Below are 115,343 nucleotides of genomic sequence, written 5' to 3'. Positions count from 1 at the left end.
GTTTTTGCTAAACATTATAGGCTCATTGCATTATCATTAATGGTTGTTTTTCTTTATGGAAGTATGATTTGGTATACCCTTCCGATTGAAAAGGGTATTTCTTGGGAAGGGCATATGGCAGGTTTAATTACAGGTTTACTATTTGCTTTATTTTTTAGAAAAGAAATTGCGAAACCTAAAAAGTATGTTTGGGAACAAGAAAATTATAATGAAGATGATGATCCGTTTTTAAAGCATTTTGATGAAAACGGAAATTTTATTGAACATATAGAATCAATAGAGGAGGAGGAACCTACAATAAATTACAATTATAAGGAAAACAAAGATTAATCTAAGAAAGTCTTTGCCTTACGACCTCGTATAAAAACGCACCACAAGCTACTGATACATTTAAAGATTCAATCTCACCTAATAATGGTAATTTAGCTTTTGCATCGGCGACCTTAATAATCGATGGGTTTATGCCTCTACCTTCCGATCCCATAATGATGGCACATGGTTCAATAAATGAAACATCATATAAGGTATCATTCGTTTTTTCTGTTGCAGCAATAACTTTAATACCGGAAGCTTGCATGTAAAAAACAGCATCCTTTATATGGTCTACTTTACAAATAGGTACTTTAAAAACAGCACCAGCGCTAGTTTTTATAGTATCACCATTTACAGGTGCACCACCTTTTTTTTGAATAATAATACCGTTTACACCTGTACATTCGGCAGTTCTAATAATAGCACCAAAATTTCTGACATCACTCAATTGGTCTAAAAGCAAAAACAGAGGTGTTTTGCCTGATTCAATAACATCAAGAACCAATGTTTCCATGTCATAAAATGCTATTGGAGATATTTGAGCAACAGCTCCTTGATGATTTCCTTTAGTAAGTCTATTTAGTTTCTCAGAAGGTACATAAGAAGAGTTTATAGAATTTTGTCTTAACATAACCTCTAATTCACTAAATAGTTCACCTTTTAGTCCCTTTTGAAGAAATACTTTATCAATAGTTTCCCCTGAATTAATAGCTTCAATAATAGCTCTTATACCGAATATTTGAGTTTGGTTTTCCATTGGGATAAAGGTATAAAAAAAGAGACCGATATAAATCAGTCTCTTTTAAAGATTATTATTTAAATTTTATTGAACAAGTAGTTTTTTAGTTAGAGTTCCTTCATTTGATTTCAATTTAAAAAAGTAAACCCCTTGTGAATGTTGACTTAAATCGATTTCAAAACTATTCTCTGTTACGTTTACACTATTCATAATGGACTTTCCAGTGATATCAAATAATTCAAAACTAAAATTTGATAGACTCTTAAGCTGCACATTAAAAATTCCTGTTGAAGGGTTCGGATATATTTTAACATTTTTACTTAAGAAGTTAATATCATTAACAGATAAAGCTTCAGAGCAATTGTAAATTACAATATCATCAACATACCAACCAATTTTACCGTTACAACCATCACTTCCAAGCTCCCATCTTAATTTAAGATTTGAGTTTGCAACTACTCCAATGGATGTTAAATCTATAACACTTTGTCCCCAATCACTATTAGAAGTACCTTGGTCTGCTCCAGAAAAAGCATCTTCACCCATCATAGGATTATCATTATTGGAATTATTTAGCGTTAAATTATACGCATTGGTAATAAAAGCCGATGCCGGTATTATAGCCCATGCACCGCCATCAATGCTATACTTAATGTTACCACCGTCATAATCTTGTTCTGTTGAGACATTATGGAAAAAGGCCATTTCAAAATTACCACTAGCGTAATTAGGCATCGTTATAGTTGGACTTTCTAGACGCATAATACCATTTTGTAAATCTAAATTACAATCACCATTTATGGGGTTTACGGCAAATACAGCTTGACCAGATCTTTCATTTGGTAAATCACTTGCTATTTCCCAATCTCTAGATTCCCAAGTGCTAGGGTTAACAGGTTCTTGCGAAATAGTCCAACTGGCTAAACCACTTTCCCAATCTTCGGTAAAAATAGGATTTGAAGTGGCAGCTTCACACAGGTTGGGCGTGTCGGCTAAAATCTTTGCATAGGTACAATTGTTATCACTTCTTAACGCCACGGCTAATATAGCTTTTGAAACTTCAGCACAATCGGCAACAGTAATTTTTTGCCTCGATACTCCAGTTGGCGTATCTGATACTGAAAGGTTATTTAAATTTGCATCTACCAAATCAGCACAAGAAGCTTCAAGAGCATCAGCAAGGGCATTAAAATCACTTGTGGCTGTTAAATACTGACTTTGAGCTCTCCAAAAAATGTGTGCCGCTTTTAAAAACCCTAAAGAACTAATAGTTTGTCCGTTGTAATTTCCACCATCAACAAGTAATGCGTATAAATGATTGGGTATCCCAGAATTACTATGCACGCCTCCGTTATCATTAAAGGTGTAATCGCATTGGTATTCTATATCAGTCACACTTCCAGGGTCGTTTGCACAGTTTGGGTCCCACATATCTCGTATGGCACCACCAAAAGCACTGGCGTCTTCTCCTATTCTCCATCGATCTGAACTAGAGCAGCCAGTTCTAAGTGACAGGTTTTCTCCGGCGTCTTCATACAGATTCAATATATCAATAGTTTCACCCCAAATATCTGATAAAGATTCATTAATAGCTCCTGATTCGTACTCATAAATTAAATTACAAGTGTATTCAGTATAGGCGTGACCCCATTCGTGAGCCACAACATCGTCTGAAGCTGTTCCTGTACAATAATTTGCAGTTACACCATTCCAATTAGCATTGGGACAGCTAATGTTTGGGTTATTATTTATAGTTCTCATTTGTGCCCCAGCACCATCATAAGAATCAAACCCAAAAGCATTATTGAAAAAATTATATGTATGTCCAGCGGCAACGATTTCATTTTGTTGCCAAATATCTAATGTTCCGGGTAATGCATCGCCTTCTGTCCAAACTACAGTAGATGTATTTTCTTCATACAGAATTCTATTCAATGCATGAGCTATTCCTGTAAATTGTTCAATAAGTTTTCCTGTGTGAGCATCAATAAATAGGTATTCGCGTACATCAGCATCATTACGTATTTCTATTCTGTAAGCTAAATGCTTTGATGTAACATAGCCTTGAGCTAGTCCTTTAGGAAAAATGTAAAGCTCAGTTGTAATTACTTTTAATGGTTCACCAGAATGATTAATGTTTTGCTTTGCAACTATATTCAAAGCGATAGAGTTAGCACCATTTTTATCTATATTTGGGATTGGATTTAACTCAATTTCAGGAATAAAGTTCCCATTGATCGATGTCAAATGTTCATTTCGATTAAAATGAAAGCGTAATTCAGAATCATATACTGGAACTCCTTTATAATGTTGCTTAAGTGTGTAATTTTTCAATCCATAATTATCAGTTTTTATAATACCTGAAAATAAAGATTCGTCTATAGTTTGTATAGCATATATGGATTTGTTGTTTGCTAAAAAGTTATTGACTTTTTCTTTTAAAGTTTTACCACTCAATTGTAGCGGTTTGCTTATTGGGAATTTGATAAAACTAGGAATATTTAAATTCTTATTAATACTGATATTAGCTTGGGTAGTTTTTTTTAAGTCATTAATTGCTTTTTGAGTCTTAGATTCTTGGGATATAGCTAAAAATGAAAAATGAAAAAAGGCAAGAAATAATAAGGTAATTTTTTTCATATTTGAGTTTTATGTAGAAATTTTTGTAGATAAAAAAATAGATTGCCAAAACTGACAATCTATTTTTTATTATTCAATTAAACTAAATATAGTCTAGTTTGTGTCAAATGCAGTTGATTCACTTGCACCGTAGTTTCCACCACCACTTGCTTTAACTGAACCACCAAGAGTTAATGTGTAAGTTCCATTTGCTGGGAAACTTAGTCCATCACCGAAGCTGTCATAAATTGTGAATGTGTAATCTCTACCTGCACAAAGAGTAATGCTTTCAGAAGCTGTAGCTTGACCGTCTGCATAGCCACCACCAGAAACAACAACCCCACCTAAAGAATCAGTAATATCCCAGGTAACTTCGCTTCCATAACCATCAAAGATGATATCAAGAGTCGCCGTTACTTCAGTACAGTTTTGTATGTATGAAAGCGTAGTTGACGCTCCACTAAAATAGTCTGCACTACTTTCAAAATTGATAACTAGATTATTTACACCAATTCCTAAATTAGTATCAGTTAATGCAACGGTTAATGCTCCTTCATTAGAGCCAGCTGGAATGGTTACAGAACTAGGTACCGTATAAGAACCTGCAGCAGCATTAGAGCTTGCGTCCACAGAAACATTAAAACTTCTATCTGAAGAAGAAATATTTGATGCATAAACGGTTATATCAAAGCTTGTGCTTCCTCCTGGATCAACACCAGTTGAGTACGAAGATTTGCTAAACGTTACATATTCCAACTCAGGAACGATACTATCATGGTCACAATTGTAGAAAGATACAATTGATAATAGTATCAAAAATTTATATGCTATTTTTTTCATAAATATTTAATTTTAATTAGTTAATAAAACCAATTCAAAGATTAGTTGTTTTGGTCACTAATGAAAGGGTTATTTTGAATTTCATCTTGAGGAATTTCAAACTGCATTCTTTCATCATTATAAGGAATTGGCTCTCCTACAAATGACAAGTGGTTTGAACCTCTTACAGTCGTAGCTTTATTACGCTTCATAGCTAAGAAACTTTTTCCTTCACCCCATAATTCAATTCGAGTTTGCAGATAAATTTCATTTTGTAAAGCAGCACCACTTAATAAATCAACATATGAATTATCTGGAACTCTGTTAGCCAATAAAGCTTTTAAACTAGTTCTAGCTGCTGGTTCGTTTCCAGCTCTAGCATTAGCTTCAGCATTTAATAAATACATTTCTTCTACGCGCATATAAACGTAATCCGCAGTAACTGTTGTTGAAGTACCACCAATTTGTCCAGAAGCATAGAATTTAAATAATGGTTGTAAATATCTACCACTGGTTGAAACACCATAAAATTGAGCTTTTCTAGCATCGGTTGCTGGAATAGAGGCATATAATGATGCATCTATAGCTTTGTAATCTCCAGCCCATGCATAACTATATGAATATGAATCTACTTGACCCCACCAAGAAACTAAGCCTAGTCCGTTGTTTTCAACAATATCGATACCCCACATCCAACTTGGGTCGTTTACATCGCAAAAGCAATTTGTTACTTCAGATGAACTTAACATTGTATAATTACCAGAATTAATGACATCTTGAGTTAAACTAGCAACATCAGCATCTCTACCTCCTTTAGCACCTAAAACATAGGCTAACATACCTTTGGCGATATCTTGATTTATTTCATTCTTTGCACTTCTGCTAAAACCATCTAATAAAGAAATGGCATCTGTAAGATCACTCTCCATCAAATCATAAACCTCAGCAGCAGTTGATTTAGGTACGTTCGTACTTATAGGTTCCATATATAATGGCAAAATAGCCTCGGACGCATTATATTCTTTTTGAAAATACTGCGTTAGGTAAAAGTAAGCCCAAGCTCTCATGGTTTTAGCTTGCCCCATAGCGTACTTGTTAGCATCAACTTCTGGAACTGCGTCATTACCACCTAAATTTTGAATTACGGTGTTAGAAGATCTAACAATTCTATAGTAAAATCTCCATGGCATTCTATTTCTTCCTCTGGTAAAATCTAGAGGTGCTTGAAATTCTGTAATATCTGCACGATACCATCCATAAGTACTAACACTTAAGGCCATATCACCAGATAACATATCTCCAAAGATATCATATCCTTTGTGACCAAAGTCATCATGACCTGTTGTACCACCACTACCAAATTGAATCATTTGAGCATAAATACCACCAACGAAAGCAGCAGGAATACCTAAATTGGTATTAGATGCTTCTGAAAGTTGATCAGATGTAATAAATTGGGTTGGTTGACTTTTTCCAGACACCCCGCTATTATCTAGCAGACTATCGGAACAACTGCTGACACTTAGTATCAAAGCAGATGCAAACATAATTTTTAATAAATTTTTCATAATCATTTTTTTTTAATTAAAATTTAACTCTTGCTCCTAAAGTAATAGTCGTAGCTGGCGCATAAATCCTACGCGCTGAACTACCAACTTCAGTAACCGAAGGATTAAATCCATCTCTAGCCGTATTGATGAAAAGGTTGTCTCCAGAAACCCAAAGGTTTACAGAACTTAAACCAGCTCTTTCAGCAAATTTACTTGGCAGAGTATATCCAATTCTTGCGTTGTTTAAAGCAAGGTAATCTGTACTAGTAATAAAACGTGTTGAGCCTGATGTTGCATTTACAACAGCATTATCGGCTAAAATTGGAATGTCAGTAACATCTCCAGGTTGTTGCCATCTTCTAGCAATATCCTTATGGAAGTTGTTTCCAGCAGCACCAAAACGGTCACTCATTAATTCTCCATATTGGTTATCATATGCGTAACCACCTAAACTATATGTGAATTGCGTTGAAAAATCGAAATTTTTGATTTTTGCAGACAATCTAAAAGCACCTCTTACATCTGGAATGAATGATTTATTAATAAAAACCTGAGTTCCGTTTGCATATGTTTTAGTTACTGTTTTCTTAATGTTAGCACCAGATGTTTTTTGAACATATTCGTAAAGCGATCCTGAAGTATTTGCATCACCTCCATTACCATCATCTACAACAAATGCACCTTCACCTGCATCTAATACATTGTTATTGTTAGCATCATCATAGTACTGATACCACATTGGTCTTCCATCAGATGGATCAACACCAGCCCATTCTCTCATCCAAAAATCAAATATAGAACGACCTTGAACATAAGCATAAGCACCATCTGCACTTGTACCTGAATCAATTACTCTTGGTAAACCTGTAGAAGGGTCAAGCGGCATTTGAGTCATTTCATTTTGAAGCATCTCACCGTTAATAGATAAATCCAGTTTATAATCTTCGGTGTTAACAATATGTCCGGTTACATCAAACTCTAAACCTGCATTTAATACTTCACCGTCATTTACTCTAATACTAGAAATTCCTGAAGAAGGACCTCTACGTTGATCAAAGAATAAATTATCTGTATTTTTTCTATAGTAATCAATATTTACGTCTAAATAATCTCCAAAACTCATTTCTATACCACCTTGAAGTTGTCTTGTAGTTTCCCATGTTAATGAAGGATCACCATTTACTCTTAAATCAAGCGCTAACGCACCTCCTACGAAGTTTGCGTTGAATGTATCAAAACCAAATGAAGTAGCAACACCTTGCTGGTCACCAGTAACACCATAAGATCCTTTTAGTTTTAAATAAGACATAAAACTATTTGACATAAAATCTTCGTTGCTCACTACCCAAGCAGCTCCAACAGATCCAAATACACCCCATTGTTCTTCAACAAAACGAGACGAACCATCTGTTCTCACTGACCCTGTTAAGTAGTATTTGTTATCAAAGTTATAACTAAGTTGACTGAAGAAAGACTCTAATCCAGAACCATCATTATAACCATCTGGTGGACCTTGGCTTTCTAAGTAATTACTTAAGTTGTAAACTCCAGGCAAAATAACGTTTTGCATGAACTGTCTAGATTGAGAAAATCTTTGTTCGAACGTTTCGTGTGCTGCAAGCAACTCAAATGAGTGAGCACCAAATGATTTTTTATAACGTAATAATTGTAAAAACGTTAAAGAGTATCTTACTTGATCAGTAACAGTTATAGAACCATTAGTGTTAGCTCCTGTACCGTACGCATGGTTCGTAGCATTATTTCTTCTTTGAAATGAGTATTGACCACCATAAGTTATTTCAGCACTTAAGTCATCTGTTATTGAAATTACTGCAGATAAATTACCATTGATAGCCTGTGTATCTCTACCATCAAAGTCTAATAATGCCGACCCAATTGGGTTCAATAAGTTAGCATTTGGACGGTTTCTTGTAAATCCGTTTGATGCTCCAGTAGGAGAACCATAATCAAATTGAGCTCCACCATAAATAGGGTCAGGAATTAATTGACCTGTATTTGGAAATCTTGCATATACTGGATAAATAGGCGCCATTTTATCGGCAAATTCGAAAACGTTTTCCGATCCTACGATTTGACCATTGTTTGTAGTTTGAGCGTTTGAGTAACCTATATTTCCTGTTACTTTTAACCAATCTTTAACATCAGAACTTAAATTGAATCTTGTAGAGTATCTTGTAAAGTCAGAATTGATAGCATATCCTTTATCGTTAAGGTATCCAACAGAAAGTGCATACGTAGATTTTTCAGAACCACCACCAACACGCAAGTTAGTTTCTGTTCTAAAACCTGTTCCAAAAGCAGCATCAGCATAGCTTTCAGGAGTAAATAGTCTATTAACACCACTTCTTACTTGTCCTGTTGCAGGATCAATTAAATCCGCCGCTGTAGCAGCGTCCCACATATTATAACCAGCTCCAATACCGTTATCAGTTAATAATCTACCATTTGCAAAGGCTACTGGATCTGCTTGTCCTGTTACAACACCTCTATTATATAAACCTTCCCATACATAACCGATGTACTCTTCAGGAGAAGTAATAACATCATATCTAGGAATTATTTGGGTATTTATACCAGTTTTTACATCAATTTCAATATATCCTTTTTCACCAGTCTTACCACTTTTAGTAGTAATTAATACTACACCATTTGCACCTCTAGATCCATAAATAGCTGTAGCGGTAGCATCTTTAAGTACCGTTGTACTTTTAATATCTGCTGGGTTTATAGAGTTTAGCTCAAAGTTTCCAGCTAAAGGAATTCCATCAACAACATATAATGGAGAACGGTTTCCAAGAGGAGAACCATAACCTCTTACACGTACAGTTGCAACCGTACCAGGCTGACCTGAAGTATTAATTACAGTAACACCTGCAACCTCACCAGCTAATGCTTGAGAAACGTTTGTAAATGATTTTGCTTCAAGATTTTCCGTAGAAATTGTTGATGCCGTACCTGCAAACGATTGTTTTGTTGCAGTACCGTATCCAACAATTATAACTTCTTCTAAGGCTTGAGCATCCTCTTGAAGTGTTATGTTAATTGTATTAGAGGCACCTACAGTAACTTCTTGAGTAGTATATCCAACGAAACTGAACACTAAGGTAGACCCTTGAGTAGCTTGAATTGAATATTTACCATCGAAATCTGAAGATGTACCTGAAGTAGTACCTTTAACTAAGACAGTTGCTCCTGGAAGAGGCAAACCACTGCCATCTATAATTGTACCAGAAATTGTCTTGTCTTGTGCAAATGTAAATTGCACAGCAAACGCTAGTAATAGCGTTAGTATTCCACTAAACTTTGTTTTCATTTTATAATTATTTGAATTAGTCAATGCCAAAAATCATAAAATAAAGTTAATAAAACAATAAATTATGGTTAAAATTTGAAAAAACACCAAAAAAACTAAGAAATCATCAATCAAAAATGATAGAAATGGTATTTCAGAGTAAGTGATTGTAAGTAAATAGGACTTATGAGCATAAAAAAAGAGGTTGAAAAAACAACCTCTTTTTTACTAAATATGTATTTTTCTAAGTATAATATTCTATACTAGTTTTGATCTGCTGGAGTAATATTCGGATTTGCATTAATTTCAGCTTGAGGAATCTTAAAAATCCAATCGTCGTTAATAGAAGGCCTTTCAACAATAAAGGCGTCTTGATAAAGTACTGCAGAAGCACCAGAACCGCCATTAGCTGAATGATCAATTCCTTCATCCCAACGTATTTTATCTGTATAGCCAAAGCCTTCACCCCAAAGCTCCACACGTCTTTGAAACTTAATTTGATTCATTAAGGCTTGTTGTGTACTAAAGGCAGCAGCACTGAATGCAGTATCACGAGCTCCACCAAGCGTTTGTAAAGCAGCTCGTGCACCAGGAAGATCATTGGCCATAGCTTTGGCCTCAGCCTCAATCAAGTACATTTCTGAAGTACGCATGTAAATAATATCATCTGGATCTATCGTTCCAGGATTTTTCTGTAACATTTTAACATGCATGTATGGATGTGTATTATGACCTGATGCCATACCATATTGACTTTTAATAGCATCTCTTGCAGCATTAAACTCAGCTTGGGTTGTATAAAGCGGGTTCGTGTTATTGGCCCAACCACCTTCACCATTTGCGGCCGATGCATTAGAGTTAGGAGCATCAATTAAAAATACATCTTTTCGGTAATCCGTATCAGGAATAGCGTCGATAATTCTTCGGTCTGCAATTTTAGGGTTTGATCTATTTTGGCTACCATTAAAGGTGTTACACATTAAGTAGAAGTAAGAACGGAAAAAAGTGGTTTCTGTTGAAATCACATTACTACCCCAAATTACCTCTGGTAAATCGTTTGTATTAAATCCAGATTTCCAGTCGGCCTCATTCATAATTGTGAAACCTTGTCGTGCTGCTACAGCTGAAGTTGCCGCCGTTTGCCAATCACCTTTAGATAATGCCCAACGTGCTTTAAGACCATGCGCTACATTGATATTTAATTGAGATTTGGTTTCAGGACCTCCACTTGGTCTTGGCGCTCCATTTTGAAAAGCAGCTATGGCCACATCTAAATCTGAACCTATTTGATCATACACTTGTTGAACTGTGCCTCTCGGTCCCGTAGTTTGAGGTTCTAAAATTACGGGAACACCTGGATCAGTAGCTGGATTACCTATTAAATAACCTTTACTATAATGTTGAACCAAAGAAAGTAATGCAAAGGCTCTATAAGTGTAAGCCTGCCCCTTAATGGTTCGTAAGGTAGGAGTTTCCGTCAAACTACCTTCATTAATTTTCTGAATGATTAAGTTAGCATGAAGTATAATATTATAGCGGTGATACCATAAGATTTCATTGGTTAATGAGGTTTCTAAAGTATGATCGTTCCATTGCATATTATCTCTCCAGCCTAAATTATTGGCATCGGCAGAATGGATTATACCTCCGGTTAAGTTATCTCCCTGTGGTACCCAAAAGTGATCTCCAGCTCTGGCTGTATTACCACCTGGTAGAACAGTTTGAGATTGTGAGTATAACCCACGGTGAATTCCATTAAGCACATTTTGCATGCTAGCTTCGTCCGCTAAAGCTATAGCAGGCGTAACAGAGTCTGTGGGAACCGTTTCTAAAAAATCTTCTTGACAAGATGTCATAGCAAAAATGACTATCGCTAATGACAAAGTTTTTATTTTATTTAACATAATTTTTCTTTTTTTAAAATCCAACATTAACACCAAAAGAAAAGATTTTGGCAGGGTTAAAATCATTACCGGATGGTGTTCCAGCTAAGTTATATTGTGGATCAAGCCCTTTTCTTTTACTTTTTAAATATAAATTCTCCCCAGTTAACGAAAGTCTTAAGTTATCAACCCCAAGTAAATCGGTAACATTTTTATCAAATGAATAGCCAAGGCTAACGTTTCTTAATGACCAAAATGAAGCGTCTGTTAAGAATCTATCAGATTGTGTTTGAACCAAAGTTTGATCACCTATTTCTAATCTAGGTACGCTAGTAATATCTCCTGGTTGCCTCCAAGCATTTAGAATATCTGGGTGTTGTGAACGACCATAGCTACTGCTTACCATCATACCAGCATACCCATTATCCAAAATACTACCTCCAATACCGTAAGTAACCAAAAGGTCTAAAGAAAAGCCCTTGTAGCTAATACTGTTTGCTACAGAACCTAATAAGTCTGGTATAGAAGAGTCTCCTGTATAGGCACGTTGTGTATCTTGCCAGTCATTAGTTGTTTCTTGAACACCATTACCATCTAAAACAGGAACACTTTCACCGTTGGCATCATCTTCAAAGACTAAGTATAATTGGTCACCAGTGGCTGGGTCAACACCTGCTGTTTGATATAAGAAGAAATCAAAACGAGAACGACCTTCTGCCCAACGTTTAGATCCATTAATAAATGGCTCAGGAATGAAAGTAATCTCATTTTTAAGTGTTGAAGCTTGTAATATAATATCCCACTTAAAATCACTTTTATTAACCGCATGCGTAGTTAAACTAAACTCCCATCCTGAATTATACATGTCGCCAATGTTATTTGGTTGAACATTGATACCAACACTAGGAGCAATTGGCAAATCATATAATAAATCAGTTGAATTTCTTTTGTAATACTCTACTGAACCTTCAAATAAATTGTTAAAAAGTCCAAATTCCAGAGCAACATCAAAATTTTCAATAGTTTCCCAAACTAACAGCTCATTTCCTAAATCAGACAAAACATATGCTGGAGCGGTTGCGTTTGAATTTATTCCAAACCTTGCTTGGTATAGATAGAAATCCCCTAAATCGTCATTTCCAACCTCACCCCAAGAGCCTCTTAGTTTTAAGCGATCAATAAAGGATACACTTTCCATAAAACTCTCATTATGTACATTCCAAGAAGCACCAACAGAGTAAAATGTACCCCATCTAGAATCTGCGCTAAATACTGAAGTACCATCTCGTCTTACTGAGGCGCTTAAGTAATATTTACTATCGAAATTATAGTTTAATCTAGAAAAATAACTTTCTATACGTTTGTCTGTTATTACACCAGAAATACGAATAGGATTTGAGAAGTTATCAAATACTTCTAAACCAGGTACAGTCTCTATGGTAGCTAAAGCATCGAAATCTGAATAATTTCTATCAAAACTTTCATGTCCTAATGTAAGATCTAAGTTGTGATTACCAAAACTATTATTGTAAGTCAAGATTTGGTTGAAGTTTTCAACTTGTCTTCTAAATCTAGTTTCACTAAATCTACCATCAGGCTGAGCATCACCAATAATAGCATTTTCATACTCTTTTTCTAGGCCTTCATTGATATCTCGTCCATAAGTTACTCTTATATTAAGACCTTCTAAAATTTTCACATCTGTGTAAAATCTAAATCCGTAGGTGTTGTCTAAATCACTTTCTTTATTAAGAAGAAGCTCTTGAAGTGCATGACGTCCTTGATTACGAGGTCTAGTACCAATGTTATATGTAGGGAAACCTTCACCATTATCAAATATTGGATTTCCAAAAGCATCTCGTACAAGGTTTCCTTGTTGATCGTTAACATAAACAGGATAAATTGGTCCCATTGCTTGAGCAAAACCAAACGGGTTAACAATGCTTCCAGTACCTGCAGAACTAGGACCTCTAGCTTCTGTTAGCGTAATATTAGCACTACCACCAAATTTGATGCTTTCGCTTACATCAAAATCCGCATTTAAACGTGTTGTTAAACGATTAAAATCGGAAGTAACAACATAGCCTTCCTCGTCTAGGTATGAAGCAGAAAAGAATACTCTGTGATTATCGCCACCTCCAGATATATTGACGTTGTAATTTTGTCTTAAACCAGTTTGTTCCATAAAATCAAACCAATCTAATGTTTGATACACTACATCAGCATTCGGATTCAATCTGCCATTAACGCCAACAATTTGATCGTTAGGTACATTAAAAGGATTGTATCCTAGCTGACTATATATATTAGCTGAGGCATAAGCTGGATCTCCGCCTGCAGCAGAAGTGTTTCTTAATGCTTCCCACATGGTTTCATAATATTGACCAGGAGTTAGCATATCATAATTAGGAATACCTCTATAAACAAACCCTGATTGTGCAGAGGCATTTACCTTGATAGCACCTTTAGTTCCAGTTTTTGTTGTAATTATAACTACACCATTTGCTGCTCTAGATCCGTAAAGAGATGTAGAAGCCGCATCCTTAAGAATAGTAAATGATGCAATATCTTCTTGGTTTATGGTGTTTAGAGCACCTTCGTATTGAATACCGTCAACTATAAACAAAGGGTCAGTATCACCGTTAAGTGTACCAACACCACGAATTACGATGTTCGGTGAAGACCCTGGTTGTCCATTTGTAGAAGTAAACTGTACACCAGTAGCTCTACCCTCAATGGCTGCAATTGGTGAAGTTACGTTTCTTGTTAATAGTTGTTCAGAATTAATAACACTTGCTGAACCTGTAAAGGCTTCTTTAGTAGACGTACCGTAAGCAACAACTATTACCTCGTCAAGAGTAGCTGTATCTTCTTGCATGGTAACATTAATCGTGTTTGAAGCTCCTACTAAAACTTCTCTTGTAAGATATCCAATAAAACTAAATACCAAGGTGGATCCTTGATTCGTGCTAATTGAATATTTCCCATCAAAATCAGTTGATGTTCCGGTAGTACTACCCTTAACAAGTACCGTAGCACCAGGAAGCGGTAACCCCGAAGAGTCTAACACCTCACCAGTAATTGTTTTTTGTTGTGCAAAAGTTAATTGCACCATAAACGCCAATAATAGCGTTAGCATTCCACTAAGCTTTGTTCTCATTTTTGATTATTTTGAATTAGTCTAAAGTAAAAGTCACAAAATAAAATTAATAAAACAATAAATTATGGTTAAAGTTTGAAAAAACGATAAAAAAACTAAGGAATCATCAATCAAAAATGGTAGAAATCTTATTTTGTTGTACGGTTTTAATTGATTGTAATTGAGTTAAAATTTTTTATTTTCAGAAACTAATTAACTGCACCGAGAAAAAAAAGACTGTCGTTCTAGACAGTCTTTTTCTCAATGTTAATTTATTAGGATTTTGAACAAACCATAATAACTAGGTTAAAAATTAATTACTTGGGAAAGCCCATATATCAACATCTAATAAGTGGCCTCCTTGGGCAGATATGGCCTCGTTATAACTAGCTTCATTTGTTTGTCTTTCAGAAAGAGGGTACATAAGGCGTCTTGGTATAATCCTTGAAGGGTTAACTGTTGAAACTGCATTTGGGTTTGCAATTAGGGCAGGATATCCTGTTCTTCTGTAATCAGTCCAAGACTCAATAGGTGCATTTCCGTATAGTGCCTTATATTTTTCATTGATAATTGTTTCAATTTTTTGGGCTTCCGTACCAGATAGAGACAGAGCATTAACATAAGTATCTGCATCGGTCTGTGATACTCCTACGTAAAGCATATTTGCTTCAACAGCGTCTTGCAAAGCTGTAAGAGCATCAGTATCAGTACCTCCAGTCCTAACAATAGCTTCGGCCTCAATAAATTTAACTTCCCAATATGAAATTAAAGGAGTGGGAGAATCAGCTTGTCCCCAAAATAAACCTGCAATACCAGCAAACGATTCACCATCGGTTGTATATAAAGGTAGTCTTGGATCTCCAGTCATCATATTATTCAAAGTAGTTCCGAAACCTAAAGTACTAGGTCTGTCATTATCAAATAAATATAAAGGATTTGCATTTTGCGCAGGGGTACTATATACAAAATCAGCTTGTTCAGAAGTACTTGATAAAGCCAACTGCGCTTGAGTTAAAGCATTTTGTGCTGCGCTAACACCATTAACAGATGTTAAATGCATATAATAACGAGCTTTTAAGGCACGAGCCGTTTTTTCCCAATCAATACCGCTAGTTGAGCCTGCACCAGCAAAAGCGCCAACACCAGAATCAACACCTTCGGCAATTGCTTGATCCAATAAAGCTTGTACTGTATCGTAAACATCAGATTGAGAATCGTATGAAGGGTTTAAATTGCCTTGGTCTCCATTAAATGCATCTGAATAAGGGACATTGCCCCATATGGAAGTTGCAAGCCCTAAATTAGCTGCCATATAAAGTTTAGCTAAAGCACTTACTTCACCTTCATTATTTTGGATAATAACAAAACAATCTGTCATCGCTCCACCACCATAAAGACCAAAGTCCCATAAATCATCAGGATCGCTTTCACCAATGTTATATTGTGCATAGGCTATTTGTTGCGCATCCAATCCGTCAAATTGTTGGTTTATAAGTCCTGCAATTCTTCCACCAAGAGCGACTAAATTTCTATGACTTTGCGAAATCATACCAGGGTAAATCGCCCCAGCATTAATTGAAGCGGCTGATGGATTATCGGGGTCGACATTTACATCTGTAATTTCACATGACGTAATTAAGCATGTGATTAAAATTACACTATAGATATATTTTATAGTTTTCATATTTATTTTTTTAAAAATTTAATTTTATGTTCAAACCGTAGCTTTTTGTATTCGGTTGGTTAAAATAATCTAAACCAATACCATTGGTGTCTCCAGTTAAATTGGTTTCAGGATCAACACCTGGATAATCTGTATTTAACCATAAATTTCTTCCGTATGCAGATACAGAAACACCGTCAATAAACATATTGCTCAACCATTTTTCTGGGAAATCATAGCTTAAAGTTACTTCTCTTAAACGAACCCAAGAAGCATCAAAAACATTACCTTCAGCTACATCTCCAAAACCATAACGCCTCCAATAGTTATTGTTTTCACTTATTGCTGGATTTGAATAAGGTACAGATTGTGTATTAACCGCACCAGTAGATTGAACCACACCTTGAAAAACTGTTGATTGATCTCTTAATAAAGTTTCTTCAGAAACTCCAAAATAATCTAAAATTCCTTTTGTTCCATTCCATACATCACCCCCTTGGCGGATATCAATTAATATTGATAAACTAAAGTTTTTATATGAAAAACTATTGCTTATACCAGCGAACCAATCAGGGATTGGATCTCCTATAACACCATCAGTAGAATCTGCAAGTGGATAGCCATCATCATCAATTAAAATATCGCCAGCAGCGTTTCTGGCATATCTTTGACCAAAAATGGCACCATAAGATTCTCCGACAATAGCTCTAGAACTTGTACTTGAAAAGCCATTAAGTGTAATAGATTCTACCCCTTCTACCAATTCTTGTACTACGTTTTCATAAGTAGTCCAATTTACACCTATATTCCATGAAAAATCTTCTGTTCTTATTGGGGTTCCACTTAAACTTATCTCAAAACCTTCATTGGTTACGACACCTACATTTTCGAAACGATCAACAAATCCAGAGGATGGTGCCGCATCTACGAAAATAATTTGATCTTTTGTTTCTTTATCATAATAAGTAAAATCGAATTTTAAACGACTATCCAGCATTGATAACTCAAAACCAACTTCAAATTCACTAGTTTCCTCTGGAGTTAGATTAGGATTACCAGCTCTAGAAGAACGTTCAAAAGATGTGCTATCATAAGCAGGGAATATAGAGCTTTGAATAAAACCGTCACCACTTACAGTAGTTCCTCCAAAGTTAGTAATGGTTGCAAAAACAGGTGCATCGTTACCAGAAACCCCCCATGACCCTCTTACTTTACCATAATTTATAAAACCACTATCCATAAGTTCAGAGAACACAAAACTTGCTCCTACTGAATATGATTGGAATGTATTAGCGTTAACGGGTAAAGTAGAAGACCAGTCATTTCTAAACGATGGTGTTATAAAAAGCATATTGTCATAGCTTAAAGTTGCCGTAGCAAAAGCACCTATGAGCTTTTTTGCATTAGAAAGTTCCTGCGCTTGAGTAGTACTTACGTTACTTAAATTAAAAAAGCCTGGAATGGTCATGCCATCACCTAAAACTGTTTGCCTATTGGTTTTAGTATAATAACCATCGTAACCAATATTTGCAGTTAGATCGAAATTTTCATTTAAGTTTTTATTTATACTTAAAATCATGTTCCAGTTAACATCTTGGTTAGAAATAACATCGTTAATTACTCTACCGTTTCCAAAGCTGGCATCAATAACATCAAATCCTATTTTTCTAATATCAGAATATCTGTCAACCGATGCTGATGTTTTAAGACTGACAGCGTCACTAAACTTGTATGTTAAACCCATTTTACCAATAATACGGTTTACGTCATCAAGATTCTTATTTCTTGCCACGGTAAAATAAGGGTTGTTATATATACCATCGCGATAACTTCTATGACCTGGTAACTCCGACCCAGGAATATCATAAAAATAAGAGGATTCTGAATTTGCTGCTGCTTGCCCTTCTAAACCATTACCGTTATCGAACGAAGGTGCTGTTCTTAATAACCCAAGCATAATACCCGAAATATTGGATCCTCTTTGGACTCTATTGCCTCCAGAATTTGTATATTGTCCTGAGGCATCTAATGTTAATTTATCAGTTAAATCAGCCTGTAAATCAATTCTAAAAGTTTTTCTCTCAAACTCTTCGTTAGGGGCAATACCTTTTTGCAACAGTTTACCAATAGATGCACGATAGTTTATAACATCATTACCTCCACTAACAGATAAATTATTATCGTAAACTTCTCCTGTTTTAAAAAATGTTAATGGGTCGTACGACTGTGCAGCAACACCATTACCAGTTCCAGCCGGAACTAAAGCTCCTTGGGGATTAAAAGGATATGTGCTGTCTCCATTATATTCTAAATCAGAAATTTTAGGACCCCATGAATCACCCTCAAAAGTTTCAGGCCCTCTATACTGTAAAGCACCTCCAAAATGCCTTCCTTGAGCATAAACACGTTGTAATTTAGGAACTTTATTGTATTCCGAAAATGCTATTTCACTACTGTATGTAGCTCTTGTTTTTCCAGATTTTCCTTTTTTTGTTGTAATCAAAACCACACCATTGGCTGCACGCAATCCATAAAGTGTTTGAGCAGCAATACCTTTTAAGATACTGATTGATTCAATGTCGTTTGAGTTAATGTCGACGGCCCTGTTGGAAAAATCGCTACCTCCTGTACTGGAGTTGTTAAAAGATTGTGTAGGGTCTTCTGAAAATGAAGAATTATCAATAGGTACACCATCTACAACAAATAATGGCGAGTTGGAACGTGTAATAGAAGTATTACCACGAACTCTAATGTTTGCTGAAGCCCCAACTGAACCAGAAGATGTAGTAACCTGGACACCAGCAGCTTTAGCACTTAAACTTGAAACTATATTCGTTTCTCTCGCTTTTTCAATGTTGTCACCACCCACTGTTTCTACAGCATAACTTAAGGATCTGGGCTTCGCTTGAATACCTTGCGCTGTTATTACTACTTCTTCAAGTGCTTCAGCACTTTCTTGAAGAGTTGCATCAATTGTGTTTGATGTCCCAACAACAATTTCTTTGGTTGTATAACCAACAAAACTGAACACTAGGGTAGAGCCTTGTGAAGCTTTGATTGAATATTTACCATCGAAATCAGAAGATGTGCCTGATGTAGTACCTTTAACTACGACACTAGCTCCAGGAAGTGGTAGGCCAGCATTATCTGATACCACACCTGAAATTGTTTTCTCTTGTGCAAATGTTAATTGCACAACAAACGCTAAGAATAGCGTTAGCATTCCACTAAACTTTGTTTTCATTATATTAAATGTTTGAATTAGTCAATGTCAAATGTCTTAATAAAAAGTTAAATAAACAATAAATGATAAATTAAATTTATTAAAAGTTGTTTTCTATTATGAATTATTCAATAAAAGCTTAAAAATTTGTAGTTAAGCTTAAATGTATTTTAGAATTGGATATATTAAATGTAGAATTCTCAACTTTTCCGTTGGCATAGTTAAATCTAAAAAGACCAGCTTTTGTAAGAATACCAAAACCAAAACCATATCCAAACAATTTTTCTTTCGTATTTATTAATTTATTTTCAAAATATGCTGCATCAATTATAGAATGTATAAATATGTAGTTGTTAAGTTGATACCTGTATTCAGTATTAATCAATCCGTATAAATTTGAAAAGAGACTGTTTTCTTCAAAACCTCGAATAGAATTAATACCACCGAATCTAAATAATTCATTTTCAAAGTAGTTCTTAGATACTAAACTAGCGCCATTTAGCCTAAAATACATGCTATTTTTTTTATTTAAACTAAAAATTTTAAAGGCATCGATAACAAATTGAGATTGCCGTTCAGTGTCTCTTGAGCTTTTTCTGTTTCCAAAGCTAGTTTCTAAATAAAACTTAGTCTTTAAAGGAAATAGTAAATTATTAGATTGTGGTCTTAAAAATTGATAAGCTACATTGAAATGTTGAGTTTTAAAATCGGCTATGTTCGGGCTAAAATTTTGAGTAAGTAAATTATTTGACTCTGTTGAAACTAAGCCTGCGAATACTTTGTGTTTTGCATTTATTTGATAATGTAATTTTGCTGATTGGTTTGTAGTAGTGAAGGAAGAGTCTCTTTTAAAAATACGTAACAATAAATCAATACCAACGGGAGATTTAAATAAGTAAGGAAGCGACATATCAACTTCAAATGTTTTTTGATCATTTTCGTCACTTTTGTAAAGCAATCTAAAGGACTCACCATAATTTAAATTATTTGTCAAATTCAAATTCAAATAGCCATCAAATTCTAATTTATTGGTATCTTCATTCGTTCCAAATCCTAAAAAACCATCAAAAGCATTGCTTTTTGTTTTTTCGAGATACAGATATAAAATAGTTGAGTCTTTAAGGAATAATACCTCAGGAGGTTTAACCTCATTAGCAAAATTTAAATTATTGAGTTGTTCCGTTTTGTTTTGAACTTTTTTCAGATTAAAAACTTGCGAAGGTTTTATTTTTAAATAACGCTTTACATATGATTTCGGGAATTTTTCATAACCTTTAATTACGATGTTATTAATGATTCTTTTTTGCTCGGAAGATTCAGTTGTTAATTCTGCTTCTAAATTAACATCGTCCGTCAATCTTATATTAGATAATCGCAATTTTGAAAATGGGAATCCCTTTTCTGAAAATTTAGCATTAATGTACTTTAAGCCATTTTCTATATCAGTAAATTTTAATTCAAAATAATTATCAAAAACATTCTTTGAAATAAATTTTAAAGTCGAAACATCAATATCCTCCTTGTTATAATATATATATATGGTGTTAAATTTATTTTTTAAAAGAAATTGAGCATTAAAAGTAGAATCATCTACTTTCTCTAAGTTCGCCAGTTCGTTTTCAATAAAACCTTTTTTGTAAAGTATTTTTTGAACGGAATCCAATTCAAATTTTACAGAAGCAAAATCTTTGTGAATTTTTGAATAGTTTAAAGAATCTATGACACTGGTTTCATATTCCGTAGCTCCATTGATTTTTAAGTGCAAGTTTTGACATAACAATTCCGTAGAAAAAAGGACATATATAATAAGGAGTAAAAAAGGCGTTTTTTGCACGTTACAAGTAACTATATTAAAGTGTAAATCTAACGGAAAAATGATACTTATAATATAACCGGTATTTTATTTTTTTAAAACTATTAAAAATTAATGAATTAGGATTTGAATTATTCATTTTAATTTCTACCTTTGCAGCCCTCTTAAAAGAGGATTTTAAAATTTATATATAATATATATGCCAACAATTTCACAATTAGTAAGAATAGGAAGAGCCAAAATAACCAAGAAGAGTAAATCGGCTGCTTTAGATTCTTGTCCGCAAAGACGTGGTGTGTGTACTCGTGTTTACACGACGACTCCTAAAAAACCAAACTCAGCAATGCGTAAGGTAGCAAGGGTTCGTTTAACAAACGGAAACGAGGTGAATGCATACATTGGTGGAGAAGGACATAATCTACAAGAGCACTCGATAGTATTGGTTAGAGGTGGAAGGGTAAAAGATTTGCCAGGAGTTAGATATCACATCGTTCGTGGTGCCTTAGACACAGCAGGTGTTGCAGGTAGAACGCAACGTAGATCTAAGTATGGTGCTAAACGCCCTAAAAAGTAATTAAAACTTTAAGAAGAAGACATGAGAAAAAGAGCAGCAAAAAAGAGACCGCTTTTACCAGATCCACGTTTTAACGACCAGTTAGTAACTCGTTTCGTTAATATGATGATGTGGGATGGAAAAAAATCGGTAGCTTTTAAAGTATTCTATGATGCGATAGACATTGTAGACTCGAAAAAAACTGACGAAGAAAAAACAGCTTTAGAAATCTGGAAAGATGCTTTATCAAATGTGATGCCTCACGTAGAAGTACGTAGTCGTCGTGTTGGTGGTGCAACATTCCAAATTCCAATGCAAATTCGTCCAGACAGAAAAGTTTCAACAGCCATGAAATGGTTAATTAGTTACTCAAGAAAACGTAACGAAAAATCTATGGCATTACGTTTAGCATCTGAAATTTTAGCAGCAGCTAAAGAAGAAGGAGCAGCTGTTAAGAAGAGAGTTGATACTCATAAAATGGCAGAAGCAAACAAAGCATTCTCTCACTTTAGATTTTAATAGGAAATGGCAAGAGATTTAAAATATACAAGAAATATAGGTATTGCGGCTCATATTGATGCTGGTAAAACAACAACAACTGAGCGTATACTTTACTATACAGGAGTTTCACATAAAATAGGTGAAGTACATGATGGTGCTGCTACTATGGACTGGATGGAGCAAGAGCAGGAAAGAGGTATTACAATTACTTCTGCCGCTACAACTTGTACTTGGAACTTCCCTTTAAAGAATGGGCAGCCTGTTGATGAAACAATGCCTTATCACTTTAATATTATCGATACTCCAGGTCACGTTGATTTTACGGTTGAAGTAAACCGTTCATTACGTGTATTAGATGGTTTAGTATTCTTATTTAGTGCAGTTGATGGTGTTGAGCCACAATCTGAAACTAACTGGAGATTAGCAGATAATTATAAGGTTCCTAGAATAGGATTCGTTAATAAAATGGATCGTCAAGGGGCTAACTTTATGGCAGTATGCCAGCAAGTAAAGGACATGTTAAAATCTAACGCAGTGCCAATTGTATTAAATATTGGTGACGAAATAGATTTTAAAGGTGTTGTAGATTTAGTAAAAAATAGAGCTATTGTTTGGCATGAAGAAACTCAAGGGGCGACTTTTGATGTTATTGATATTCCTGAAGAGCTTAAAGCAGAAGCAAAAAAATATAGAGCACTACTTATTGAAGAAGTTGCGACTTACGATGAAAATCTTTTAGAGAAATTCATGGAAGATGAAGATTCTATAACAGAAGAAGAAGTGCATGCTGCGCTTCGTGCTGCTGTAATGGATATGGCTATTATTCCTATGGTTTGTGGTTCTTCATTCAAAAATAAGGGTGTGCAATTTTTATTGGATGCTGTTTGCCGTTATTTACCATCTCCATTAGATAGAGATAGTGTTGTAGGGGTTAATCCAGATACAGAAAAAGAAGAAAGACGTAAACCAAGTGTTAATGAGCCGTTTGCAGCTTTAGCATTTAAAATTGCTACAGATCCTTTTGTTGGTCGTTTAGCATTTTTTAGAGCTTATTCAGGTCGTTTAGATGCAGGTTCTTATATCTTGAACAACCGTTCAGGTAAAAAAGAGCGTATTTCTCGTATCTACCAAATGCACTCTAATAAACAAAATGCTATCGATTTTATCGAAGCAGGTGATATTGGTGCAGCAGTAGGATTTAAAGATATTAAGACTGGTGATACCATGTCTGATGAAAAACATCCTATCGTTTTAGAGTCTATGAACTTCCCTGATCCAGTAATCGGTATTGCGGTTGAGCCTAAAACAAAAGCTGATGTTGATAAATTAGGAATGGCTTTGGGTAAATTAGCTGAAGAAGACCCAACATTTACAGTAAGAACAGATGAAGCTTCAGGACAGACTATTATTTCTGGAATGGGTGAGCTTCACTTAGATATTATTGTTGACCGTTTACGTCGCGAATTTAAAGTTGAAGTAAACCAAGGTCAACCACAAGTAGAGTACAAAGAAGCAATAACACGTCGTGCTGAACATAGAGAGGTTTACAAGAAGCAATCTGGTGGACGTGGTAAATTTGCTGATATTGTGTTTACAATTGAACCAGCTGAAGAAGGAAAAGTTGGATTAGAATTCATTTCTGAAATTAAAGGTGGTAACGTTCCTAAAGAATTTATCCCTTCAATTGAAAAAGGATTTAAAATGGCTATGGTTAATGGTCCATTGGCAGGATACGAAGTTGATGCTATGAAAGTGACATTAACAGATGGTTCTTACCATGATGTGGATTCAGATCAATTATCATTTGAATTGGCTGCAAAATTAGGATTTAAAGCTGCTGCAAAAGCTGCAAAGGCTGTAATCATGGAGCCTATTATGAAGCTTGAGGTAATTACACCTGAAGAAAATATGGGTGATATTGTAGGAGATCTAAATCGTCGTAGAGGACAAGTAAATGATATGGGAGACAGAGCAGGAGCAAAAACTGTAAAAGCTCATGTGCCTTTATCAGAAATGTTTGGTTATGTAACCACATTAAGAACATTGTCTTCAGGACGTGCAACATCAACAATGGAATTTTCTCACTATGCTGAAACGCCTTCAAATATATCTGAAGAAGTTATTAAAGCAGCTAAAGGTGTAGAAGCTTAAAATCTAAGAAAATGAGTCAGAAAATCAGAATAAAATTAAAATCTTACGATCACAATTTAGTAGATAAGTCTGCTGATAAGATTGTAAAAACAGTTAAAAGTACTGGAGCTGTTGTAACTGGACCAATTCCTTTACCAACGCACAAGAAAATTTTTACTGTATTACGTTCTCCACACGTAAACAAGAAATCAAGAGAACAATTCCAATTAAGCTCTTACAAGCGTTTATTGGATATTTACTCTTCGTCATCAAAAACTATTGATGCGTTAATGAAGCTTGAATTACCAAGTGGTGTTGAAGTAGAGATTAAAGTATAGTTAAAATTAGGTTTAATAACCTGAAAACATGTCCCACCGATGCGGTCGCGGGAAAAACGGAAAATACAATTCAAGGCTGAAATGTATTTTCAGCCTTGAATTTTAATAAATAGTAATAATAAATAAATAATAATTATGTCTGGGTTAATTGGAAAAAAAATCGGTATGACCAGCATTTTCGATGAAAACGGGAAGAATATTCCTTGTACAGTAATCGAAGCTGGACCATGTATCGTTACCCAAGTCAGAACTAAAGAAGTTGATGGCTATGAAGCTGTTCAACTTGGTTTCGATGACGCGACAGAAAAAAGCGCTACTAAAGCAGACTTAGGTCATGCTAAAAAGGCAGGTACTTCTGTAAAACGCAAAGTTGTTGAATTCAAAGGTTTTGATAAGGAGTACAAATTAGGTGATGCAATCACTGTTGAGCACTTTATAGAAGGTGAATTTGTTGATGTATCAGGTACATCAAAAGGAAAAGGTTTCCAAGGTGTTGTAAAACGTCATGGATTTGGTGGAGTAGGTCAAGCTACCCACGGTCAACATAACCGTTTAAGAGCACCTGGATCTATTGGAGCTGCTTCATATCCTGCAAGAGTATTTAAAGGAATGAAAATGGCAGGTAGAATGGGGAATGATTCAGTAAAAGTTGAAAATTTAAGAGTATTAAAAGTAGTTGCTGAAAAGAACTTACTTGTTGTGAAAGGTTGTGTTCCAGGACACAAAAACTCTTATGTAATTATTAGAAAATAATGAAAGTAGCAGTTTTAGATATAAACGGAAAAGATACAGGTAGAAAGGCAGACCTTTCTAAAGATGTATTTGCTATTGAGCCTAATAATCACGCAGTATATTTGGATGTTAAACAATATTTAGCAAACCAAAGACAAGGTACTCACAAATCGAAAGAGAGAGCTGAGATTGCTGGAAGTACTCGTAAGATTAAAAAGCAAAAGGGAACTGGTACTGCAAGAGCAGGAAGTATTAAGTCTGGAGTTTTCAAAGGTGGTGGACGTATGTTTGGTCCAAGACCAAGAAATTATAGCTTTAAACTTAATAAAAATGTTAAGCGTTTAGCGCGTAAATCAGCCTTAAGTATTAAAGCTGGAGAGCAGTCAATTACAGTTTTGGAGGACTTTAATTTTGACACGGTAAAAACAAAGAATTTTACAGCTGTTTTAAAGGCTTTAAACCTAGAAAACAAAAAAGCTTTGTTTGTGTTGGGTGGGTCAAATAATAATGTATATTTGTCATCGCGCAATTTAAAAGGCTCTGAAGTTATAACTTCTTCAGAATTAAGCACTTATAAAATTTTAAATGCCAATCAAGTAGTCCTTTTAGAGGGTGCTTTAGAAGGAATTGAATTAAACTTAAGTAAATAAGAAACAGATGAGTATCTTAATTAAACCCATAATCACAGAAAAAGCAACGGCTGATAGCGAGTTAAGAAACTGCTATACGTTTGCGGTGAATACTAAGGCGAACAAGGTAGAAATTAAAAAAGCGGTGGAAGCTGCTTATGGTGTTTCTGTTGAAAAAGTTCGTACTATAAATGTCCGTCCAGATAGAAGAACGCGTTTTACAAAAACCGGAATTCAACATGGTAAAACAAATGCTGTTAAAAAAGCAATTGTACAACTGGCGGAAGGTGAAATGATTGATTTATACAGTAACATGTAATTAAAGACTAATGTCAGTAAGAAAATTAAAACCAATCACACCAGGACAGCGATTTAGAGTAGTAAATGGATTTGACGCCATAACTACTGATAAGCCGGAAAAGAGCTTGCTCGTTCCGAACAAAAGGTCTGGTGGTAGAAACAGTCAAGGAAAAATGACCATGCGCTATATTGGTGGAGGTCATAAAAGAAAGTATCGTGTTATCGATTTTAAACGTAACAAAACTGGAATTCCAGCGGAAGTTAGGTCTATCGAATACGATCCAAACAGAACAGCTTTTATCGCTTTGTTGAATTATCAAGACGGTGAAAAAAGATACATTATTGCTCAAAATGGTTTACAAGTTGGACAAAATGTAGTGTCTGGTAAAGAAGGAGTTGCTCCAGAAATTGGAAATGCAATGCCTTTAAGCCAAATTCCTTTAGGAACCATTATTTCATGTGTTGAATTACGTCCAGGACAAGGAGCTGTTATGGCTCGTAGTGCTGGTGCATTTGCGCAGTTAATGGCAAGAGATGGTAAGTTTGCAACTATTAAATTACCATCAGGTGAAACACGTTTAGTACTTGTTACTTGTATGGCAACTGTTGGAGTTGTTTCTAACTCTGATCATCAATTGTTAGTATCTGGTAAAGCAGGTAGAACAAGATGGTTAGGTAGAAGACCAAGAACAAGACCAGTTGTAATGAACCCAGTTGATCACCCAATGGGTGGTGGTGAAGGTAGAGCTTCAGGTGGACACCCACGTTCTAGAAAAGGTATTCCAGCTAAAGGCTACAGAACCCGTTCTAAAAAGAATGCAAGTAATAAATATATTGTAGAACGTAGAAAGAAATAAGACATGGCAAGATCATTAAAAAAAGGACCTTACGTTCATTATAAACTAGAGAAAAAAGTGGCTGCAAACGTAGAAGCTAATAAAAAAACAGTCATCAAAACTTGGTCTAGAGCTAGTATGATTACTCCAGATTTTGTTGGACAAACTATAGCAGTACACAATGGCCGTCAATTTGTTCCAGTTTACGTAACTGAAAACATGGTAGGTCATAAATTAGGAGAATTTTCACCAACACGTTCATTCCGTGGACATGCAGGTGCTAAAAATAAAGGTAAAAAGTAGTAAGCTATGGGAAGTCGTAAAAAACAAATGGCAGACGCTATTAAGGAAGGAAAAAAGCAAGTTGCTTTTGCTAAACTTAATAATTGTCCTACATCACCAAGAAAAATGCGTTTAGTAGCCGATTTAGTAAGAGGCGAAAAAGTAGAACATGCACTTAATATCTTAAAATTCAACCAAAAGGAAGCTTCTGGTCGTTTAGAGAAATTGTTATTGTCTGCAATTGCAAACTGGCAATCTAAAAACGAAGATGCAAACATTGAAGAGGCTGAGTTGATAGTAAAAGAGATTAGAGTTGATGGCGGGTCTATGTTAAAAAGATTACGTCCAGCACCTCAAGGTCGTGCGCACAGAATTAGAAAACGTTCAAACCATGTAACATTAGTGGTTGGAGCTAACAATAACACACAAGCTTAATAAGAGTATGGGACAAAAAACAAATCCAATCGGAAATCGCTTAGGAATTATCAGAGGATGGGAATCTAACTGGTACGGAGGAAACGATTATGGTGATAAACTTGCCGAAGACGATAAGATTAGAAAATACGTTCACGCGCGTTTATCTAAAGCTAGTGTAAGTAGAGTAATTATTGAAAGAACTTTAAAACTTGTAACCGTTACTATCACTACTGCAAGACCAGGTATTATTATCGGGAAAGGCGGACAAGAGGTAGACAAGTTAAAAGAAGAACTTAAGAAAATTACTGGGAAAGAAGTTCAGATTAACATTTTTGAAATTAAAAGACCTGAACTAGATGCATTTTTAGTAGGATCAAGTATTGCACGTCAAATTGAAAACAGAATTTCATATCGTCGTGCCATAAAAATGGCTATTGCTGCTACTATGCGTATGAATGCTGAAGGAATTAAAATCCAAATTAGTGGTCGTTTGAATGGTGCTGAAATGGCACGTTCTGAACACTATAAAGAAGGACGTATTCCTTTATCAACCTTTAGAGCCGATATTGATTATGCTTTAGTTGAGGCACACACTACTTATGGTAGATTGGGTGTTAAAGTATGGATTATGAAAGGTGAAGTATATGGTAAGAGAGAGCTTTCTCCACTTGTTGGTTTATCTAAGAAGCAAGGAAAAGCTGGAGCCGGAGGACGTGGTGGAAACAGAGACAATAAACCTCGTCGTAGAAAGTAATTTTTTATAAAGTAAAGAAAAATGTTACAGCCTAAAAGAACAAAATTTCGTAAGCAACAAAAGGGACGTATGAAAGGTATCTCTCAAAGAGGTCATCAACTTTCATATGGTACTTTTGGAATAAAATCATTAGACTCTAATTTTTTAACAGCGCGTCAAATTGAAGCAGCACGTATTGCCGCTACACGTTACATGAAAAGAGAAGGTTCGCTTTGGATTAAAATATTTCCAGACAAGCCTATTACAAAAAAGCCTCTTGAAGTACGTATGGGTAAAGGTAAAGGTGCCGTTGAGTATTGGGTAGCTGTTGTAAAACCAGGAAGAGTTTTATTTGAAATAGGTGGTGTGCCTTTAGACGTTGCAAAAGAAGCATTACGTTTAGCAGCACAAAAATTACCTGTAAAAACTAAGTTTTTAATCGCAAGAGATTACGAAGCATAATTTATTTGATATTATGAAACAATCAGAGATTAAAGAATTATCTGTAGCTGAGTTACAAGAAAAACTTGGTGAAACAAAAAAGAGTTATTCAGACCTAAAATTGGCTCATGCAATATCTCCTTTAGAAAATCCAATTCAATTACGTACAATAAGACGTACCGTAGCTAGAATTGCGACTGAATTAACTAAAAGAGAATTACAATAATTCTGCTGAAAGATGGAAACAAGAAATTTAAGAAAAGAACGTATAGGAGTAGTTACTAGTAACAAAATGCAGAAATCAATTGTGGTTGCTGAAGTTAAAAAAGTAAAACACCCTATGTATGGTAAGTTCGTGTTAAAAACAAAAAAATATGTTGCACACGACGAAACAAACGATTGTAACATTGGAGATACAGTAAAGATCATGGAAACAAGACCTTTAAGTAAATCTAAATGTTGGAGATTAGTTGAAATAATTGAAAGAGCTAAATAATTATGTTACAGCAAGAATCAAGATTAAAAGTAGCAGATAACACTGGAGCCAAGGAAGTTTTAACTATCCGTGTTCTAGGTGGTACTAAAAGAAGATATGCTTCTGTAGGAGACAAAATTGTTGTTTCAGTTAAAGATGCAACGCCTAATGGAAACATTAAAAAAGGTGCTGTTTCAACTGCAGTTGTTGTTCGTACAACTAAAGAAGTAAGAAGACCAGACGGATCTTATATAAGATTTGATGATAATGCTTGTGTGCTTTTAAATCCTCAAGGGGAAATGAGAGGTACTCGTGTTTTTGGTCCGGTTGCTAGAGAACTTCGTGATAAACAATTCATGAAAATTGTATCATTAGCACCTGAGGTGCTTTAATACATTATTAAGATGACAAAGCTTAAAATAAAAACTGGAGATACTGTAAAAGTAATTGCTGGAGATCATAAAGGGTCTGAAGGTAAAGTACAAAAGGTATTGATAGATAAGAACAAAGCGATTGTTGAGGGTGTAAATTTGGTTAAGAAACACACTAAACCAAGTGCACAAAATCCTCAAGGAGGAATCGTAGAGAAAGAAGCCGCTATTCATATTTCTAACTTATCGTTGTTAACTTCAAAAGGAGAAACAACACGAGTTGGGTTTAGAATAGAAGGTGATAAAAAAGTAAGATTTTCAACAAAATCTAATGAAGTAATATAGTTATGGCATATTCACCTAGACTTAAAGAAGAGTATAAAAGCAGAGTAATTGCAGCTCTTACAGAAGAATTTGGATATAAAAATGTAATGCAAGTTCCTAAACTACAAAAGATAGTAATATCTAAAGGAGTTGGAGCAGCTGTTGCAGATAAAAAGTTAGTTGACTACGCAGTAGAAGAATTAACTACTATATCCGGACAAAAAGCCGTAGCAACAATTTCTAAAAAAGACGTTGCATCTTTCAAATTACGTAAAGGTATGCCAATTGGGGCAAAAGTAACTTTACGTGGCGAAAGAATGTATGAGTTTTTAGACCGTTTAGTAACTTCTGCACTTCCACGTGTAAGAGATTTTAACGGAATAAAAGCTACAGGTTTTGACGGAAGAGGTAACTACAATTTAGGAGTTACTGAGCAAATTATATTTCCTGAGATTAACATTGATAAAGTTAATAAAATCTCTGGTATGGATATTACATTTGTAACTTCTGCAGATACTGATAAAGAAGCAAAATCATTATTAACCGAATTAGGAGTACCTTTTAAAAAGAACTAAGATATGGCTAAAGAATCAATGAAAGCCCGTGAGGTAAAAAGAGCAAAAACGGTTGCAAAGTATGCTGAAAAACGCAAAGCTTTAAAAGAAGCTGGAGATTATGAAGCGTTACAAAAGTTACCTAAAAATGCATCTCCTATTCGTCAACATAATAGATGTAAATTAACAGGAAGACCAAAAGGATATATGAGAACATTTGGTATTTCTCGTGTAACTTTTAGAGAAATGGCTAATCAAGGTTTAATTCCTGGAGTTAGAAAAGCAAGTTGGTAATATTATTTAAATAATCAGATTTAAGGTTCAGCATACGTTGAAAACCAAAATCACAAAATCAATTCATTATGTACACAGATCCAATTGCGGATTATTTGACAAGAATTAGAAATGCAGTACGTGCAAACCACAGAGTGGTTGAAATTCCTGCATCTAATCTTAAAAAAGACATCACTAAAATATTATTCGAGCAAGGATATATTTTAAGTTACAAGTTTGATGATTCTACAGTACAAGGGACAATTAAAATTGCACTTAAGTACAATAAAGAAACTAAAGAACCTGTAATAAAGAAAATTGAAAGAATAAGTAAACCAGGTTTACGTAAGTACGCAGGTTCTAATGAACTACCTAGAATCCTTAACGGTCTTGGGATTGCCATTGTATCAACTTCTCATGGAGTTATGACTGGTAAACAAGCTAAAAGAGATAATGTAGGTGGCGAAGTATTGTGTTACGTTTACTAATTTAAAACCTAAAAGAAATGTCAAGAATAGGAAATAATCCAGTAGCCATTCCAGAAGGTGTAACAGTTGAGGTTAAAGATAACGTAGTAACTGTAAAGGGAAAATTAGGAGAGTTAACACAGAATTACGATTCTATTGAAATAAAAGTTGAAGATGGTAGCGTATGGGTTACACGTTCTTCTGATTCTAAAGATCAAAAGGCTAAGCATGGTTTATACAGATCTTTAATGAACAATATGATTAAAGGTGTGTCTAAAGGATGGACTAAAGAGTTGGAATTGGTAGGTGTAGGTTACAGAGCATCCAACCAAGGACAAAAATTAGATTTAGCCGTAGGATTTTCACATAACATAGTAATGGATATTGCTCCTGAAGTAAAAGTGGAAACGATTTCAGAAAAAGGAAAAAATCCAATTGTAAAATTAACATCATTTGATAAACAACTTGTAGGTCAAGTAGCTGCAAAAATTCGTGGTTTTAGAAAGCCAGAGCCTTATAAAGGTAAAGGAATTAAGTTTGTTGGTGAGGTAATTAGAAGAAAAGCAGGTAAATCAGCTTAATAATTAAGTTATGGCGTTAACAAAAAACGAAAGAAGACTAAGAATAAAAAACAGAATCCGTAAGGTTGTTTCTGGTACAGAAGCAAGACCGAGATTAGCTGTTTATAGAAGTAATAAAGAAATTTATGCTCAAATTGTTGATGATGTTACTGGTAAAACTATTAGTTCAGCATCTTCAAGAGATAAAGATATAAATGCTGCCAAAGCAAATAAAACAGAAGTAGCTAAACTAGTTGGTAAAGCGCTTGCTGAAAAAACTTTAAAAGCAGGAGTAGAAACTATCGCTTTTGATAGAGGTGGATACTTATACCATGGTAGAGTTAAATCATTAGCCGAAGGAGCTAGAGAAGGCGGACTTAAATTCTAAGAAAATTATGTTTCAAAAATATAAAAGTGCAGAGTTAGTAAAACCAGGTGGATTAGATCTTAAAGATCGTTTAGTTGGTGTACAAAGAGTTACCAAAGTAACTAAAGGTGGTAGAGCATTTGGTTTTTCGGCAATCGTTGTGGTTGGTGATGAAGCGGGTGTTGTAGGACAAGGTTTAGGAAAATCTAAAGATGTGGCTAGTGCAATTGCAAAAGCTGTTGAAGACGCAAAGAAAAACCTAGTTAGAATTCCTATCATAAAAGGAACTTTACCTCACGAGCAAAAAGGTAAATACGGTGGCGCTAGAGTAAATATTATTCCTGCTGCTCCTGGTACAGGTGTAATTGCAGGTGGTGCTGTAAGAACAGTGTTAGAGGCAGTTGGTGTACATGATGTACTATCAAAATCTCAAGGGTCATCAAATCCTCATAATGTTGTAAAAGCAACTTTTGATGCTTTATTACAATTAAGAGATGCAAACACAATTGCTAGAGATAGAGGTATTTCACTTGAAAAAGTTTTTAACGCTTAATACAGACAGAAATGGCAAAGATTAAAGTAACAAAGGTTAAAAGCGCTATCAATCGTACGCTAAGACAAAAAAGAACTTTAGAAGCTCTTGGTCTTAAAAAGATTGGTCAAGTAAAAGAGTTTGAAGCTACACCAAATATACTTGGTATGGTTGCTAAAGTTTCACATTTAGTTTCTGTTGAAGAAACAAAATAATATAACTGAAAAATGGATTTAAGTAATTTAAAACCTGCAGAAGGTTCAGTAAAAAACCAAGGGAAAAGAATAGGAAGAGGACAAGGTTCTGGTAAAGGTGGTACTGCTACACGCGGTCACAAAGGAGCTAAATCGCGTTCTGGATATTCTAAAAAAGTAGGATTTGAAGGAGGACAAATGCCACTTCAAAGACGTGTGCCTAAGTTTGGTTTTACAAATATTAACCGTGTTGAATATCAAGGTATCAATTTAGATACTTTGCAGCAATTGGTTGACGAGAAGAAAATAAAAGATACAGTAGATTTTGAAATTCTATTTGCTAATCGTTTGGTTGGAAAAAATGACCTAGTTAAAATTTTAGGACGTGGAGAATTAAAGTCAAAATTAAAAGTATCTGCTCATAAGTTTACTGCTTCAGCAAAAGCTGCTATTGAAGCTGCCGGAGGAGAAGCTGTAACTTTATAAGACGTATTATAAGTATGAAATTTATAGAATCGTTAAAGAATGTTTGGAAAATAGAGGAACTAAGAAACAGAATCATAGTTACATTGGGTCTGTTATTAGTTTATCGTTTTGGTGCACAAGTTGTTTTACCTGGTATTGATGCGTCTCAATTAGGAGGTTTAGCAGATAGTACTGATGGTGGGCTACTTGGTTTACTTAATGCCTTTACGGGTGGAGCATTTGCGAATGCTTCCGTATTTGCACTAGGAATTATGCCATACATTTCTGCTTCTATTGTGGTACAATTAATGGGTATAGCAATTCCTTATTTGCAGAAATTGCAAAAAGAGGGAGCAAGTGGTCAAAAGAAAATCAACCAAATTACGCGTTGGTTAACGATTGCTATTTGTTTATTACAAGCACCAGGATATTTAGCTAGTTTGCCAGCATTAGGTATTCCAGCTAGTGCATTCTTATTAGGTACAGGTCCATTGTTTTATTTCTCATCAGTTACAATATTAGTAACGGGCTGTATATTTGCTATGTGGTTAGGAGAAAAGATAACTGACAAAGGAATTGGTAATGGTATTTCGTTATTAATTATGGTAGGTATTATTGCTACGTTACCACAAGCATTTTTACAAAATGCTGCTACAAGATTAGAAGGAAATAATGTTATGTTAATCCTTTTTGAATTGGTAATTTGGTTCGTTATTATTTTAGCGTCTATCATGTTAGTTATGGGTGTTAGAAAAATAGCAGTACAATATGCAAGAAGAACAGCTTCTGGTGGTTACGAGAAAAGTGCTATGGCTGGTTCAAGACAGTATATCCCTTTAAAGCTAAATGCGTCTGGGGTTATGCCTATTATATTTGCTCAAGCAATTATGTTTGTACCTAGCTTAATTGGTGGATCTTCTTTCTTGAAGGAGACAACAGTTGGTGCATGGATGCAAACTAATTATTCAGATATTTTTGGTTTGTGGTACAATATTACGTTTGCACTGTTAATTATAGTATTTACATACTTTTATACAGCTATTACTGTACCTACAAATAAAATGGCGGATGATTTAAAACGCAGTGGTGGTTTTATTCCAGGCATTCGTCCAGGTTCTGAAACATCAGAATATTTGGATAAAATAATGTCTCAAATCACATTACCGGGTTCTATATTTTTAGCTCTTATTGCTGTGTTCCCAGCATTTATAGTTAAACTTATGGGAGTTCAACAAGGATGGTCTTTATTTTTTGGAGGTACTTCTTTATTGATTATGGTTGGAGTTGCAATTGACACTATGCAGCAAATAAATTCTTATTTGTTGAATAGACACTATGATGGTTTGATGAAGACTGGTAAAAATAGAAAAGCAGTAGCTTAAAAATTTATACTATGGCAAAACAAGCAGCAATAGAACAAGACGGAACAATTATAGAAGCATTATCAAATGCTATGTTCCGTGTAGAATTAGAGAATGGTCACATTGTGACGGCACATATTTCTGGTAAAATGCGTATGCATTACATTAAATTGTTACCGGGAGACAAAGTAAAATTAGAAATGAGTCCTTATGATTTATCAAAGGCTCGAATAACTTATAGATACTAATAACAAGATGAAAGTAAGAGCATCAGTTAAAAAAAGAAGCGCAGATTGTAAAATCGTGCGTAGAAAAGGTAGACTTTACGTGATAAACAAAAAGAATCCTAGATTTAAACAAAGACAAGGGTAATTATGGCAAGAATTGCAGGTGTAGACATACCAAAAAACAAAAGAGGAGTAGTAGCTTTAACGTATATCTATGGTATAGGTAGAAGTAGAGCTAAAGAAATTTTAGCAGAAGCTAAAGTTGACGAAAGTACTAAAGTTCAAGATTGGACAGATGATGAAATTAGTAATATTCGTGAATCTGTAGGTACTTTCACAATTGAAGGTGAATTACGTTCAGAAACACAATTAAACATTAAGCGATTAATGGATATTGGATGTTACCGTGGTATTCGTCACAGATCTGGACTTCCTTTAAGAGGCCAACGTACAAAAAACAACTCTAGAACTAGAAAAGGTAGAAGAAAAACGGTTGCTAACAAGAAAAAAGCAACTAAATAATAATTAGTTTTTTAGTAATTAGACGTTGGAAGGAATCTGTTTGAAATTATAAAAGGTTTAGGATTCTAGCGACTATCAACTAAGAACGGAAAACTATATAATAATATGGCAAAAACAAATACGAAGAGTACAAAAAAACGTAAAGTTATTGTAGACTCTGTAGGAGAAGCGCATATAAATGCATCTTTTAACAACATCATTATTTCATTAACCAACAAAAAAGGCGATGTAATTTCATGGTCTTCGGCTGGTAAAATGGGATTTAGAGGTTCTAAGAAAAATACACCTTATGCTGCCCAATTAGCTGCTGAAGATGCTGCTGCTGTAGCACAAGAAGCTGGCTTAAAGAAAGTAAAAGTGTATGTAAAAGGACCAGGAAATGGTAGAGAATCTGCTATCCGTTCTATTCATAATGCAGGTATTGAAGTAACTGAAATTATTGATGTTACTCCATTGCCACATAATGGATGTCGTCCTCCAAAACGTAGAAGAGTATAATCTGAATTAATTTCGGATTACTTTAAAATAGAATTATTAACAAGTATCAACCAAGAGATCAACGATTATCGAAGGATAAGATTAAGACCTTAATTCATAATCACTCTTAAAAACAACAATTTAAAATGGCAAGATATACTGGTCCTAAAACTAAAATAGCTCGTAAATTTGGTGAAGCTATATTCGGAGACGATAAGTCGTTCGAAAAAAGAAATTACCCTCCAGGTCAACACGGAAACAACAGAAGACGTGGAAAAAAATCTGAATATGCAATTCAATTACAAGAAAAGCAAAAGGCAAAATATACTTATGGTATATTAGAACGTCAATTCAGAAACTTATTTAAAAGTGCAAGAGCTGCGCAAGGTATTACAGGTGAAGTTTTATTACAACTTTGTGAATCTAGATTGGATAATGTAGTTTTCAGAATGGGAATTGCTCCTACTAGAAGTGCTGCAAGACAATTAGTGTCTCACAGACATATTACTGTAAATGGGGAATTAGTAAATATTCCTTCTTACCAATTAAAAGCAGGAGACGTTGTGGCGGTAAGAGAAAAGTCAAAATCACTTGAAGCCATTGAAAAGTCACTTTCAAATTCAAATCATGTTTATGAGTGGATTACTTGGAACGATGCAACTAAGGAAGGAACTTATGTTTCTGTTCCAGCAAGAATTCAAATTCCAGAAAACATAAACGAACAATTCATCGTCGAATTATATTCTAAATAATAAATTAATAATATTGGTATTTGGCCAAAGGGTTTATAAGTATTTCTTCAAACTTTTAAACCGCGCAACCAAATGACAATTAAAACGAAGAAATAAATGGCAGTATTTAATTTTCAAAAACCAGACAAAGTAATCATGATTGATTCTACTGATTTCGAAGGAAAATTCGAATTCAGACCTTTAGAACCTGGTTACGGTTTAACAGTTGGCAATGCACTGAGAAGAGTTTTACTTTCTTCATTAGAAGGATTTGCTATTACATCGGTTAGAATCGAAGGTGTAGATCATGAATTTTCAGCAATTGCTGGAGTGGTTGAGGATGTAACAGAAATCATCCTAAACTTAAAACAAATTCGTTTTAAAAGACAAATTGAAGATATTGATAACGAATCAATTTCAATTTCAATTTCTGGTCAAGATCGTATTACAGCTGGAGATTTTCAAAAATTCATTTCAGGATTCCAAGTGTTAAATACAGAATTAGTAATCTGTAACTTAGATCCTAAAGTAAATTTAAATTTGGAAATCACAATTGAAAAAGGTAGAGGTTATGTGCCTGCAGAAGAGAACAAAAAACCAGCTGCACCAATAGGAACAATCTTTACAGATTCAATTTATACGCCGATTAAAAACGTTAAGTATAGTATAGAAAACTATCGTGTTGAGCAAAAAACTGATTACGAAAAATTAGTTTTTGAAATCATTACAGATGGTTCTATTACGCCACAAGACGCTTTAACTGAAGCGGCAAAAACGTTAATTCACCACTTCATGTTATTCTCTGATGAGCGTATTACATTAGAAGCTGATGAGATTGCACAAACTGAAACTTATGATGAAGAATCACTTCACATGCGTCAGTTGCTTAAAACTAAGTTAATCGATATGGATTTATCTGTTCGTGCACTTAATTGTTTAAAAGCTGCAGAAGTAGACACTTTAGGAGACTTAGTGTCATTCAATAAAAACGATTTAATGAAGTTCCGTAATTTTGGTAAAAAATCATTAACTGAGCTTGAAGAGCTTGTAAATGTTAAAGGTTTGAACTTCGGAATGGATTTAAGCAAATATAAATTAGATAAAGATTAATTCTAACTCCTTTATAGTTTGCTCCTCAAAAAAGGGTAGTAGCAAGATAAAGGTTTAAAACAAAGGTCATGAGACACGGAAAAAAAATTAACCATTTAGGTAGAAAAACAGCGCACAGAAAGTCTATGTTGGCAAATATGGCATGTTCATTAATTGAACATAAACGTATTAATACAACAGTTGCAAAAGCAAAAGCATTAAAGCAATTTGTTGAGCCAATGATTACTAAGTCTAAAGAAGATACAACACATAACAGACGTATTGTAATGTCTCGTCTTAGACAAAAAGAAGCTGTTGCGGAATTATTTAGAGAAGTAGCTGCTAAAGTAGCTGACAGACCAGGAGGATATACAAGAATTATCAAACTTGGTAATCGTTTAGGAGATAATGCTGATATGGCTATGATAGAGCTTGTAGACTATAACGAAATCTACAATGCCGACAAAGCTAAGAAGAAAACAACTAGAAGAAGTAGAAGAGGTGGAAGTAAGCCTGCTGCAGCTCCTGTTGTTGAAACGAAAGCAACAAACGAAGAGGAAGAATAAATGTTAATAAGCGTTTAATATATAAAGGGTAAACTATTTTAGTTTATCCTTTTTTTTATGCAATTTTGTAAAACTTTTTTTAGGAATGAAATATCAAAAACGACAAAAAGCCATCGTTCTACTTGCAGATGGTACTATTTTTCACGGTAAGGCAGTTGGTAATAAACAAGGAAGCGCTTTTGGCGAAGTTTGTTTTAATACAGGAATGACTGGATATCAAGAAATTTTTACTGATCCATCATATTTTGGACAAATAATGGTAGCAACCAATGCACATATAGGCAACTACGGGACGAATGCCGATGAAGTGGAATCTGATTCTGTAAAAATTGCTGGACTTATCGTCAAAAACTTTAATTACGAATACTCTAGACCTGCTGCTGATGAGTCCTTAGAGAGTTTTTTAGATAAAAATAATCTTTTAGCTATTTCGGATGTGGATACCAGAGCCTTAGTAAGCTATATTAGAGATCATGGAGCAATGAATGCAGTAATATCTACAGATGTTGATAACATAGATGAATTAAAAAAGCAACTAGCAGAAGTACCAGATATGAATGGATTAGAGCTAGCATCTAAAGTATCAACTAAAGAACCTTACTATTTTGGGAATGAGAATGCTACTTATAAAGTAGCTGCTTTAGATATTGGAATTAAAAAGAATATTCTTCGAAATATAGCCAGTAGAGATGCTTACATAAAAGTGTTTCCATACAATGCTAAGTTTGAAGAATTAGAGGCTTTTAAACCTGATGGTTATTTCTTATCAAACGGACCTGGAGATCCTGAACCTTTAGTTGAAGCTCAAGAAGTTGCAAAAGAAGTTATTAAAAGAAACTTACCATTATTTGGAATATGCCTAGGACACCAAGTAATTGCTTTAGCAAACGGAGTTTCTACTTATAAAATGCACAATGGGCATAGAGGGATTAATCATCCTGTAAAAAATGTTATTACGGGTAGAGGAGAAATAACTTCTCAAAATCATGGATTTGCGGTAAATAGAGAAGAAGCAGAGAAGCATCCAGACTTGGAAATTACTCATGTACACTTAAACGACCATACGGTAGCCGGTTTAGCAATGAAAAATAAAAATTGTTTTTCGGTGCAGTATCATCCTGAAGCAAGCCCTGGTCCACATGACTCATCGTATCTTTTTGATCAGTTTATTGAGAATATTAAAAAATAGAATCACAATAAAAACCTCATCAACGTTAAACCGTTTTTGAGGTTTTATTTTACTAAAACGTTATAGAGGGCATTTTATCATTTTCTTTTATAATGACATATTAAAAACAAGATTTAACCGTAAATTTGAATAATTAAAGTATAAAATTAACCGAATATGAGTATTATAATAAATATCCACGCGAGACAAATTTTAGATTCAAGAGGGAACCCTACTGTTGAAGTAGATGTTGTAACAGAGAATGATGTTTTAGGAAGAGCAGCCGTTCCTTCAGGAGCTTCAACAGGAGAGCACGAAGCGGTAGAACTCCGTGATGGTGGTAAAGCATATATGGGCAAAGGTGTTTTAAAAGCTGTAGACAATGTAAACTCAATCATTGCCCAAGAATTAGTAGGTGTTTCAGTATTTGAACAAAACTTAATCGATCGCATGATGATTGATTTAGATGGCACACCAAACAAATCAAAATTAGGAGCTAACGCTATTTTAGGGGTTTCTTTAGCTGTTGCTAAGGCAGCAGCAAACGAACTAAATATGCCATTATATCGTTATGTTGGTGGTGTTTCGGCAAATACCTTACCAGTTCCAATGATGAATATTATTAACGGTGGATCACATTCTGATGCTCCAATTGCGTTTCAAGAATTTATGATTATGCCGGTGAAAGCAAAAAGTTTTACACATGCTATGCAAATGGGAACGGAGATTTTCCATCATCTTAAAAAAGTATTACATGATAGAGGTTTAAGTACTGCAGTAGGTGATGAAGGTGGTTTTGCACCAAATTTAGCAGGAGGTACTGAAGATGCTTTAGACTCTATTAAATTAGCTGTTGAAAAGGCTGGATATACATTTGGTGATGATATAATGATTGCTCTAGATTGTGCGTCTGCAGAATTTTATGTAAACGGCAAATATGACTATGCAAAATTTGAGGGAGATAAAGGAAAAGTTAGAACATCTGCTGAACAAGCTCAATATTTAGCTGAATTAAGTGCAAAGTATCCTATCATTTCAATTGAAGACGGAATGGATGAAAACGACTGGGAAGGTTGGAAATTATTAACTGAAAAAATTGGAGATAAAGTACAATTAGTAGGTGATGATTTATTTGTAACCAATGTAGAGCGTTTGTCAAGAGGTATTGAAAATGGTATTGCCAATTCAATCTTAATTAAGGTAAATCAAATTGGATCTTTAACGGAAACCATTGCGGCTGTAAATATGGCTAAAAATGTGGGGTATACATCTGTAATGTCACATCGTTCAGGAGAAACTGAAGATAACACTATTGCAGATTTAGCTGTTGCATTGAATTGTGGACAAATAAAAACAGGTTCAGCTTCCCGTAGTGACCGTATGGCTAAATACAACCAGTTACTTCGAATTGAGGAAGAATTAGGAGAGGTTGCTTATTTTCCGCAAGAAAAAGCGTTTAAATTAAAATAAGAGCATTTTGAAATTTTTAAAAAAGCGATTGTTTTTTTAACAATCGCTTTTTTATTTACCATCAGTTTTAATAATTCTCAAATCAACTAAATCGTTTGCGATAATCTTAAAAAATAAATAGATATTTCGTAATTTAGCGTTCCACTTAATTAAATAAACGCACTAAAAGGATGGCAAATACAGCTACTATAGAAATTAACGGTAAAAAAAATAAATTTCCCTTAATTAAAGGAACAGAAAATGAAGTTGCAATAGATATTACCAAACTTAGAAGTGATACTGGTGGCGTAATTACAATTGACCCAGGATACAAAAATACAGGGTCCTGCGAAAGTGCTATTACTTTTTTGGATGGTGAGAAAGGAATTTTAAGGTATAGAGGATATTCGATTGAGGAATTAGCTGAAAAAGCTGATTTTTTAGAGGTTGCGTATTTATTAATTTTTGGTGAGCTTCCAACTAAAGCGCAAAACGAGAAATTTCATGCTGATATTAAAGCTCAATCTGTAGTAGACGAGGATGTAAAAAAGATTTTGGATGCTTTTCCTAAAGCAGCTCATCCAATGGGTGTTATTTCATCTTTAACCAGCGCATTAACAGCTTTCAACCCTTCATCAGTAAATGTGAACTCTGAAGAAGATATGTATAAATCGGTGGTAAGAATTTTAGGAAAATTTCCTGTTTTAGTAGCATGGACACTTCGTAAAAAACAAGGTTTACCTCTTGATTATGGAGATAACTCTTTAGGATATGTTGAGAACATTTTGAAAATGATGTTTAGGCAACCAAATGCTTGTTATGTTCAAAATAAAATATTAGTTAATGCTTTAGATAAACTTTTAATTCTTCATGCAGACCATGAACAGAACTGTTCTACATCTACTGTTAGAATTGTAGGGTCGTCGCATGCAGGTTTATTTGCTTCAATTTCTGCTGGTATCTCAGCACTTTGGGGACCACTTCACGGTGGTGCTAACCAAGCAGTACTAGAAATGCTTGAGGCCATAAAAGAAGATGGAGGAGATACTAAAAAATATATGGCGAAAGCTAAAGACAAAAGTGATCCTTTCCGTTTAATGGGATTCGGACATCGTGTGTACAAAAATTTCGATCCACGAGCTAAAATCATCAAAAAAGCTGCTGATGAGGTATTAGGAGATTTGGGAATTGAAGACCCAATTTTAGATATCGCCAAAGGACTTGAAAAGGAAGCATTGGAGGATAAATATTTTGTAGACAGAAAATTATATCCGAACGTAGACTTTTATTCAGGTATTATTTATAGAGGTATGGGTATACCAACTGATATGTTTACGGTAATGTTTGCTTTAGGTCGTTTACCTGGTTGGATAGCTCAATGGCGTGAAATGCGTTTACGTAAAGAACCTATTGGAAGACCGAGACAAATTTACATAGGTGCTACCGAAAGAAAATTTGTGCCGATAAACAAAAGATAATTTTATTATATTTTAAAAAAGAAAGAGCTTCATAAGTAATACTTGTGAGGCTTTTTTATATTTACAGCATGATAAAACTCAATATAAAAAATGAAACTTCAAGACTTCGTTCGGTTATTTTAGGAACGGCAGAAAGTAACGGCCCTGTACCTAGAGTAGAGGATTGTTATGACCCTAAAAGTATTGAGCATGTCTTGGCTGGAACGTATCCAAAAGAATCAGATATGATTTATGAAATGGATGTTGTGGCCAAAGTATTTGAAAAATACGGCGTAAAAGTTTATAGACCAGAAGTTATTGAAGATTGTAACCAAATTTTTTCTAGAGATATTGCTTTTGTTATAGAGGATAAAATTATTCGTGCTAATATTTTACCGGATAGAGAGCAAGAAATTGAAGCTATTCGATATGTTTGGAACCAGATAGATAGAGCAAACAGAATAGTACTGCCAGAAGAATGTCATGTTGAAGGCGGTGATGTTATGCCCTTTAATGATTATATTTTTATTGGTACATATTCTGGGGAAGACTACTCAGATTTAATTACAGCACGAACGAATATGGATGCCGTAATTGCTATACAAGAACTATTTCCAAACAAAATAGTAAAGTCGTTCGAGCTTAGAAAATCCAACACCAATGCAAAAGAAAACGCGTTGCATTTAGATTGCTGTTTTAATCCCCTAGGAAAGGGAAAAGCGATTATTCATAAAAACGGATTTTTAATTGAAAAGGAATATGAATGGTTGGTAAATTTCTTTGGAAAGAGCAATGTGTTTGAAATTACTAAAGAGGAGATGTATGATATGAATAGTAATATTTTTTCTATTTCTGAGGATGTTATTATCTCTGAAAAAAACTTTACACGATTAAATACTTGGTTACGAAAACAAGGGTTTACCGTCGAGGAAGTACCTTATGCTGAAATTGGCAAGCAAGAAGGGTTATTGCGCTGTACAACCATGCCTTTAATTAGAGATTAAGCGTTCCAGCCTACTTATAAGATATGCACACTCGCATAGGGTTATATTTTGATTGTTGGATAGGATATTTATGTTAAACTATCTGAACAAAAGTGAATTGTTCTTCAAGTTAAAAATAGTCAGTTGAAATTTTTTATGAGATCAATTTTTTAAGATTAAGCACAGTAATTTATTCTTTAATAAGCTATACTTTTGCATTATAATTTTGGAATAAAATGCAACAAACCACAAATACTATTTTAATGGTTCGACCGGTTCATTTTAGAATGAATGAACAAACGGCGATAAACAACTATTTTCAAGAAGATATCGATATTAAAAATCAAGAAATCAATAGTCTTGCTCAACAGGAATTTGATATGTTTGTAGAAAAACTTCGATCAGTTGGAGTGCAAGTAATTGTGGTAGATGATAAAAAAGAAACTGATACTCCAGATTCTATTTTCCCTAATAATTGGGTGTCGTTTCACCAAAATGGTAATGTGGGACTTTATCCAATGTTTGCTGAAAACAGACGTTTAGAGCGTAGAGAAGATATTTTAGAAACATTGGAAGCGCATGGGTTTATAATAAAAAACATTATTGATTATACAAGTGCTGAAGAAGAAAACATTTTTCTAGAAGGTACAGGTAGTTTATTACTAGACCGCGTAAATCATAAGGCGTATTGTGCCTTATCACCCCGAGCTGATGAAGATTTGTTTATAGAGTTTTGTGAAGATTTTGAGTATACGCCTATAATTTTTACAGCTAACCAAACCGTTGACGGCGTACGCAAACCAATTTATCACACTAATGTTATGATGTGTTTAGGTGAAACCTTTGCTGTAATTTGCTTAACCAGTATTGACGATAAAAAGGAACGTAAAAATGTGATTTCGCATTTAAAAGAGGACGGTAAAGAGATTATTGATATTACAGAAACACAAATGAATAATTTTGCAGGAAATATGCTGCAATTGAGAGGCGCTAATGATGTGCGTTATTTGATAATGAGTCAAGCTGCGTATGATTCGTTAACATCTAAGCAAATAAGCACTTTAGAAAAACACAGTAAAATACTATCCAGTTCTTTAAGTACTATTGAAACTTGTGGAGGCGGTAGTGCACGCTGTATGATGGCTGAAGTGTTTTTGCCTAAAGCCTAAATCTTATTCCATTTGCGTTAGGGATAATAGCGAAAATCCTTTTTGTGCAACTATAAAGTTAAGTGAAATTCAAATTTTAATGAAAATATTTTTTTTGATGGGATACTGAAACTAGTTCAGCACAAGAAGATTGTAGCGGATAGCCCGACCCTAAAGGGTAACGCCCAAATAAAATGTTATGACGGTCTGGATTTTGGTAATTGTACGTAAAAAGTACTACCTACACCTTGTGTGCTTTCCACCCAAATTTTACCATTATTAAGTTCTACCAACTCTTTGCAAATAGATAAACCTAAACCTGTTCCTTTTTCGTTATTAGTACCTACGGTTGTAAAAGAGGTATTTTTAAAAAGTTTTTCTAGATTTTGTTTAGAGATACCAACTCCAGTATCTGCAACGCTTATAATACAGCTGCCATTACTTATATGGTTGGATACGGTAATAGTATCGCCACTTTTACAAAACTTTAAGGCGTTGGCAAGTAAATTTTGAATAACAATTTCGAACATACTTCTGTCAGCATAAGCAAAGTCTCTTAACGAATGGTCTACCAAAGTAATGCCTTTATTTTCCATACGCTGTTCGATAAGGTTTATTTTTTCTTCAAAAACTTCCTGAACATCAAATAGTGTTGGCTTAGGTTCCAACGACTGCATTTGAGACTTAGACCAGTTTAGTAAGTTAAATAATAGCAATGAAGCGTTGTTGGCATTTTCGCTTAATTCAGGTATTAAATTGTCAAATTCTTCTCTTGATAAAGAGCCGTCTTTTAGTAAATCTATAAAGCCATTTATGGAGGAAAGCGAGTCTTTTAAATCGTGTGATACGATAGAGAATAGTTTGTCTTTTACATTATTTACATTTTCTAGATGCTTTGTTTGTTCTTGAAAAGCTTCGTTTTGTAATTCAATCTTAATATTTTTTTCTTCAAGCTCCTGCATGTACTTAATATTGCTATTTCGCTTTAAATAAATTAAAACTAAAAACGTAGATACAATAGCAAGGGCTCCTAACAAACCATAAAAAATTAGTTTGAACCGGTTAAATCTATCATCAGAATCTGAAAGTGAAGAAGTGGTAGGTTGTTCTGTAACCAAGGTATTAGCAGGCTTATCAAAGTCAGGGTCTAGTTCCAAGTTTTCTGGTTCAATACTGCTAGGGTTTAACTCAACCTTATTTCTATTTAAACTTCTATTTAATTCATAATACTCACGTTGCCATACAAAAGCTCTATCAAATCGCTTTCTTGTAGAGTCTAATGTTTTCATGAGTTTATAATGCCTTAATAATTCTGCTTTATTATTTAAGTTTTTTGCAATTTCTCCAGCTTCGGTAAGTTGTCTTTCGGCTAAAACTAAACGGTCTTGTTGTAGGTTTAAATCACCAAGATTGTTTAAGGTTATTAATAAATCTTCTTGATTGTTTTTTCGCGTGTTAATGTTATACCCTTGTACTAAATATCTAGAGGCTTTGTCGTAGTCATTAAACTTTAAGTATTCGCCACCTATTCTTGGGAGAATTTTTCCACGAATAGAATCATTATTAGATTGACTACTTGCTAAAACTTTTTCGTAGTAGTCTATTGCTTTTCTATGTTCTTTTTTCTCAGAGTAAAGCTCTGCTAATTTAATATTAGACTCATTAACAGCTTTAGCATCATTTAAGCGCTCTTGAATTTCGGCCGCTTTTGTGTAAAACTCAATAGCTTTTTCAGAAGCACCTACATTATAATAGGCTTCAGCTAAGTTACTATATGCGATGTTAAGATCGCTTACAAGGTTTCTTTTCTCCAGTTCTTCAATGGCAGCAAGCGAAAACTGTAAACCCTTTGCGTAGTTACCACGCTGAATTTCTATTAAACCAATACTATTATTAACCTTAGCTATATTCAAAGTATCATCTAGGGCTTTAAAAAGAGTTTTTGATTTTGTGTAACCACTTATAGCGTTAATGTAGTCTCCTTTTTGAGCATAAATTAATGCCTTGTAATAGGTTATTTCGGCAATGCCTCGTTTGTAGTTAATGGTGTTTGTGAGTTTTTCACTTTCAATAATGTATTTAAAAGCTCTATCATATTCTTTCGCATTATAAAGTCTTTTAATTAAATTTAAGGAAGTTTCAACCTTTACTGAATCTTGTTGTTGAAAAGCGAGTTCTATAGCAAGACTATCTATTTCATTAGTTTGGGATAAACCAATGAATACAGATAAACACATTAAAAAAGTAATTATTCTCCTCATACAACATTTAAATTATAACGCATTATAGAGCACTCAACCTAAGTTATTCTTAATTTGAGGGAAATTAAGATGCTCTATAAAGTTATAATTGTTTGTTAGTGTTACTATCCAACCGAATGGATTAGTTTAATAGCTTTACCTAGCAAAAGTTGGAAAAAGCACCATTAAAATCTAATTTCTGCGTTTTAATACCAATAAATTAGATGAAGTGACGAGAAAAAAAATGGACAAAAATCGACGAATAGATGAACAGCAAAAAACATAGAAAAAAAGCATTTTTGTCGATGAAATGCACTTTAAACCTTAATTTTTTCAAGTTTTACATAAACGTCAGAAATAGAGGGTGTTACGATATTTTTGTCATTTTGGTGTGATAACTTAATTACTTATTTACTTATGCTTGGAAGCTTTTCCATTATTACTGGAAAAAGATAAAAAACTTGCTATCTTTGCAAGCCTATAAAATTGATAAAATGAATCTTGAGGATATTCTTTTTAAACATGTTAAACAAGCTGTAAAATCTAATTTTAATGTAGAATTAGAAACTATAGAATTTCAAGCAACGCGAAAAGAATTTGCTGGCGATATTACGGTTGTTATTTTTCCTATGTTACGGTTTGTTAAAGGAAATCCAGTTGTAATTGGTGAGACTATAGGAAATTATTTAGTTGAAAAAGTAGATGATGTAAAGGCGTTTAATGTTGTAAAAGGCTTTTTGAATATTGAAATTAATGATTCTTTTTACCTTAACTTCTTTAATGATGTAAAAGATGATAATAGTTTTGGTTTTGTAACTCCAAAAGAAGGAGATAAGGCTGTTATGGTTGAATATTCTTCACCAAACACAAATAAACCCTTGCATTTAGGACACATTAGAAATAACCTTTTAGGGTATAGTGTTGCTGAAATTTTAAAGGCGTCGGGAAAAAAAGTATATAAAACACAAATTATAAACGATAGAGGCATTCATATTTGTAAAAGTATGTTGGCGTGGAAACGTTTTGCACCTAATGGGAGTGATGGTAAAAAAGAAACTCCAGAAACTACATTGAATCCTGAATTAAGGAAAGGTGATAAATTAGTTGGGAATTATTATGTCAAGTTTGAAGAAGAACTAAAAAAGCAAGCAAAACCTATTTTTGATAATTATATTGAGGGTAATATAGCTCCTCCAGTTGTTGGGGGTCATATAATAAAACAGAAAGCTGAACTGATTAAGGATATTAAAGAGATAATCGATGATTTAAAGATAAAGATTGAATTGAGAGAGGAAACTTCTGTTTACCTGGATGAGATTAAATCAAAAAAAGAAAAATTAAAGAAAGAGATTGACATTATAAATGATTATGCCCGTAATCGAACAGAAATAATGTCTGAAGCTTATATAATGTTGCGCAAATGGGAAGCAGGTGATAAAGAAACGGTTGAACTTTGGGAAATGATGAATGGTTGGGTGTATGAAGGTTTTAATGAAACTTATAAAAACTTAGGAGTAGATTTCGATACACTCTATTACGAGAGTAACACCTATTTATTAGGAAAAGAATTTGTTGCTGAAGGATTAAAGTCAGGTGTTTTTCAAAAAGAAGAAGATGGTTCTGTTTGGTGCGATTTAACTGAAGATGGACTTGATAAAAAAATAGTTCAACGTGCTGATGGTACAGCAGTTTATATGACCCAAGATATTGGTACTGCTATACAGCGTATTAAAGATTTCCCCGATGTTGGTGGAATGGTTTATACTGTAGGTAATGAGCAAGATTATCATTTTCAAGTATTGTTTTTAATTCTTAAGAAATTAGGGTTTGAATGGGCTAAAAGCTTGTATCATTTAAGCTATGGAATGGTAGATTTGCCTTCAGGAAAAATGAAGAGTCGAGAGGGTACAGTTGTTGATGCGGACGACTTAATTGAAGATATGGCAAAAACTGCTGAAGAAATATCTGAAGAATTAGGGAAGTTAGATGGTTATTCAGATGAAGAGAAGCAAGAACTTTATAAAACCATAGGTCTGGGTGCCTTAAAATATTACATCCTAAAAGTCGATCCTAAAAAACGAATTTTATTCGATCCTAAAGAGTCTATCGATTTTCAAGGGAATACAGGACCTTTTATTCAATATACCTATGCGAGAATTCAATCTATTTTAAGAAAAGCAGATGTTGATACCAATATCAAGTTGAATGCTGATGAAACATCTCTACATACGAAAGAAAAGGAGCTTATTAAACAAATACAGTTGTTTCCAGAAGTGGTTCAAAATGCGGCATCGCAACATAGTCCTGCATTAATTGCAAACTACACCTATGATTTGGTTAAGGAGTTTAACTCGTTTTATCAAAATGTGTCTATTCTTGGCGCGGACAATGCCAATGAAAAAACTTTAAGAGTGCAACTTTCAAGTGTGGTTGCTAATACTATAAAAAACAGCTTTAGTTTATTAGGTATTCAAGTTCCAGAAAGGATGTAGTTAAGGAGTGCGTAAAATTTTATCCATTTTTCGCCCTCTTGCAAGTTCATCGACTAACTTGTCCAGATACCTTGCTTGTTGCGTTAAAGGGTTTTCTAGGTCTTCCACACGATAACCGCAGATAACGCCTTTTATTAATGAAGCATTTGGGTTTAAACTAGCATTTGCAAAGAATTCTTCAAATGTTACTTTTTTTTCAATGAGTTCTTGTAATTTTTTTTTGTCGTAGCCTGTTAGCCATTCAATCACTTGGTGTAATTCACTTATGGTTCTGTCTTTCTTTTCAACTTTTGTAATATAATGTGGATAAACCGAAGCAAAAGTCATTTTAGCAATACGCTCATCTTGGTTGTACGCTTTTTTCATTTCTTTTAAATGGTATAGATTAAAATGTTAAATAATTTTAAAGTTAAAACATTTTCTTTAAAAAGTGAAACTTAAAAACTTACTCTAAAACTCACATTTGGGGTTATGCCTAAAGACTCATTGTCAACTTTATTAACCATGTTTTGGTCATCCAGGGTGTAGTAAGTATTTATAATATTTTTTTTATTCAGCACATTCCATATGGATGCACCAACCGTTGCGTGTGCAGTTTCGGAGATGCTAAACGCATAAGTAGCAGAAAAATCAGTACGTAAATAGTCCTCTAGATTAGTGCTATTTGGGCTTGAGTAAGTAATTATATCATCATCTGGGTTGTCGTTGACACTAGGCTCCGTGTTTGGTATTCCTGAGTGCCAGTTTAAACCAAGAGCTAACTTTATATTATTATTAGTATAGGTTCCAGCAAAAGTTAATGCGTGTTTTATGTCCGCATTATTAGGAAAAGATTCACCATTATTTAAATCATTAAAAGTATAATTATTAGTGCTGTATGAGTAAGAAATCCAACCACCTAAAATATTACTGAATTGTTTATTGAGTAACACGTCGATACCCTTAATTTTATAACTCCCAATGGCATTTACAAATTGATATTGGTTTTGAAAACCTTGGCTCCGTGTAGTAATCCCATCTACTTTTTTTATGTAGCCCTCAGCACTTATTAATAGTTTATTTTTGTTGTAATGAAGCCCTACCGATGCTTGTTTGCTCTTTACTATTGGTACAGGATATATGTTTTTATTATTAACAACTTCCACTTCCGTCTTGTTGTTTGCTAATACCCATCGTCTGTTTTCAATACCTAAAAAATCGTTTTGTAAATCGATTATTTGTGAGGTAGTCTGACTTTTAAATTCTCCTAAAACTTCGAATCTAAAATCATTTAAGAACCGCTGGCTAAAACTTATTCTGGGCTCTAAAAAAAACATGTTAAATTTAGGTAGGTTGTTTAATCGTGCACCCAAAACAAGTTTTGTTTTTGCATTATTAGATAGGAATCCTGTTTCGCCATAAATAGCGTGTGTTCTAACAACATCGCGAATAAAACTTCTAAAATTTGGATTATTAACGTCTTCTAAATTGCTAATACCAACTTCTGTAAATTGATACCCTCCGTTTATTTTTAACTGATGATTATAAGTGTAATTAACATCTAGTTTTGCGGCACCATCATAGACCTGGTTTTCTTGAATTAAACGCTGGTTGTTTAAAATATCAAAATTAGTAGCATCTAAATCATAATTGGTAACATAAACTTGGGTAGTTGTTGAAAGCTTGCTAGTCCAGTCTCTCGTATAGGTTAATCCAATGGCTGAATTACGTTGCGTCAGCTTACTGTTTAAGGCTTCACTTCGGTCATTACTTGTGGATTGTTCGTCGTAATTTAAGTCGTTAAACACATGATAAAAATGCAAACGGATTTTATCCTTTTCAGTTACATCGTACAGAAATTTAGTAGTCACATCGTAAAAATAAAACGATTCATTTTGAGAGATAGATGTTCCGCTATTTTTTGCATTTTCGAAGTCTGAATCCTGAAAGATGCGTTTAGAATATTGCTCGAATGTTGAGGTGTTTATTAAATCGGTAATCGATCTACGTGTTGAAAGTTGTAACTCGCTTTTATCCGAAAGCGGTATTTTTGCATACCCATCAGCATTAATTAAATTAAAGCCCAATCCAGCTTTAAATTCATTGTCAATATCATCTGGTAATTGCATATCAATAATACTAGAAATACCATCGCCATACTTGGCACGGGTTCCGTTTTTATAAACATTCACCCGTTTGGTTGTATAAGGGTTAAAGGCAGAAATTAAACCAAAAAAGTGTCCCGATTGATACATTTTTATACCATCCCAAAGCAGTAAATTCTGGTCGTGTGTGCCACCGCGAACATTGATGTTCGATACAGTTTCATCGGCGCTTAAAACACCAGGTAATGCTTGTATAGTTTGTAAAACATCAGGTTCTATAAGCCCTGGTAGAATGCCAAAAGTTTCGGGTTTAATGGTTAATGATCCATCGTTTAATTTGGTAATTCCCGATGTTAAATAGTTGCTTACTACAACTTCTTCAAGCCTTTGAGTATTAACTAATCCATTGTTTTTTTGAGCCTTTTTTATAGCCACAAAACGGTTATCAAGTAACTCAAAATCTAAATCAGTTTCAAGTTTTAAAAACTCTAAAGCTTCCTCTAATGTAAAGTCGTCTCTTAAAGGCGTTGCTTTTTTATTTTTTATGCTTTCATCAACATACGAAAAACTAATATTAAATCGGTCTTCCAGTGCTTTTAAAATAGTGATAAGGGGTTGTTTTTCTTTTTGAACGGTTTGGGCTTTTAGCGTTGCAACATTCAAAAAAAACAATAAAAAAAAGATAGAAAGTACATGTTTTCTACTCACCTCTTAATGTTATAGTATTGTTAGTTTTACTATAGGTTACATGTAAAGGTAAGGTAATTGATTTTAATGCCACATCTAAATTATCGTGTGTAAAATTACCTGTAAATAATTGTGTAGAATCAATTCCTAGTAAGGTAATATCAACATTGTATTGTCTTTCAAATTCAGCAATAACGGTTTTATAAGGCATACTTTTAAAAGTACTTTCGTTATTTAACCACGAAGGTGTTGAGCGATTTTCTTTTTCTTTAGCAATTGTTTTCCCATCAATAATTAAAAAACTGTCTCCAGGATTTAATTTAGTTTCTATGGAATTGTAAGTAACCCCAACTAATCCTTCGTAGCAAATAACCTCAAAATAATTGTCCCGTTGTTTTACATTAAATTGAGTACCATAAACCGTTACGGTTCCTGATTTTGTAATAACGTTGAATGAAGAACCTTTAGCGACTTTAAAAAAGGCTTCGCCTTCAAGCTCTACTTCACGTTCTTTTTTCCAATGATTTTTATTAAATGCCAATAACGATTTAGCGTTGAGGGAAACACTTGATGCATCTGGTAGCTCAATAGTTGTTTTTTGAGCCACAGTTGTTGTTATTGTAGTATCTAAAGTTGTCGTATAATAATAAAGACTAAAGCAAACGGCAAGTATAGCAGCAACACGCATAAATGGTTTTATCCAATGTGTTTTTGGTTGTGCTTTTTTACTTTTAATTTTAGATAACACGGTTTCTAACGCTGCAGAAGTATCGTATTCATCAGCTTTAAAAGCTTGCAAGTTGGTATGTAACTTAACTAAATCATCATAGTCTTCAAGGTTTTTAAACGCTTGTAGCTCTTGATCATTTAGATTGTTATCTAACCATTTTGATATGAGTTCTTCTCTTTTCATCATTTGCTTATTCAACTATATAACAATTAACTTTTATTTTTTCCTACCCTTGGGTTGAAAAAAGTTTTAAATTCATGATTATTTACCAAGTTTTAATATTCTTGTTGCTCCTTGAATTACAAGAATAAAAACTATAGTACCAATAATTAAATCAGGTTTATTCGAGTTTAACCAATTAACTAAAAGTCCAGCGATAATAACCCCTAAATTTATAATAACATCATTAGAAGTAAAAATCATACTTGCTTTCATATGCGCTTCATTTTTACTTTTAGATTTTTGGAGCAAATAGAGACATATTCCATTTGCTATTAGAGCAAGAACTGAAATTAATATCATGGTTGAAAAGTTCGGTAATTCTTCAGTGCCAAAAAAACGTCTTAATACTTCTGTAAAACCAACTAAAGCAAGTATAATTTGAAAATATCCAGCAATTTTAGCAATACGTCTTTTCCGTATTACACTTCCCCCAACTGCAAATAAGCTTAATCCATAAACAAAGGAGTCGGCGAGCATATCTAAACTATCGGCAATAAGTCCCATAGATTTAGAAATAATTCCAGTGGTCATTTCTAATAGGAAAAACAGAAAGTTGATTAGAAGAACACTCCAAAGTAATTTTTTTTGATTTATGTTTTCAACAAAATCAGTTTGGTTAGTATCTTCGGTTTTTATTTTTCTTTCACCAAGTTTTAGTTCTGAAATCAATTTTTCAATTTCATCAATTTTTCCAGTATGAAAAACAGTTAATTTTCTGTTTGCAATGTCAAAATCTAAATTTTTAATGGAAGAAATTCCGTCAAGTTTCATCCTTATTAAGTTTTCTTCAGAAGGACAATCCATTTTAGAAATTTCAAATAGCGTCTTTTGCATTTGCTTTTGTTTATAACTCCTTAATATCCTTCCTCAACTTTTCCAAAGCCCCATAAATACGTTTTTCAACCGCTTTGGTTGAGATGTCTAAAATCTCAGCAATTTCTTTAAAGCGTTTTCCCTCTACACGATTCATCATGAAAGCTTCGCGTTGTGCATCCGTTAAATTACTTAATGCTTTTTGTAGCTTGTCATTATACTCGGTTTCCTGCATTAGAAATTCAGGGTTCTCATTGGTATATGTTTTAGGTTTGGTTTGTTGGTGTTTTAAAACTACTTTTTGATGAGCTGCTTCATTCAACATTAAATTATTGGCTGTAGTAAAAACAAAACTCTTTGCTTTATCGGGTGAAACTTTGGCGCAATTTTCCCATAACTTAATAAAAGCTTCCTGTACTTTATCTTTAGGGTTGAGCAAATCGCCAAATTTGTAGTATAAAAAATTGTGTAAATCTTTGGCATGTTTATTAAATATAGACGAAAAAAGATGCTCCTCGCAAATATTATCATGTAATTGTTTCCCCATTATTATTGGTAGTTGGTAGCACTAAAATAAAAAAAAAGCACATACAGGGTAGGAATTTTTAAAGTTATCCTGTTTTATAATCAAAAGCTATGTTGAACCCAAAATCAATTATCATGAAAACAAAAATGAAAACACTATTATTATTACCTTTTTTTGCCCTTTTAATGTTAACGTCTTGTCAAGATGAGGTTGTTGATATTACACCTCCTGTAGAGGAAGAAGCCCTTACACCCGAATCTGAATTAACTGCTTTAATGCTTTCCGCTTCTACCATGGACGGATCTGCAGATAACGTAATTGACAAAGCAAGTTGTTTGTCTGTAAAATTACCAATAACTGTTATTGTTAATGGTCTTGAAATTATAATTGACTCTAAAGAAGATTTTAAAGTTATTGAAGCTATTTTTAAAGAGTTTGAAGACGATGAAGATGACTTAGAAATTATTTTTCCTATTACAGTTATTCTATCAAATCATGAAGAAATTGTTATTGAAAACCGTGCGCATTTAGCTGAATTAGTTGCAGAATGTAGAGGTGATAATGAAGAAGATGATGATATAGAATGTATCGATTTTAAATACCCAATCTCTTTTACAGTTTATAACCCTAATTTTCAGGTTATTGATGTTGTAGAAATTCAAAACGACAGACAATTACACTTCTTTATTAAAAGAGTTATTAATGCTGAAGTTTTAGCAAGCCTTAATTTCCCGGTCACAATGGTATTGGCTGATGGTACTGAAATTGAAGTGAATAATAACATACAATTGGCTAATGTTATTAGAGAAGCTAAAGATGCTTGTGATGAAGACGATGATAATGATTATGGAGATGACGATTTTACAAAAGAACGATTAGACGAGTATTTACAATCTTGTCCTTGGGTAGTGCATGAATTCAAAAGAAATGAAGATAATTTAAACGATCACTATCGTGAGTATGTAATAGTATTTAAAGCAGAAAATGTAGTAAAAGTATATGCTAGAAATGGCGATGTTTTAACGGGTACTTGGACAACAAGAGTTACCGATCGTGGTGCCCTAATAAAATTAGAGTTTGATACGCTTGTAGACTTTACTTTAGAGTGGTTTGTATACGATTTAGACCCAGGTAGAATTAAGTTATACCAAGCTGGTGGTAACCGAATCATCTTAAAGAAAAATTGTGATCTTAATACAGATATTACCAAAGAGCGCATTGAAAATTATTTAAAAGAATGTTTCTGGAGAGTAGCACGATTAAGCATTGATGGAACCGATAATGAAAAAGATTATATAGGTACACCATTAAAATTCTTCGAAAACAACGTAGTTAAAATTCGTGTAAACGGTGTGTTTGTTGAAGGTACTTACCAAGTGTTAGCTTATAATACTGAAGGGTTTGTGTTGCAAATTCAATTAGAAGGAAGACCAAACTTACAACTAGAGTGGTTTGTTACATTCCTACAACCAGGTTTAATTAAACTTGAAAGCTTAGGAAATAGAGATAACAAAATGGTTTTAATGAGACATTGTCCTGATGGAGATGATGATATAAACTACATTGATGATGTTTTAATTACAGGTGAGTGGGAAGTAGCACTTTATGAAGATGGTGATGTAAATAAAACCGATAGTTTCAGCATGTATACCATTGATTTCTTAGAAAGCGGATGGATAAAAGTAACAGACCCGAACAATGGAGTTATAGATGGTAATTGGTTGGCATATAGAAACGAAGGATTGCATTTAGGTATGCACTTCGGGATTGAAGAGCCGTTTAATCAATTAAACCACAGATGGAGAATTGTAGAAATAACTCCTAATAGAGTGGAATTAAAAGATTTAAGTTCAACAGGAGCCATAGAAAGAATCTTAGTCCTTGAAAAGAAAAATTAATTACGTTTTTGGTTAAAAGGAAACCCCCTTATTTCGATTGGTTAGGTTAATTATTAAGCAAAGTTTCCTTTATAAAGGCTGTCAATTTAATATTGACAGCCTTTTTTTATTATGGTTTTTTATAAAGTGTTACTTCTATAATAACAAGCAAATCACTAAATTTGCACTTCTTAAAATTTAAAGAGAATTATGTTTAATAATTTAAGTGATAAATTAGATAAAGCTTTACACGTACTAAAAGGTCACGGAAGCATTAGCGAGGTAAATGTAGCCGAAACTTTAAAGGAAGTACGTCGTGCCTTATTAGATGCCGATGTTAACTTTAAAATTGCAAAAGAATTTACTACCAGAGTTAAGGATAAAGCGCTAGGTCAAAACGTATTAACTACGTTACAGCCAGGGCAACTCATGGTGAAAATTGTAAAAGATGAGTTAACCGAACTTATGGGTGGAGATGCAGAAGGCATCAATCTTTCTGGTACACCAAGTGTTATTTTAATGTCTGGTTTACAGGGTTCTGGTAAAACAACGTTTTCAGGTAAACTGGCTAATTATCTTAAAAATAAAAAATCCAAAAAACCTTTATTAGTAGCGTGTGATGTATATCGTCCTGCTGCGATTGACCAATTGCATGTTGTTGGAGATCAAATTGGTGTAGAGGTTTTTAGTGATAGAGAGAATAACGATCCTGTTGCTATTTCTAAAGCAGGTATTGCTCATGCCAAAGCAAACGGATATAATGTGGTTATTATAGATACCGCTGGTCGTTTGGCCGTTGATGAGGTCATGATGACCGAAATATCAAACATTCATAAAGCTATTCAACCACAAGAAACCTTGTTTGTAGTAGATTCTATGACTGGGCAAGATGCTGTTAACACCGCAAAAGCCTTCAACGATGTCTTGAATTTTGATGGTGTCATCCTTACCAAATTAGATGGTGATACCCGTGGTGGAGCTGCTATTTCTATTAAATCCGTGGTTAATAAGCCTATAAAGTTTATTGGTACGGGTGAGAAAATGGAAGCTATTGATGTGTTCTATCCGGCACGTATGGCAGACCGTATTTTAGGAATGGGTGATGTGGTGTCGTTAGTAGAACGTGCACAAGAGCAATTTGATGAAGAAGAGGCAAGAAAACTTCAAAAGAAAATAGCCAAAAACCAATTTGGGTTCGATGATTTCTTAAAGCAAATTCAGCAAATAAAGAAAATGGGTAATATGAAAGACCTTATGGGGATGATTCCAGGCGCTGGAAAAATGCTTAAAGATGTTGATATTGATGATGATGCCTTTAAAGGGATTGAAGCCATTATTCATTCCATGACACCTAAAGAGCGCAGTAACCCTGCCATAATTAATTCAAGTAGAAAAATTAGAATAGGAAAAGGTTCAGGAACATCGGTACAACAAGTTAATCAACTTTTAAAACAATTTAACCAGATGAGCAAAATGATGAAGATGATGCAAGGAGGTGGCGGTAAAAAGATGATGCAGATGATGAAAGGAATGCGTTAAATTCAATTAGTTTTTAGTAAATACCAATCACCAAATGATAATTTTAGACGGTAAAAAAGTAAGTAACGATATTAAAGATGAAATCGCTGAACACGTGAAATCTATGATTTCTCAAGGGGAAAGAGTACCGCATCTTGCGGCAATTCTTGTGGGATCTGATGGTGCGAGCATGACTTATGTTAATGCCAAGGTAAAAGCCTGTGAACGCATTGGTTTTAACTCTACACTTATTGAATTACCAGAATATACTTCGGAAGAAGAATTACTAGAAAAAATACACGAATTAAATACCAACAATAACATTGATGGGTTTATCGTGCAACTACCATTGCCAGAACAGATTGATGATCAAAAGGTTTTAATGGCTATTGACCCAGATAAAGATGTTGATGGATTTCATCCTGTAAATGTTGGAAGAATGGCTTTAGATTTGCCTACGTTTTTACCAGCAACACCTTACGGTATTATGGAGCTACTTGAAAGATACCGAATTGAAACATCAGGTAAGAATGTTGTTGTTATGGGTAGAAGCCATATTGTTGGTAGGCCCATGAGTATTTTAATGAGTCAAAAAAGAAAAGCTGGTGATGCTACCGTTACCGTAGTTCACAGTCGCTCTAAAAACTTAACTGAGATTACTAAAAATGCGGATATTATTGTTGCTGCCATAGGTATTTCAGAATTTTTGACTGGTGATATGGTAAAGGAAGACGTTGTAATTATCGATGTAGGAATCACTCGGGTTCCTGATGCAACTAAAAAGAACGGCTACAGACTTGCAGGCGATGTGCATTTTGAGAGTGTTAGTCAAAAAGCCAGTTACATTACTCCGGTTCCTGGTGGCGTTGGTCCAATGACTATAGCCATGTTGCTTAAAAACACATTGTTAGCACGAGAAAGACACAGTAATTAAGTTATATAATAATTAGTTAAATTGCATTATGAGTTTTTTAGTTTATAATGCAATTTTTTTATTTAATAGAGCTGCTATTGGTAGTCTTCAGCATATAATTCCAGTAGGATTAGCCGTTTTGTTTTGTGTAATTTTCATTAAATACTCCAAAGCAAAATTAAATAAAAGACAACAAGAGAAATCACTTCATCGTTTCGCTTGTTTTATTAGCATAGTAGTTTTTGGGTTTCATCTCTATAAAATTAGTTTAGGAACCTATAATATTTCGACCGACTTACCTTTGTATTTATGTAGTTTGATGGGGTTAGTAATTCCAATATTTACATACTATAGAAAATTGTGGATGTATGAAATATTACTGTTTTGGATTATTGCTGGAACCCTGCAAGCAGTGTTAACACCCGATATTTCTGTTGGTTTTCCTAGCTTCGATTACTTTAGGTATTGGGTAGTACATCTGGGACTTTTAACGGTTATTTTTTATGCAACCATTGTTTTAAAAATGAAGCCTACTTTTAAAAGTGTATTCAAGTCATTTTTTGCGTTGCAGTTGTATGTGATTTTTATGGTAATAATAAATTATGTGCTAAATGCTAATTATTTTTATTTAAATCAAAAACCACAATCGGCATCTATATTAGATTATTTTGGTGAATGGCCTTGGTATATTATAGTCGTTCAAATAATTATAATCCCTTATTTTTTATTGATTTACACACCATTTTACTTCGTTGAACGAAACCGAAAAAAATAAAATTTACTTGGCAAATAATTGATTTATATCTTTAAACGCTTTAAACTCTAAGGCATTACCAGATGGGTCATAAAAAAACATGGTTGCCTGTTCGCCAACTAATCCTTCAAAACGAATATAAGGTTCTATAACAAAGGTTATGTTTTTATTTTTTAAGTTTTCTGCGAATGAGTTAAATACATCCCATGGTAAAACCACTCCAAAATGTGGTACAGGCACATCTTTACCATCCACAGGATTTGTATGTATGGCGTCTTCAGATTTTGGTTTGTAATGAATAACCAACTGATGTCCAAAAAAATTAAAATCTACCCAATGGTCGCTGCTTCTTCCTTCCTCACAACCTAGAATATCACGATAAAATATTCTGCACTCATTTAAATTGTAAACAGGAAGGGCTAAGTGAAAAGGTGAAATGTGTGTTTTCATAAAAAAGGTTATTCTATTTTCTAGTGCAGTTTATTTTCCATGTTGGGTATACAACAGTTTCAGATTTGTCAACCCATTCTCCAATCCATTTATATCCTGTTTCAGACATATCATAAAATGTTAATCGGTAAGAGCCATCCATCCCATTTGGGGCTTTTTGTTCCCTATATAAAACAATTTTATCCTCCTTCTTTTCGCCTTCCCAAGCAGGCAATATTTTGGGAATTCCTTTTGAAGAATAATAATGTACATACCATTTGCTACTATCTGCATTAAATTGACGAATACTTCCGGAGTGACCACCATCCGCTTTCAGAGTTTCATCTTGAACCGCCATACCATTCATAATATATTTAAATCGCCAAATCATGTCAATTTCTCCAGCCCAGGTTCCATCTTGTTTTCGTGCAGTTGACTTACAATGGCATTCTCCAATCATGGAAGCAAAATCTTTAATTTGTTCTGGTGCTTCAGGGTTTGGTCTTCCAAAAGGAAATGCATCGGAAGGTTCATAATCATATTGTGCAAAAACTGTAAATCACGTTAAAAATAGGAGTAGAGTTGTTAGTCGCATAATTACTTTTTCTAAATTTAATCAAGAACTGTAAAAGGAATGGACTATTTATGAATTAATTAACAACGCTATCGGCGTTTTAATTTGTTGTTTTGATAGGTTTTTGTTGAATCACTTAAAAGTTTGTTTAAATCTTCAAATTCATCTTTGGTTAGTTTTCGATACTCACCAACAGGAACATCTAACTTAATGTTCATGATTCTTACGCGTTTTAAAGTTTGCACCTCATAGTTTAAATAGTCGCACATACGTCTAATTTGTCTATTCAATCCTTGAGTTAAAACAATTTTGAATTTATAAGTGCTGAGTTTCTCAACTTTACATTTTTTAGTTGTTTTATTTAAATCTGCTAGCGGAATACCACCGGCCATTCGTTCAATAAACGTTTGAGAAATGGGTTTATCAACGGTTACTTCGTATTCCTTTTCATGATTATTACTTGCACGAAGAATCTTATTTACAATATCTCCATCATCCGTTAAAAGAATTAAACCCTCACTAGGTTTGTCCAATCTTCCAATTGGGAAAATACGTTTTGGGTAATTGATAAAGTCGATAATGTTATCTTTTTCAACGGATGTATCGGTAGTACAAACAATACCAACAGGTTTATTAAAAGCGAGGTAGACAAAGCTTTCTTTATTGTTTTTAATTTCTTTTCCATCCACCGCTACAAGGTCATTTGGGGCTATTTTAGTCCCCATTTCTGGAACTACACCGTTAATAGTTACTCTGCCAGCTTCAATAAGTTTATCCGCCTCCCTTCGTGAGCAATAACCAACTTCGCTTAAAAATTTGTTGATACGTTTTAGCGCTTCTTCCATAATTCAAAAATACAATAAACTTAATCGTTTAGAAAGTCTAAAATATACTGATATACTTTGTCAGATTTCAGTCTGTGACCTAAGCCCATAGTTTTGATTAACTGAGAATTTTTGTAAACACGATGAATGTCTAAGGCTTCTTTGAACGAAATAATTCTATCTTTTTTGTCATGAATTATTAGTCCTTTTGCTTGTATATTTTTACAAAAGTTTTCAGGGCAATAATATTCTGGTAAATGATTAAAATGTTTTAAATAATATTGATTTATAGCCTTTGACACTTTTGTGGTATAGCCCATCATTTTAACATAATTCTGAACAGAAATAGCGAGATTTGAAGGTGCACCTAGTAATATTAATTTTTTGATAGATGTAAGGTTATGATTTTTTTGTGCAATAACAGCAGCAGTACCTCCAACCGAATGACCAATAATAATTGATGGGTTGAATCTATTAACGACTACATTGATACATTCTGAGTATAAAGGCGCATTAAATATTTTACTTCCAGAAGCACCATGAGCAGGAGCATCAATGCATATAATGTTGTAATCTTCGTGCTTAAGAATATCGATTAAGTCTTTCCATCTGAAAGCGTTGCTATCCCAACCATGAATCAATAGGATGGTATCTTTTTTTCCAACCCATTGATAAGTCTTAATTTTGAATTTTTCGTAATCTAAATCTTCTTGTTTGGCAGTATTTAAATATACTTTAGCTTCATCATTCAATTTTGCTTTCCGAGGCATCGAAAATAAAAGCACAGCTAATTTTGCAGCATAAGAAGGGCTAATATGAGCTATTAAATTTATTGAAGAACCAATAATTTTAGTAAGATAGGTACTCATTTAGGCTTCTCTGTTTACTAAATCCATAGAAAAGGCTGGCGTGCAAATGGCAATATATTCGCATACTTCTGTAAACGGATTGGAATATTGTATACGTGTATTTTTTTCAATTTTAATGGATTGACCTGCCTCTAAAACGACAGTTTCACCTTCGATTATAAATTGTTTTCTTCCTTTAATAATGAATGTAAATTCATCAAATTCTGGTGTTTGAAAAGGTTCGCTCCAGCCTGCAGGAGCTTTCATGTGGGCAATACTTATTTGTGAATTTCCGTCACTAGCCAAACCAAAATGCTCTTTTATTGTTTTACCATCATCGGTAGGTACTACAAACGGGTTATTTTGAATATTGTATTTTTTTTGAGACATATTTTAATGGTTGTCTTTCATAGGTTTTTTCTTGATCATTCCTCCTTTTAAATCTTTAACCACACCCATGATTATAAATGCATTTTTGTCAATTTTATCAATTTCAGTTTGAAGTTTTGCAATTTCTAATCGAGTAATAACAGTGTAAATAATATCCTTATCATAACTGTCGCCACTTGAGCCAAAACCACCTTTTCCGGCATAAATAGTGCATGCGCGTCTTAGTTTTTGTGTGATCATAAACCGTAATTCATCATGTTTATTTGATATGATGGTAACGCCAACATATTCTTCAACACCATCAACAACAAAATCCACTGTTTTTGCTGCCGCTAAATAAGTTAAAATCGCGTATAGTGCCGTTTCGACAGATAGAATATAAGCACCAACTGAAAATATTAAAATGTTAATGAGAAATAATACATCACCAATGGTTAAAGACAATTTTCTGCTTAAAAAAATGGCTAAAACCTCAGTGCCATCTATTACACTGCCACCTCGCATAGACATTCCTATTCCCAAACCTAAAAAGAATCCACCAAAAATTGCAATTAGTAATTTATCATCTGTAATTGTTGGGTAATCTACAAAGTGCACTACAAAAGCCAATAGCGTTATGGCTGCAATACTTCTTATTGCAAATTTATTACCAATGGTTCTTGAAGCTAATATTAAAAAAGGCAGGTTTATTACAACTAATAATAGCCCTAAATTTAACGATAAAGTATGCTGTAGTAATAATGAAATACCAGTTGCGCCACCATCGATAAAATGATTTGGTAATAAAAATCCTTTTAATCCAAAGCCTGCTGAAAATACCCCAATTATAATAAAGATGTATTCCTTTACGGCATGTGCTATTTCGACTTGAAATTTTCTTACTAAAGGAACAATTTGTTTTTTGCTAATAGGTTTATTGCTTTTTTGCTTTGCTTTTATACGGTTGCGAGCAATGTCAACTAATACCTTTGCAAAAAATGGATTCATGTTATTTAATTTTTAATCATTCCAGTTTATAAAGAAATATTTAATCTTAGCATTATCAGGAATATGAGTTTCTTCAATTTTTAAATTCATGTCAAATCTCAAATTCGCTGGAAGCTCTTTCTTATCGATAGCGAAACTAGCGTTTATTTCGTTAACATTAATAACAATTGAATTAATTAAGTTATTAATTTTAGAAATTTTATAAGCAGTTGAAATATCTTTAAAGGTACTCAAAGTTGAAATGCTTTTGGCTGTTTTATATCGTGGATCTATGATTTGAACACTTTCAATTACCGATGTGGAGTCAAGTGAATTTTGTGGTGTTAAAACCAATAGTTTTTTACCACCCTTTTCAAAAACATCAATATTGTTTTTACTTCCAGTAAACTCATCACCACTGATAAAAGTAGAGATAGAGTCATTTGAAAAAATGATTTCTAAATCTTTTACTTGAGTAGAATCGGTTAATAAACCAATGTGATGTTTGCCAACCTCAAAAGGATTTTGTTCTTTTTTACAGCAAAAAAATAGTAAGGTTAACGCTATTAAACCTAGAAATGAATGTCGCATTAAATTAAGTTATTAATTAAATTATTTATTTGAGGAATTATTTCGAATTTATTTCTTCATTACCTTGGTTAAAATACCAAAAACGCTACGAATAAAAGTAGCACTGGTTAGTACTTTAACTACCGGATTCATACGAGTACTTCTACTCCTTGAACTTGTAGTTCGCTTTTTTGATTCCGCTTTTTTCAAAGCTTCATTTTCTTTGCGAGCTTTTTCTTTGGCTTCTTCTTCTTCTTGAGCTTTTTCAATTTTCTCATTAAGCATTTCATAAGCGCTTTCCCTATCAATGGTCTCATTATACTTTTTCACCATTTTAGAATTTGAAAGCAATGAACTTAATTCTCCATCTGTTAAAATATCCATACGGCTCATAGGAGCTCGCATCATGGTGGCAGCTAATGGTGTGGGTCTACCTTTTTCATCAAGGGCAGAAACTAGAGCTTCACCAATACCTAAAGATGTTAAAACTTCGGTTGTGTCGTAATATTCAGAATCTGGATAATTTTGTGCAGTAAGTTTAATGGCTTTTCTGTCTTTCGCAGTAAATGCTCTTAAAGCATGCTGAATTTTTAATCCCAATTGTCCCAAAACAGCTTCAGGAACATCCGTAGGGTTTTGGGTTACAAAATACAAACCAACACCCTTGCTTCGGATAAGCTTTACAATACTTTCAATTTGGTTTAATAAAGCTTTTGAGGCTTCATTAAAAATTAAATGAGCTTCATCAATAAAGATGATAAGCTCCGGTCTATCACTATCACCCTGTTCTGGAAATGTGGAATATATTTCAGCTAATAAACTCAACATAAAGGTGGAAAACAATTTCGGTCTATCTTGAATATCGGTGAGTCTTATAATATTTATATAACCTCTGCCATCTTTATCAATTCTTAATAAATCATCAACATCAAAAGAGGTTTCACCAAAGAACAAATCAGCCCCTTGTTGCTCCAATTCTACCACTTTACGCAAAATAGCACCTGTTGACGCTGTTGAAATTCTGCCATAAGCTTCATCAAATTCTGCCTTTCCTTCTTGCGTGGCATATTGCAATATTTTTTTAAAATCTTTTAAATCTAAAATAGGTAATTTGTTGTCATCACAATATTGAAATATAACAGCAACTACACCAGATTGAGCTTCAGATAAATCTAAAATCCTAGATAGTAACACGGGACCAAACTCGCTAACAGTGGCTCTTAAACGTACACCATCTTGTTCGGATAATGTTAATATTTCAACAGGAAACGATTTAGGTTCAAAAGGGAGTCCTATTTTGGCATGACGTTCATCAATTTTTGGATGTCCAGGGCTTGGTTGTGCTAGCCCACTTAAATCGCCTTTAATATCCATGAGCAATACTGGAATACCTTTATCGCTTAAATTTTCGGCTAAAACTTGCAATGATTTCGTTTTTCCGGTACCCGTGGCGCCTGCAATTAAACCATGACGGTTTAGGGTTTTTAAAGGTATTTTAACGTGCGCACCTGTAACGGTTTCACCATCTAACATGGCAGCACCAACAGGAATAAAATCACCTTTAGTTGTGTTTCCTTCAACGATATAATTAAAAAAGGTTTCCTTTCTATCCATACAAACTAAAATTTGTATAAAAATACAGGAAAAATAAGGAAGAAAAAAAATGCTTTTAGTAAAGTGCTATTTTATTTTTTGAATATAAATATTTGAAGTGCCTATGCTTCTGAAAACAGCAGGCGCTGAATTGCCTCCTCGTATAGTTTGTACACTTAAAGATTGACCTGCAACAATATTAAACACTTCATTGATATGTAATGATGCTTCCCTATGATTATTTGCATGTCTAACATACCCGGTGTTGGCAATGGAGCCAGTTGGCGTGCCATTAATAGCTATTTGTGCTTCAACAGAAACTCTTTGGTCTGTATTTCCTCCAATGGTGGGTACGGTATACGCCATGTTAACAATTATTCTATACCTACCTGTTCTATTAATAGTTATTGTATTACCTACAACAGTATATAAGGTTAAATCATCATTCCAATCTAGCGTTCCCAAGATTGGGGCGTTGGTGTAAGCAGCAGCATTAAGGTTTGATGTGGTATCAAGATTACTGTATTTTACCGAAGCCGTTTCAGAAATCTCATTCCAGATTGGAGATAGAGTGGTTCCAATATTAAATACAAATTCGTCAGTATCAGTATTAAAAACCATTAAGCCATGAGCAGGATTGGTAATTGCCGCTATTTGAAGTGTGGTTAATCGGGGTATAAGAACACCTTTGTCGGTAGATTCTACATGTAAAATAGATGAAGGGTCTGGGTTTGTAGTGCCAATACCTACTTGGGTAAATCCAATATTATGCATGCATAATATTAGCATTAAATAGAGAGTTTTTTTCATTTGAGAGAGAATGAAAACAATTTACAATTAATAATAATCTGGTACGAAGTTATCAAAACAACCTTGTAATTCAAAATATGCCTACTAATAGGAGCTAGATTTTCAATAATTTACAAAAAATGTTATTTAAATGCTTCATATATAACAACGATATTTTCAGTATGATTTGTTACGTTAATAGTAAATCCATCAACATTAAAACTTGTAATAGCAGCAGCGGTTAAACCTAAATTGTCACCATTCTGGTTGGCATACCTAATACCAATTGCTCTTGTATCCGATGCATATCTAGAAATATCATTTATCGAGTTGCCATTACCTCCGTTAAAAATAACTTGCTGTTGTATGGAACCGCTGTAGTTGGTGGCATAACCATTCATGCCTCCAAATGTATTTTGAAAGGTGTTATTGTTATTTCCTACGCCATTATCGGCATTAATATTATAAGACTCTACATTAGCATAAGCTGAAAACTTGATGGCAGTAGGTCGAAAAGGGAGCCCTGTAATAGTTTGACTACCTGTGCCAGAAATAATAAACTTACCCATATATGTGGATGAGGCAGTATTTATTTGGCTCCAAATTGGTGATGCCGGAATACCAGAATTGTATTCAAATGCATTAGATGTCGTATTAAATATAAGCAAACCAGTTGCTGGATCTATAATTGTATTTCTTTGAACTGTGGTTAACCGAGGAATAAGTATGCCTTTGTTAGTGGCTTGGATATCTAGCATAGATGACTGATCTGGAGACGTGGTACCTATGCCTACTTGGGCAAATCCAATATTATGCATGCATAATATTAGCATCAAAAATAAAGTTTTTTTCATTTGAGAGAGAACGAAAACAATTTACAACTAACTAATCCAATGTGAAGTTAAGTAAATTGAATTGAAAAACAAAATATAAAGAAATAACACCAGTAATATGTATCTTTGCAAACTATGAAAAAAGAGACGCAATTATTGGTTGATAAAGGGGAGATGTTACCCTTAATGGAAGAGTTTTATACGATACAGGGAGAAGGCTATCACAAAGGAACTGCAGCCTATTTTATTCGTATAGGCGGTTGCGATGTAGGATGCCATTGGTGTGATGTTAAAGAAAGTTGGAATGCTGAATTGCATCCACCTACTGAAACCAATATAATTGTTCAAAACGCTAAAAAATATAGCGATACAATTGTAGTAACTGGAGGCGAACCATTAACCTGGGATATGACGCTTTTAACTAACAAACTAAAAGCTGAAGGCTTACAAATACATATTGAAACCTCAGGAGCTTATAAATTAACAGGTGTTTGGGATTGGATTTGTTTATCACCCAAAAAAATGAAACTTCCTACCGAAGAAATTTATGCAGTTGCCAACGAACTTAAAATGATTATTTATAATAAAGACGATTTTCGTTTTGCTGAAGAACAAGCCGCAAAAGTTAATAAAGATTGTATTTTATACTTACAACCCGAGTGGAGCAAACGGGATAAAGTTATACCAGAAATTGTAGATTATGTTATGAAGAATCCTAAATGGAAAGTATCATTACAAACTCACAAATATTTAAATATACCCTAATAAAAAAAGCCTTAATATCTCAAGGCTTTTTTGTTTATTAAAGTAAACTATTATTTGCTAACTGATACATTCACCCTATCTGTACCCCAAGCTAAATACATGTTGCCATCAGAAAAAGCGATTGAAAACGCATCAACAGAATCTCCTTTACTCACAGGTGCTTTAACTCTCACCACATCATTAGCTTCGTTATAGCTGTAAGCTCCCCAAACATCTAAATCTTTATTTAAAATGACGGTCCATTCGGTTTCACCAGGAATGGTAAATAACGAATAGGTTCCGGCTTTTACAGGCTTACCACCAAAATTCGTGTCTTGGTAAAATTTAATTTCGGTTGCCTCGTTAGCGCCTGTTCTCCAAACTTTTCCGTTTGGTGCAAGTTTACTTAACTCTCTTCCATTAAGTTGTGGTCTGCTATAAATAACTTTTACCATTGGCGGTGCATTTCTATCGGTTTTGTAGTAAGCAATGTCTAACGGACTTTTATCTAAATTCGAAAACTTTTGCGCGTGTACATTTACAGATAAAAGCATTACTAAAGCAAAAGCTAAGGTTGTTAAAAATGTTGATTTTTTCATGTTGAAATTTTTAAGTTTTTAATCTTTTAAAGTTAAGGCGAAATACTCTTAAAGTTTTTATAAAAGTCTTTGGCTAATGTTAAAGTTTACACGACACTTTCTTTGTTCGCCGTTTTTTTATTTTGACGATTCAACAAGTTTTTTAAAGTTTTCCAGAATTGCTTGCCAACCCGCTCTTTGCATTTCAACTGGGTTCGTTGTTTCAGGTTCAAACGATTCTGTCAATTTTATGTTGTCGCCTTCTGCTTTAAATTCTATTTCTACGTTGCGCCCATCCTCCATTGTATAAGAGATGAATTTGTGCTTTTCAATTTGGTTATATATACCATTAAAATCGAAACCCATACTTCCGTCTTTTGCCTCCATTCTCCATACAAATTTTCCATCCGGTCTTAAATCGTTGGTTGCCGAAGGGCAACACCAGTCATCTGAAGCAAAATTCCAATTGGTAATGTGTTCTGGTTTAGTCCAAAATTCCCAAACCTTTTCAATGGGTGCTTTAATTGTGGTTTCAACAGTAATCATAGTCATTGCGCTAATTGTTTTAAATTTAATATTCTGTTTTGATTGAATTAAAATTCAATGGATAGCATAGCTGTACATAAAATTAATTTGGTAATGGAATCTAACCCAGGTTTAAACCAGATTGAACTTTCATCATAAGATGTAACAGCGCCTAATGATATTCCATTTTCCAAAAACTCATAAAAGAGTGCGCCTTTAGAGATATCATTTTTTACATCTATATTGCTGTTACTATCCAAATTTGTTCGAATTATACTTATAGTTCGAACCCCGTTGTTAAGACTACCAATTTCAGTAAACAAATAGTCTCTTGGATTTCTTACTTTTAAATCGAATACTTTTATATTAAAATTCCAATTTTCAGAATTATTTATATTGGTTGTGATGGTGCCAATTAATGTTTTAGGATAAAAGATCATGCTTTGTATTTCTTCGCCCTCAATTCCAATATTTAATACTCTGTTCAACAAGATATCTTCTTTTACAACAAATTCACCATTTTGAACTGTTCGTGCTTGTAAATGGGAAGTGTTATTTTCTGAATCGGTTAAAACAACGGAGATTTTTTGTTTTGTTTCAGCATAAGTTACTCCGTTTATGTTGTTGGTTGAAGTTGAGCTTATACCTTCTTTTATTTTTGCGACGCCGTAATTTTCTAAAATTATTTTGTATTTATTGAACCAATAGGCTTTAGGCAGGATTACATTTAATTTTTCCGAATTACTAGGCAGTGATTCAATTATTTTGATTGAATCTTGTGCTAATACCACTGTTGTTGTCAAAAATAGTATCACAGCGCAAGTTGTTTTTAAAAGAGCTGTAATTTTCATTTTTATATAATTAGTGTTTCTAAAAATTACACCATAATAAATGCAAAGGTATTATGCATGTAAACAATGCAACTCACATTGTTAATATAAAAGTAGCAATTTTTTATATACGTTGTTAGCTGTAGTTTTTATAAATCATATGACTTTATATCCTCTTCTAATTCTTTTTTTCTTTTCATTAATTCCTTTAAACGCGATTTATCTTGAATTGTCCAAACTACATGTCCAATAAGACAGAATGACGAAACTACTATAAATGCAAAAACGACCGATTCGGTATAAGATATTTCTAATAAATCTTTCATTGATTTTCCATTTTCATTGCTGTAAAACGGTGCTAAGAAGGAAAACAATGCGGCTAGTATGATAACTTTGTTTATATTGCTTTTAAAGTAACCAGATTGTTTTTTAACTTTTTCAATTTTATAAGTGGTTGCTAAAAGTGCTTTTTCCTTATAATGTTTTGACATAGTTTTGAAAATTGTTAACTGAATGTTTGAGCAATTTTATATACGTTGTTGGCAGTAGAGTCTATTAACTTTACTCCTTATTCATCCATTTATTGGTGTTACCTGTCCAAGCCCAAAGGATGTTTATAATTTTCCATTCTCCATCTAATTTTCCTAGGTGGATGTAGTCAACAAATTCAAACTTGTTTGTTACAGCTTTTACGGTAGCAATGCCATTCGAGATTTCATAAATAGAGATATCTACTTTTAAGGGTGCTTCGGAATCGACACCTTCTATATAAAATAAGGTAAAGTCAAAATCTTTAGTATAACCTATCAAACTTGCAGCGGTCATATTTGATGGAAAATCTTTTCCTTCTTTATTTTTATCAACAATGCGTTTAGCTAAATCTGCATGCAGCGCTTTGGCGACTCTATCCGGATTGTTGGTATCCAAACCTTCAAGGTAGTTGACAACAGCTTCTTTTATTTGAAGAGAGTCATTTTGAGTCTGAGCAAACAGATGGCCGTTAGGTATGGTTAGGATTGCGGCAAATAAATAAAGGGAATGGATTAATTTTTTCATTTTTTATTTTTAAAACTATGCCTACTCTAATCAGTTTTCGGCTTACCTGTATAGTCAGTTTTTAATTCAGTTAGTTACTTTTTAGGAATTTCAGAGCAATGTACTATACACGTTGTTACCCAACGTTTTTTTATTCATTCGAGAGTATTCTTTGGAACTGGAATCATTATATGTGCGTAAGGTGTATTTTTCCACATAACCCAAGGGCCACCATTGTCCATTTTTGTCGGTAATGAGTCAAGGATTGATTTGTCAAGTGTTACAACTACAATATGAGGCACTTGGTGCTCCATCCATTCATTGTCAGGCGTTGGAACCGTATCCCAAGGATTTGCATTGCTTCGAGGTGCTCCGCCCTGTAAAAAATAACCAAATCCTGTTCGGGTAATAACAGGTTCTCTATTTTCAGCAATAGCAGTGAAAAGTTCCTTTATCTGTTCATCAATGCACATAGGATTGTTCCCGGGCATATGTGGATTGTCTGGAAGGCAAATCCAACCATTAGTACCTTTGCGTAGTACAATTTTTTTGCCTTTTGGGTCTTTTGGATAATCAAGAATTGTAGCATTGGCGGAAATAGAGGATGGCGCAGAACTCATTGCTTCCTTTATCTTTTTTTGTATTTCATTGGTTTCACTTTCGGTTGCTTCTTGAGTTACTTTTGATTCAACTTGGTCGTTTTGATTATTTTCTTTACAAGAGATAGAAAGAATAAGCAGAACTGCAAATAGTGGTGTTAAAAATTTATGTTTCATAATTTCTGTATTCTATTAGATTTAATGGTAAAATCAAAAGTACTATAGGCTATTCAAATGTTTTACAACTGGTTATATAGTAACTTTTATTACTCATATCCCGTAAATATACCCAATAATTCCTACAATAAAACAAAAAAATCCCGACAGTAAACTATCGGGATTTTTTGAATTATCTTAAAATGGAGTTATTTCAAAAAACAACTTATTTTCTTATCACTTTTACATTCATTTCTTCTACTTTTTTATCAGATAATAGCGAAGGTGCACCAAACAATAAATCGTCACTGGTTCCTGTTTTCGGGAATGCCATTACCTCACGTATAGACGCTTTTTTCTCTAAAATCATCATCAACCTATCAACACCCCATGCAATGCCACCGTGTGGCGGTGCACCATAATGGAACGCTTTATACATGGTACCTACGCTTTTTAGCATCTCCTCTTTGTTGTAACCCATATTTCTGTAAGTAGCCTCTAAAATTTCAGGTTTATGGGCACGCACCGAACCGCCACCAATTTCGTAACCATTTAATATTAAATCGTATTGTTGGGCTATAATACTGCCTATTTCCTCTTCCTTACCATTCATATGCTTTTCTATATCGTAAACCGCAGGCATTGAGAATGGGTTGTGGGTGAATGTCCAGCGTCCTTCATCGGTTTTTTCAAACATTGCAAAATCGACTACCCACGCAGGACGTAATTCTTTAGGGTTAATAAGTTTAAGCATTTTTCCTAATTCTTGTCTAACGGCATCCAAAGCTTTATTAGCAGTGGCATAATCTGCCGCCGAGAAAAACACTATATCACCTACTTGGGCATTGGTAGTTTTAATAATACCTGCAGCAATATCTTCACCTAAAAACTTAATGATAGGTGATTGTAAATCGTTATCATTCACAATTATATAGGCTAACCCACCCAAACCATGTTGTTGTGCAATACCTGTGAGTTTTTCAATTTGCCCTTTTGATAAACGTTTGTTACCTTGTTCTTGAGCAGAAACTTTGATGCATTTTACAATACCGCCTTCGTCAATGGGTTTGCTAAAAACTTGAAAGGTCGTGTCTTTTACAATGTTGGTAATGTCTTGAAGCTTTAAACCAAAACGTAAATCCGGTCGGTCGCAACCATAATAGTTCATTGCATCTTGATAGGTAATCACTTCAAACGGGTGTAAAATCCATTTGTTGCCGTAAATTTTAGTTACCACCTCATTAAACATTTTGGTGTTTAAATCGATGATTTGTTGCATACTCGCATACGCCATTTCAATATCCAATTGTGTGAATTCTGGTTGACGATCGCCGCGAGAATCTTCATCTCTAAAACAACGTGCCAATTGGAAATACTTTTCGTAACCACTAACCATCAACATCTGTTTAAACTGCTGAGGTGCTTGCGGTAAGGTATAAAAAGCGCCTGCTTGCTTTCTTGAAGGTACAATAAACTCACGAGCGCCTTCATCGGTTCCGGCACTTAAAATTGGAGTTTCTATTTCTAGGAAATGTTCTTCATCTAAAATATCGCGCAGCAATTTAATAACCTTGTGGCGGTTTACAATAACACGACGCACATCGTCGTTTCTGTGATCCAAAAATTTGTACTGAAAACGGGTGTTTTCATTGGTTTTTGTAGCTCGTTTTATTTCGAATGGTAAGGTTCTCGATAGGTTTAGAATATCTAGCTCGTAAGCTTCCAATTCTATAGTTCCTGTTCGTAATGCGGTGTTATAGTCATCTGCTTTACGTTGTACAATAGTTCCTGTAACAGTAATAACCGATTCTGGTTTAAGCTTGACTAACTCATCTAAATTCGGGAACGATTCTCTGCTTAAACGCACTTGGAACACCTCATTACTCGAATCACGCAGATCGATAAAAATTAGCTCTCCATGGTCGCGTACACTAGAAACCCAACCAGCAAATGTTACTTTTTCAGAAATACTACTTTCAGAAATATCAGTAATTACATGGGTTCGGTATTCGTCTTTAATAACGATAGGAATTTCTGGTAATGCTTCTTCCTGTTGTTTCGTTGTTCGTTGTTGAGGCGAATGTTGCTTAGTCGTTTCATTAGAACTCTGAATTTTTAGTTCTGAACTTTGTAGCTGATTCAAAATCCCTTCACGAATCACTTTTCCAGAAGCTCCTTTGCCAATAATGCCAATGACTTTACCGACTAAAATACCGGCTTTTCCTTGGTTTCCAGCTTTAATTTCGTTGGCAATAGCTTCATTTTCTGAAATGACTTTCGCTATCGCTTCCTGAATCTGTTCTTCTGAAATCGTGTTGTCTTCAAAATATTTGTTGTAGTCAAAACTTCTGTCTTTTAAATAAGAAGTAATGGCATTTTGAACTAACACAGAGGTTATTTTTTCCTCCTTAAAGAGCTGGAAAATGTCAATTAAATGTTCAATTCTATGAATGTCGCCATAATCATCGGCACCAATATTGTTAACTAAAGTTTTAGCAACAAATGATGGGTCTTTTAGTACGTTATTAATGGCAACAAAGGTTTCCGAACGCAACGAATCTGCCGTAAAAAATTTGGCATCTTGCGGTAATACACCACCATTTATCAAAATAGATTCAACTGCATGTGGCAGCGTTCTGGTATCAACTTTTATAGCATCAACGGCTTCTTTGATGTTGACAAACGGTAAATCGGGTTCAGAAATAAAGCGATAATCGGCTTCAAATTCCTTTTTACGCATGGTTTTGGTTTGCTTTAAATCGGCATCCCATAAAACCGTGGTTTGGTCAGGTCTGAATTCTTTGTGTTCAATGTAATAGTTGAACTGTTTTTCTACTTCTTCCTTCAAAGCCTCAACCATAAACTTAAAGGAGTTTAAGTTTTTAATCTCGGTACGCGGATTTAAAGTATAGCTGTGTTTTTTTCGAAGTGACACAGAAACATCCGATTTAAATTCCCCTTTTTCAAGGTTTGCTTCCGATATTTTTAAATTCTGAACAATACGGAGGATATATTGTGCATACGTTGAAGCATCTTCGATGTGACGAATACAGGGTTCGGTTACAATTTCAATAAGTGGGACACCGGCTTTGTTAAAATCTACGAGCGAAACTGTTTTTTCGTGCATCAATTTAGCAGCATCTTCTTCAATATGAACTTGCGTTAAATTGACTGTGAATTGCGACCCGTCATTTCGGAAACAAGATACTTGTCCGTCAGGAATAATAGGATTGTGAAACTGTGTGATTTGTATATTTTTCGGATTGTCTGGATATTCATAATGTTTTCTATCCCAAGAAATTACTTCATTTTCAAACGATGATTTTACCGCTTTTCCAAAGTAAATAGCTTTGTTAATAGCTTCCTTATTTACGGCAGGTAACACGCCCATTTGTCCTGTGCACACAGAGCATATATTTTGGTTTGGGGTTTCTATTTCTTGATTCGGGCAAGAACAAAACAACTTGGTGTTTGTGTTTAATCGAACGTGTGTTTCCAGTCCGATTACTAACTCTAAATCGTGGGCTTTTAAAGCCGAGTCTAATTGCTCTAGTTCCATTATATCGTGTCTTTTAAGAAGTTAGCAAACTTCAAAACAAGTTCGTCGTTATTTTTAGAGGCTGTAATTTGTAAGCCTGTTTCCGTGCCTTGAGGTATTGTTAAAGTTGGTAATTGCCCCAAGCTAAAGCCAACAGTATAAGCATCACTTAAATACATGGCATGTGGATCTTTTAAGCTATCACCAATTTTCGGTGGTGTGCTAGGTGTAACAGGAGATAGAATGATGTCTACTTCTTTAAAATCATTTTCAAAATTTTCAGAAATAGCATCTCTTAAAGCCAATCCTTTTAAATATATCTCATCTGAAAACCCTTGAGATAACACTTGATTTCCACCAACAATACGTCGTTTAGTTTCTTCTGAAAAATTCTCAGAACGGGTAATGGCGTACGATTCTTTTAGGTTTTTATCTTCAATTCTATTTCCGTAGTTGCTACCATCCAATCGCGATAGGTTAGATGCGGTTTCAGCCATCGCCAATGTGTAATAGGTTGAAACTAGAATGTCTGATTTAAAGAAATCAAGTTCTTTAACTTTAAAACCTTTGGCTTTTACTTTTTCGATAGAAGCTAAGAAATCAGATTTTATTTTTGAATTGATAGCATCACTTTCAATAAAGTTTTTAAAATACCCAATGGTTTTAATGCCATTAGCATTTGATATGTTTTCTTCTTTAATTTCTTCAGAAGCGTATGTGGTTTGGTCTTTCGTGTCTTTACCACTCATTACATTTAAGATAATACGAATATCTTCAACCGATTTGGCAATAGGTCCAACACAGTCGGTTGATGATGCATATGCCATCAAGCCATAACGAGAAATACGTCCGTAAGTCGGTTTTAAACCATACACATGGTTGTAACCGGCTGGTTGACGCACAGAACCACCCGTATCGCCACCAATAGAAAACACGGTGTAATCTTTTGCTACATTTACAGCAGAACCACCACTGGAACCACCACCAACTAAATCAGGGTTGATAGCATTTTTAACGGCACCAAAAATGGTATTTTCGCTAGAGGACCCATGACCAAAACTATCGCAGTTTTCTTTAACTAACGGAATAGCGCCCGCATCCAATAATTTTTGAATGGCTGTAGCTGTGTATGCCGATTTGTAATTTTTAAGCAAATTAGAACTTGCAGTGGTATACGTACCTTGTAGCATATATACATCTTTAATTCCAAAAGGGATGCCTTCCAGTAATCCAAGGGTTTCGCCTTTTGCAATTTTAGCATCTACTTTAGCTGCCAATTCTAATGCTAAAGTGTCTAACAATGAGTTAACCGTGTTGTTGGTGTTCTCCTTAAGTAAGCTCAGCTTTTCTTGTACTAATGATGTACAAGTTATTTCTTTATTAACCAATTGCTGGTGTATGGTTCGTATTTGAGATTTCATAATTATTCTTCTATAACTTTAGAAACCACTAAATAGCCTTTTTTCTCTTTTGGAAAGTTTTCTGTAATGATTTTCTTTTCTAAATCAGAACTTTCAATCACTACATCGTCTCTTAATTCGTTTAAAGACACACTGTTATTATGATTAATATTAAAAGAGTTGCTATTTGCCGATTGTGCATTTTTTATTACCTCAAATAGTTTGTTCACCGCTTCACTGGGTTGCGCTCCTTTAATACTCGACAATACGTCGACTGTCATAATTTTACTCATTTTCTGAATTTTTAATTAAAAAAAAACCTTCCGTATTCGGAAGGCTTCATATATTTTTAAACAATAACCTTCCGACCCTAAAAATTAGGATTATTGAAATTATTATTGTTATTGTTAGTTGTCATAATATCTTTATATGTGCCAAATATATGTAGAAATAATGTACTAAGCACCAATTTTCTTGATATCATATGGTGTATTGTCAAATTATTAAAAAAATTACCGAATATTTATTAATTCTATAAATTATTATTGGATGTAATAGTTTGATATCGATTGGTGTTGGAATTAATCAATTTATGATGAATAATCGACGTTTAAAATTTCAAAAATCACTTCATAAAAATTTAAAATTTGAGTTTTAAGCAGCTTTTTATTTTTTCCGATTTCAAAAAATAAAAAAAATCATTAAAATTTAATTTAAGGCACTTTTTAGGCGATTTAAGACACTTTTAAGTAATTAACAAATGTTGATAATTTTATGAATGAGTCGATAAAAAGCTTTTTAAAAGGGTGATAATTTCGTATATTTGTTTGTATTCAGAAGGATGCATAAAAGCATCTTTTTTTTATGGAAAATAAAGAAGAATTTAACAATATTAAATAATAATATGAGCGAACCTAAAGAAGAATTTAACAAGCACAATTATTCGGCAGATAGTATTCAAGCCTTAGAAGGAATGGAGCATGTACGTATGCGTCCATCGATGTATATTGGAGATGTTGGTACAAGAGGGTTACACCATTTGGTTTATGAGGTGGTAGATAATTCGATTGATGAGGCACTTGCAGGTCACTGTAATAATATTACGGTTACTATTAACGAAGATAATTCTATTACTACTGAAGATGATGGTCGTGGTATCCCTGTAGATTTACATAAAAAAGAGGGTGTTTCAGCACTGGAAGTTGTAATGACTAAAATTGGAGCTGGTGGTAAATTTGATAAAGATTCTTATAAGGTCTCAGGTGGTTTACACGGTGTTGGTGTAAGTTGTGTAAATGCGTTATCCGAACATTTACGTGCAACTGTATATAGAGGTGGAAAAGTTTGGGAGCAGGAATACGAAAGAGGAAAGCCTTTATATCCTGTAAAGCAAATAGGTGAAACTGATAAAAGAGGTACAACCGTTACCTTTAAACCAGACTCAACTATTTTTACTCAAACTCTAGAATATAGCTACGATACTTTAGCCAGTAGATTGCGTGAATTGGCGTACTTAAATAAAGGTATTACAGTTCATTTAGTTGATAAAAGAAGCAAAAAGGATGATGGTACTTTTGAAGGTGAAACATTTCATTCTGAAGAAGGATTAAAAGAGTTTATTCGGTTTTTAGATGGTAATCGAGAGCCTTTAATGAAAGATGTTATAGCATTTGAAGGTGAGAAAAACGGTGTACCTGTGGAGGTAGCCATGGTATATAACACCTCTTATGCCGAAAACTTGCATTCGTATGTAAATAACATTAATACGCACGAGGGAGGAACACACTTGTCTGGTTTCCGAAGAGGGTTAACGATGACGCTAAAAAAATATGCGGACGAATCAGGACTGCTTAAAAATTTGAAATTTGAAATTGCAGGTGATGATTTCCGTGAAGGTCTTACAGCTATTATTTCGGTAAAAGTTCAAGAACCACAATTTGAAGGACAAACTAAAACCAAATTAGGAAACAGAGAAGTATCGGCATCGGTAAGTCAAGCGGTTTCTGAAATGCTTACGGATTATTTAGAAGAGCATCCAGACGATGCAAAAATTATAGTACAAAAAGTAATTCTAGCAGCTCAAGCGCGTCATGCAGCTCAAAAAGCTCGTGAAATGGTGCAACGTAAAACCGTAATGAGTATTGGTGGTTTACCTGGGAAATTAAGTGACTGTTCTGAGCAAGATCCTGCAAAATGCGAAGTATTTCTGGTAGAGGGAGATTCGGCAGGCGGTACTGCAAAACAAGGTCGTGATAGAGCATTTCAAGCTATTCTTCCACTTCGTGGAAAAATCTTGAATGTTGAAAAAGCGATGACTCATAAGGTTTTTGAAAACGAAGAGATTAAAAACATTTTCACAGCCTTAGGTGTTACTATAGGAACAGAAGAAGACAGCAAAGCTTTAAATCTATCAAAATTAAGATATCATAAAGTCGTTATTATGTGTGATGCCGATATTGATGGTTCGCATATCGCAACTTTAATTTTAACCTTTTTCTTTAGATACATGAAAGAGTTAATTGAAGCTGGTCATATATATATCGCTACACCGCCACTTTATTTAATTCGTAAAGGCGCCAAAAAGCAATATGCTTGGAGCGATAAAGAACGTGATGAAATTATTGAGGATTTTGGCGATGGTGCAAAAATTCAACGATATAAAGGTCTTGGAGAAATGAATGCTGAACAACTTTGGGATACTACTATGAATCCTGAATTTAGAACCATGCGCTTAGTTCAAATAGATAATGGAACCGAAGCCGATAGAATTTTCTCAATGCTTATGGGTGATGAAGTTCCACCACGTAGAGAGTTTATTGAGAAAAATGCTATTTATGCTAATATTGATGCGTAAGTAATTATTTAAGTGTTATATTCAAAAAGCGGCTTTCAAATTAATGAAAACCGCTTTTTTACTAACTAACTAAACCTAATCAAATCAAAAAAGTCCTAAACTTACACGAGGAGTGTTAACTCGTGTTCTTATATTAATCGTATTTCTTCTAGGATATCTTTCATAATAATATCCATCATATCTGTAATAGTAAAAAGAAGCGTGATGATAATAATGGTCACTATGATGACAGTGATTGTTACAATGTGCATAATGTTCTGCATATGCGTCCTTTTTACCTTTCATATAGGCTTTATATGCTTTTTTGTCTTTACGCTTTAAATCTTTTTCATACGCTTTTTGCTCATCCCAAAAAGCCTCTTCTTCAGCCTCATTTTCTGCCTTGAACTGTTGTTCGTATTTAGCATCTTCTAAAGCTCGTTGTTTATAGTAAGACTCTTTATCCATTACTTTTTCATTAGATTTATCAGGTTCTTGCGCTGTTGCACCAAACGAAATGATTAATGATAAAATGAATGCAAATTTTTTTATTGATCTCATAACTTTAATTTTTTTGATTATTAATTTGCTTTATAAAAGCTTTCAATTATAAGACAACTTAAAGGTATTTTACCCTACCTTTTTTATTAAAAATCGAAACCTATAGAGAACTGCCAAACACGATTTTTTGGATTTCCTTCATCATATACGCTACCTAGCCCTAAATGATAACGAACTCCTAGCGATACTCCAGATTCGGTTTTAAAACCAGTTCCAAAGTTCATTCCCCAATCAAAATTTTGCGGATCAAATTCTTGCGTAGTATCGAATAAACCAAAACCACTATCAAATTCTTCCTTGTGTGAGACTGCCAACCCTATTTGAGGACCAACTTCTAAAAAGAACGCTTGGTCAGGATAAAGTTTCAACATTAATGGCAGATTCAGATAATCCAATTTTTGTGTAAAAGTGCCTCCGCCATCTTGTAATTCATAACCCTGTTGAGAGTAAAGCAATTCTATTTGTAGCGCCACACTTTCAGATAAAAATGATTCGCCATAAAAACCTATATGAAATGAATGCCTTTGTCCTGTTTCGGTTTCACCATCAAAACTAACGGCAGCTAAATTATAACCACCTTTAAGACCGGTGTTCGATTTATGTGTTTGAGCGTTTGTGTTTAATATAATGGTGAAAATAAATACGATTTTTATTAGTGTTTTCATTTTGATTTATTTTATAATTTGATTTAACATTTCTATTTACCTCCATTTGCTTGCAAATCGGCTATACATTGTGCATCTAGTTGAGGTGCTGAACTCATATTTGCCATATCAGATATATTAATGGCCGACTCGGTAGCCCAATACATCAAGCAATCTTCTACATTACAGTGTTTGGGATGTTCTGTATCTTCATGATTGCTTTGCAAAGGAGATCCAAGATTTGTAAGTCCGAAAATATGACCAAATTCATGGTTAATTACCGTGGTTTCTAATAACGACCGGTTAGGCTCTAAAGGACTGTTGCTTAATCCTTGAATCGTTTCTTCGTAAATAACAAATGAGGTGTTCCAGTAGGCTGTTCCAAGAGTTAAAGTGCCATTGGCTTCCGAATCATTTTCAGACTTGCCATCAGTAAAATAAGCCCAAATAGCAATTTGATTTTGCGTATTATAATGTTGCCTTTGTTCTCTTTCAATCTGGGCAATTTCCTCTAAAGTATATACATCTTTTCCTGAAGAAGCAATGGCTCGTTTTTCAACAGTAATACCACCTGGTTTATTGGTTCGTTCGTTTAAAAAGCTTACAAAGTTATTAATAGCTGTTTGAGTGGGCTCAAACCCTTCCACATAAACCAGTTCGATAATCATATTGGTGAATTTTGCGTCAGATAACAAATCATTTGCAGAACTACCCGTAGTTTTTCTATTTAAGTTTTTATCAATAGGGTTGGGTTGATCGGAATCAATATTTGCAGACTCATCTTTAGAACAAGCGCTTATAATTGATAATATAAAAAGGGCTATTAAAAATTGATACTTCATGATTTACGAAATTTTTTGATTAAAAACAGCTACCCATTTATAGGTAGCTGCTTTACCATAACATACGTAACAAATGCTATTCTAGTTTTTAAATTTGGGATAAAACCAGAGTTATTGCGGCATTTGTTGTGCTTTGTAGAGAGATAGAATTTGTAGAATAGCTTGTAACTTCCCAATTATGATTTAATAGCTCGAACGTAGCATTTCCAGTGAAAGTTAAAGATAAATACACTTCAAGCTCAGATGTTACGGCATATGTACCCTCAACATCTTGTATTGTTGCATTTACTGTATTTTCAGCAGTACAAGATAGATCGTTTGCAAAATCTATGGTGTAATCTGCATAATCATTAGCGGCATTTACACCAGCAGTAACAAATGACTCTACTTTAAACAAACCATCAACTAAAATAGTTTCTAAGGTTTGGGCGTTTTCTTCAGCTTCTTCCTTGGCATCTTCAGTGCCCAAACACTCTGTAATACGCGCCTGCAAGTCCAAATCGCTTGAAATTTCAACAACCGTATTACTATCTCCGTTTAAAGTTGCGGTTATAGGATAGTTAACAGCAAACAACTCGTCATTACTAAAGTTATTCATATAGGTATACAATTGTTGTTCAGACTCAATAACAACGCTACCAGTTTGCTCAAAGTTTAAGCTGTAAGTTAGAATTGTAATTGGAAAATCAATATTTAAACAATTGATGGCGTCTTCAGCTCTACTTTCAGCTTCTTCACACGCTGCAACTAATGCATCATATTCGGATTGATTAGCAACTTGAACCTCTGTATAATTACTTAATCTAACAGTTAAAGGAAATTGAAATTCAATACTATCGTCATCATTAGTAAACTCCCCTAGAATGTTTAAAACCAGGTTATATTGAGATTCATTAATAATTGTAATCTCCGTGTTGTTTATTGTAGCAGTTACAGGTAATAAAATAGAAGAGCAAGATATGCCATCTAAAAAGTCGTCAAAACTACCATCATACATTGATGCACGCTCTAAGTTATTAGCTGTAGGGGAACTTGCATTATTTGTATTTGGATTTTGTCCATTTTCCGTATCAATTTCTTCTTGACACGATGTGAAACTTAAAATAGATGTTAATAAAATTGCGGTTAAAAATTTTAAATTTTTCATAATGTTAATTTTTTTTGGGATTTAAATTTTCTTTTTCATAGCGATTCTTTTCGCCCTTGTTTTAGTAAGACAACTACATTTTATTTTACCCTACCCAATTTCAAAAATCATTTTTAAATTTAGATGTATGATGGCTAAAATAGATAAAGTTAAAATTATGAATAAGACAACTTTTATTATTTTAAGTGTATTATCTTGCTTCATAATTTTAAATGTTGTTTTCTTACATGTTTAAGACAACTAAAAATACATTTACCCTACCATTAAATGATATTTTTATAATTTAATGCAAAAACCTAGATTTTAAGACATAATTATACTTTAAAAAACAAAAAACAGCTATCAAAATTTTGATAGCTGTTTTCATAACATAAGTTACAAATGCAAGCCTAATTATATTTGGGCTAATACTAATGTTGCAGCTGCATTTGTAGTGCTCTTAAAAGAGATTGAAGTTTGAGAATAGCTTGTAACTTCCCATGAATTGTTTAGCAGTTCAAAAGTTGCATTCCCAGAAAAAGCTAAGTTAAAATATATGTCTGTTTGTGAGGTTACTTCGTAAGTACCTTGCACATTTTCGATGGCTGAATTAACCGTGTTTTCAGCTGTACATGATAAATTTCCAGCAAAATCAATGGTATAATCAGCATAGTCATTTGCTTTTTCAACACCAGCCTGAACGAACGATTGTACTTTAAATAAACTGTTAACTAAAATAGTTTCAACCGTTTTTGCGTTTTCTTCAGCTTCTTGCTTTTCATCTTCATAAGCAATACATTCTGTAATTCTGGTTTGTAGATCTAAATCACTTGCTATACTAATTACTGTCTCACTATTCATATTTGCAGTAATAGGATATTTAACAGCAAAATATTCATCATTACTAAAGTCATTCATAAAAGTGTATAATTGCTCTTCAGACTCAATAACAACGCTACCAGTTTGTGTGAAATTTAAGTTATAGGTAAATATTGTAATTGGAAAATTGATATCTAAGCAATTAATAGCTGCCTCTGCTGCATTTTCAGCTTGGTTACACGCGAGAATTAAAGCATTGTATTCAAGTTGGTTTGAAACGCTAACTTCAGTGTAATTACTTAATTTAACCGATAATGGAAAGTGTAATACAACTTCGTCGTCATCATTATTATATTCAGATAAGATGTCGATTACAGTGGCGTAATCAGATTCACTAACCACGTTAACTTCAGTACCATTAACAGTTGCTGTAACGGGTAATAAAATAGACGAGCATGATACGCCATCTAAGAAATCATCAAAACTACCATCATGCATAGATGATCGCTTTAAATGTTGAGCTGTTTGAGAGTTTGCAGCATTTGCTTCAGGATTTTCACCATTTACTTTGTCATCCTCATCTTGACAAGATGTAAATCCAATAAATGTTAATAATAAGGTTACTGTAATAAATTTTAAATTGTTCATAATAATAGATTTTAGGGTCATTAATTTTTCTTTTTTGCGATTCTTTCGCTTTCTATGAGTAAGACAATCGAATATTATTTTACCCTACTTTTTTAAATATTAATTTTAAATTTTTAGTTGCGTCTAGTTTTTATACAATGCTTAGGCAGCTAAAAATAAATTTATCCTACTTTTGTAATCAAGATTGTTAATTTTCTTTTTAAAAAAAGACCTACTTTACAATGAGTAACAACAACTCCAAACTTTGCGAAGAAACTTATTTTAATACGTTTTACATAGAGCATATTCAACACGCTACTAATTTTGCCTATTATAAGTGTGGAGATAAGGATGGTGCTTTGGATTTAGTGCAAGATGCATTTTCGAAAATCTGGGAAAATTGTTCTAAAATAGATTTTACAAAAGCAAAAACGTATTTGTTCACAACCGTAAATAATTTATTTTTAAACAAGGTGAAGCACAATAAGGTTGTTTTAGAATATGCCAAAGCAGCTCCTTATATTGATAAAACAAATGAGAGTCCAGAATATTTATTGGAAGAAGAAGAATTTAAAAAGAAGCTTCAAGATACCTTATCATTATTATCAGATGCACAACGTGAAGTTTTTTTATTGAATAGAATTGATGGAAAAAAATACAGAGAAATAGCAGAAATGTTAGGGGTTTCTCAAAAAGCAGTTGAAAAAAGAATGTCGGCAGCACTAAAAATTTTAAGAGAACATATAGAAAATATTTAATGTAGGGTAGGGTAAAATAAAATGTAAGTGTCTTATTTACAGAATGCACAAAAAATGAATAAAGAAAACGACATATTAAAATGGTTTGAAGGTGAGATTTCTGCTGAGGATATTAAAAAACGTTATCCGAATGAAGATTTTTCAACGCTAGAAAAATTGGGCTTTTATTCAAAACAGTTAGAAGCTCCAAAAATCGATGCTCAAAAGGCATTGGCTGATTTTAAATCTAGAAAATTCAATAAAAAGGAAACTAAGGTAATTCCTTTAAACTTTAAATCGTTCTTAAAAATAGCGGCCATTTTTGTGGTAATGCTTACATCGTCTTATTTCTTATTCTTTAATAACACAAAATCTTTTGAAACACAAATAGCCCAAACTAAAACGTTAAACTTACCTGATAATTCTGAGGTGATTTTAAATGCACAATCAAAACTTTCTTTCAACAAGAAAGAATGGAAAGAAAGTAGAAATCTTGAATTAGATGGTGAGGCATTTTTCAAAGTAACAAAAGGTGAAAAATTTACCGTAAATACTGATGCTGGAAGTATTCAAGTATTGGGTACTCAGTTTAATGTAAAAGAGCGCGATAAATATTTTGAGGTACAATGTTATGAAGGTTCGGTGAGCGTTACAAGCAATCAAGAAAAGGTTATTTTAACACCAGGTAAGTCGTTTAGAGTTGTAAATGGCGACGTGAGTTTAGTAAACGATTTTAACGCAGAAAACCCATCGTGGTTAGCTAAGGAGTCTAGTTTTAATAACGTGCCCTTATGGCAAGTTATCAATGAGCTAGAAATTCAATATGATTTAAAAATAGATGCAACAAAAGTAAATACTTCTAAAACCTTTTCAGGAAGCTTTACACATACCGATAAGAATATAGCCTTACAATCGGTAACCATACCTTTAAAACTAAGTTATAAAATAAATGGTAAAAATGTTGAGTTCTATAACTATGAAACGAAATAAGGCTTTTATCTTTTTGTTTTTTCTTGTTAGGATGTTTTCTTTTGATGTTCAATCTCAAGAAAATTTGCCTTTAATGGAGCTAATTACTCAAATAGAAACTAAGTTTGAGGTTAAATTTTCATATTCAGTTAATGACGTTGATGGGCTACTAGTTGCTCCATTGCAAGAATCAGAAACATTAAATGAGATTATAGATAGATTAAATGCTTCGACTGTTTTAAACTTCAAGTTTCTTAATGAGCGTTATATAACTATTTCAACGATCGATAAAACAATATCTATTTGTGGGATTTTAATCTCCGAAAGTGATGATTTACCTCTTTTTGGTGCATCCGTTTTAGTTGAAAATTCATCAAAAGGCGTTATTACAGATACCAACGGTAAATTTAAAATGAGTGATGTTGGTATAAACGATACTGTGATCATTTCATATTTAGGTTACCAAACTAAAAGCTTTAAAGCTTCAGATTTAAGGATGCTTAACGAGACTTGTAAAAGCATCGCTATTCAAGAACAAAACGAAGCGCTTAGTCAAATTCTAATCACCAAATTCTTAACAACGGGTTTGCAAAAGCATATTGATGGAAGTACAGTTTTAAATACTGAAAAGTTTGGAATTTTACCAGGATTAACAGAACCAGATATTTTGCAGTCTATTCAAGCATTGCCAGGTGTAGAGAGTGTTAATGAAAGTATTGCCAATATTAATGTAAGAGGTGGTACAAATGATGAAAATCTCATTCTTTGGGATAATATTAAAATGTACCATTCAGGACATTTCTTTGGGCTTATTTCTGCTTATAACCCTTATTTGACTGAGAAAGTCGTGGTTACCAAAAATGGAACATCGAGCGAATTTAGTGATGGCGTTTCAAGCACCATTAATATGTCTACCAAAAACCAAATAAGCAACAAATTTTCAGGAGGTTTTGGTGCCAATTTAATTCATGCCGATGCTTTTTTAGAGATACCCATTTCAAAATCTTTAGCATTACATGTTTCGGGTAGACGTTCTTTTACTGACTTACTAAGTTCTCCAACGTATGATAATTATTTCGAACGTAGTTTTCAAGATAGCGAGCTTACAAGTAATAGTGATAACATTAGTGAAAGTAATAGAAGTAGCGATTTCTTCTTTTACGATTATTCGGCCAAATTACTTTTTGATTTGAATGATAATCATAAATTCAGAGCAAATATTATCGGTATTAATAACAATTTAGATTATACGGAAAGTTACCAGGATACTAGTGGCAATTCCGAATCAAAAACAAGTAATTTAAAACAAGAGAATTTAGGTTTTGGTGCCAGTTGGAGTGCTGTTTGGAGTGATACATTTAGTTCGGAATTTAATGCGTTTTACTCTAGTTATAACGTGGATGCGACAGATTATAGAATAGAAACAGACCAGCGATTAACCCAAGCTAATGAGGTACTTGAAACAGGTCTAAAGTTTAAAACGCGATTAAAATTAAACAACTATTTAAGCTTTTTAAACGGTTACCAATTTAGTGAAATAGGTATTTTAAACGAAACAACGGTAACAAATCCTTCTTACGACATAACTAAAAAGGATGTGTTGTTAAACCATGCACTTTTTTCTGAATTAGAATATAAAAAAAGTAACACCTATTTAAGAATAGGGTTGCGAGGCAATTATTTTCAAAAGTTCAGTAAACTTATTTTAGAACCACGATTAAACTTTAGGCAGAAATTATCAAATCAGTTTGCAATAAAGTTACAAGGCGAATTTAAAAACCAGTCCGCAAATCAAAAGATAGATTTTCAAGACGATTTTTTAGGTGTTGAAAACAGACGATGGATTTTAGCAAACGAACAAACAATTAAAATATCTGAAAGCAAACAAGCTTCGTTTGGTTTTGAGTTTAACCAAAATAATTGGTTGATAGATGTAGAAGGGTTCTACAAATTAGTTGAGGGTATTACGGCTTCTAATCAAGGATTTTATAATAATTTTCAATATGAAAATGCACAGGGAAGTTATAATGCTAAAGGCGTTGAGTTTTTATTAAACAAAACAGCAAATAATTTTAGCACTTGGGCTAGTTATACCTATAGTATTAATGATTATGAATTTGCAAGTATTACACCATCAGTATTTCCCAATAATGTAGATATAAGGCATTCGGTTTCCTTAGCCTTTAATTATAATGTTTTAAAGAATTTAGAGATGTCAGTTGGTGGTATTTGGCGTTCGGGACAACCATACACAAAACCTCTTGAAGGAAATGAAACAGTACAAGATGGTAATAATACTCGTGTTAATTATGATGTGCCTAACAATGAAAATGTGGAAGATTTTATGAGATTAGACGCCTCTATGAATTATAATTTTAATCTCTCCGAATCAGTTCAGGCTGAATTTAGAGTTGGTGTTTTGAATGTTTTGGACAGAAAGAATATCATTAATAGATATTATGAAGTCGATCCAAACGACTCTGATAAAGCTATTCAAATCAACAATAAATCGCTAGGTTTAACGCCGAATTTGAGCTTAAGAATAAATTTTTAAGACATGTAAAATGTTAAAATTATCGATTAAAAGCATTTTTTTTCGATAAAAAGTTGTTTTATGTGAATTTTTTCCTATGTTTGTAAAACCAAATCTATTATAAATGAAAAAGATAATGTTACTTATGTTACTCTTTTTAGTAACAACCATTTCAAAAGCACAAAGTGATATTGACGCCCTTTTAGCTGCAGGTGTAGAAGACGCACAACGATTCGCCAACGATTATTTAGCTCCAGGAACCAATGGTTTAATGCATAGCATGAATTCTAATTGGTTTAATACTGCCGATGCTAAACCTTTAGGAGGTTTTGAAATATCTGTGGTGGTTAATGCTGCTAATGTAAAAGATGAAAACAAGATGTTTCAAATGAATACGGCAGATTATAACAACGTGCAATTTGTTACAGGTCCAAGTTCGCAAATGGTATCTACAGTTTTAGGACAAAACGATCCTACAATATTTGTAGAAGTTGAATATGATGACCCTATTTTTGGAAGTCAAACCGAACAAATAGAATTACCACAAGGTATTGGTTCAGAAAATATTAGCTTAATTCCTACTGCTTTCATTCAAGGAGCTTTAGGTTTAAGTAAAGGTATAGAAATAAAAGCTCGTTTTGTACCAAAAATTGATACCGATGAGGTTTCTTTAAGTATGTATGGTGCAGGTTTACAATTTGAAATGACTAAATGGTTACCTGCAGATAAATTATTACCAGTTGCCATTTCCGGCTTAGTTGCATACACACATTTAGATGGATCTTATGATTTAACAAATTCATCAACAGTTGAAGGCGAGAATCAAAGAGTTGAAAGTGATGTTAATACATGGTTATTTCAACTAATAGCATCAACTAAATTGCCTGTAATTAATTTTTATGGTGGTTTAGGTTATATAAAAGGAAAATCACAATCCGATTTATTAGGAACCTATCGAGTAACAAATGGGTTTATTACATCGCAAGATATTGTTGATCCTTTTTCGGTGACTAGTGAAGTGTCGTCAGTTAGAGGAACTTTAGGAACAAAATTAAAGTTAGGTTTTTTCAGACTTAATGCAGAATATCATCTGTCCGAATACAATGCCTTTTCAGTAGGTATAAACTTTGGTTTCAGATAAAAAATAGTTTTAGATTATAATTGTTTAGTTTTAGTTAGTTTATATTTAGTTTTAGTTTAAAAAGTACAAGATTTTATCTTGTACTTTTTTTATTTAGAGTGTTTTAATTTGTAATTTCGCAGCACTTAAACGATATAATTGTAGTTTAATTTATAAAATTATCGTTATTAACCATCAATAATAAATTTAAATACATACTAAAATGAAAGTAACAGTAGTAGGAGCAGGAGCAGTTGGTGCCAGTTGTGCAGAATACATTGCTATTAAAAATTTCGCTTCAGAGGTTGTTTTATTAGACATCAAAGAAGGATATGCTGAAGGAAAAGCCATGGATTTAATGCAATGTGCATCATTAAATAGTTTTGATACAAAAATTACGGGTGTAACGAATGATTACAGTAAAACCGCAAATAGTGATATTTGTGTAATCACCTCTGGTATCCCACGAAAACCAGGTATGACTCGTGAAGAGTTAATTGGTATTAATGCAGGCATTGTAAAGGCTGTATCTACAAGTTTACTGGAGCATTCTCCTAATATGATTCTTATTGTTGTTAGTAACCCAATGGATACGATGACGTATTTAGCTCATAAATCTTTAAATATTCCTAAAAACAGAATTATAGGAATGGGTGGTGCTTTAGATTCTGCACGTTTTAAATATAGATTAGCGGAAGCTCTAGAAGCTCCAATTAGTGATGTAGATGGAATGGTTGTTGGTGGTCATAGTGATACAGGTATGGTACCTTTAACTAGTCATGCAACTAGAAACAGTATTAAAGTTTCTGAATTTTTAAGTGAAGAACGTTTAGCACAAGTAGCAGAAGATACTAAAGTAGGAGGTGCAACACTAACTAAATTATTAGGAACTTCTGCGTGGTATGCACCTGGTGCGGCAGTATCAGGAATGGTTCAAGCCATTGCTTGTGATACTAAAAAAATGTTTCCTTGTTCAACCTTATTAGAAGGTGAGTATGGTTTAAATGATATCTGTATTGGTGTTCCAGTAATTTTAGGAAAAAATGGTATTGAAAAAATAGTTAATATTCCTTTAAGTAATGCTGAAAAAGCTCACATGCAAGCTAGTGCCGAGGGTGTTAAAAATACAAACGGATTATTAGAATTATAATTTTTACAACCTTAATTTGATAATTATATAAAGACTGTAGCAATACAGTCTTTATTTTTTTATATTTGGCGCATGTTAAAAAAGTGGTACATAGTCGCTCTTGTTTTATTGGTTACTCTTTTGGGTATTTCTTCTCAACAACAAGCAGTTGTCCCTAATCAAGAAATTGTTATACAATTTGATGATTTTAACATAACCTCTTTAGAAGTAAAAAACGCTATTGCGAATGTAAAGAAGCAATTAGAGGGATTTAGCATCGATAATATTCAGGTTAAACAAGGTGAAAACGGAACTCTAAAAATTACGTATTACACCGAAGTCGATTTTTTAGAAATTAAAAACTCTTTTTCTAAATCAAAAGATTTAGATATTGATGTTAATACTCATAACCAAGAAAATGGTTCTAAGGAATTTCCTTTAGATGATACTAACGTTACTTATAATCTAAATGTTTATGAAATCCAGAACGGGGAAGATTCAGGTTGGGATTTTAATGGTATTAGCGTTCAAAATATTGATGCAAAAAGCAATCGATTTTTAGACCCAAATACAACGTTTCTTTTAAATAATTTCGAATTTGGAAAGGACGAGCATGAAGCTAAACTAGCCTTAAAAGTATTTAGAAATATTGCTATTGCAATAGATGATATCCTTCACAAAATACCGGAAGTTAGAGCAGGACCTATTTGCTAAAAGGATTCTTCAACTTTCATCAATAAAAAACACAAAATTTTAATTAAAATTAAAAATTGTCAAATTATACGGGAAATTCTATATTTGCTCGTTTTTAAAAAATTTGACCTTAAAATTATATACAATGCAAAATAAAGGATTAGTAAAAATATTTGCCCTTTTGTTTGGCTTGGTAAGTATTTACCAACTTTCGTTTACGTTTAAATCAAACCAAATTGAAAGACAAGCAGAAGAAATAGCTATTAATAAAATTGCCGATACTGAAGAAGATTATCGTGCAAAACGTAGTCAAGAAGAGGCTGACTACTTACAATCAATAGCTACTGATACGGTTTTTAATATAGGCATAGCAAAATTCTCATATAATGATGTGAAAGCAAAGGCTATGAACCTTGGTTTAGACCTAAAAGGAGGTATTAACGTAATTCTTCAAGTAAGTGTAAAAGACATATTAAAAGGATTGGCAAACAATACCAAAGATCCTGTTTTTAATAAGGCTTTAGAAGACGCAACAGAGCTTCAAAAAAATAGTCAAAACACTTATTTAGAGGACTTCTTTATAGCTTTTGACAAAATTAAAGGTGATACAAAATTAGCGTCACCAGATATATTTTATACCAAAGCTCTTGATGGAGAAATTGATGGGAGTATGTCTGATGATGAAGTAAAAAGTATTATCTCTACAAAAATAGACGAATCAATTGTGTCTGCTTTCGAAGTATTACGTAAACGTATTGATGAGTTTGGTGTTACATCACCTAACATTCAACGCTTAGGAACTTCTGGTCGTATTTTAGTTGAATTGCCAGGTGTGAAAGATGTAGAAAGAGCAACATCACTATTACAAAGTACAGCCCAATTAGAGTTTTGGGATGCTTACAAAGGCGAACAGTTCGTTGGTTTCCTATATCAAGCGGATGCTGTTTTACAAGATATTGTAGAAACTAATACGGAATCAGAGGAAGTTGAACCTCAAGATCAAGAAGATTCAACCATTGATGATTTATTAGGTGATGCTGAAACAGATTCAACAGCAGTTGCGACAGTAAGCCCTTTAGTAAGCTTAATTAAAGGTGGTGGCTACCAAGGAGGTCCAGTTATCGCCAAATTTGAAATTAAAGATAAAGAAACTGTTCTTGATTACTTAAACCGACCAGAAGTAAGAGCCTTACTTCCTGCTGAACAACGCTACACGAAGTTTGTTTTTGGAAAACCAGAAAAAGATAGCGAATTAATAGATTTATATGCCTTAGTTGGTAATAGAGAAAATACGCCTCAGTTAAGCGGTGCTGTTGTTACTGACGCTCGTAACCAATTCGGGCCAACAGGTAAATCTGAAGTATCTATGCAAATGAATGCTAAAGGTGCTAAGATTTGGGAGGAAATGACTGGTAAAGCTTATACTCAAGGTAGCCAGATTGCTATTGTTTTAGATAATGTGGTTTATTCAGCGCCTGGTGTAACAACGGGTCCTATTGCTGGTGGTAGCTCTTCAATTTCAGGAGATTTTACCTTAAACGAAGCGATTGACTTAGCAAACGTATTACGTGCAGGAAAATTACCGGCGTCAGCAGATATTATTCAGAGTGAGGTAGTAGGTCCATCATTAGGTCAAGAAGCGATTGATAGTGGTACAACGTCATTTTTAATTGCCTTAGCACTGGTATTACTTTGGATGATTTTTTACTACGGTAAAGCAGGTATTTTTGCAGATATAGCCATGTTATTTAATATCCTATTGATCTTCGGAATCTTGTCCGGATTAGGAGCTGTATTAACATTACCTGGTATTGCTGGTATCGTATTGACCATTGGTATGTCGGTGGATGCGAACGTTCTTATTTTCGAACGTATTCGAGAGGAACTTACCAAAGGTAAAGGTCAAAAAGAAGCGATTCAAGACGGGTTTAGTAATGCTTTATCATCCATTTTAGATGCTAACATTACTACAGGTTTAACCGCTTTAATCTTATTTATTTTTGGAACAGGTCCAATTAAAGGATTTGCTACAACCTTATTAATCGGTATTGGTACATCATTATTTACGGCTATTTTCATTACAAGATTATTAATTGACTGGTATGTAAATAGAGGTGGTAAATTAGATTTCGCTACGGCTATTACTAAAAATCTTTTCAGAAACATAAGTATTGAATTCTTAAAAAAGCGTAAAGTAGCTTATGTTATTTCTGGAGTTTTCATCGCAGTAAGTTTAGGATCATTATTTACAAATAGTTTAGATCAAGGTGTAGATTTTGTAGGAGGTAGAACCTATCAAGTGCGTTTTGCACAAGATGTTAGTGCTGCAGAAATTACGGGTGTATTATCACAACCAGACGTTTTTGGTAGTGCCGATGCTAAAACTTTTGGTGATGCAAATCAATTAAAAATCACAACCAAGTATAAAGTAAATGAAACAGGTGCTGAGGTTGATGAGGAAATAAGAAAAACACTTTACGATGCTTTACAAAATCATTTAGATGGTCTTACTTATGAAGATTTTATTAGTGATGCCGATACTAAATCAGTTGGATTAATGAAGTATTATAAGGTAAGTCCAACCATTGCCGATGACATTAAACAAGCTTCGTTTTGGGCTATTTTAGGGTCGTTAATCGTAGTATTCCTGTATATATTACTACGTTTTAAAAGATGGCAATATTCGTTAGGTGCAGTTGCGGCGGTATTTCACGATGTCTTAATAGTATTAGGTGTATTCTCATTAACTTATAAGTTTATGCCGTTTAGTATGGAAATCGACCAAGCATTTATAGCAGCCATATTAACGGTAATAGGTTACTCGTTAAATGATACGGTGGTAGTATTCGATAGAATTCGTGAATTCTTCAACGAGCACACAAGTTGGCAGTTCAATAAAGTTGTAAACGTATCGTTAAGTAGTACATTAAGTAGAACCTTAAATACCTCGTTAACTACCTTAGTAGTATTATTAGCCATTTTTATATTTGGTGGCGACTCTATCAGAGGGTTTATGTTTGCATTAATAGTGGGTGTAATTGTAGGTACGTATTCGTCACTATTCATTGCAACACCAATTATGTATGATACAGTACAAAAACTAGAAGATAAAAAGAAAAAGAAAGACTAACTCAAATTTTTTCTTTGCAAGAAGCCTATCAATGTATTTTGGTAGGCTTTTTTTATGGCGTTACCCCAAACTTGTTTGAGGTCGGGCTTTTCATTATATCTTTTTATGTCAGTTCGAGTGAATTTGCTTTGCAAATTAGTATCGGGAACATAAAAAGGATGCCACTGAAATCCCTAACGCACATATGTGCTAACTATAGTTTTAAAACAAAAAAGCAATCTATTTTTGGAGAGGAAACAAGTTCAGCACATGTAAACGAAGTTATCATTTTTTTCTCACAAAATCAAGCCCATGAAGTAGAGACCACCAGAAACCAATTTTAAATAGCTTCTACAAAAAAAATGGCGTTATTATTTAAATCGTAAAACCCAAATTCATTAGTGCCCCAATCGGTTTTTAATCTTAGTTTGTCTCTGTTAATAGTACCTCGTTTTACAAATTCATCAAAAAGCGGTTGAACATCGTCAACAAAAATTTTAATTACTGAGCCTCCAAGTAGTGGGTCGTCATCCGTATCAGCATGCCATTGTAAATGTAGGTACAAAGTGTCTCTTTTTAAAACCGCATACATAGCATCTTTATGTACTAACTTAAAACCAGCGTAGTTGTTGTACCAATCAACATCCCTATCAATATTTTGTGACGGTAAAACAGGAACAATTTGCATAAATAATTAGTTTTTATAGCTTATACTATCGCCAACCGCAATCGCCCATTTATCAACCAATCCAGCATTGATTTCTAATACATATTTCGCTGGAACATTAGATGGAAGTGAAGCCTCATCAAGAGGTTTCGCATTTTTTTGGAAACTAACTATTTTATGGTTTTCGTCAATAAAAATTAAGTCTAATGCTATTTTAGTGTTCTTCATATAAAAGGAACGAGGCGCAACATCATCAAAAACAAACAGCATACCATGGTTTGGTTTCATAGAGCTTCTATACATCAAACCTGTTTGTGTTTCATATTCGGTATCTGCAATTTCAATATCAAACGTTACTTGAGTAGAATCGTTTTTAAATATATCGAGTTCGCCTTCCTTTTTAAAAGCAACTTCCGTCTGCGTTATAGCTTTTTTATCGTCTTTACATGCTGATAAGATTAACGAAAGCGATAAAGTAAAAGCAAATATGTAGCGCTTTAAACACATGTTATTTTACTACTGTTTTGGGTTTGTAAACAAACATAAAGTATAACCCGATTAGGATAAATGGAATACTTAACCATTGGCCTGTATTTAAACCAAACCAGTTAATATATTCGTCGCCTTGTGGTTCTTTTACAAATTCTACAAAGAAACGAATGGTCCAAAGCAGGATTAAAAACAAACCAAACAAAAACCCAGATTGATCTCTTTTTGGTGTTTTAGAATAGAAATACCATAAAATTAAAAACACAAATATGTAACAAAACGATTCGTATAACTGTGCTGGATGTCTGTAAGGAACAACTTCTAATAACTCTGGGTTACTAGCAATAGCGTCATATGCCTTTTGAACATCTTTAATGCCGGTTAAACGCACAGCGTCGTACTTATTATAATAATCCTGAATAAAACGAACCCCGAAGCTTGAATCGGTTATTTTACCTATAATTTCAGAATTAATAAAGTTTCCAATTCTAATAAAAATAGCACCAGAAGCTACAGAGATTACAATACGGTCTAAAATCCAAAGCAGTGATTTGTACTTGTATTTTCGTCTGTACAAGTACATACCAATAATAATACCTATGGCAGCACCATGACTTGCCAGTCCTTGAAAACCGGTAAACTCAAAACCATTTTTAAAGCTGAAAGGTAAAAAGATGCTAAAAAAGTCTTCTGAAATAAGCTCTGATTGGTAAAACAAAACATGCCCTAATCTTGCTCCAAGCATGGTTGCTAAAACGGTGTAAATAAAAAGCGGGTCTAAGTAATCAAGAGACACTTTTTCTTTAGTGAAAATACGTTTCATAATATACCAGCCTAAAATAAAGGCGATAATCCACATAAGGCTATAAAAATGAAGCTTGAAATTTCCAACAATATCAATACCAGTTATAGGATTCCAATCAAGTTTTAGTAGTTGCATAAGATTTATTTTTCAACGTAAAGATAAACGTTAAAGGTGTTTTTTATGTTAAAATTTATTTAAGAAGTTCCAATACTTCAACTTCAAATATAAGATTAGATTTTTCTGGAATACCTCTGGTCCCAGCTTCTCCGTAGGCCAAATGATAAGGAATAAAAAAAGTAGCTTTATCTCCTACATGCAATTGTTGTAAGCCCTCTTTAAATCCAGGAATCATTCGTGCATTAGGACCAATGTTTGCAGTTAATGGTTGGTATTTATCAGCTGCTTTTCGGTTTTCATTTACAGCATCTAGCGCTTCGGCTATTTCTAATTTACTAGTTTCTAGCAATTTTCCGTTTTCAAAATATACTGCATAATGCGTTAAAACTTCGGCATCTATAGGTAGTTTTTCACCCGAACCTTTTTCGGTTACAATATATTTTAACCCAGATTCTAGAGTAATAGCATTAGCTTCTTGAGTGTTAAATTTTTCCTTGGATGCTTTTATAATGGCTTCAGCTCTTTCAGCTTTTTCTTTTTCAAGACGTTCGGCTTCGGCAAAATGGTTAATAAATATTTTAGGAGCATCAAATTGCTTAGCAGCTTTCCCTTTTCTTATAATGTTTAACTCTTCTAGAACTACATCTTTAAGAGGTTTGTTTCTTTCGTTAGTTTCAACGTTCGATATGGAATCTTGAATGTTTAAACCAATAACTAATTCTCCAAAGACAGAATGTTTGTTATCTAAGCTAGGTTTGGGAACTTCTGTTATGAAAAACTGACTACTATTGGAGTTTGGACCTGGGTTTGCCATAGATAAAATACCTGGTTTATCATGTTTTAAGTCTGGATGAAATTCATCCATAAACCTGTATCCAGCATTGCCAAAACCTGTTCCTTTAGGGTCGCCACCTTGAATCATAAAATTATCCATAACCCGATGGAATATCGTTCCGTTATAAAACTTCTTACCGGCATATTTTTTGTCGACCATGGTATTGGTGCCTTCAGCAAGCGATACAAAATTTGCTACTGTAATGGGTACTTTTTCATTTTCCAATTTGGCAACCATAATGCCTTTGCTCGTAATAAATTCAGCATACAATCCATCTTCAAGCTCAGGATATGGTGCTTTACAAGCAGTTAAATTTATTAGAAGTGATAATAAAAAAAATTTAATTGTAGGTTTAATTAAATTCATGCTAATGGGTTTGATTTTGTGTAATAGAATTTATGGTAACCTCACAAATTAAAGGGGTATTGCTAGATATTTTATTTTCATCACCGTAATAACCATAGGCCTTTTGTGATGGAAAAAGAAAAGTAACAGTTTCACCAGCTTTCATAAGTTTTAAACCTTCACGCAATCCCGTAAATAGTTCTTCTTTATCCATGGTGTAGGTTTGGGTTTTAATATCTTCTGTAGAATATATTAAGTTGCCATTTAAACCTTTTACATTGTAGTTGTAATTAACAATATCACCAAAAGCGGGCGTTTTTAATGTATCTATATCAATTTTATTATTGTAGTAGTACCAAAAACCACTTTCAGAAGCGATATAGTCTTTTTTATCTTGCTTTAAAAGCTTCTCTATTATAGACTGTTCTCTGGCGTTAAGTTTTTTATTTCGCTCTACCGAAGCATCAATAAAAGAGCCTGTTTTTACAGAAACAGGACGTCTTGCTTCGGGAGTTTTACAGCTAAAAGCTAGTAAAACAATAGCTAATATTAGTAATTTATTCATCATTTAGGGCTTTATTATAACTAGGCAATATACTAATAAATTTTTCAACGGTATCTTTTAATGATAATTCGCTTCTGCCACCAGCGGCGTTTATATGACCACCACCGTCAAAATGTAATCGTGACATTTCATTAACAGAAAAGTTTCCTTTAGAGCGTAATGATATTTTAATAATGCCTTCTTGTTTATCTTCAATAAAGATGGCAGCAAGTACAATATTATTTAATGATAAGCCATAATTTACAAAACCTTCGGTATCCCCTTTTTTGTAATCGAATTTTTGAAGCTCATCTTGAGACAAGGTCATGTACGCAGTTCTAGATTCTGGAATTACGTTCAAATTGTTCAGAGCACAACCTAAAAGTTGTAATCGTGCATAGCTATTAGTATCGTAAACATTATTGTGTATTTCGGCGTTGTTAGCTCCACTTTCAATAAGTTTTGCAATAATCTTATGAGTTGTACTTGTAGTTGAAGGAAATCTAAATGATCCTGTGTCGGTCATAATACCTACGTACAAACAAGTAGCAATATTGGCATCAATCAAACTTGAATCTCCTAGCATACTTATAAAATGATATACCATTTCGCATGTAGAACTCATGCTCACATCACTAAATGTATAAGCGGCATAATCGTCAGGTGCTTGATGATGATCAATCATTATTTTTAACGCTGTACTTTTAGCTAACACGGGTTCCATATTACCAGTTCTATGTAAAGCATTAAAATCTAAGGTGAAAATAATATCAGCGTCATTAATTAAAGCATCACATTCAGTCGTTTGAGAATCGTGCTTTAAAATAGTGTCATTTCCTGGAACCCATTTTAAAAACGTAGGATAATCATTAGGCACCAAAACTTGAGTCTGGTGATTGTACTTCAATAAGTAATGATATAAACCAAGCGTAGAACCAATAGCATCGCCATCAGGGTTTTTATGGGGTACAATAACTATCTTTTTTGGCGTTGATAATAACTGCTTAATACTGGCAATATCGTGTTCATTCATAGTTGACGAAGATACAATTTTTTTAAAATTGTTTGTATTGTTTTTAAATAGAAATACCTTACTTTTGCACGGAAAATTACAAAGAGTGTTTATAGTTTATTTTCTAAAATTTGGTTTGTAATTTCATGAAGACCTATTTATCAAATTAATTATAAACTGAATAATTTAAAATAAAAAAATGGCAACAAATAGAACATTTACAATGCTTAAACCAGATGCGGTTGAAAAAGGACACATTGGTGCAATACTAGAAAAAATTTCAGCTTCAGGATTTAGAATTGTAGCTATGAAATTAACACAGATGACAAAAGCTGATGCACAAGCATTTTATGCAATACATAAAGAACGTCCGTTTTTCCCAGAATTGGTTGAGTATATGACTCGTGGACCAATTGTGGCAGCAATTTTGGAAAAAGATAATGCAGTTGAAGACTTTAGAACCTTAATTGGTGCTACAAATCCTGCTGAGGCAGCCGAAGGTACTATTAGAAAATTATATGCTGCTTCTATAGGAGAAAATGCAGTACATGGTAGTGATAGTGATGAAAATGCTGCTATCGAAGGAGCTTTTCACTTCTCTGGTAGAGAGATGTTTTAAACTTTCTTAATATAAAAATAGTAATAGCCCGTAATTATGTTGCGGGCTTTTTTTATTAGTAAAATCGATATTGCATTGATTTAAAACATATCTTTAAAATTAACTAACAACCTAATTTTTAAGATAATGACCAACCAATCAGACATTGAGCTTCGTCCAGTGGAACGAAGTCATCGAATTAATTCACTTGATATTATTCGCGGTATTGCCCTCTTAGGAATACTCCTTATGAACATTACAGGCTTTGGGCTAGCTTATGCGTATGGCGATCCAACTAATTCAGGAGGTTCAACAGGATGGAACTTAAAAGTTTGGATAATGGATAACATGTTTTTTGAAGGCACTATGAGAGGGCTTTTTACCATGTTGTTTGGTGCGGGATTTATATTATTAACCACACGGGCTGAAAGCCAAGGTGGTGGTATCAAAGTTGCCGATTTATATTACCGTAGGATTCTGTGGTTGCTACTTTTTGGAATCATGCATGCTTATTTATTGTTATGGTATGGAGATATTTTATACCCTTATGCAATATTTGGGTTAATGCTGTTTCCTTTTAGAAATGCAAAACCTAAATACTTATTAATTGCAGGCTTAGTATTATTATCAATTGGCAGTTTAAAAGATGTCATGACCTATAATGAGGATGTTACCACTAAAACAGAAGGTTTAGTTGTAGAAAAGCTGAAAGAAAATAATAAGGAAGAAGAGCTGACTAAGGAACAAGAAAAAGCCCTTGGTAAGTGGGAGGAATTGAAAAAGAGTAAAAAAACGAAAGAAGAAATAACCGAGGCCAATGAGAAAAACCTTGGAGGCTATTGGAGTATTGTTAAAAGTAGATTCGGTATGAATAAATATATGCAATCTGCCGTAGTATATGAGTTCTGGGTTTGGGATATTTTAAGTTTTATGCTTATTGGAATTGCCTTTTTTAAATGGCGGATATTTCAAGGTGAACGCAGCAATAAATTTTACTTGCTTTTAATGACAATAGGTTATGTAATTGGATTATGCGTTAACTATTACGAAACCATTATAACGATAAATAGTGATTTTGATATAATTGAAATGAGTCGTGCTGGTCAAACGTACCAACTGGGAAGACTTTTTACAATTTTGGGACATGTAGGTTTGTTTATGCTATTTATTAAATCTGGGATATTAAGGTTTTTGCAAAATGCTTTGGCGGCGGTAGGTAAAATGGCACTTACAAATTATTTGATGCATACAGTAATTTGTATTACTTTTTTCTTAGGTTTTGGATTTGGTATGTTTGGTAAACTAGAACGCTATGAACTTTATTATGTAGTTTTAGCTATTTGGGTATTTCAACTAATTTATAGTCCCATTTGGTTGAAGTATTTTAAATATGGACCAGCTGAATGGTTATGGAGAAGTCTTTCTTATATGCAAAAGCAACCTTTCAGAAATAAATAATATTAAAGTAAAAACCCGCAACTATGTTGCGGGTTTTGTTTTTCTAAAAAGTCAACTAGTATATATTAAATTACTTTTACATTTACTGCGTTTAATCCTTTTCTACCTTCCTGTAAATCAAATTCAACTTGGTCGCCTTCGCGAATTTCGTCGATTAATCCAGAAATGTGAACAAAATGTTCTTTACCTGAACCTTCTTCAGTGATAAATCCGAATCCTTTAGAGTCGTTGAAGAATTTTACTGTTCCTTTACTCATTGTTTTAAAATATTAAATTAATTATTATGTGTTACACAACTTTAGTGCCAAATAATTTTTAATACCTATTTAACAATTAAGTTATATAAGTGAAAGATAGTAAATAAAAAAAGTCTGCCAAAATAATTTGACAGACTTTTAATTTGTAATTGTTAAAGTATATGTATTAGATTACTTTTACGTTTACGGCGTTTAATCCTTTTCTACCTTCTTGTAGATCGAATTCTACAGCATCACCTTCACGAATTTCATCGATAAGTCCTGAAATGTGCACGAAATGTTCTTTGTTGTTGTCATCTTCAGTGATAAATCCAAATCCTTTTGAATCGTTGAAGAATTTTACGGTACCTTTACTCATTGTATTTGTATTAAAATAATTAAGGCGCAAATGTAATGTAAATAATAATAGGTTGTTGGTTTTAGTTCAATTATTTACAATAAAAAAGGAAATATAATTATCTTAAAATCAGTTTCTTAATAATTTCTTTGCCTAATGCCTCATTAAGCATATCAATAATTTTTTGTTTTCCGTAACCTAATTCCTCTCTTAAAACACTCGAACTTAATTGTACGTATAGCGTTTCGCGCTCTAGATTTACCGATGTTGTATAGTTATTTACGCCATTTCCCATAAGGCTCGCCCAAGCATCAGCTACATTAACTTTGTTTAGCCCTTTTTCCAATTTATTGGTTTCAATAAATTCTTTTAAGGCATCACTAATGCTGATATGTTCGTTGTTGCGTTTTGGCATTATTTATAATTTAAAAACCTCATAACTTTGATGTACTTGTTTTACAGCACTTTCGGTACGTTCAGCATGCGTGTCACTTATAAACAATTGCCCGAAATTTTCATCATCTACCAATTTAATAATTTGTGCTACACGATGTTCATCCAATTTATCAAAAATATCATCCAACAGCAAAATAGGGTTTACGCCGCTATGAGCTTTTATAAAATCAAACTGTGCCAATTTCAACGCAATTAAAAAAGACTTTTGCTGTCCTTGACTTCCAAATTTTTTAATTGGGTGTGTTTCAATATTAAAATGCAAATCGTCTTTATGTATACCAACACTAGTATACTGTAATGCTTTATCTTTATTTATTGCCTGTTGTAAAAGCGTGTTTAAATCACCTTCAAATAAATGGCTGTCGTAAACCAAATCCACTATTTCATTACCATTACTTATAGCTTCGTAACGTTCTTTAAAAATAGGGATAAATTCTTTTAAAAAGGCATCTCTTTTTTTAAAAACCTTGGTTCCATATTCGGTAAGCTGCTTATTATAAACCTCTAAAGTATCTTTGTTAAAAGTGTGATTTAAGGCAAAATATTTAAGTAGTGCATTGCGTTGCGCAAGTATTTTGTTGTAATTAATTAAATGACTTAAATAATTTTTATCGCTTTGCGAAATTACACTATCAATAAATTTTCGTCGGGTATCACTACCTTCAATAATTAAATCTCTATCGGCTGGTGATATGATTACTAACGGCAAAAAACCAATATGTTCACTAAATTTATCATACACCTTACCGTTGCGCTTTATTACTTTTTTCTGACCACGCTTTAAACTTACTGCTACTTTTTCGGTCTTTTCATCTTTTTCGTAATCACCATTAATTACAAAAAAATCCTCATTGTGCTTAATATTTTGAGTTGCTACAGGATTAAAATAGCTTTTCCCAAACGATAAATGATAGATGGCATCTAATACATTGGTTTTTCCAATACCATTATTTCCAACGATGCAATTTATCTTCTCATTGAAAATGAATGATTTACTATCGAAATTTTTATAATTAAGTAAAGAAAGCGATTTTAAAATCATATAAAAAGTAACTTAAAGCACATTTAGAGGCTAAACTCTTAAAAAGAAGTGCAAATTATTGAAAAATATCAAATAAATACCCTTTTAGTTATGAAGAAAAATTATATTTTTGCGCCACAATAATTAGAAGGATATAATGGCAACATACAAGAAAAAATACAAAGCAAAAACTAAAGAAGAGAAACAACACAATATAGAAGAAGGTTCTACAACTGCTGAAGTTTTTAACACACTTGATGAAACAGCTTCAAAAACCGAGGCTTTTGTTGAGAGAAATCAAAAGTATATTTTCATTATTATCGGGCTTGTGGCACTAGTAGTTTTAGGTTCTTTGGGTTATAAGGAATTTATTGCTAAACCTAAGCAAATAAATGCTATGAACGATATGTTTCAAGCGCAAAAATACTTTAATGATGCCGTTAACGGTGCAGAAAAAGATTCATTATACAACTTAGCATTAACAGGTGGTGAAGGTAAATTTGGGATGCTAGATATTATTAAAGAATACAGTGGAACACCATCGGCTAACTTAGCTAATTATTATGCTGGTACGGCTTATTTACGTTTGAAAGATTATAAGAATGCTGTTGAGTATTTAAGTAATTTTAAAAGTGATGATGAAATTTTAGCGCCTTTAGCAAAAGGAAATATTGGTGACGCTTTTGTACAGTTGAATCAACCAGAAGACGCTTTAGGGTATTATGAAGAAGCGGCTGAAATGCGAGATAACGAATATACTACACCTATGTACTTGTTTAAAGCAGGTGCTATAGCTTTGGATTTAGGACAAGCTGATAAAGCGTTGAAATATTTTAAAAGAATAAAAGACGATTATTCTAATTCAACTGAAGCTACAAAGGTGGAAGTGTTTATAGGAAAAGCCCAAGTACTAGCAAATAAGTAATATGGCTACGGCAAATAAAAATTTATCCGACTACGATAAAACAACAATCCCAAACGCGAATAAATATCGGTTTGGGATTGTTGTTTCTGAGTGGAACGATACCATTACAGAAGCTTTGTATGAGGGTGCGTACAATACTTTAATTGAGCACGGCGCATTACCTGCCAATATTATTCGTTGGAATGTTCCTGGTAGTTTTGAATTGATTTACGGTAGTAAGAAAATGCAAGAGCAAATGGTAAATGCGGTAATTGCTATCGGGAGTGTTATTAAAGGAGAAACTAAGCATTTCGATTTTGTTTGTGAAGCGGTTTCACAAGGCATTAAAGATCTTAATGTCATTCGTGAAACTCCTGTGATTTTTTGTGTTTTAACTGACGATACATTGCAACAAGCTATTGACCGCTCTGGTGGAAAACACGGAAATAAAGGAACTGAAGCTGCCATTGCCGCTATAAAAATGGCTGAAATACGCAAAAACAGTTAATAAATAACCATTTTAAAATTCCAAATTCTAGCAGTGGGATGTATTTCACTTTTGGAATTTGGAATTTATTTTTTTGGAATTTTTTAGCATTTCAATCCTTAGTTTCTGTCTATTTTTAAGTATTTTTGAGGGATAGCACTACTAGATTTTGTTTAAACAACGCAAGCATAGAACTTTTAATTATCAACCTCGGTTTTCTAAAGAAAATCAAACAGATTCTAGTGGAGATAAAGAAGATAATACCACGGATTTTATTTCTAAATGGAAAGCAAGTAGAGGTAATAAGCCAAAAGCACGTGGCGTTTTGCCAATGAGAACCTTAATATTGGCTTTGGTATTATTATTGATTTGTATGTATTTATTAGAAAAAAAATACATGTAACAAAAAATTAGAAATCATGGGGCTTTTAAAACTGCGTAAAAACAAAAAATTTAATTATACACCACGTTATTATGACGATAAAGGTGAAGGAAATCCTTACGAAATCAAACATAAGTTTGACGAATTTAGAAAAACAGTAGGTCCTAATAAAGGGTTAAAAACAAAATTTAATAATGCTTTAGATGATTTTAAGAATAACCCAGATAAAGAAGCAAATAGACGCATTTTAATTATTGCTGCTGTTCTTGTTCTGGTATTTTTATTTATTATCGATTTCGATTTATCTATATTCTTTTCTAAATAATTTATGGCAGACATTATACAACTTTTACCCGATCACGTAGCAAATCAAATAGCCGCTGGAGAAGTTGTACAACGTCCAGCTTCTGTGGTAAAAGAACTTCTTGAAAATGCCATTGATGCTGAAGGAGATTCTATAAAACTTATTATAAAAGACGCTGGTAAAACCCTTGTTCAAGTGATTGACAATGGAAAGGGGATGAGTACTACGGATGCGCGATTGAGTTTCGAGCGTCATGCAACCTCAAAAATACGAACTGCAGAGGATTTATTTCAACTTCATACAAAAGGGTTTAGAGGTGAAGCCTTAGCAAGTATTGCTGCGATTGCTCATGTAGAGTTAAAAACCAAGCAAGAACATGATGATGTTGGTAATGTTATAGAAATTGAAGGAAGTAAAGTGGTCGCTCAGCAAGTGGTTGTAACGCCAAAAGGGACTTCGGTATCTGTAAAAAACCTATTTTTTAATATTCCCGCACGACGAAATTTTTTAAAGTCGGATGCTGTGGAACTTCGTCATGTTATTGATGAATTTCATCGTGTAGCTTTAGCGCATCCGAATATTAGTTTTGCATTATATAATAATGGGAGTGAAACATTCAATTTACCTGTTAGCAATTTTAGGCAACGTATTGTAAACATCTTTGGTAATAAAACCAATGAAAAACTAGTTCCTGTTGATGAAAACACTGAGGTTTTAAAAATTTCTGGGTTTGTAGGTAAGCCCGAGTTTGCAAAAAAAACTAGAGGCGAACAGTATTTTTTCGTGAATAACCGATTCATAAAAAGTGCCTATTTAAATCATGCGGTATCATCAGCTTTCGATGGTTTGTTAAAAAATGGAACACACCCCAGTTACTTTTTAAATTTAGAGGTAAACCCACAAACTATAGATATAAATATTCATCCAACAAAAACAGAAATAAAGTTTGACGATGAGCATACACTTTATGCTTTGTTGCGTTCGGCAGTTAAGCATAGCTTAGGACAATTTAATATTGCACCGGTTTTAGATTTCGATCGCGACCCCAATTTAGACACACCCTATAGTTATAAAAATACTGATACACAGGTTCCAAAGATAGAAGTAGATAGAAGTTTTAATCCGTTTAAAAGTGACTCAAAATTTTCGGGTAAACAAACCACTGTTTTTAAACCAACACCTTCAAACTGGGATAGTTTATATGTTGGGTTAGAATCCAAAGGAAACGAATCGCAACACGATTTTAGTGAGGTTCATTTTGAAAGTGAAGAACAAACAGCTTCGATGTTCGAGAATGAAAACGAAGTACAGCAAGTAAATACAACCTATCAAATACACAACAAGTATATAGTAAGCACAATTAAATCGGGCATGTTAGTCATCGATCAGCATAGGGCACACCAACGTATACTCTATGAGGATTTTCTAAAAAACATGACTATTAAGGAAGCTACAAGCCAACAATTATTGTTTCCATTGCAACTTCATTTTTCAAAACAAGATATAGACATCATAAATCAATTAAAAGATGATTTGGAACATACAGGTTTTGTATTTTCAAACGTTAAAGAAGAGTTTATAGATATTACAGGTGTTCCTGTAGGTGTTCCTGAAAGCGAGGTATCTATCATTTTAGAGCAATTGATTAGCGATGTTGAAAATGAAGTACCCGATAGTAACTTTAGTGCTACCGATTTGTTGGCAAAATCAATGGCGAAAAGTTTAGCTATAAAAACGGGACAATCTTTACAGAAAGATGAACAAGAGCACTTAGTAAACAAACTATTTGCTTGTAAGGAACCCAATGTATCGCCAACAAATAGAACAACATTTATTACGATGAGTGTTGATGAATTAGATAAAAAATTTATTTAAAAAATGATGCGAATTTCAGAAACCGTTAAGCATTTATTGATAATAAACGTTATTATGTTTATTGCAGCACAAACTATTGGCGAAGGGGTTTTATTTTATGACTGGTTCGCCATGCATTTTCCAAAAAATGAAGCATTTCAACCTTGGCAAATAGTTACGCATATGTTTATGCACGGAGACATTATGCACATTTTCTTTAACATGTTTGCACTTTGGATGTTTGGTACAGCTGTTGAACAAACGTTAGGAAGCAAACGGTTTTTATTCATTTATTTTTCGGCAGGTTTAGGTGCGGTTGCATTGCAAGTTTTATATTATACTTTTCAGTTTAATAACGGGTTATCAATATTAGAAGGTGTGGGTTATAATGCTAATGACCTTTTAGATGTTTTAAAGTCCGGTTATAATCGATATGACAAAAACTGGGAATCTGTTTTAAACGCACAACAACTTCAAGATTTTGTTGGAACTTTTAATGCGTCAATGGTAGGTGCATCTGGTTGTCTTATGGGTATTCTGGTTGCTTTTGGAATGATGAACCCTAATGCTGAATTGATGTTGATATTTTTACCTATCCCCATAAAGGCAAAGTATTTTATACCAGGTATTATTATTCTCGATTTAATTTCAGGCTTAACTGGGCAATCTTTCTTTAGTCCAAGTAATACAGCTTATATGGCACACGTTGGTGGCGCGTTAACAGGCTTTATAATTATGTGGTATTGGAAAAAAACACAGTTTAATAAAAACCGTTGGTATTAAATGAAATCGTTCTCTCAAGACATAAAACAAAAGCTATCAAACCTTAATGCTCTCGAAAAAATAATAGCTATAAATGGTGTTATTTTTATTTTAGGGTTGATTTTTAAGTTTGATTTGGATTGGTTAAAATTACCAAGTGATTTTTCTGATTTTATTACAAAACCTTGGACAATTATTACCTATGCTTTTCTGCATTACGATTTTTTACATATACTTTTTAATATGCTATGGCTGTATTTTTTAGGACGTATGTTTTTAAACCTATTCGGGCCTAAAATGGCATTAAATATTTACTTTTTGGGAGCTATTACTGGTGGGTTATTATTTATGATATGCTACAATATGTTTCCAAGCCTTTTAGGCGGACATTCAAAGTTATTAGGAGCCTCGGCAGCAGTAAGGGCCTTATTAATATTTTTATGCGCATATATGCCAAATCAAGAGATACGATTTTTTACAATTAATTTAAAATTTTGGTATTTAGGAGCTGTTATTGTAGTCTTGGATATTATTGGAGTCATGTCAGGAATAAATGACCCTATCGAAGGAAATGCTGGAGGTTATATTGCACATTTAGGAGGCGTTTTATTAGGTTATATTTATGCAAAGCAGTTGCTAAAAGGACAAGATATTGGTAAAGGTTTTGAAAGATTAATGGATGGTGTTGCTAACTTGTTTAAGCCTTCTAAAAAAGGACCTTTAAAAACAGTTCACAAAAATAAAAGCAAAGTTGGAGGTTATAATAAAGCCGATTTTAAAGAGTTTAATAACCAAAAAAAGATTGATGTTATTTTAGATAAAATCAGTAAAAGTGGTTATGACAGCTTAACAAATGAGGAAAAGGAGTTTTTATTTAGAGCCGGAAAATAATTTGTTGACAGAAGACAGATGACTGAAGCCTTAAAATAATTTGTGATAATGGATAGATTTAAATTTGAAAGACTAGTAATTTGGCAAAAGGCTATGGATTTAGGTGAAGAATTAAATTTATTAATTAAAGATTTTCCAAATCAAGAAATATATAATCTATCATCACAGTTATTAAGAGCCGTAGATTCTGTTGCTTTAAATATTTCTGAAGGGTCAATTGGTCAGTCAAATCTTGAGCAGAATAAATTTATTGGTTATTCAATTCGATCTTTAGCTGAAGTCGTTACATGTTTACATAAAGCTCATAGAAGAAAATATATTAGTAATCTTGAATTTCAGAAACACTATGATGACTCTTTTCATTTAATGAATATGATGATTGCATTTAGGAAAAACTTATAATAAAATTTCGGACATCGGTCAACTAGCATCTATCTAAGTAATGGAAAAATTAAGCTTCATAAACAAAATTATTTATGCTGTAAATGTAGTAGTTGCTACATTGTTGGTTTTATCATTGGTGCTACCATATTTACCACCCAAAACATTTTCTGTTTTATCCGTATTAAATTTAGGTGTTTCCTTTTTGGTTTTTGTTAATGCCTTGTTTTTTGTGTATTGGTTAATAAAGTTAAAGAAACAAATGATTTTGTCATTAACCGTATTGTTAATAGGCTATTTTACTTTCGGATCATTGTATAAATTTTCATCATCAAAAAAGATTGAAAGCCCTGAGAATATAAAAATTATGAATTATAATGTCAGACTTTTTAATCTTTATGAATGGTTGCCGGAAAAAGGTATAGAAACCAAAATTGTAGATTTTATAAAAACCGAATCGCCCGATGTTTTAAGTGTTCAGGAATACCACCCACATCAAAATATTAACCTCTCTTTTTTTAAGTATAAGTACGAACACCTTTCGGGAAAAAAAACGAAGTACGGTCAGGCTATTTTTTCAAAATACCCTATAATAAACTCTGGTTCGGTAGAATTTCCAGACACTCCTAATAACGCTATTTATGCGGATATTGTGAAGGGAAAAGATACCATGCGAATTTATAATATACATTTAGAGTCGTTACGTATTAATACCAAAGTAGAAAGTTTAAAAAACGAGAATTCCGAACGCCTTTTTAAAAGAATAGGGACTACTTTTAAAATGCAACAATTTCAAACCGAATTATTTTTAATGCATAAAAAGCAATGCCACTATAAAATGGTGATTTGTGGCGATTTTAATAATACGGCATTTTCGTATGTGTACAGAAAGATAAAAGGTGATTTAAATGACACGTTTAAGGAAGCAGGTAATGGATTTGGACGCACCCATGATTTTAAATATTTTCCGCTGCGGATAGATTTTATTTTTGCTGATGATGCCTTTTCAGTGAATGGGTTTAAAACCTACAATAAGCACTATTCTGACCATTATCCTATCATGACTACCTTGAGTTTAGCAGACTAGTTTTACATAAGGGCGCAGTCTACTAAATCTGAGAAAATATGAATTACTAAACCTAATGCTACTAATCTTGATTTTTTAGGTACAAGTAGAAAAAGATAAAAGAGAATAGCAAAAGAGGAGTGCAGCGGATGAAAACCAATACTACACCTATTGGGGTCGAAAATTGGAGTTGCCAAAAGGTGGTCTAAATCAATTAGCATACCAGCAAACATGATTAAAAAAGCCATTTTCCAGTTCGATTTATACCAGATTAACGCAACAATTAATGGAATAAAAACATGGCAACCGTAATGTGCAAAAGTTTGTAGCATTAAACCGTTTTTAGGGTTTGAGATTCTAAATAGTTTAAAGCATTCGGACCTTCATTAAAAAGCAAATCTAAAATACTAAGGTTTGGAATAAATCCATGCTTATCGCTAAAAACTTGTGTGTAGGTATCGAATGTTTGAGGCGTTTCTTTTTTAGCGTTTACTAAAAATCTATAGTCTGTTTTGTTCTCAACTTCTTTTTGATAGATTTTACTTTTTGAAATATTTAAATCCAATTGTAGGCATTCACAAACAACTTCAAAACACTTCATATTAAAATCTAAGATATAATCCTCTTGATTTGAAAATAAGGGCTTTAACTCGTCTTCGTAATATTCAAAAAAAGGCGAGGTTCTATAGGCTGAAAGGATAGATTTCCAATGAATATCTTGCCACTTTTCTTCATTGTAAATTTTAACATCTCGATATTTTTGACGATTTTTTTGAGAATGAATCACAGGTATGTTTAGAGCTAGTTTCCCATTGGCGCCATAAATATAAGTGCGATTTCGGTAGGTTTGTTTTAAAAAACTATCATCCATTTCAAAACAAACTTCACCAGCATGCACCATGGCAACAAAATGCGCAATGTTTGAGAAATATGTTGGATGAATTAATATGTTCATTTGTTAAGTTGGTTGTTGCTAAGTTGCAATTAATTAATCAACTTAACCACTTCACATCTAACTATTACTTTTTTTGCGTTTTCTCCATTTACTAAAACCAACCCATCCAAAAAGTGCTATTAAAAAAGGAATAAAGTATGAAGTTGCTTTTCCAGAACCACCAACAGTTGTGAAGAAACGCTCCCATCTGGCATTTGGAAAACCATCCCAACTCATCCAGATAAATACAGGTTTACCCAAAACATGGTTAAAAGGGGTAAACCCCCAACCTCTTGCATCAATAGAATTATTTCTATTGTCACCCATCATCCAATAATAATCTTGCTTACAAGTATAGGTATTAGCAACTTGGTCATTGATTAAAATTTGGTTGCCTTTTACTTGCAACGTATTACCTTCATATTCTGTAATTAAACGCTTATATATTGGTAAATTATCTAGGTTAAGATTAATTGTTAAACCTTCTCCTGGAATAAATATTGGTCCGAAGTTATCAAAATTCCAATTATATGCGGGGTCATGTGGAAATGTTGTAGGGTCTTTTAATTTGTATGAAAATTGATTTAAAGATATAGTGTTTGGTAAATTTTTGATTATTTCTGCGTTTTTAGCCGTTAAGTTAATGTTGAATTTACCAGATATGGGCTGCATTCTTAGTTTTTGCATATCTTTATATTGAATGAAACCAACTACTTCTGTAGTCAAAGAATCTCTTGAACTCTCTTTTAAATACGACCTTAAGTTTCCATTTTCATCTTTTTCATTTAGATATTTTTGAATTCTATCGTTATCCCATAAATTGGTTTCTATTTTATAAAATCGCCAATAATTTTCAATTTCATATTTATCAACGAATGCTTTATTAATTTCGATTTTGGATTGCAATGTATAATAATGCTGCAATTGTGCTCTATCTGGTAATTCATTTTTCTTACCATTTATATAAACATAGCCATCTCTAATTTCCAGAGAATCTCCTGGTACCCCAACACAACGCTTTACTAGGTTTGTTTTTTTATCAATTGGTTTATAATAATTCCTATCTGGAGTAAAATTGTTCATGTCTAGCAACGTATCTGCTGGTTGGTTAAAAACCACAATATCGTTACGTTCAATTTTTTCAAACCCTGGAAGTCTTAAATAGGGTAATTGTAATTTGTTTTTCCATGATTTACTGTCTTTATGGTCGTCAAACAAGTATGATTTTTTGTTTAAAACAGGAATGGTATCGTGTACCATTGGAGCAGCTACAGTAGTCATAGGAACTCTAGCACCATAATGAAACTTGCTTACAAATAAGAAATCTCCAACTAATAATGACTTTTCTAATGATGATGATGGTATGGTAAAAGGCTGAATAAAATACGTATGAACAATGGTAGCCGCTACAATAGCGAAAAGTATAGAACTAGTCCATTCGCCAGAGCTTGATTTTGGATTTACGTCTCTATCTTTTACATAAGTAACATCGGCAACATAATTCAAGTAGAAATTATAAAACCCTAGAGTAACAACTGCTAAAAAAGTATCTAAATAGGTGTTTTTACCGAAACTTCTAGCGGTTTCTACCCAAACAACTATTAACATAATAAGGTTTACTATGGGTAAAAACATAATAATAATCCACCACCAAGGGCGATTTATTATTTTCATTAAAACGACACCATTGTAAACAGGAATAAATGCTTCCCAAGCTTGTCTACCCGCTTTAATGTATAATTTCCAAGTTCCTAAACCATGGATTGCTTGAATTATTAAAAGGAATATAAACCACTGTGTCCAAGTCATAATCTTATTTTATTGATAATTGTCTAATGACAATTTATTAATTTTTTGTTAGTAGTAACAAGCATTCGAAACGTTACACAATTATAAGGCATTAACCAATATTTAACACATCTTTCATGGTAAATACACCTGTTTTTCCAACTATCCATTCTGCAGCAACTACAGCACCTAAAGCAAATCCTTGTCTATTATGTGCTACATGTTCTATGGTAATAGTATCCACTTCACTTTCATAATTTACAGTGTGCGTTCCAGGAACATCTTCTATACGTTTTGCTGTTATTGGAATAGTAGATGATCCGTTTTCATCTAGTTTCCAATTGTTATAACCGTCATGTTCTGAAATAATATCGTTGGCCAAAGAAATAGCAGTTCCACTCGGAGCATCTAGTTTTTGAGTATGATGAATTTCTTCCATAGAAACATTGTATTGCTTTAAAGCACTCATCATTTTAGCAAGTGTTTTATTCAGCTCAAAAAAGATATTAACGCCCAAACTATAATTTGAAGCATAAATAAAAGCACCTTTTTTTTCTTTACAAAGCGCAACGGCGTTATCGTAATTTTCTAACCAGCCAGTGGTACCGGAAATAACCGGAACTCTGTTATTTATGCAATTTGAGATATTGTTGAACGCTACTGAAGGAATACTAAAATCTATCGCAACGTCAGCTTTAGTAATGTCGTAATCGGTATCGTCTTTATCAATTTTTAAAACAATGTCATGACCGCGTTTACGGGCTATTTGCTCAATAGTTTTTCCCATTTTTCCGTATCCGAGTAAAGCAATTTTCATTTTTTTGGTTTTATTATTTGCTAGCAGCCTTTAAAGGCTAAAATTTGAAATTTAAAGTGAGTCCTACGTTGCCCGATGCATCAAATTCATTTATTTTATAATGTGGTGCTAATGATAAATTTTCATCTACATTATATTGAAGTAAATGAGCATCAACATTAGCGTCAATAATGTTTAAAGCATAGAGCCCGATGGTTACTAAAAGAGATATTTCTTTATTTCTTCTGTAAAATTTTTGTGCGCGCTCTAATCCTTCTGTGGTTACCCGTGGGTTTGTTAATTGATTGCCTTCGGCATCAAAATAAAACTCATCGTTGGTAAAACCAGCTAACCTACTTTTATAAGCGTCTCTAAAACGGTTGTACTCTTTATTATTTGAAATATAAAAATATACACCTGTGCCAATAGCTCCGTATACAATAGGGATTTTCCAATATTTTTTGTTGTAGGCTTGTCCTAACCCTGGTAAAATGGCCGAATAAAAAGCAGCTTTTGCAGGAGTAAGGGGATTGATAGGTTCTCTAATTTCTATAATGGAATCAACTACAACTTCTTCAGGCAGCTGTTTTTTTTTTGAATCGTTTTCTTGAGCTATCAAAGAAAAACAAGACAAAAGGGAGCATATGCTTGGTATTAGAAATTTATTTAGCACCTTCCACTAATTTTTTAATACGATTAAAATCTTCTTCCGAATGAAACGGAATGGTAATTTTCCCTTTTCCGTTTTTAGAGACTTTAACGTCTATTTTATGGCCAAAGTATTCTGAAAAAGCGTTAATTCCTTTTTTAATGTATTTAGGAATAGCCTCATCGTCATCTTTTTTAGAAGTCGAAAGGTTATTATCAGGAGCATTGTAATCTCGTACTAGGTTTTCAGTTTCTCTAACCGAAAGTTTTTTTGATAGTATTTTCTCGTAGATATCTAACTGAATAGTTTGATCTTCAATGGTGATTAAAGCACGCCCATGTCCCATAGAAATAAACCCATCGCGCATCCCGGTTTGAATGATAGGGTCTAACTTTAATAAACGTAAATAGTTAGCAATGGTAGAACGCTTTTTACCAACGCGCTCACTCATTTGCTCTTGGGTTAAATTGATTTCGTCAATTAAACGTTGGTACGATAAAGCAATCTCAATAGGGTCTAAATCTTGACGTTGGATATTTTCAACCAATGCCATTTCAAGCGATTCCTGATCGTTAGCAATTCTAACATATGCAGGAATGGTTTCTAAATTTAATAATTTAGAAGCTCTAAAACGACGCTCACCAGAAACTAATTGGAATT

119 protein-coding genes (2 of these 119 running past the window's edge) are annotated in these 115,343 nt (G+C 33.5%); 63 read left to right on the top strand and 56 right to left on the bottom strand.

The genetic code is table 11. The features are described 5' to 3' along the window. Positions 1–330, top strand: the final stretch of a protein-coding gene (locus L3X39_RS11000; protein WP_237231833.1) for a rhomboid family intramembrane serine protease. Its footprint begins 393 nt before the window's first position; the window shows 330 of its 723 coding nt (coding positions 394–723); the start codon falls outside the window, past its left edge; the stop codon is at positions 328–330. A 1-nt stretch (position 331) separates the two neighbouring features. Here the strand turns inward: L3X39_RS11000 and rlmB are convergent, their stop codons facing one another. The 10 genes from rlmB to L3X39_RS10950 form a co-directional block, all read right to left on the bottom strand. Then, a complete protein-coding gene (gene rlmB, locus L3X39_RS10995) occupies positions 332–1,069 on the bottom strand; it encodes a 23S rRNA (guanosine(2251)-2'-O)-methyltransferase RlmB (protein WP_237231832.1) in 738 nt (245 codons plus the stop codon). A gap of 66 nt (positions 1,070–1,135) precedes the next feature. Then, complete coding sequence (locus L3X39_RS10990) at positions 1,136–3,691, bottom strand: M4 family metallopeptidase (RefSeq protein WP_237231831.1); 2,556 nt, start codon at positions 3,689–3,691, stop codon at positions 1,136–1,138. A 93-nt stretch (positions 3,692–3,784) separates the two neighbouring features. Beyond that, positions 3,785–4,510: a hypothetical protein gene (locus tag L3X39_RS10985; protein WP_237231830.1), complete on the bottom strand. Its 726-nt coding sequence runs from the start codon at positions 4,508–4,510 to the stop codon at positions 3,785–3,787. A 41-nt stretch (positions 4,511–4,551) separates the two neighbouring features. After that, positions 4,552–6,057, bottom strand: a complete 1,506-nt coding sequence (locus L3X39_RS10980; RefSeq protein ID WP_237231829.1) for a RagB/SusD family nutrient uptake outer membrane protein — start codon at positions 6,055–6,057, stop codon at positions 4,552–4,554. A 16-nt stretch (positions 6,058–6,073) separates the two neighbouring features. Next, positions 6,074–9,373, bottom strand: coding sequence for a SusC/RagA family TonB-linked outer membrane protein (locus L3X39_RS10975; RefSeq protein ID WP_237231828.1), 3,300 nt, complete (start codon positions 9,371–9,373; stop codon positions 6,074–6,076). Positions 9,374–9,615: 242 nt separating this feature from the next. Next, positions 9,616–11,256 (bottom strand): RagB/SusD family nutrient uptake outer membrane protein, encoded by a 1,641-nt coding sequence (locus L3X39_RS10970; RefSeq protein ID WP_237231827.1) that lies wholly within the window; start codon positions 11,254–11,256, stop codon positions 9,616–9,618. A gap of 13 nt (positions 11,257–11,269) precedes the next feature. Then, on the bottom strand, positions 11,270–14,395 hold the full coding sequence (locus tag L3X39_RS10965; protein WP_237231826.1) for a SusC/RagA family TonB-linked outer membrane protein: 3,126 nt from the start codon (positions 14,393–14,395) through the stop codon (positions 11,270–11,272). Positions 14,396–14,687: 292 nt separating this feature from the next. Continuing rightward, entirely contained in the window at positions 14,688–16,058 is a 1,371-nt protein-coding gene (locus L3X39_RS10960; RefSeq protein WP_237231825.1) for a SusD/RagB family nutrient-binding outer membrane lipoprotein, read from the bottom strand. Between the two features lie 10 nt (positions 16,059–16,068). Continuing rightward, positions 16,069–19,281: a SusC/RagA family TonB-linked outer membrane protein gene (locus L3X39_RS10955; protein ID WP_237231824.1), complete on the bottom strand. Its 3,213-nt coding sequence runs from the start codon at positions 19,279–19,281 to the stop codon at positions 16,069–16,071. 118 nt (positions 19,282–19,399) lie between these two features. Continuing rightward, complete coding sequence (locus tag L3X39_RS10950; RefSeq protein WP_237231823.1) at positions 19,400–21,025, bottom strand: POTRA domain-containing protein; 1,626 nt, start codon at positions 21,023–21,025, stop codon at positions 19,400–19,402. A 247-nt stretch (positions 21,026–21,272) separates the two neighbouring features. Here L3X39_RS10950 and rpsL point away from each other — a divergent pair, with 247 nt between their 5' ends. From rpsL to ctlX, 37 genes are all read left to right on the top strand, one after another. Beyond that, positions 21,273–21,647 carry a 30S ribosomal protein S12 gene (gene rpsL, locus L3X39_RS10945; RefSeq protein WP_237231822.1) on the top strand — a complete coding sequence of 125 codons (375 nt, stop codon included), beginning with the start codon at positions 21,273–21,275 and terminating at the stop codon, positions 21,645–21,647. A 21-nt stretch (positions 21,648–21,668) separates the two neighbouring features. Beyond that, positions 21,669–22,145 carry a 30S ribosomal protein S7 gene (gene rpsG / locus L3X39_RS10940; RefSeq protein WP_019386264.1) on the top strand — a complete coding sequence of 159 codons (477 nt, stop codon included), beginning with the start codon at positions 21,669–21,671 and terminating at the stop codon, positions 22,143–22,145. A gap of 6 nt (positions 22,146–22,151) precedes the next feature. Beyond that, on the top strand, positions 22,152–24,278 hold the full coding sequence (gene fusA, locus L3X39_RS10935; protein ID WP_237231821.1) for an elongation factor G: 2,127 nt from the start codon (positions 22,152–22,154) through the stop codon (positions 24,276–24,278). An 11-nt stretch (positions 24,279–24,289) separates the two neighbouring features. Continuing rightward, on the top strand, positions 24,290–24,595 hold the full coding sequence (rpsJ, locus tag L3X39_RS10930; protein WP_007650482.1) for a 30S ribosomal protein S10: 306 nt from the start codon (positions 24,290–24,292) through the stop codon (positions 24,593–24,595). A 135-nt stretch (positions 24,596–24,730) separates the two neighbouring features. Further along, the gene (gene rplC, locus L3X39_RS10925; protein WP_237231820.1) at positions 24,731–25,348 is read left to right on the top strand and encodes a 50S ribosomal protein L3; all 618 of its coding nucleotides are present in this window, start codon (positions 24,731–24,733) and stop codon (positions 25,346–25,348) included. Next, positions 25,348–25,977: a 50S ribosomal protein L4 gene (gene rplD / locus L3X39_RS10920; protein WP_237231819.1), complete on the top strand. Its 630-nt coding sequence runs from the start codon at positions 25,348–25,350 to the stop codon at positions 25,975–25,977. Before rplC ends, rplD begins: the two co-directional genes overlap by 1 nt. 7 nt (positions 25,978–25,984) lie before the next feature. Further along, positions 25,985–26,275, top strand: a complete 291-nt coding sequence (gene rplW, locus L3X39_RS10915; protein WP_237231818.1) for a 50S ribosomal protein L23 — start codon at positions 25,985–25,987, stop codon at positions 26,273–26,275. A 10-nt stretch (positions 26,276–26,285) separates the two neighbouring features. Beyond that, positions 26,286–27,113, top strand: coding sequence for a 50S ribosomal protein L2 (gene rplB, locus L3X39_RS10910; protein WP_237231817.1), 828 nt, complete (start codon positions 26,286–26,288; stop codon positions 27,111–27,113). 3 nt (positions 27,114–27,116) lie between these two features. After that, a complete protein-coding gene (gene rpsS, locus L3X39_RS10905; protein WP_027880209.1) occupies positions 27,117–27,395 on the top strand; it encodes a 30S ribosomal protein S19 in 279 nt (92 codons plus the stop codon). A gap of 6 nt (positions 27,396–27,401) precedes the next feature. Then, complete coding sequence (rplV, locus tag L3X39_RS10900) at positions 27,402–27,809, top strand: 50S ribosomal protein L22 (protein WP_237231816.1); 408 nt, start codon at positions 27,402–27,404, stop codon at positions 27,807–27,809. Positions 27,810–27,816: 7 nt separating this feature from the next. Next, complete coding sequence (rpsC, locus tag L3X39_RS10895; RefSeq protein ID WP_237231815.1) at positions 27,817–28,545, top strand: 30S ribosomal protein S3; 729 nt, start codon at positions 27,817–27,819, stop codon at positions 28,543–28,545. Positions 28,546–28,566: 21 nt separating this feature from the next. Continuing rightward, complete coding sequence (gene rplP / locus L3X39_RS10890; RefSeq protein WP_237231814.1) at positions 28,567–28,986, top strand: 50S ribosomal protein L16; 420 nt, start codon at positions 28,567–28,569, stop codon at positions 28,984–28,986. Between the two features lie 13 nt (positions 28,987–28,999). After that, positions 29,000–29,191, top strand: coding sequence for a 50S ribosomal protein L29 (gene rpmC, locus L3X39_RS10885; RefSeq protein ID WP_237231813.1), 192 nt, complete (start codon positions 29,000–29,002; stop codon positions 29,189–29,191). 12 nt (positions 29,192–29,203) lie between these two features. Next, positions 29,204–29,461: a 30S ribosomal protein S17 gene (gene rpsQ, locus L3X39_RS10880; protein WP_072399584.1), complete on the top strand. Its 258-nt coding sequence runs from the start codon at positions 29,204–29,206 to the stop codon at positions 29,459–29,461. Positions 29,462–29,463: 2 nt separating this feature from the next. Continuing rightward, on the top strand, positions 29,464–29,832 hold the full coding sequence (gene rplN, locus L3X39_RS10875) for a 50S ribosomal protein L14 (RefSeq protein ID WP_237231812.1): 369 nt from the start codon (positions 29,464–29,466) through the stop codon (positions 29,830–29,832). Positions 29,833–29,844: 12 nt separating this feature from the next. Beyond that, positions 29,845–30,156 (top strand): 50S ribosomal protein L24, encoded by a 312-nt coding sequence (gene rplX / locus L3X39_RS10870; protein ID WP_237231811.1) that lies wholly within the window; start codon positions 29,845–29,847, stop codon positions 30,154–30,156. A 2-nt stretch (positions 30,157–30,158) separates the two neighbouring features. Further along, positions 30,159–30,710, top strand: a complete 552-nt coding sequence (rplE, locus tag L3X39_RS10865) for a 50S ribosomal protein L5 (protein ID WP_237231810.1) — start codon at positions 30,159–30,161, stop codon at positions 30,708–30,710. Between the two features lie 3 nt (positions 30,711–30,713). Beyond that, a complete protein-coding gene (gene rpsN / locus L3X39_RS10860; protein ID WP_040278732.1) occupies positions 30,714–30,983 on the top strand; it encodes a 30S ribosomal protein S14 in 270 nt (89 codons plus the stop codon). 68 nt (positions 30,984–31,051) lie between these two features. Then, positions 31,052–31,450: a 30S ribosomal protein S8 gene (gene rpsH / locus L3X39_RS10855; protein ID WP_237231809.1), complete on the top strand. Its 399-nt coding sequence runs from the start codon at positions 31,052–31,054 to the stop codon at positions 31,448–31,450. A 17-nt stretch (positions 31,451–31,467) separates the two neighbouring features. Next, the gene (gene rplF / locus L3X39_RS10850) at positions 31,468–32,010 is read left to right on the top strand and encodes a 50S ribosomal protein L6 (RefSeq protein WP_237231808.1); all 543 of its coding nucleotides are present in this window, start codon (positions 31,468–31,470) and stop codon (positions 32,008–32,010) included. A 10-nt stretch (positions 32,011–32,020) separates the two neighbouring features. Then, positions 32,021–32,377, top strand: coding sequence for a 50S ribosomal protein L18 (gene rplR / locus L3X39_RS10845; RefSeq protein WP_237231807.1), 357 nt, complete (start codon positions 32,021–32,023; stop codon positions 32,375–32,377). 7 nt (positions 32,378–32,384) lie between these two features. Next, positions 32,385–32,909 (top strand): 30S ribosomal protein S5, encoded by a 525-nt coding sequence (gene rpsE, locus L3X39_RS10840; RefSeq protein WP_237231806.1) that lies wholly within the window; start codon positions 32,385–32,387, stop codon positions 32,907–32,909. Between the two features lie 11 nt (positions 32,910–32,920). Further along, positions 32,921–33,103, top strand: coding sequence for a 50S ribosomal protein L30 (gene rpmD, locus L3X39_RS10835; protein WP_237231805.1), 183 nt, complete (start codon positions 32,921–32,923; stop codon positions 33,101–33,103). A 12-nt stretch (positions 33,104–33,115) separates the two neighbouring features. Next, positions 33,116–33,568, top strand: coding sequence for a 50S ribosomal protein L15 (rplO, locus tag L3X39_RS10830; RefSeq protein ID WP_237231804.1), 453 nt, complete (start codon positions 33,116–33,118; stop codon positions 33,566–33,568). 14 nt (positions 33,569–33,582) lie between these two features. Further along, the gene (secY, locus tag L3X39_RS10825) at positions 33,583–34,929 is read left to right on the top strand and encodes a preprotein translocase subunit SecY (RefSeq protein WP_237231803.1); all 1,347 of its coding nucleotides are present in this window, start codon (positions 33,583–33,585) and stop codon (positions 34,927–34,929) included. An 11-nt stretch (positions 34,930–34,940) separates the two neighbouring features. Beyond that, positions 34,941–35,156: a translation initiation factor IF-1 gene (gene infA / locus L3X39_RS10820; RefSeq protein WP_028289261.1), complete on the top strand. Its 216-nt coding sequence runs from the start codon at positions 34,941–34,943 to the stop codon at positions 35,154–35,156. 7 nt (positions 35,157–35,163) lie between these two features. Further along, positions 35,164–35,280, top strand: a complete 117-nt coding sequence (gene ykgO / locus L3X39_RS10815) for a type B 50S ribosomal protein L36 (protein ID WP_013305171.1) — start codon at positions 35,164–35,166, stop codon at positions 35,278–35,280. A gap of 2 nt (positions 35,281–35,282) precedes the next feature. Beyond that, on the top strand, positions 35,283–35,657 hold the full coding sequence (gene rpsM, locus L3X39_RS10810; protein WP_237231802.1) for a 30S ribosomal protein S13: 375 nt from the start codon (positions 35,283–35,285) through the stop codon (positions 35,655–35,657). A 105-nt stretch (positions 35,658–35,762) separates the two neighbouring features. After that, complete coding sequence (gene rpsK / locus L3X39_RS10805) at positions 35,763–36,155, top strand: 30S ribosomal protein S11 (RefSeq protein ID WP_237231801.1); 393 nt, start codon at positions 35,763–35,765, stop codon at positions 36,153–36,155. 125 nt (positions 36,156–36,280) lie between these two features. Further along, positions 36,281–36,886, top strand: a complete 606-nt coding sequence (rpsD, locus tag L3X39_RS10800) for a 30S ribosomal protein S4 (protein ID WP_237231800.1) — start codon at positions 36,281–36,283, stop codon at positions 36,884–36,886. A gap of 96 nt (positions 36,887–36,982) precedes the next feature. Further along, positions 36,983–37,975 carry a DNA-directed RNA polymerase subunit alpha gene (locus L3X39_RS10795; protein WP_237231799.1) on the top strand — a complete coding sequence of 331 codons (993 nt, stop codon included), beginning with the start codon at positions 36,983–36,985 and terminating at the stop codon, positions 37,973–37,975. 68 nt (positions 37,976–38,043) lie between these two features. Then, a complete protein-coding gene (gene rplQ / locus L3X39_RS10790) occupies positions 38,044–38,520 on the top strand; it encodes a 50S ribosomal protein L17 (RefSeq protein ID WP_237231798.1) in 477 nt (158 codons plus the stop codon). 85 nt (positions 38,521–38,605) lie between these two features. After that, positions 38,606–39,709 (top strand): glutamine-hydrolyzing carbamoyl-phosphate synthase small subunit, encoded by a 1,104-nt coding sequence (gene carA / locus L3X39_RS10785; RefSeq protein ID WP_237231797.1) that lies wholly within the window; start codon positions 38,606–38,608, stop codon positions 39,707–39,709. 156 nt (positions 39,710–39,865) lie between these two features. Then, the gene (eno, locus tag L3X39_RS10780; protein ID WP_237231796.1) at positions 39,866–41,158 is read left to right on the top strand and encodes a phosphopyruvate hydratase; all 1,293 of its coding nucleotides are present in this window, start codon (positions 39,866–39,868) and stop codon (positions 41,156–41,158) included. Positions 41,159–41,328: 170 nt separating this feature from the next. Then, a complete protein-coding gene (locus tag L3X39_RS10775; RefSeq protein WP_237231795.1) occupies positions 41,329–42,615 on the top strand; it encodes a citrate synthase in 1,287 nt (428 codons plus the stop codon). Positions 42,616–42,683: 68 nt separating this feature from the next. Continuing rightward, positions 42,684–43,598 carry a dimethylarginine dimethylaminohydrolase family protein gene (locus L3X39_RS10770; RefSeq protein WP_237231794.1) on the top strand — a complete coding sequence of 305 codons (915 nt, stop codon included), beginning with the start codon at positions 42,684–42,686 and terminating at the stop codon, positions 43,596–43,598. 215 nt (positions 43,599–43,813) lie between these two features. After that, positions 43,814–44,746, top strand: coding sequence for a citrulline utilization hydrolase CtlX (gene ctlX, locus L3X39_RS10765; RefSeq protein WP_237231793.1), 933 nt, complete (start codon positions 43,814–43,816; stop codon positions 44,744–44,746). A 176-nt stretch (positions 44,747–44,922) separates the two neighbouring features. Here ctlX and L3X39_RS10760 read toward each other — a convergent pair whose 3' ends face one another. Continuing rightward, positions 44,923–46,986, bottom strand: a complete 2,064-nt coding sequence (locus L3X39_RS10760; protein WP_237231792.1) for a tetratricopeptide repeat-containing sensor histidine kinase — start codon at positions 46,984–46,986, stop codon at positions 44,923–44,925. A gap of 473 nt (positions 46,987–47,459) precedes the next feature. On the opposite strand from L3X39_RS10760, the gene argS reads away from it, so the two are divergent. Beyond that, the gene (gene argS / locus L3X39_RS10755; protein WP_237231791.1) at positions 47,460–49,457 is read left to right on the top strand and encodes an arginine--tRNA ligase; all 1,998 of its coding nucleotides are present in this window, start codon (positions 47,460–47,462) and stop codon (positions 49,455–49,457) included. Here argS and L3X39_RS10750 read toward each other — a convergent pair whose 3' ends face one another. The 5 genes from L3X39_RS10750 to L3X39_RS10730 form a co-directional block, all read right to left on the bottom strand. Then, complete coding sequence (locus tag L3X39_RS10750) at positions 49,458–49,823, bottom strand: DUF2200 domain-containing protein (RefSeq protein ID WP_237231790.1); 366 nt, start codon at positions 49,821–49,823, stop codon at positions 49,458–49,460. It lies immediately after the preceding gene. 71 nt (positions 49,824–49,894) lie between these two features. Further along, entirely contained in the window at positions 49,895–52,249 is a 2,355-nt protein-coding gene (locus L3X39_RS10745) for a TonB-dependent receptor plug domain-containing protein (RefSeq protein WP_237231789.1), read from the bottom strand. After that, positions 52,242–53,144 carry a FecR family protein gene (locus L3X39_RS10740; protein ID WP_237231788.1) on the bottom strand — a complete coding sequence of 301 codons (903 nt, stop codon included), beginning with the start codon at positions 53,142–53,144 and terminating at the stop codon, positions 52,242–52,244. The genes L3X39_RS10745 and L3X39_RS10740 overlap by 8 nt, the downstream gene beginning before the upstream one ends. A gap of 75 nt (positions 53,145–53,219) precedes the next feature. Beyond that, positions 53,220–54,014, bottom strand: a complete 795-nt coding sequence (locus L3X39_RS10735) for a cation efflux transmembrane domain-containing protein (protein WP_237231787.1) — start codon at positions 54,012–54,014, stop codon at positions 53,220–53,222. 10 nt (positions 54,015–54,024) lie between these two features. Next, on the bottom strand, positions 54,025–54,540 hold the full coding sequence (locus tag L3X39_RS10730; RefSeq protein ID WP_237231786.1) for an RNA polymerase sigma factor: 516 nt from the start codon (positions 54,538–54,540) through the stop codon (positions 54,025–54,027). A gap of 113 nt (positions 54,541–54,653) precedes the next feature. On the opposite strand from L3X39_RS10730, the gene L3X39_RS10725 reads away from it, so the two are divergent. From L3X39_RS10725 to L3X39_RS10710, 4 genes are all read left to right on the top strand, one after another. Beyond that, on the top strand, positions 54,654–56,417 hold the full coding sequence (locus L3X39_RS10725) for a hypothetical protein (RefSeq protein ID WP_237231785.1): 1,764 nt from the start codon (positions 54,654–54,656) through the stop codon (positions 56,415–56,417). Between the two features lie 189 nt (positions 56,418–56,606). Beyond that, positions 56,607–57,935, top strand: a complete 1,329-nt coding sequence (gene ffh, locus L3X39_RS10720; protein WP_237231784.1) for a signal recognition particle protein — start codon at positions 56,607–56,609, stop codon at positions 57,933–57,935. A gap of 34 nt (positions 57,936–57,969) precedes the next feature. Next, complete coding sequence (gene folD / locus L3X39_RS10715) at positions 57,970–58,848, top strand: bifunctional methylenetetrahydrofolate dehydrogenase/methenyltetrahydrofolate cyclohydrolase FolD (protein WP_237231783.1); 879 nt, start codon at positions 57,970–57,972, stop codon at positions 58,846–58,848. Between the two features lie 28 nt (positions 58,849–58,876). Continuing rightward, positions 58,877–59,602 carry a YwaF family protein gene (locus L3X39_RS10710; RefSeq protein WP_237231782.1) on the top strand — a complete coding sequence of 242 codons (726 nt, stop codon included), beginning with the start codon at positions 58,877–58,879 and terminating at the stop codon, positions 59,600–59,602. A 3-nt stretch (positions 59,603–59,605) separates the two neighbouring features. Here L3X39_RS10710 and L3X39_RS10705 read toward each other — a convergent pair whose 3' ends face one another. From L3X39_RS10705 to L3X39_RS10660, 10 genes are all read right to left on the bottom strand, one after another. Further along, positions 59,606–60,031 carry a VOC family protein gene (locus L3X39_RS10705; protein ID WP_237231781.1) on the bottom strand — a complete coding sequence of 142 codons (426 nt, stop codon included), beginning with the start codon at positions 60,029–60,031 and terminating at the stop codon, positions 59,606–59,608. 13 nt (positions 60,032–60,044) lie between these two features. Continuing rightward, on the bottom strand, positions 60,045–60,470 hold the full coding sequence (locus tag L3X39_RS10700; RefSeq protein ID WP_237231780.1) for a hypothetical protein: 426 nt from the start codon (positions 60,468–60,470) through the stop codon (positions 60,045–60,047). 203 nt (positions 60,471–60,673) lie between these two features. Next, positions 60,674–61,429, bottom strand: a complete 756-nt coding sequence (gene rluF / locus L3X39_RS10695) for a 23S rRNA pseudouridine(2604) synthase RluF (RefSeq protein ID WP_237231779.1) — start codon at positions 61,427–61,429, stop codon at positions 60,674–60,676. A gap of 20 nt (positions 61,430–61,449) precedes the next feature. Beyond that, positions 61,450–62,277: an alpha/beta fold hydrolase gene (locus L3X39_RS10690; RefSeq protein WP_237231778.1), complete on the bottom strand. Its 828-nt coding sequence runs from the start codon at positions 62,275–62,277 to the stop codon at positions 61,450–61,452. Further along, the gene (locus L3X39_RS10685; protein WP_237231777.1) at positions 62,278–62,646 is read right to left on the bottom strand and encodes a cupin domain-containing protein; all 369 of its coding nucleotides are present in this window, start codon (positions 62,644–62,646) and stop codon (positions 62,278–62,280) included. A gap of 3 nt (positions 62,647–62,649) precedes the next feature. Then, positions 62,650–63,633 (bottom strand): YitT family protein, encoded by a 984-nt coding sequence (locus tag L3X39_RS10680; RefSeq protein WP_237231776.1) that lies wholly within the window; start codon positions 63,631–63,633, stop codon positions 62,650–62,652. A 12-nt stretch (positions 63,634–63,645) separates the two neighbouring features. Continuing rightward, on the bottom strand, positions 63,646–64,203 hold the full coding sequence (locus L3X39_RS10675; protein ID WP_237231775.1) for a hypothetical protein: 558 nt from the start codon (positions 64,201–64,203) through the stop codon (positions 63,646–63,648). A 48-nt stretch (positions 64,204–64,251) separates the two neighbouring features. Continuing rightward, positions 64,252–65,796: a helicase HerA-like domain-containing protein gene (locus L3X39_RS10670; RefSeq protein WP_237231774.1), complete on the bottom strand. Its 1,545-nt coding sequence runs from the start codon at positions 65,794–65,796 to the stop codon at positions 64,252–64,254. A gap of 66 nt (positions 65,797–65,862) precedes the next feature. After that, complete coding sequence (locus tag L3X39_RS10665; RefSeq protein ID WP_237231773.1) at positions 65,863–66,564, bottom strand: phage tail-like protein; 702 nt, start codon at positions 66,562–66,564, stop codon at positions 65,863–65,865. 143 nt (positions 66,565–66,707) lie between these two features. Next, complete coding sequence (locus L3X39_RS10660; protein ID WP_237231772.1) at positions 66,708–67,397, bottom strand: phage tail-like protein; 690 nt, start codon at positions 67,395–67,397, stop codon at positions 66,708–66,710. A 135-nt stretch (positions 67,398–67,532) separates the two neighbouring features. Between L3X39_RS10660 and L3X39_RS10655 the strand changes: the two genes are divergently transcribed. Beyond that, complete coding sequence (locus L3X39_RS10655) at positions 67,533–68,162, top strand: 7-carboxy-7-deazaguanine synthase QueE (protein ID WP_237231771.1); 630 nt, start codon at positions 67,533–67,535, stop codon at positions 68,160–68,162. A gap of 50 nt (positions 68,163–68,212) precedes the next feature. Here L3X39_RS10655 and L3X39_RS10650 read toward each other — a convergent pair whose 3' ends face one another. The 9 genes from L3X39_RS10650 to L3X39_RS10610 form a co-directional block, all read right to left on the bottom strand. Continuing rightward, positions 68,213–68,740 (bottom strand): DUF2911 domain-containing protein, encoded by a 528-nt coding sequence (locus tag L3X39_RS10650; protein WP_237231770.1) that lies wholly within the window; start codon positions 68,738–68,740, stop codon positions 68,213–68,215. Positions 68,741–68,857: 117 nt separating this feature from the next. Continuing rightward, on the bottom strand, positions 68,858–69,271 hold the full coding sequence (locus L3X39_RS10645) for an SRPBCC family protein (RefSeq protein ID WP_369411646.1): 414 nt from the start codon (positions 69,269–69,271) through the stop codon (positions 68,858–68,860). A 41-nt stretch (positions 69,272–69,312) separates the two neighbouring features. Then, positions 69,313–70,095, bottom strand: coding sequence for a hypothetical protein (locus L3X39_RS10640; protein ID WP_237231769.1), 783 nt, complete (start codon positions 70,093–70,095; stop codon positions 69,313–69,315). A gap of 128 nt (positions 70,096–70,223) precedes the next feature. Then, on the bottom strand, positions 70,224–70,565 hold the full coding sequence (locus L3X39_RS10635; RefSeq protein ID WP_237231768.1) for a hypothetical protein: 342 nt from the start codon (positions 70,563–70,565) through the stop codon (positions 70,224–70,226). Between the two features lie 70 nt (positions 70,566–70,635). Continuing rightward, positions 70,636–71,130, bottom strand: a complete 495-nt coding sequence (locus tag L3X39_RS10630) for a nuclear transport factor 2 family protein (protein ID WP_237231767.1) — start codon at positions 71,128–71,130, stop codon at positions 70,636–70,638. 134 nt (positions 71,131–71,264) lie between these two features. Next, positions 71,265–71,885 (bottom strand): hypothetical protein, encoded by a 621-nt coding sequence (locus L3X39_RS10625; protein WP_237231766.1) that lies wholly within the window; start codon positions 71,883–71,885, stop codon positions 71,265–71,267. Positions 71,886–72,090: 205 nt separating this feature from the next. After that, a complete protein-coding gene (gene gatB/aspS / locus L3X39_RS10620) occupies positions 72,091–75,423 on the bottom strand; it encodes a bifunctional amidotransferase subunit GatB/aspartate--tRNA ligase AspS (RefSeq protein WP_237231765.1) in 3,333 nt (1,110 codons plus the stop codon). Beyond that, positions 75,423–76,823 (bottom strand): amidase family protein, encoded by a 1,401-nt coding sequence (locus L3X39_RS10615; RefSeq protein WP_237231764.1) that lies wholly within the window; start codon positions 76,821–76,823, stop codon positions 75,423–75,425. Before L3X39_RS10615 ends, gatB/aspS begins: the two co-directional genes overlap by 1 nt. A gap of 2 nt (positions 76,824–76,825) precedes the next feature. Next, a complete protein-coding gene (locus tag L3X39_RS10610) occupies positions 76,826–77,095 on the bottom strand; it encodes an Asp-tRNA(Asn)/Glu-tRNA(Gln) amidotransferase subunit GatC (protein ID WP_237231763.1) in 270 nt (89 codons plus the stop codon). 611 nt (positions 77,096–77,706) lie between these two features. Here L3X39_RS10610 and gyrB point away from each other — a divergent pair. Continuing rightward, positions 77,707–79,656, top strand: coding sequence for a DNA topoisomerase (ATP-hydrolyzing) subunit B (gene gyrB, locus L3X39_RS10605; RefSeq protein ID WP_237231762.1), 1,950 nt, complete (start codon positions 77,707–77,709; stop codon positions 79,654–79,656). An 84-nt stretch (positions 79,657–79,740) separates the two neighbouring features. Here gyrB and L3X39_RS10600 read toward each other — a convergent pair whose 3' ends face one another. The 5 genes from L3X39_RS10600 to L3X39_RS10580 all read right to left on the bottom strand — a co-directional run bounded on the left by L3X39_RS10600 (position 79,741) and on the right by L3X39_RS10580 (position 84,275). Further along, positions 79,741–80,196 (bottom strand): hypothetical protein, encoded by a 456-nt coding sequence (locus tag L3X39_RS10600; protein WP_237231761.1) that lies wholly within the window; start codon positions 80,194–80,196, stop codon positions 79,741–79,743. Positions 80,197–80,282: 86 nt separating this feature from the next. Next, a complete protein-coding gene (locus tag L3X39_RS10595; protein ID WP_237231760.1) occupies positions 80,283–80,861 on the bottom strand; it encodes a porin family protein in 579 nt (192 codons plus the stop codon). Between the two features lie 32 nt (positions 80,862–80,893). Continuing rightward, complete coding sequence (locus tag L3X39_RS10590) at positions 80,894–81,682, bottom strand: membrane metalloprotease (RefSeq protein WP_237231759.1); 789 nt, start codon at positions 81,680–81,682, stop codon at positions 80,894–80,896. A gap of 88 nt (positions 81,683–81,770) precedes the next feature. Next, positions 81,771–82,829 carry a hypothetical protein gene (locus tag L3X39_RS10585; RefSeq protein WP_237231758.1) on the bottom strand — a complete coding sequence of 353 codons (1,059 nt, stop codon included), beginning with the start codon at positions 82,827–82,829 and terminating at the stop codon, positions 81,771–81,773. A 393-nt stretch (positions 82,830–83,222) separates the two neighbouring features. Then, complete coding sequence (locus L3X39_RS10580; RefSeq protein WP_237231757.1) at positions 83,223–84,275, bottom strand: hypothetical protein; 1,053 nt, start codon at positions 84,273–84,275, stop codon at positions 83,223–83,225. Between the two features lie 221 nt (positions 84,276–84,496). Here L3X39_RS10580 and L3X39_RS10575 point away from each other — a divergent pair, with 221 nt between their 5' ends. From L3X39_RS10575 to secDF, 7 genes are all read left to right on the top strand, one after another. Then, entirely contained in the window at positions 84,497–85,012 is a 516-nt protein-coding gene (locus tag L3X39_RS10575; protein WP_237231756.1) for an RNA polymerase sigma factor, read from the top strand. A gap of 54 nt (positions 85,013–85,066) precedes the next feature. Then, positions 85,067–85,981: a FecR family protein gene (locus L3X39_RS10570; protein ID WP_237231755.1), complete on the top strand. Its 915-nt coding sequence runs from the start codon at positions 85,067–85,069 to the stop codon at positions 85,979–85,981. Next, positions 85,968–88,514 carry a TonB-dependent receptor plug domain-containing protein gene (locus tag L3X39_RS10565; protein ID WP_237231754.1) on the top strand — a complete coding sequence of 849 codons (2,547 nt, stop codon included), beginning with the start codon at positions 85,968–85,970 and terminating at the stop codon, positions 88,512–88,514. Before L3X39_RS10570 ends, L3X39_RS10565 begins: the two co-directional genes overlap by 14 nt. A gap of 103 nt (positions 88,515–88,617) precedes the next feature. After that, the gene (locus L3X39_RS10560) at positions 88,618–89,634 is read left to right on the top strand and encodes a DUF6588 family protein (protein WP_237231753.1); all 1,017 of its coding nucleotides are present in this window, start codon (positions 88,618–88,620) and stop codon (positions 89,632–89,634) included. Positions 89,635–89,836: 202 nt separating this feature from the next. Beyond that, the gene (gene mdh / locus L3X39_RS10555) at positions 89,837–90,763 is read left to right on the top strand and encodes a malate dehydrogenase (RefSeq protein WP_237231752.1); all 927 of its coding nucleotides are present in this window, start codon (positions 89,837–89,839) and stop codon (positions 90,761–90,763) included. A 72-nt stretch (positions 90,764–90,835) separates the two neighbouring features. Then, positions 90,836–91,456 (top strand): hypothetical protein, encoded by a 621-nt coding sequence (locus tag L3X39_RS10550; protein ID WP_237231751.1) that lies wholly within the window; start codon positions 90,836–90,838, stop codon positions 91,454–91,456. Between the two features lie 124 nt (positions 91,457–91,580). Continuing rightward, positions 91,581–94,565 (top strand): protein translocase subunit SecDF, encoded by a 2,985-nt coding sequence (gene secDF, locus L3X39_RS10545; RefSeq protein WP_237231750.1) that lies wholly within the window; start codon positions 91,581–91,583, stop codon positions 94,563–94,565. A gap of 319 nt (positions 94,566–94,884) precedes the next feature. Here secDF and L3X39_RS10540 read toward each other — a convergent pair whose 3' ends face one another. Genes L3X39_RS10540 through L3X39_RS10515 form a run of 6 tightly spaced genes read right to left on the bottom strand, consistent with a single transcriptional unit; the run spans position 94,885 to position 99,379 of the window. After that, on the bottom strand, positions 94,885–95,232 hold the full coding sequence (locus L3X39_RS10540) for a VOC family protein (RefSeq protein WP_237231749.1): 348 nt from the start codon (positions 95,230–95,232) through the stop codon (positions 94,885–94,887). Positions 95,233–95,238: 6 nt separating this feature from the next. After that, the gene (locus tag L3X39_RS10535) at positions 95,239–95,718 is read right to left on the bottom strand and encodes a DUF192 domain-containing protein (protein ID WP_237231748.1); all 480 of its coding nucleotides are present in this window, start codon (positions 95,716–95,718) and stop codon (positions 95,239–95,241) included. 1 nt (position 95,719) lies between these two features. Continuing rightward, entirely contained in the window at positions 95,720–96,640 is a 921-nt protein-coding gene (gene lgt, locus L3X39_RS10530; protein ID WP_237231747.1) for a prolipoprotein diacylglyceryl transferase, read from the bottom strand. A 55-nt stretch (positions 96,641–96,695) separates the two neighbouring features. Next, the gene (locus L3X39_RS10525) at positions 96,696–97,823 is read right to left on the bottom strand and encodes a peptidylprolyl isomerase (RefSeq protein WP_237231746.1); all 1,128 of its coding nucleotides are present in this window, start codon (positions 97,821–97,823) and stop codon (positions 96,696–96,698) included. A gap of 1 nt (position 97,824) precedes the next feature. Beyond that, positions 97,825–98,367, bottom strand: coding sequence for a gliding motility-associated peptidyl-prolyl isomerase GldI (gene gldI, locus L3X39_RS10520; protein ID WP_237231745.1), 543 nt, complete (start codon positions 98,365–98,367; stop codon positions 97,825–97,827). Next, complete coding sequence (locus tag L3X39_RS10515; protein WP_237231744.1) at positions 98,360–99,379, bottom strand: DHH family phosphoesterase; 1,020 nt, start codon at positions 99,377–99,379, stop codon at positions 98,360–98,362. Before L3X39_RS10515 ends, gldI begins: the two co-directional genes overlap by 8 nt. A 178-nt stretch (positions 99,380–99,557) precedes the next feature. Between L3X39_RS10515 and L3X39_RS10510 the strand changes: the two genes are divergently transcribed. Beyond that, positions 99,558–99,977 carry a nucleoside-diphosphate kinase gene (locus L3X39_RS10510; protein ID WP_237231743.1) on the top strand — a complete coding sequence of 140 codons (420 nt, stop codon included), beginning with the start codon at positions 99,558–99,560 and terminating at the stop codon, positions 99,975–99,977. Between the two features lie 126 nt (positions 99,978–100,103). Beyond that, on the top strand, positions 100,104–101,414 hold the full coding sequence (locus tag L3X39_RS10505) for a DUF418 domain-containing protein (protein ID WP_237231742.1): 1,311 nt from the start codon (positions 100,104–100,106) through the stop codon (positions 101,412–101,414). A gap of 65 nt (positions 101,415–101,479) precedes the next feature. Here L3X39_RS10505 and L3X39_RS10500 read toward each other — a convergent pair whose 3' ends face one another. The 4 genes from L3X39_RS10500 to recF form a co-directional block, all read right to left on the bottom strand. Next, on the bottom strand, positions 101,480–101,671 hold the full coding sequence (locus L3X39_RS10500) for a cold-shock protein (protein WP_237231741.1): 192 nt from the start codon (positions 101,669–101,671) through the stop codon (positions 101,480–101,482). A gap of 166 nt (positions 101,672–101,837) precedes the next feature. Beyond that, complete coding sequence (locus L3X39_RS10495; RefSeq protein WP_034044451.1) at positions 101,838–102,029, bottom strand: cold-shock protein; 192 nt, start codon at positions 102,027–102,029, stop codon at positions 101,838–101,840. A gap of 97 nt (positions 102,030–102,126) precedes the next feature. Next, positions 102,127–102,423, bottom strand: coding sequence for a DciA family protein (locus L3X39_RS10490; protein WP_237231740.1), 297 nt, complete (start codon positions 102,421–102,423; stop codon positions 102,127–102,129). 3 nt (positions 102,424–102,426) lie between these two features. Next, the gene (recF, locus tag L3X39_RS10485; RefSeq protein WP_237231739.1) at positions 102,427–103,506 is read right to left on the bottom strand and encodes a DNA replication/repair protein RecF; all 1,080 of its coding nucleotides are present in this window, start codon (positions 103,504–103,506) and stop codon (positions 102,427–102,429) included. 136 nt (positions 103,507–103,642) lie between these two features. Between recF and L3X39_RS10480 the strand changes: the two genes are divergently transcribed. The 9 genes from L3X39_RS10480 to L3X39_RS10440 all read left to right on the top strand — a co-directional run bounded on the left by L3X39_RS10480 (position 103,643) and on the right by L3X39_RS10440 (position 110,537). Continuing rightward, positions 103,643–104,410 carry a tetratricopeptide repeat protein gene (locus L3X39_RS10480; RefSeq protein WP_237231738.1) on the top strand — a complete coding sequence of 256 codons (768 nt, stop codon included), beginning with the start codon at positions 103,643–103,645 and terminating at the stop codon, positions 104,408–104,410. A gap of 1 nt (position 104,411) precedes the next feature. After that, positions 104,412–104,897, top strand: a complete 486-nt coding sequence (gene ribH / locus L3X39_RS10475; RefSeq protein ID WP_237231737.1) for a 6,7-dimethyl-8-ribityllumazine synthase — start codon at positions 104,412–104,414, stop codon at positions 104,895–104,897. A 148-nt stretch (positions 104,898–105,045) separates the two neighbouring features. Further along, complete coding sequence (locus tag L3X39_RS10470) at positions 105,046–105,279, top strand: hypothetical protein (RefSeq protein WP_237231736.1); 234 nt, start codon at positions 105,046–105,048, stop codon at positions 105,277–105,279. 16 nt (positions 105,280–105,295) lie between these two features. Continuing rightward, the gene (locus L3X39_RS10465) at positions 105,296–105,583 is read left to right on the top strand and encodes a riboflavin synthase subunit beta (RefSeq protein ID WP_237231735.1); all 288 of its coding nucleotides are present in this window, start codon (positions 105,296–105,298) and stop codon (positions 105,581–105,583) included. A 3-nt stretch (positions 105,584–105,586) separates the two neighbouring features. Beyond that, a complete protein-coding gene (mutL, locus tag L3X39_RS10460) occupies positions 105,587–107,437 on the top strand; it encodes a DNA mismatch repair endonuclease MutL (RefSeq protein WP_237231734.1) in 1,851 nt (616 codons plus the stop codon). A gap of 3 nt (positions 107,438–107,440) precedes the next feature. Then, positions 107,441–108,199, top strand: a complete 759-nt coding sequence (locus tag L3X39_RS10455; RefSeq protein ID WP_237231733.1) for a rhomboid family intramembrane serine protease — start codon at positions 107,441–107,443, stop codon at positions 108,197–108,199. Then, positions 108,200–109,069, top strand: coding sequence for a rhomboid family protein (locus tag L3X39_RS10450; RefSeq protein ID WP_237231732.1), 870 nt, complete (start codon positions 108,200–108,202; stop codon positions 109,067–109,069). A gap of 48 nt (positions 109,070–109,117) precedes the next feature. After that, the gene (locus L3X39_RS10445; protein ID WP_237231924.1) at positions 109,118–109,471 is read left to right on the top strand and encodes a four helix bundle protein; all 354 of its coding nucleotides are present in this window, start codon (positions 109,118–109,120) and stop codon (positions 109,469–109,471) included. A 40-nt stretch (positions 109,472–109,511) separates the two neighbouring features. Then, entirely contained in the window at positions 109,512–110,537 is a 1,026-nt protein-coding gene (locus tag L3X39_RS10440) for an endonuclease/exonuclease/phosphatase family protein (protein ID WP_237231731.1), read from the top strand. Between the two features lie 2 nt (positions 110,538–110,539). On the opposite strand, the gene L3X39_RS10435 is transcribed toward L3X39_RS10440, so the two are convergent. The 6 genes from L3X39_RS10435 to L3X39_RS10410 form a co-directional block, all read right to left on the bottom strand. Further along, positions 110,540–110,848, bottom strand: coding sequence for a DUF6122 family protein (locus L3X39_RS10435; RefSeq protein WP_237231730.1), 309 nt, complete (start codon positions 110,846–110,848; stop codon positions 110,540–110,542). Then, positions 110,848–111,471 (bottom strand): WbqC family protein, encoded by a 624-nt coding sequence (locus tag L3X39_RS10430; protein WP_237231729.1) that lies wholly within the window; start codon positions 111,469–111,471, stop codon positions 110,848–110,850. Before L3X39_RS10430 ends, L3X39_RS10435 begins: the two co-directional genes overlap by 1 nt. Before the next feature lie 57 nt (positions 111,472–111,528). Beyond that, positions 111,529–113,259 (bottom strand): signal peptidase I, encoded by a 1,731-nt coding sequence (gene lepB / locus L3X39_RS10425; RefSeq protein ID WP_237231728.1) that lies wholly within the window; start codon positions 113,257–113,259, stop codon positions 111,529–111,531. A 91-nt stretch (positions 113,260–113,350) separates the two neighbouring features. Further along, positions 113,351–114,055 carry a 4-hydroxy-tetrahydrodipicolinate reductase gene (gene dapB, locus L3X39_RS10420; protein ID WP_237231727.1) on the bottom strand — a complete coding sequence of 235 codons (705 nt, stop codon included), beginning with the start codon at positions 114,053–114,055 and terminating at the stop codon, positions 113,351–113,353. A gap of 37 nt (positions 114,056–114,092) precedes the next feature. Further along, positions 114,093–114,707, bottom strand: coding sequence for a DUF5683 domain-containing protein (locus L3X39_RS10415; protein ID WP_379840342.1), 615 nt, complete (start codon positions 114,705–114,707; stop codon positions 114,093–114,095). Then, positions 114,697–115,343, bottom strand: partial view of a ParB/RepB/Spo0J family partition protein gene (locus L3X39_RS10410; RefSeq protein WP_237231725.1) — the 3' portion only. 265 nt of this gene lie beyond the right edge of the window; the window shows 647 of its 912 coding nt (coding positions 266–912); the start codon falls outside the window, past its right edge; its stop codon occupies positions 114,697–114,699. The genes L3X39_RS10415 and L3X39_RS10410 overlap by 11 nt, the downstream gene beginning before the upstream one ends.

Origin of the sequence: Flaviramulus multivorans (assembly GCF_021728415.1) — a bacterium.
In the GTDB taxonomy this organism is placed as follows: domain Bacteria; phylum Bacteroidota; class Bacteroidia; order Flavobacteriales; family Flavobacteriaceae; genus Sabulilitoribacter; species Sabulilitoribacter multivorans.
The sequence above is the reverse complement of the archived record's forward strand: the minus strand, read 5'-3'. Positions and strand labels throughout refer to the sequence as shown.

Bases quoted from the DNA above. Each gene is read 5' to 3' on its own strand.
- rlmB (WP_237231832.1), bottom strand. From the start codon at position 1,069: ATGGAAAACCAAACTCAAATATTCGGTATAAGAGCTATTATTGAAGCT.
- L3X39_RS10990 (WP_237231831.1), bottom strand. From the start codon at position 3,691: ATGAAAAAAATTACCTTATTATTTCTTGCCTTTTTTCATTTTTCATTT.
- L3X39_RS10985 (WP_237231830.1), bottom strand. From the start codon at position 4,510: ATGAAAAAAATAGCATATAAATTTTTGATACTATTATCAATTGTATCT.
- L3X39_RS10980 (WP_237231829.1), bottom strand. From the start codon at position 6,057: ATGAAAAATTTATTAAAAATTATGTTTGCATCTGCTTTGATACTAAGT.
- L3X39_RS10975 (WP_237231828.1), bottom strand. From the start codon at position 9,373: ATGAAAACAAAGTTTAGTGGAATACTAACGCTATTACTAGCGTTTGCT.
- L3X39_RS10970 (WP_237231827.1), bottom strand. From the start codon at position 11,256: ATGTTAAATAAAATAAAAACTTTGTCATTAGCGATAGTCATTTTTGCT.
- L3X39_RS10965 (WP_237231826.1), bottom strand. From the start codon at position 14,395: ATGAGAACAAAGCTTAGTGGAATGCTAACGCTATTATTGGCGTTTATG.
- L3X39_RS10960 (WP_237231825.1), bottom strand. From the start codon at position 16,058: ATGAAAACTATAAAATATATCTATAGTGTAATTTTAATCACATGCTTA.
- L3X39_RS10955 (WP_237231824.1), bottom strand. From the start codon at position 19,281: ATGAAAACAAAGTTTAGTGGAATGCTAACGCTATTCTTAGCGTTTGTT.
- rpsL (WP_237231822.1), top strand. From the start codon at position 21,273: ATGCCAACAATTTCACAATTAGTAAGAATAGGAAGAGCCAAAATAACC.
- rpsG (WP_019386264.1), top strand. From the start codon at position 21,669: ATGAGAAAAAGAGCAGCAAAAAAGAGACCGCTTTTACCAGATCCACGT.
- fusA (WP_237231821.1), top strand. From the start codon at position 22,152: ATGGCAAGAGATTTAAAATATACAAGAAATATAGGTATTGCGGCTCAT.
- rpsJ (WP_007650482.1), top strand. From the start codon at position 24,290: ATGAGTCAGAAAATCAGAATAAAATTAAAATCTTACGATCACAATTTA.
- rplC (WP_237231820.1), top strand. From the start codon at position 24,731: ATGTCTGGGTTAATTGGAAAAAAAATCGGTATGACCAGCATTTTCGAT.
- rplD (WP_237231819.1), top strand. From the start codon at position 25,348: ATGAAAGTAGCAGTTTTAGATATAAACGGAAAAGATACAGGTAGAAAG.
- rplW (WP_237231818.1), top strand. From the start codon at position 25,985: ATGAGTATCTTAATTAAACCCATAATCACAGAAAAAGCAACGGCTGAT.
- rplB (WP_237231817.1), top strand. From the start codon at position 26,286: ATGTCAGTAAGAAAATTAAAACCAATCACACCAGGACAGCGATTTAGA.
- rpsS (WP_027880209.1), top strand. From the start codon at position 27,117: ATGGCAAGATCATTAAAAAAAGGACCTTACGTTCATTATAAACTAGAG.
- rplV (WP_237231816.1), top strand. From the start codon at position 27,402: ATGGGAAGTCGTAAAAAACAAATGGCAGACGCTATTAAGGAAGGAAAA.
- rpsC (WP_237231815.1), top strand. From the start codon at position 27,817: ATGGGACAAAAAACAAATCCAATCGGAAATCGCTTAGGAATTATCAGA.
- rplP (WP_237231814.1), top strand. From the start codon at position 28,567: ATGTTACAGCCTAAAAGAACAAAATTTCGTAAGCAACAAAAGGGACGT.
- rpmC (WP_237231813.1), top strand. From the start codon at position 29,000: ATGAAACAATCAGAGATTAAAGAATTATCTGTAGCTGAGTTACAAGAA.
- rpsQ (WP_072399584.1), top strand. From the start codon at position 29,204: ATGGAAACAAGAAATTTAAGAAAAGAACGTATAGGAGTAGTTACTAGT.
- rplN (WP_237231812.1), top strand. From the start codon at position 29,464: ATGTTACAGCAAGAATCAAGATTAAAAGTAGCAGATAACACTGGAGCC.
- rplX (WP_237231811.1), top strand. From the start codon at position 29,845: ATGACAAAGCTTAAAATAAAAACTGGAGATACTGTAAAAGTAATTGCT.
- rplE (WP_237231810.1), top strand. From the start codon at position 30,159: ATGGCATATTCACCTAGACTTAAAGAAGAGTATAAAAGCAGAGTAATT.
- rpsN (WP_040278732.1), top strand. From the start codon at position 30,714: ATGGCTAAAGAATCAATGAAAGCCCGTGAGGTAAAAAGAGCAAAAACG.
- rpsH (WP_237231809.1), top strand. From the start codon at position 31,052: ATGTACACAGATCCAATTGCGGATTATTTGACAAGAATTAGAAATGCA.
- rplF (WP_237231808.1), top strand. From the start codon at position 31,468: ATGTCAAGAATAGGAAATAATCCAGTAGCCATTCCAGAAGGTGTAACA.
- rplR (WP_237231807.1), top strand. From the start codon at position 32,021: ATGGCGTTAACAAAAAACGAAAGAAGACTAAGAATAAAAAACAGAATC.
- rpsE (WP_237231806.1), top strand. From the start codon at position 32,385: ATGTTTCAAAAATATAAAAGTGCAGAGTTAGTAAAACCAGGTGGATTA.
- rpmD (WP_237231805.1), top strand. From the start codon at position 32,921: ATGGCAAAGATTAAAGTAACAAAGGTTAAAAGCGCTATCAATCGTACG.
- rplO (WP_237231804.1), top strand. From the start codon at position 33,116: ATGGATTTAAGTAATTTAAAACCTGCAGAAGGTTCAGTAAAAAACCAA.
- secY (WP_237231803.1), top strand. From the start codon at position 33,583: ATGAAATTTATAGAATCGTTAAAGAATGTTTGGAAAATAGAGGAACTA.
- infA (WP_028289261.1), top strand. From the start codon at position 34,941: ATGGCAAAACAAGCAGCAATAGAACAAGACGGAACAATTATAGAAGCA.
- ykgO (WP_013305171.1), top strand. From the start codon at position 35,164: ATGAAAGTAAGAGCATCAGTTAAAAAAAGAAGCGCAGATTGTAAAATC.
- rpsM (WP_237231802.1), top strand. From the start codon at position 35,283: ATGGCAAGAATTGCAGGTGTAGACATACCAAAAAACAAAAGAGGAGTA.
- rpsK (WP_237231801.1), top strand. From the start codon at position 35,763: ATGGCAAAAACAAATACGAAGAGTACAAAAAAACGTAAAGTTATTGTA.
- rpsD (WP_237231800.1), top strand. From the start codon at position 36,281: ATGGCAAGATATACTGGTCCTAAAACTAAAATAGCTCGTAAATTTGGT.
- L3X39_RS10795 (WP_237231799.1), top strand. From the start codon at position 36,983: ATGGCAGTATTTAATTTTCAAAAACCAGACAAAGTAATCATGATTGAT.
- rplQ (WP_237231798.1), top strand. From the start codon at position 38,044: ATGAGACACGGAAAAAAAATTAACCATTTAGGTAGAAAAACAGCGCAC.
- carA (WP_237231797.1), top strand. From the start codon at position 38,606: ATGAAATATCAAAAACGACAAAAAGCCATCGTTCTACTTGCAGATGGT.
- eno (WP_237231796.1), top strand. From the start codon at position 39,866: ATGAGTATTATAATAAATATCCACGCGAGACAAATTTTAGATTCAAGA.
- L3X39_RS10775 (WP_237231795.1), top strand. From the start codon at position 41,329: ATGGCAAATACAGCTACTATAGAAATTAACGGTAAAAAAAATAAATTT.
- L3X39_RS10770 (WP_237231794.1), top strand. From the start codon at position 42,684: ATGATAAAACTCAATATAAAAAATGAAACTTCAAGACTTCGTTCGGTT.
- ctlX (WP_237231793.1), top strand. From the start codon at position 43,814: ATGCAACAAACCACAAATACTATTTTAATGGTTCGACCGGTTCATTTT.
- L3X39_RS10760 (WP_237231792.1), bottom strand. From the start codon at position 46,986: ATGAGGAGAATAATTACTTTTTTAATGTGTTTATCTGTATTCATTGGT.
- argS (WP_237231791.1), top strand. From the start codon at position 47,460: ATGAATCTTGAGGATATTCTTTTTAAACATGTTAAACAAGCTGTAAAA.
- L3X39_RS10750 (WP_237231790.1), bottom strand. From the start codon at position 49,823: ATGAAAAAAGCGTACAACCAAGATGAGCGTATTGCTAAAATGACTTTT.
- L3X39_RS10740 (WP_237231788.1), bottom strand. From the start codon at position 53,144: ATGATGAAAAGAGAAGAACTCATATCAAAATGGTTAGATAACAATCTA.
- L3X39_RS10735 (WP_237231787.1), bottom strand. From the start codon at position 54,014: ATGCAAAAGACGCTATTTGAAATTTCTAAAATGGATTGTCCTTCTGAA.
- L3X39_RS10730 (WP_237231786.1), bottom strand. From the start codon at position 54,540: ATGGGGAAACAATTACATGATAATATTTGCGAGGAGCATCTTTTTTCG.
- L3X39_RS10725 (WP_237231785.1), top strand. From the start codon at position 54,654: ATGAAAACAAAAATGAAAACACTATTATTATTACCTTTTTTTGCCCTT.
- ffh (WP_237231784.1), top strand. From the start codon at position 56,607: ATGTTTAATAATTTAAGTGATAAATTAGATAAAGCTTTACACGTACTA.
- folD (WP_237231783.1), top strand. From the start codon at position 57,970: ATGATAATTTTAGACGGTAAAAAAGTAAGTAACGATATTAAAGATGAA.
- L3X39_RS10710 (WP_237231782.1), top strand. From the start codon at position 58,877: ATGAGTTTTTTAGTTTATAATGCAATTTTTTTATTTAATAGAGCTGCT.
- L3X39_RS10705 (WP_237231781.1), bottom strand. From the start codon at position 60,031: ATGAAAACACACATTTCACCTTTTCACTTAGCCCTTCCTGTTTACAAT.
- L3X39_RS10700 (WP_237231780.1), bottom strand. From the start codon at position 60,470: ATGATTGGAGAATGCCATTGTAAGTCAACTGCACGAAAACAAGATGGA.
- rluF (WP_237231779.1), bottom strand. From the start codon at position 61,429: ATGGAAGAAGCGCTAAAACGTATCAACAAATTTTTAAGCGAAGTTGGT.
- L3X39_RS10690 (WP_237231778.1), bottom strand. From the start codon at position 62,277: ATGAGTACCTATCTTACTAAAATTATTGGTTCTTCAATAAATTTAATA.
- L3X39_RS10685 (WP_237231777.1), bottom strand. From the start codon at position 62,646: ATGTCTCAAAAAAAATACAATATTCAAAATAACCCGTTTGTAGTACCT.
- L3X39_RS10680 (WP_237231776.1), bottom strand. From the start codon at position 63,633: ATGAATCCATTTTTTGCAAAGGTATTAGTTGACATTGCTCGCAACCGT.
- L3X39_RS10675 (WP_237231775.1), bottom strand. From the start codon at position 64,203: ATGCGACATTCATTTCTAGGTTTAATAGCGTTAACCTTACTATTTTTT.
- L3X39_RS10670 (WP_237231774.1), bottom strand. From the start codon at position 65,796: ATGGATAGAAAGGAAACCTTTTTTAATTATATCGTTGAAGGAAACACA.
- L3X39_RS10665 (WP_237231773.1), bottom strand. From the start codon at position 66,564: ATGCTAATATTATGCATGCATAATATTGGATTTACCCAAGTAGGTATT.
- L3X39_RS10660 (WP_237231772.1), bottom strand. From the start codon at position 67,397: ATGCTAATATTATGCATGCATAATATTGGATTTGCCCAAGTAGGCATA.
- L3X39_RS10655 (WP_237231771.1), top strand. From the start codon at position 67,533: ATGAAAAAAGAGACGCAATTATTGGTTGATAAAGGGGAGATGTTACCC.
- L3X39_RS10650 (WP_237231770.1), bottom strand. From the start codon at position 68,740: ATGAAAAAATCAACATTTTTAACAACCTTAGCTTTTGCTTTAGTAATG.
- L3X39_RS10645 (WP_369411646.1), bottom strand. From the start codon at position 69,271: ATGACTATGATTACTGTTGAAACCACAATTAAAGCACCCATTGAAAAG.
- L3X39_RS10640 (WP_237231769.1), bottom strand. From the start codon at position 70,095: ATGAAAATTACAGCTCTTTTAAAAACAACTTGCGCTGTGATACTATTT.
- L3X39_RS10635 (WP_237231768.1), bottom strand. From the start codon at position 70,565: ATGTCAAAACATTATAAGGAAAAAGCACTTTTAGCAACCACTTATAAA.
- L3X39_RS10630 (WP_237231767.1), bottom strand. From the start codon at position 71,130: ATGAAAAAATTAATCCATTCCCTTTATTTATTTGCCGCAATCCTAACC.
- L3X39_RS10625 (WP_237231766.1), bottom strand. From the start codon at position 71,885: ATGAAACATAAATTTTTAACACCACTATTTGCAGTTCTGCTTATTCTT.
- gatB/aspS (WP_237231765.1), bottom strand. From the start codon at position 75,423: ATGGAACTAGAGCAATTAGACTCGGCTTTAAAAGCCCACGATTTAGAG.
- L3X39_RS10615 (WP_237231764.1), bottom strand. From the start codon at position 76,823: ATGAAATCTCAAATACGAACCATACACCAGCAATTGGTTAATAAAGAA.
- L3X39_RS10610 (WP_237231763.1), bottom strand. From the start codon at position 77,095: ATGAGTAAAATTATGACAGTCGACGTATTGTCGAGTATTAAAGGAGCG.
- gyrB (WP_237231762.1), top strand. From the start codon at position 77,707: ATGAGCGAACCTAAAGAAGAATTTAACAAGCACAATTATTCGGCAGAT.
- L3X39_RS10600 (WP_237231761.1), bottom strand. From the start codon at position 80,196: ATGAGATCAATAAAAAAATTTGCATTCATTTTATCATTAATCATTTCG.
- L3X39_RS10595 (WP_237231760.1), bottom strand. From the start codon at position 80,861: ATGAAAACACTAATAAAAATCGTATTTATTTTCACCATTATATTAAAC.
- L3X39_RS10590 (WP_237231759.1), bottom strand. From the start codon at position 81,682: ATGAAGTATCAATTTTTAATAGCCCTTTTTATATTATCAATTATAAGC.
- L3X39_RS10585 (WP_237231758.1), bottom strand. From the start codon at position 82,829: ATGAAAAATTTAAAATTTTTAACCGCAATTTTATTAACATCTATTTTA.
- L3X39_RS10580 (WP_237231757.1), bottom strand. From the start codon at position 84,275: ATGAACAATTTAAAATTTATTACAGTAACCTTATTATTAACATTTATT.
- L3X39_RS10575 (WP_237231756.1), top strand. From the start codon at position 84,497: ATGAGTAACAACAACTCCAAACTTTGCGAAGAAACTTATTTTAATACG.
- L3X39_RS10570 (WP_237231755.1), top strand. From the start codon at position 85,067: ATGAATAAAGAAAACGACATATTAAAATGGTTTGAAGGTGAGATTTCT.
- L3X39_RS10565 (WP_237231754.1), top strand. From the start codon at position 85,968: ATGAAACGAAATAAGGCTTTTATCTTTTTGTTTTTTCTTGTTAGGATG.
- L3X39_RS10560 (WP_237231753.1), top strand. From the start codon at position 88,618: ATGAAAAAGATAATGTTACTTATGTTACTCTTTTTAGTAACAACCATT.
- mdh (WP_237231752.1), top strand. From the start codon at position 89,837: ATGAAAGTAACAGTAGTAGGAGCAGGAGCAGTTGGTGCCAGTTGTGCA.
- L3X39_RS10550 (WP_237231751.1), top strand. From the start codon at position 90,836: ATGTTAAAAAAGTGGTACATAGTCGCTCTTGTTTTATTGGTTACTCTT.
- secDF (WP_237231750.1), top strand. From the start codon at position 91,581: ATGCAAAATAAAGGATTAGTAAAAATATTTGCCCTTTTGTTTGGCTTG.
- L3X39_RS10540 (WP_237231749.1), bottom strand. From the start codon at position 95,232: ATGCAAATTGTTCCTGTTTTACCGTCACAAAATATTGATAGGGATGTT.
- L3X39_RS10535 (WP_237231748.1), bottom strand. From the start codon at position 95,718: ATGTGTTTAAAGCGCTACATATTTGCTTTTACTTTATCGCTTTCGTTA.
- lgt (WP_237231747.1), bottom strand. From the start codon at position 96,640: ATGCAACTACTAAAACTTGATTGGAATCCTATAACTGGTATTGATATT.
- L3X39_RS10525 (WP_237231746.1), bottom strand. From the start codon at position 97,823: ATGAATTTAATTAAACCTACAATTAAATTTTTTTTATTATCACTTCTA.
- gldI (WP_237231745.1), bottom strand. From the start codon at position 98,367: ATGAATAAATTACTAATATTAGCTATTGTTTTACTAGCTTTTAGCTGT.
- L3X39_RS10515 (WP_237231744.1), bottom strand. From the start codon at position 99,379: ATGAATGAACACGATATTGCCAGTATTAAGCAGTTATTATCAACGCCA.
- L3X39_RS10510 (WP_237231743.1), top strand. From the start codon at position 99,558: ATGGCAACAAATAGAACATTTACAATGCTTAAACCAGATGCGGTTGAA.
- L3X39_RS10505 (WP_237231742.1), top strand. From the start codon at position 100,104: ATGACCAACCAATCAGACATTGAGCTTCGTCCAGTGGAACGAAGTCAT.
- L3X39_RS10500 (WP_237231741.1), bottom strand. From the start codon at position 101,671: ATGAGTAAAGGAACAGTAAAATTCTTCAACGACTCTAAAGGATTCGGA.
- L3X39_RS10495 (WP_034044451.1), bottom strand. From the start codon at position 102,029: ATGAGTAAAGGTACCGTAAAATTCTTCAACGATTCAAAAGGATTTGGA.
- L3X39_RS10490 (WP_237231740.1), bottom strand. From the start codon at position 102,423: ATGCCAAAACGCAACAACGAACATATCAGCATTAGTGATGCCTTAAAA.
- recF (WP_237231739.1), bottom strand. From the start codon at position 103,506: ATGATTTTAAAATCGCTTTCTTTACTTAATTATAAAAATTTCGATAGT.
- L3X39_RS10480 (WP_237231738.1), top strand. From the start codon at position 103,643: ATGGCAACATACAAGAAAAAATACAAAGCAAAAACTAAAGAAGAGAAA.
- ribH (WP_237231737.1), top strand. From the start codon at position 104,412: ATGGCTACGGCAAATAAAAATTTATCCGACTACGATAAAACAACAATC.
- L3X39_RS10465 (WP_237231735.1), top strand. From the start codon at position 105,296: ATGGGGCTTTTAAAACTGCGTAAAAACAAAAAATTTAATTATACACCA.
- mutL (WP_237231734.1), top strand. From the start codon at position 105,587: ATGGCAGACATTATACAACTTTTACCCGATCACGTAGCAAATCAAATA.
- L3X39_RS10455 (WP_237231733.1), top strand. From the start codon at position 107,441: ATGATGCGAATTTCAGAAACCGTTAAGCATTTATTGATAATAAACGTT.
- L3X39_RS10450 (WP_237231732.1), top strand. From the start codon at position 108,200: ATGAAATCGTTCTCTCAAGACATAAAACAAAAGCTATCAAACCTTAAT.
- L3X39_RS10445 (WP_237231924.1), top strand. From the start codon at position 109,118: ATGGATAGATTTAAATTTGAAAGACTAGTAATTTGGCAAAAGGCTATG.
- L3X39_RS10440 (WP_237231731.1), top strand. From the start codon at position 109,512: ATGGAAAAATTAAGCTTCATAAACAAAATTATTTATGCTGTAAATGTA.
- L3X39_RS10435 (WP_237231730.1), bottom strand. From the start codon at position 110,848: ATGCTACAAACTTTTGCACATTACGGTTGCCATGTTTTTATTCCATTA.
- L3X39_RS10430 (WP_237231729.1), bottom strand. From the start codon at position 111,471: ATGAACATATTAATTCATCCAACATATTTCTCAAACATTGCGCATTTT.
- lepB (WP_237231728.1), bottom strand. From the start codon at position 113,259: ATGACTTGGACACAGTGGTTTATATTCCTTTTAATAATTCAAGCAATC.
- dapB (WP_237231727.1), bottom strand. From the start codon at position 114,055: ATGAAAATTGCTTTACTCGGATACGGAAAAATGGGAAAAACTATTGAG.